This window comes from Janthinobacterium sp. EB271-G4-7A, from assembly GCF_020858075.1.
Classification (GTDB): domain Bacteria; phylum Pseudomonadota; class Gammaproteobacteria; order Burkholderiales; family Burkholderiaceae_D; genus Janthinobacterium; species Janthinobacterium lividum.
The window spans coordinates 3166299-3281641 of the sequence record NZ_JACYMI010000001.1 but is presented as its reverse complement, the minus strand read 5'-3'; the positions used below and the strand labels follow the sequence as shown (position 1 = coordinate 3281641).

The following is a 115343-nucleotide window of genomic DNA, read 5'->3' as shown; positions in this document are numbered from 1 at the left end:
CTTTCCCCGCCCCGCAACACTGCTTTTAAGACGCCCGGGTCTATGCTTCCGCTGCCTGCGCCGCCTTGACGCTGTCGCGCTGGCCCACTCTCGCCAGGAAAGCTTGCACCTGCGCCAGCGCGGACAAATCCACGCCCACGCCTGGCGCCCAGCCCGTGATGACGAACAGGTAGGCGTCGGCGACCGTGAACGTGTCGCCGGTCAGGTAAGCCTGGCCTTCCAGGCGGCTGTCCACCCACTTGTATTTCTTGCCCAGTTGCTTGATGAACAGTGCCTTGGTGGCGGCGTCGATGCGGGGATCGAACAGGGGGCTGAACGATTTGTGCAGCTCGGACGTGATGTAGTTCTGCCATTCCAGCACCTTGTAGCGCGCAAAACTGCCCACGGGCGGCAGCAGGTCCTGTCTGCCGGCCTGTTCGGCGATGTACTGGGCGATGACGGGGCCTTCGCTCAAGGTCGTGCCATCGTCGAGCGCCAGCAGCGGCACCTGGCCTTTCGGGTTGAGGTCGTAGTAATTGCCGCCTTCCTGCGTGCGGTGCTGGCCCAGGTCGACCTTCACGAGGGTGAAGGCCGCCCCCGTTTCGCGCAGGATGATGTGCGGTGCCTGCGAGCAGGCGCCCGGCGAGTAAAAGAGTTTCATGGCGATCCTTGAACAGGTGGGAAAGATGCCACTATAGTCCTGCGCAGCCGCACGGTAAACGCGTGTTCGTTTGGTGACTGCGCATGCCCGGTGCGGGATTGCGCTGGCTCAAACCCGGGGATAGCGCAAGGTGTCGAGCAGCAAGGTAAACGCGGGAGAAGGGTGGCGCCGGCTCGGGTAATACAGCTTGTAGCCCGCGTACGTGGGGCACCAGTCGTCCAGCACGCGGACCAGGCGGCCATCGGCCACATAGGGCAGCACCACGTCTTCGGCCATGCAAGCCACGCCCAGTCCATCGAGCGCCGAATGCAATCGCATGGCCATGTTGTTGTAGATCATCTGCCCTTCCACCCGCACTTTCAGTTCCTGCCCATGCTTGGCAAACTCCCAGGCAAACAGGCCGCCCAGGGTGGGCAGGCGCATGTTGATGCAGTTGTGCGCCATCAAGTCCTGCGGCGTGGCGGGCGGCGCATGGCGGCTGAAATACGCGGGCGAAGCGACGATGGCCATGCGGAAATCGGGACCGATGGGCATGGCGATCATGTCCTTGGCCACTTGCTCGCCCAGGCGCACGCCCGCGTCGCAGCGCGCGGCCACGATGTCGGTCATGCCGTTGTCGACGACGACTTCGATGTTGATGTCGGGATAGTCCGGCAGCAAACGGGCGATGGCCGGCTGCAGCACCGTCAGCGCCGAGTGTTCTCCCGCGCTGATGCGGATGTTGCCGGCCGGCTTGTCGCGCCGCTCGCTGAGCAGGGCCAGTTCCGCCTCGATCTCGTCGAAGCGGGGCGCCACCGTGCGCAGCAGCTGTTCGCCCGCTTCCGTGGGCGAGACACTGCGCGTGGTGCGCACCAGCAGGCGCAAGTCGAGCCGTTCTTCCAGCGCGCGCACGGTCTGGCTCAGGGCCGACTGGGACACGCCCAGCTTGGCCGCCGCCCGGGTAAAACTGCCTTCGCGGGCCACGGCCACGAAGGCGAGGATGTCGTTGAAGTTGGTTTGTGCCATGGCGGATGTCTTTCCAATTCATTAGTTGCGCTAATAAGTTCATGCGGACTTTAGCATCTATTCATGGTAATGCGCCAGCCTTACAGTGTAGGCATGAAAACTGCTCCCGATTCCGCTATCCCCGCCGCGCCGCACAAGGCGGCCATCCTTGCCATCATCCTCGTCACCTATGTGATGATCGTGCTCGACACGTCCATCGTACTGACGGGCTTGCCGAAAATCCACCAGGAACTGGGCTTTACGGATACGGGCCTGGCCTGGGTGCAAAGCGCCTACACCTTGACGTTTGGCGGCTTGCTGCTGCTGGCCGCGCGCGCCGGCGATGCGTATGGCCGGCGCCGCCTGTTGCAGCTGGGCCTGGCGCTGTTCACGCTGGCGTCGCTGGCCATCGGTCTGGCGCGGTCGCCGGCCATGATGATTGCCGCGCGCGCCATCCAGGGCGTGGGCGCGGCCATCCTGGCGCCGTCGACCCTGGCCTTGCTGCAAACCACGTTTGCGGAGGGGCGCGAACGCACGCGGGCCATCGCCCTGTACAGCGCCGTGGCGGGGATCGCCGCCAGCGTGGGGCTGGTGCTGGGCGGCGTGCTGGCCGAATGGCTGTCGTGGCGCGTGGGTTTCTTCATCAATCTGCCGATTGGCGCCGTCATGCTGGTGGCCGCGCGCCGTTTCATCGCGGAAAGCGCGCGCAGCGGGGGCCGCTTTGACGTGGCCGGCGCGGCCAGCTCGACCATGGGCATGTCGGCCCTCGTGTATGGCTTGATCCGCTCGGCCGGCACCGGCTGGGGCGATGCCTTGACGCAAGGCGCGCTGGCGGCGGGTGTACTGCTGCTGGCCGCCTTCATCTTCATCGAGCGGCGCGCCGCGCAACCGATCCTGCCGCTGCGCCTGTTTGCCGATGCGCAGCGCAATGCGGCGTACGGAGCCAGGGTGCTGTTCCTGGGCGCCATGATCGGGTTTTTCTTTTTCACCACGCAATTCCTGCAAGTGGTGCTCGGCTATCCGCCATCATTGACTGGCCTGGCTTTCCTGCCCATGACCCTGGTCAACTTCGGCGTGGCACTGTGCGTGCCGCGTTTGACGCGTCGCCTGGGCAATGCGCGCCTGCTGGCCATGGGACTGGGCTTAACCCTGCTGGGCATGGCATGGCTGAGCCGCGTGGATACGGGCACGGCTTACTGGCTGGGCGTGGCCTTGCCCATGGTGCTGATCGGCGCGGGGCAGGGCATGGCCTTGAGCCCCCTGACGGCGGCCGGCGTGGCTGGCGTGCCGGCGCAGGATGCGGGCGCCGCCTCAGGCATTGTCAACGTGGCGCACCAGCTGGGCAGTTCGCTGGGGCTGGCGGCATTGGTGGCCGTGGCCGGCCTGGGCGCGGGCCAACTGGCAGGCGTGCCCCTGCTGGCGCACCGCGTGACGCTGGCCCTGGGCAGCGCGGCCGCCATGCTGGCGCTGGCCTTGCTGCTGGTGCTGACTTGTCAGGCGCGGCCACCCAAGCTGCCGCCCCCATCCACCGCCAGCACCTGACCGGTCACGTAACTGGCTTGTTCCGATAGCAGGAAGCCGGCAGCGGCGGCAATTTCATCGGGCTGTCCCAGCCGCCGCATCGGGATTGTTCCAAGAATCTGGCGTTCCATCTCGCTGCCGACGGGACGGGTCTTGCGGAACAGTTCCGTTTCCACGGGGCCTGGCGCGACCGCATTGACCGTCACGCCGTGTTCGGCCAATTCCAGGGCCCAGGTTCTCGTGCAGCCGACCAGGGCGCTTTTGGCGGCGGAATAGGCCGTGCGGTTCACGCTGCCGTGGATGGCACGGCTGCAGATATTGACTATCCGGCCATACCGGCGCTGCTTCATCGCCTCCACGAATTGCTGCGTCACCTGGATGGCGGCGCGCACGTTCAGATCGAAGACGTTCTGCAACGTGGCAAAGTCGATTTGGCCCAGCGGCTGGGGCGAGGCAATGCCTGCATTGTTCACGATGCCATCGATATCAAACTGTTGTTCAAGCGTCTTGAGCACTGCCTCCGTCTGCGCCAGGTCGGCAAGATCGCAGGCCACCAGCGTGCCTGGAAAGTCCATGTCTTCGATGTGCCGCGCGATGCCGACGACCCGATGGCCTTGCTGATGCAGCAAGGTGCTGATGGCATAACCGATGCCGCGTGTCGCGCCAGTGACGAGAAAAGTAGGAGGTTGCATGGGGGAGGATTTCCTTAGGCCAGAAAATGCAGCTTGAAAGGGTACACTTTTTTGCCATTGCATGCTTCGCTGCCGGGCTTGCTGTCTGCGCTGTCATGCCGCCGCAGCGCCTGACCACTCGCGCAGCAATTGCCCGAACGCTTCGGCCGCCGCCGTGCTGCCGGCGGCGCGCCACAGCAGCTGGAACTGGGCGGCGGGCAGGGCGGGCAAGCCATGCTGGCCATCGATGACCACCATGCCCGCCTCCAGGTCGCCCTGTGGCAAGGCCGTGATGGCCAGCCCGGCCAGCACGGCGGCGCGCAAGCCCTGCTGGCTGGGCGAGGTGAACGCCACGCGCCAGTCGAGTCCGGCGCCATCGAGGGCGTCGACGCCCACTTGCCGGTGCATGCAGGGCGCCGGTGAAAACGCGAGCGGCAGGGGCAGCGCGTCGTCATGCCGGAAGTCATGCGCCGCGGCCCAGACGAAGCGCGTGCGGCGCAACACGGCCGCCTCATCTTGCCCGTCCGCCAGGACCATGACGACGGCCAGGTCCAGCGCATCGGCCGCGACCAGTTTTTGCAAGTCAAGATAGGTGCCGACCGTGACATCCAGTCGAACGGACGGAAACAGGTGCGCGAACTGCGCCAGCAGGGCAGGCAGGCGCGCGCCCATGAAATTTTCCGGTACGCCAAAGCGCACGGCGCCCGCAATCGAGGAACGCTGGAAGCGCCGCGACAGCGCATCCTGGGCAGCCAGAATTTGCCGCGCGTGGCGCAGAAAATCTGCACCATCTTCCGTCAGGCGCAGGCTGCGCGTCGTGCGCACCAGCAGCGCGGCGCCCGCTTGCTCTTCCAGGCGGCGGATCTGGTGGCTGATGGCGGACTGGCTCAGGTGCAGCCGTTCGGCGGCACGCGTAAAGCTGCCCGTGTCCTGGACGGCCACAAAGGCGCGCAGCAGGGCTGTGTCGAAGTCCATGGGGTTCCCGTGATTCATGATGAAAATGAATGAATTGTACAAAATTTTATCATTTCCCTCATGAGTCCTGGCTTTCTAGAATGGCGGCTCGCAGTGCGCCGTCTCTACGCGCGCCTCCATGACTACCGACATCAAGGCTTCGATGCTACCGACTACTTCGCAACAAAATGCACTGACCCTGGCCGCCGTCTGCCTGGCCTCGCTCATGTTCGGCCTGGAAATTTCCAGCGTGCCCGTCATCCTGCCCACCCTGGAAACCGTGCTGCATGGGGACTTCAAGGACTTGCAATGGATCATGAATGCCTACACCCTGGCTTGCACCACCGTGCTGATGGCAACAGGTACCCTGGCCGACCGCTATGGCCGCAAGCGCTTGCTGCTCGCCAGCCTGGTCCTGTTCGGCCTCAGTTCGCTGGCGTGCGGCTGGGCCGGCAGCACGGGCGTGCTGATCGCCGCGCGTGCGCTGCAGGGCATGGCTGGCGGCGCCATGCTGATTTGCCAGGTGGCCGTGCTGTCGCAGCAGTTCCCGGCCGGCGCGGCGCGGGGCAGGGCGTTCGGCGCCTGGGGTATCGTGTTTGGCCTGGGCCTGGGCTTCGGCCCCATCATCGGCGCGGCTATCGTCGCGCTGTCCAGCTGGCAATGGGTATTTCTCGTGCACGGCCCGCTGGCTGTCGTTGCGCTGCTGCTGGCGGGCCTGGGCGTGAGCGAGTCGCGCGACCCGCAGCGGCGCAAGCTGGACGTGGCGGGCATCGCCACCCTGTCGCTGGCCGTGTTCAGTCTGGCGTGGTGCATCACGCAGGGGCCGGCGCTGGGTTTCAGCGATCCCCGTACGCTGGCCAGCCTGGCCGTGGCGCTGGCCGGTTTTGCCGCGTTTGCCGTCATCGAACGGCGCCAGGCCGAACCGATGATCGACTTTTCCGTGTTCCGCATCCGCCGCTTCTCGGGTGCACTACTCGGTTCGGCGGGCATGAACTGCAGTTTCTGGCCGCTCATGATTTATCTGCCCCTGTACGTGCAGCACGGTCTCGGCTATAGCAGCCTGGGCACGGGCCTGACCTTGCTGGCCTACACCTTGCCCACCTTGCTCGTGCCGCCGCTGGCCGAGCGGCTGGCGCTGCGCTACCGGGCCGATACGGTGATCCCTGCCGGCTTGCTGGCCATCGGCACGGGCTTGCTGCTGATGTGCTGGGGCAGCCATGCGGACGCCGCCAGCTGGCTGACGATCCTGCCCGGCTGCCTGCTGGCGGGCACGGGCCTGGGCTTGACCAATACGCCCGTTACCAACACGACGACGGGGGCCGTGCCCGGCGAACGGGCCGGCATGGCGTCCAGCATCGACATCAGCGCGCGCATGGTCAGCCTGTCCATCAATATCGCGCTGATGGGCTTTATCCTCGTCGAAGCCATGCAGTCCGCCTTGCGGCAGCACTTGCCCGGGGGACTGGACGCGGCCGCCTTGCGCGCCATGGCGGAGAATTTGTCGGCAGGCAAGGGCGCCGCCGCGCTGCCGGATGGCGTGGCGAAGCTTGCGCTGGCACAAGGCTTTGGCGCCGTGATGCTGTACGGAGGCGTGGCTGCCTGCCTGTTCGCCGTGGCCAGCTGGCTGGTGTTTGGCGCCGGACGGTCGCGGCAGGCTGCCGGCATGCCGGCGCGCTGAGATACAGGGGCAGGGGAGGCTATAATCTGGGCACGTTGACAAGTGTTGCTCAACGTCATTACGAGGCCGCCCATGCATAAACTGATTTCTGAACTCACCCGCCTGTATCTGTTCGATGAACAGCAGCAATACGTCGATGCGGACGGCGGCGCGCAGCCGCTGACGCCGGCCGTGCTGGCGCGCCATCTGTCGGGCGAGCAGACAGTAGCGGTGCAACTCGTGACCGGCAGTGGCCTGGCGCGCGCGCTGGTGCTTGAGTTTGGCGGCAAGGGCGGCGGTGAGGCGCACTGGAGCGCGTTGTGCACGATCGCCAATGCCGTGCAGCACGAGCTGGATTTGCCAGCGCCCGCAGTCAGCATCTCGGGCACGGCGTTCCAGTTGTGGTTGTCACTGGCCACGCCCGTGCCCGCCGCCCAGGCGCGCCAGTTCGTGCAGCTGCTGCGTTCCACTTTTTTGCCTGCCTCGACCGACATTCTCGCCGTGGCGCCGCCCGCTTACGTGGAGCAGGTGGCGCTGCCGCCAAGCCTGCAGCCGTCCAGCAAGTGGGCCGCCTTCATCCACCCCAGCATGGGTGCCGCCTTCGTCGACGAACCGGGCCTGGACATGCCACCGCCGCCAGCGGCCCAGCTGGGCTTCCTGGAAAGCTTGCGCAGCATCAACCCGGGACAATTCGCGCAGGCGCTGGCGCAGTTGCAGGGACATGCGGGCCTTTCGGAGTCTTCGCCAGCGCCTGTTCCCGTGGCCGCATCGCCTGTTGCATCTTCCGCCACCGCGCCAGGCTTGCTGTTGCAGGACGCCACGCTGGAAGACATCGTGCGCTGGCTGCATGCGCGCAACATCGAACCGACGTTCCGGCACCGGCTGCCGTAGCCACGGCATGGCTGGCTTGAGGTGAACAAGCAATATATATCGACATTCAGAACAATTGAAATTTCGCATGAAAGGCAGCATTCAATGGATTTCCATGTAGTCGCAAATTCCTATAATTGCTACGGCGGTCACACAACGCTGTCTCCGATTGGGGATTTTCTTCTGGCGGGAGGCGGCAATTTTGGCGGCGCGATTCAGGAAATTGCAGTCACGCTTCACTTCAGGGACTCTGGTCCGGCAAAGAAGACGCTGGAATCTCTGTTGGAGACGCACAACAATTTCCGCGCAACGCTGCCCAAGGTCACTTATCGAAGAGCAAAGGGCAAGGTCGAGATTGCCATCGCCAGCGAATTGATGGAAGGCCGGGACTGGACGCATTCTTCAACATTATCTTTGCCACTTTTTAAAGCAGGTGTGGATGAAGTCATCCATGCATTAGGGCTATTGAGCAAGCGATTGAAGCGCACTGATGATTTTAGCCTGGAGAAATTTCTGGACCACTGTGACGCTGCCAGGAATCGCGTCCCGGATTCCGAGGAAGCTCTTCAACTCCTGGCATCCGGGCTGAAGGCAGCGGCACAAGCCAAGCGTGATGGAATGTCAGCCTGGGAGCAGTTGGGAATCGACTGGGAAGACTTTCATCCCAAGGCACGCGAGATGCTGGATGATCCATTTTTTTGGAATTGCGCGGATGATTTCTCGCCGAACGGCAATGATACTGGAGCTGATCTTCTGGAGAGCTATCGCGAGTGGCACAAGACGCACAAGGATGTCACGCCAATTCGATTCCTCGAGAAACTGGCAAAGCAGTGGGGATATGCCGACATACGCGCCATGGACGATGATGTGCGCTGCGAAGCGTCGATTGCTCTCGCATTTGCGGATATAAAGTTAAGAGCGGCATGCAACCAACAGGCGCGACAACTGGCATTGGACGCTATCGGGCAGCAAAGAGCCCAGGCGCTGGCCGCCGGGGACTGGTCTCATCGCGAAGAAAAGCTACATGCCTTGAATCAGATCGAAGCAAAGTTGCAGCAAATGGATCACACCATGGTGCATTTGACGGACTGAGGCGCAGCGATTACTTTGACGTTGAATGTGATTTCAAGCGGCAGTAATGGGGAGGAAGCTGCCAACGACAGCAGGCGGCCAAGAGCAGCCCGTCGCGCGAATTGTTAGCTGTAATATTCTAAGGAGACGAATGTGGAACTTCGGACGCGAACTTTAAAACATGTGACTTAAAGAAATGAACACGATCTCAACAATAATCTCAAAGCCAAAGTTTGCGTCGACAGAACAACCTGTGTTAGCGATTGACGGTGTCCCGATATATCAATGGGTAAAGTCGCAGATTTTTGACATAGACGGCAACGATGACACTCACACTCTAGTTCCAGCGCAAACGTGGCTCTACGACCAAGATGAAAGTAGGATCGCTTGGGAATTGCTTGAGCCTACTCATGAGGGGGCCACGGTCGCACCCTTGCTCGTTTGTCCCGACGACATGGATTTAAACTGCACAGTCGTTGTTGTCGAACAAATTGTTGATAAAAAAACTGTCGAGTGGCGGCGATTTGGGCTCTCCATTAATCACATCAATGGAGTGGTCACTTCAGTCCGCTGGTCCGAGTTAGAGCAGCGTGCAATTTTTGACCGCACTCAATTCGAAGAAGCCTTCCTGGATTTCAAACGTCTCAGCCCTAGTTACTGAAGATTGTAATCAGACGAGAAGCCACCTCACGCACTAGCATGCTCGGTCATGCCTCTCACCGGGTAAAGGCGCTGTTTTACCAGACCGAATGGCTGCTTTGGGACGAAAGCCGACGGTCGCCCAGGCTCCGAGTCTGCCTGCAGGCTGTGTCAACATTGTAATGAAACAGGGAAATGCCTGCGATGAAAAATCTTGTACTTGCCGTTGCGCTGTGCCTGGCTAACGGCGTTCCGCCAGCGGCGCTTGCCGCCGATGCCGCGCCCGTGGTCACCATCGAGAACGCGTTTTCTCCCGATGGCGGGGCGGAGGCGCTGGTGCTCAAGGTCATCGATAGCGCGGCGTCGAGCATACGGCTGGCCGCCTATTCGTTCAGCTCGCCCCATGTGGTCGAGGCCTTGCTGCGGGCGCGGCAGCGGGGCGTGGATGTCAGGGTGCTGGCCGATACGCGGCGCAACGCGCGCAAGAATAGCCGGGCCGCGCTGGACCGGCTCGTCGGCGCGGGCATTCCCACGCGCCTGATTTCCCGCTATGCCTTGCATCACGACAAGTACATTGTTGCCGATGGCGTGACCGTGCAGAACGGCAGCTTCAATTACACGGCCGATGCGGCCACTGCCAACAGCGAAAATGTGCTCGTCGTGTGGAATAGCGAGCGCCTGGCGCAATCGTACCTGGCGCACTGGGAAAACCGCTGGGCCAGCGGCATCGACTATGCGCGCGTGCCGCAGCCCTGATCATTGCCCCTGCGCCGCACCCTGCGCGCGCAGCCAGTCGAACACTTGCCCGACGATGGGCGAACGCGGGTGCTCCGCCACGCCCGACAGCCACCAGGTGGCGCCGGGCACGCGCGGATAATCGGGCAGGATGTGCAACTGGCCACGCGCCAGGCTGGCATCGGCCAGCAAGCGGGGCAGGCAGGCGATGCCGCGTCCATCCAGGGTGGCGTCGAGCAAGAGGCGCGCATCGTCATAGATGGCCCGCTTGCGAAAGCGCGCCAGCGGCCCCAGGAATAGGGGCGCCGTGGCGTCGCCCGTCAGGCTTTCTTCCAGGCACACCAGATCCGCGTGCAGGTGATGCGCATCCTGCGGCACGCCGGCCAGCCGCGCCGCCAGCTTGCTGTTGGCCACCAGCAGCCATCCATCGTGCAGCAAGGGGATTTCCTGCAAGTCCGCTTGCAGGAGGGGGCGGTCGCTGATGGCGATATCGACGTCGATCTCATCGACGAAGCGGGCGCTTTCATCCACCGACAGCAGCAAACACAATTCGGGCAGCTGCGCTTCCAGCGCCCGCAGCCGGGGCTGCAGCCAGCCGTGCAGCACGGGCGCCGGGCACACCAGCACGACCAATCCCGGATCGAGATAGGTGGCGATGCGCCCCAGGCCGCTGCGCAGCACGGTCATCGAGCGCTGCACGCTGCGCAGCAGCACTTCGCCCGCCACCGTCAGCTCCACGCCCCGTCCCGCGCGGCGGAACAGCGGCTGCTTGACCTGTTCTTCCAGCAATTGCACCTGGTGGCTGATGGCCGACTGCGTCACGTGCAGTTCGTCGGCCGCGCGCGAGAAATTGCCGTGGCGGGCCGCTGCTTCAAAGCCCATCAACAACTTCAGCGAAGGAATGCGATGTTCTGACATATGAGAAAACCTAATGAATTAAGGCAAATCATATCATTTGTTTTCATGCCTTGATCCCGCCACAATGCCGTGCATGCCAAGTGGCTTATTTATAAGGATGAATCATGAACACACGCCGTTATTTCTTGCGCCATTGCATGACTGGTGGCAGCGCGCTGGCCCTGGGCGGCTTGCTGGCCGGCTGCGGCGGTGGCGCCGATGGCGGGCTGGAAACCGGCCCCGTTGCGCCACCGCCACCGTTCAATAGTGGCGCTGGCGCCCAGCAGGCCGATGGCTGGCGCATGCCCGACGAGGCCGAAGCCCACAAGGCCACGTGGATGGCGTATGGCGCATCCAGCGCCGTGTGGACGCGCGCCCAAGTGCCGCAGGTGCAACTGGCGCTGGTGCGCATCGCCAATGCCATCGCCGCGCATGAACCCGTCAACATGCTGGTGCGTCCGGACGAGCTGGCCGGCGCGCGGCCATTCTTCGACGCCCGCGTGAACCTGATTCCCGCCGAGATGGATGATGTCTGGATGCGCGACACGGGGCCCGTCTTCGTGCGCAAGCCGAACGGCGAGCGGGCCGGCGTGAAGTTCAACTTCAATGGCTGGGGCAACAAGCAGCAGTCCGGCAAGGATGGGCAGGTGGCCGACGTGGTCGCCGCCCAGGCCCGGGTGCCGCTGCTGGCCACGCGCCTGGTGCTGGAAGGGGGCGCGCTGGAAGTCGATGGCAAGGGCACGGCCATCATCACGGAAAGTTGCGTGCTGAATAATAACCGCAACCCGGGCTGGAGCAAGGCCGATTGCGAAGCGGAACTGCTGCGCCTGCTGGGCATCCGCAAGGTGATCTGGCTGCCAGGCATCAAGAACAAGGACATTACGGATGCCCACACGGACTTTTACGCCCGTTTCGTGCGCCCCGGCGTGGTGGCGGCGCACCGCGAGATGGACCCGGAATCGTACGATTACGCGCTGACCCGGCGCCACCTGGAGATCTTGCGCGGCGCCACCGATGCGGATGGCCAGCCGCTGCAGATCGTCGTCATCGACGGCCCCGAGAAAATTCGGCCAGGAAACAACCCGAATACCTTCGCCGCCGGCTACATCAATTATTATGCCACCAGGAACGCCATTTTCCTGCCGGAATTCGGCGACGCGCAGGCGGACGCCAGCGCCAGGGCGCAGTACGCGCAGCTGTATCCGGGGCGCGCCGTGATCCAGATCAATATCGATCCCATCGCGGCCGGTGGCGGCGGCATCCATTGCACCACGCAGCAGGAAATTGCATAAAGGAGATCAGCATGCAACGACGACAGTTCCTCACTGGCACCATGGGCCTGGCGGCGGCCGCCGCGGGCTTGCCGGCTTTGCCCGCGCTGGCGGCGGGCGCGGGCTGGAGCATGCCCGACGAAGGCGAGCGCCACGCCGCCACCTGGATGGCCTTCGGCGCGAATGACGAGGTCTGGGGCAAGCGCCTGAAGGCGGGCGCGCAGGCAGACCTGGCGCGCATCGCGCGAGCGATTGCCAGCGTCGAACCCGTGCACATGCTGGTCAACGAGGAAGACTACGATGTGGCGGCTCGCCTGTGCGGCAACAAGGTCAAGCTGCTGGTGCAGCCCATCGACGACCTGTGGATGCGCGACACGGGCCCCGTCTTCGTCAGGAAGGCGGGCGGGGCGCTGGCCGGCGTGAACTTCAATTTCAATGGCTGGGGCGAAAAGCAGGACTATGACGACGATGCGCTGGTGGCCCCTTTCGTGGCCGGACGCGCCGGCGTGGCCGTGCTGGAAAGCAGCCTGGTGCTGGAAGGGGGCGGCATCGAAGTCGATGGCCAAGGCACGGCCATCATCACGGAAAGCTGCGTGCTGAACGCCAACCGCAACCCCGGCGTCGGCAAGGCACAGTGCGAGCAGGAACTGCGCCGGCTGCTGGGCATCGACAAGGTCATCTGGCTGCCCGGCATCGCCGGCCAGGACATCACCGATGGCCACACGGACTTTTATGCGCGCTTCTGCGCTCCCGGCGTCGTCGCGGCTGGCTTCGACAGCGACCCATCGTCGCCCGAGCACGCCGTCACCCAGCGCCACCTCGACATCCTGCGCAAGGCCACGGATGCGCGCGGCCGTGCGCTGCAGGTGGTAGTCTTGCCCGGACCTGGTTCAGTTCGTCCGCGCTATGAAAACAAGGACTTCGCCGCCGGCTACATCAATTTCTATGTCTGCAACGGCGCCGTGCTATGCCCGGAATTCGGCGATGCGACAGCTGACCGCAACACGAAAGCCAAGCTGCGCGAACACTTCCCCGGGCGCGACATCGTGCAGCTGAACATCGACGCCATCGCGGCCGGCGGCGGCGGCATCCACTGCACCACGCAGCAGCAGCCGGCATAGGCGCGGACAGCTGAGGGAAATTTGCTGCTTTCCTGACGCGCGCCTCGTGTAAGATTGGCCAGCCGCGCGCATGCGCTCACAAGAATGGGAAGAAAATGAATAGCTGGTCTCCTCGCACCGTCCGCGGACTGCTTTTTTTGGGTATCGGCATGTGTGCCTTTAAATTGCAGCCGGTGATGACCGCAGCCCTGGCCAGCTCATTGTTCTGGTCCGGCTTGTCGCAAGCGGGATTGAGCTTGGTCGGCATGGTCTGCCTGGCTGCTGGCGTTTATTTGCTGGCGACGCGGTATAAAAAATAGGACACGGGGCAGTCATCCGTCCACTGCCAGCCGTGCGAGGCAAGCCCACAGGCTGTCCTTGTAGTACGTCACCTCAACGCCATCCTGGAATCAGCGGGCCATTTCCCGCGCCAGTGTGGTCACCAGCTGCGCCGCCCCCATTTCCCGCGCCAGCGGCGCGCCTTGGCCGGCCCATTGGGCGGCGAATTCGCTGTTGCCGTGCTGGCTGGCTGCCGCGTTCAATTGCTTGGCGGCATCGTAGGCGACGGGATAGTCGGCCGGCGGCGGGCTGCCCGGCGCTTCGCCATGTTCGATCAAACGGTTCACCATGCCGCGCGCCAGGCGTCCCGAAAGGGCCGCCGTCAAACGCGTGGCCGCCGCCCGTTCGCTTTTCAGGTTGGTCCGGTAGCTGGCGTTGGCCGAGGATTCCGGGCACAGCACGAACGCCGTGCCCAGCTGGGCGGCCACGGCGCCCAGGTCCAGCGCGGCGCGGATGCCTTGTCCATCCATGATGCCGCCGGCGGCGATCAGGGGCAGGGCGGTGCGGCCCGCCAGCAGGCGCAGCAGCACCGACGTGCTGTGGCGCTCATCCTGCGCTTGCGGATCGAAGACGCCGCGATGGCCGCCCGCTTCCACGCCTTGCGCCACGATGGCGTCGATGCCCGCCTGTTCGATGAGCAGCGCTTCGCCCAGATTGGTGGCCGTGGCCAGCGTGTAGATGCCGGCTTGGCGCAGGGTGGCAATCTGCTGCTGCGTCGGCAAGCCGAAATGGAAGCTGACGACGGCGGGACGCTGTTCCAGCAACAGGGCAAACGCCGCCTCATTGCCGATAAACGTTTTATAGATCTCGTCGAGCGCCTCTGGTACGGTTGCGCCCAGCTCCGCAAACAGGGGCGCCAGATGGGCCAGCCAAGCCGCTTCGCGCCGCGCATCCCTCACCGCCGGCGCATGGCAGAACACATTGATATTGAAGGGCTTGTCCGTCAGCGCGCGCGTGTCGGCGATCATCTGGCGCGCCTGCGCCACCGTGCCGGCGCCGATGGCCAGGGATCCCAGGCCGCCCGCGTTCGAGACGGCGGCGGCCATGCGAGGCGTGGAGACGCCCGCCATCGGCGCCTGGATGATGGGGCATTGCAGGCCGAGGCGGTCGAGGAAGGGCTGGATTGACGTCATGGGATTTCCTTCACGAAGTTGAAGACGCTTGAGGATGCTGTGCAATATTCGTATTTGAAGAATATAATATCATAATCATTTTTAAAAAGAGAATACGATGGAGTCGGAATCATTGCGGATTTTTTGCTCGGTCGCCAGTGAACTGAGCGTTACCCAGGCCGCCGCCCGACTGGGCCGCGCGCCGTCCAGCGTCACCACGCGCATCCAGCAACTGGAAGCCGATATCGGCGCGGAATTGTTCGTGCGCACGAACAAGCGCATGGCCCTGACTGCGGCGGGCGGGCGCTTTCTCGAGTATGCGCAGCGTTTGCTGGCGCTGGAGGAAGAAGCCCGGCACGTCGTCACGGGCGGGCGCGAGGGCGGCACCTTGCGCATCGGCAGCATGGAAAGCACGGCGGCCAGCCGCTTGCCTGCGCTGCTGGCCGCGTATCACGCCCGCTATCCGGGGACGCGCCTGGAGTTGAGTACGGGGCCGTCGCGCCCCCTGATCGAGCAGGTGCGCACGGGCTTGCTCGACTGCGCTTTCGTGGCCTTGCCGCCGTCGTTCGGCGGCGCGGCTGCCCTGGCGGAGCTGGGCCTGGCGTCGAGGCCCGTGTGGCGCGAGGAACTGTGTCTGCTCCTGCCTGCCAGCGAAGCGCAGGCGCGCCGCGCCGTCGATGTGCGCACGCGCTCGCTGGCGGCGTTTCCGCAGGGCTGCACCTACCGCGGCATCGCGGAAGAGGTGCTCGGCGTGGCCGGCAGCACGCAGTGGCGGGTGCAGGAGCTGAGTTCGTATCACTGCATGATCGCCTGCGTGGCGGCCGGCGCCTGCGTGACCCTGCTGCCGGCCAGCGTGCTGGCGCTGTCCGATGCGCCGGCCACCCTGAAAATACTGTCAGTTGGGCAAGCAGACACCTTGCTGGTGTGGCGCGCGGGCTTCGACCTGCCCGCGTTCCAGCACTTGCTGGCGCAGTTGGGCGAGGCGGCGTGAGCGCGCCGGCCAGGCTGCGCGCGGCCATCGCCGCAGCGGCCATCCTCGCCATCGGCATGGGCTTCGGCCGCTTCGCCTTCACGGCCATCTACCCGCACATGCTCGCGGAAGGCGTGTTGAGCTTGCGCGACGGCAGCCTGGCCGCCTCGGCCAACTATGCCGGTTACTTGCTGGGCGCCATCCTGGCCATGCGCGCGCGGGCGCACGGCGCGCACCGGCTGTGTTTGTGGTCGGTGGCCGGCACGGCATTGTGCCTGGGCGTGCTGGCCTTGCCGATGCCCGTCTGGCTCTTCGTGACGGTGCGCGGCGTGGCGGGCGTGTTCAGCGCCCTGGCCATGGTGGCCGCCTCGCTGTGGCTGCTGGAACAACGACGGCAGGCGCGCGGCGCGCCGCTGCTGTACGCTGGCGTGGGTGCCGGCATCGCCGTCTCGGCCGAGTTGCTGGTGCTGGCTTCGCACCTGGGCTGGCACAGCGCGGGCATGTGGCTGCTGCTGGCCGGCGTCACCGTGCTGGCGGGGCTGGCGGCCGCGCCCGTCATTGCCGCCGGCGGCCAGGCAACGCCGGATGCGCCGGCGCAACCGGCCGCATCGGTCTTGGCGTCCGTGGCGCCGTGGCCGCTGGTGCTGATCTATGGATTGGCAGGGCTCGGCTACATCGTCACGGCCACGTATTTGCCCGTGCTGGTGGGCGTGGCCTTGCCCAATCTCAATTCCGCCCACGTGTGGGCCGTGTTCGGCCTCGGTGCGGCGCCCTCGTGCTTCCTGTGGCACCGGCTGCACGAGCGCCTGGGCACGCGCCAGGCGCTGCGGCTCAATTTGCTGCTGCAGGCGCTGGGCGTGGCCTTGCCCGTGCTGGCGCCCTCGGCTGCCGGCTACCTGCTCAGCGCCGTCCTCGTCGGCGGCACGTTCGTCGGCACGGTGACCATCGCCATGCCGGCCGCGCAGCGGGCCGCAGTCAAGGCCGGTAGCAACATGATGGCCATCATGACGGTGGTGTATGGCATCGGACAGATCATCGGCCCGGTGCTGGCCGGCAGCCTGTATGCGCAGTCGCACAGTTTCAACAGTTCGCTGCTGGCGGCCGCCGGCGCGCTGCTGCTGGCCATTGCCGTGAGCTTGCGCCTGTAAATCCTTTTCAATCCGCTCGCTGACGCATCTCAGCAGCGCCTCCCCGGCCTGACATTCTCGAATCATTTTAGGACTGTTCTGATTTCGCTCAAGAAACTCCGTTGCTAGACTTCAATAAGTCACCGGACCCCGCCAGCCAATATGCGCGTGGCAAGCCCGGTCCCTGATCTCCCTTATTTGAAAGTAGCGGTAATGACAAAGCAAATACAACAGCATCCGCAGCAGCATGCGGCACGCGTGACGGGCTTGCGCAATCGTCTCCCCCGGAATGGCGCGAGCGGCTTTCGCAGCGCCGACCTGCTCGACGTGCTCATCGATTTCCTGGGATTGAAGAATGATGCGGCCCTGGGGCGCGAGCTGCATGTGTCGGCTCCCATCCTTTCCAAAATCAGACATGGGTCTTTGCCTGTCAGCGCCGCCATACTCATACGCATGCACGAAGTGAGCGGGCTGAGTATTCATGAACTGCGGGCATGCATGGGCGATCATCGCGCCAATTTCGGCATGCTCGACGAAGGCGAACGTAAATAGCAAGCTTGCCGCCCGTTACCCTCCGGGCGCGCGCGATGGCTCCTCTGGAAGCAGACCCAACCCTTGTCTCTCCACGTGGTTTAACCCTAGGAAAAAATGCCGTGAAAACTATCAGCCCCCATATGCGTAGTGAATTTCATTCCCTGCGTGTGCTGACCTTGATACCTGACTCGGATAAAGATGGCGCGCGATGGCTGAACACGATGCTGAGTGCCATTGATATTGCCAATGTGAAAAATGTCCGGGCCATGAGCATGGTGCCCGCGCTCCTGCGCGAAGGGGATATCGACCTGATCGTCGCGGACGTCGCGCACGGTGGACTGATGCTCCCCAGTTTGCTGAAGACGCTCGATGCGGCGACTCCGATGCCGCGTTTCCCGCGTATTTTATGGGTGGGGCAGCCACCGCCCGTCAATCTGCTGCCTGCGCCATGGCCGGCCCTGGCGGAGCAGCCGGCAGTCCGCCGCGTCGGCGGCCTGCCGGTGACGGCCTTGCTGGCGCATGCACGCCTGGCGCACCGGGCCGGCATCAATGTCGGGATGGTGTATGGTGGCGGCAAGGCCGTATTCACCGAGGCCTTGCGCGATTTGCTGCTGGCGCCGTCGAACAACCGGCATGCATCGTGCTCCGCCCCCGCCGATGCTCCCACCGAGGTCGATGTGATCGAGGCGTTGACGACAGGAAAGAACCTGCGCGTGATGCTGCAGCCGCAATTTGATTTGCGTACACGGCGTATCATCGGTGCCGAGGCGCTGCTGCGCTGGCGCCTTCCCGGCGTAGGCGAAGTGCCGCCGTCGGTGCTGATTCCGATGGTGAACCGCCTTGGCCTGCATCTGCTGCTGTTCAGCTTTATTGAAACGCGCGTCATCGATGTGCTGCTTGTGCTGAAGAGCCGCCAGGTAGCGCTGCCTATTGCCTTGAATGCATCGGCCGAAACCGTGTGCACGCCAGGTCTCGCGCAGCGGCTGGCCGAGAAAATGCAGCGGGCGGGCTTGCCACCGCAGCTGCTGAAAATTGAATTGACCGGCGATCTGCCGGTCGCCGATGAACTGCTCCTGTCTGCGTCGCTCAATACGCTGCGCAAGAGAGGTTTTCCCGTTTCGCTCGACGACTTTGGACAAGGGACATCGACCCTGAATCTGCTGGCCAAAATGTCATTCGATGAGGTCAAGATCGATGGGGCGTTTGTGCGCGACATGAAAACCAGCGCTTCCGCCCAGGCCGTGATTGCCGCGACGGTGAGCCTGGCGCGGCTGATGAATCTGAAGGTGGTGGCGGAAGGGATCGAAGAGGCGTCATGTATCGAGGCACTGGCCTGCCTTGGCTGCCCTACGGGGCAAGGCTATGCATTGGCGCGTCCCATGGAGTTGCGCGACTTTTTCGACAGTGTTAGCAATAAATAATGGAAATACCCGAAAGCGATGTAAAAAGTAATTTCAATCGGTCACGTATCTGCTGCACAGGAGAATTTATGTTAAAAAATAGCATCTCGGATGGCGTAAATGGCACAAATTGGAGTAATCTCATCAAAGGAAATCTTCCCCATGCTGTGCCTGTGCCTAGCCTCTGCCGATGAAACGTTTACGTGTTGCCTTGCTCGATGATCACGCGGTGGTACGGCATGGCCTCGTCGCCCGGCTCACGGCCGAACCGGATGTTGACGTCGTGGGCGCCTACAGTACCAGCCGCGAGCTGATGGCGGGCCTGCTCCTGGAGTCGGCCGACGTACTTTTACTCGACTATGCGCTGGGTCCGGACGAACTCGATGGCGTGTCGCTGATCCGCGCACTGCGCGCCAAATTCCCCGATTGCCCGATACTCGTATTGTCCACGCACCATGAGCCGGCCACGGTGGCGCTGGCCTTGCGCGTCGGCGCCCGCGGTTTCGTCGGCAAGGGCGAGGACATGGCGGAGCTGGTCAAGGCATTGCGCAAGGTGGTGTCCGGCGCCGTGTACCTGAGCGCCGAGATGTCCTACCGGGTGGCGGAAGCCAGCACCACCTTCGATGCGCGGGAAGGCGATGACGGCGCGGACGCGCTGCTGCTGGGCGCGGCGCTGTCGGCGCGCGAGCGCGAGGTGATCCGCTGCTATCTGGCGGGCATGACGGTGACGGAAATTGCGGAAAAATTCAAGCGCAGCATCAAGACCATCAGCTCGCAAAAGACCACCGCCTTCCGCAAGCTGGGCGTGACGTCGAACAATGAACTGTTCAAGATCCGGCATACCATAGGGGACGCATGAGGCGCTGGCGAGCTGGCGTCGCCGCGTTCCTGCTGGCCGCCTGCTGCATGGCGGCGCAGGGACAGGAGGGGACCTATCCGCTCAGCGCCGCGGAACAAGCCTGGGTGCGCGCGCATCCTGTGCTGAAGCTGGGCATGATGCAGAACCGTCCACCATTCGAAACCATCCAGCGCGGGGCGATCGGGGTTGGCATCGGCCCGGATTACATGAAAGTCATTGAGCGGCATAGCGGCCTGACGTTTGACATAGTGACCTTGGCCGACACGGACAGCGGCTTTGTCCTGTTGCGTGAAAGTGGGATCGATTGTCTTCCCACGGTGCGCAGTATCGGCACACCGCCCAAGGTGCCCGGTGTCAGCTACAGCTTGCCTTACCTCTCGACCAAGGCTATCGCCGTCACGCGTGGACAGGTTGGCACCGTTGCCGATGGCATCGCATTCGATGGCAAGACAGTGGTGCTGCCGGCCGCGGAAGCGGAGTTGTTCGGTCCCTTCCTGCGCCAGCGCTACGACGGCATGCGCATCGTCGTCAGCCCCACCATGCGGCAGGCGCTGGCGCTGCTGTCGAAGGGCGGCGCCGATGTCGCCATCGGCAGCAAGGCGCAGCTGTTACCGGATTTGATGCGCGAGGAAGGCGCTGACCTGCATTTTACGGAACTTCCCGTGGCCATGACATCCGAAGTGCGCATGGCGCTGCGCGATAGCGATCCTTTGCTGGAATCGATCGTGAACAAGTCGCTGGCCACGATGACCCCGGCCCAAATCAGGCTGGTACGCCAGGATTGGCTGGGGGGGGAGGCCGGTAATCACTCGAACATGCTGTTCGCGGTGGACCACTTTGGCGAGCATGTGGGCCTGGCTGCCGCTTTGCTGCTGATCCTGGCGGGCCTGGCGTATCAGGCCTACAGCGCGCACCGCCGTGCCTTGCGCAACGAGCGCCGGGCGGCCATGTTCCTGGCCGTGATGAGCCATGAAATCCGCTCGCCCATGAATGCCGTGCTGGCCGCGGTGGAGTTGCTGCGCTCCACGCCCATGAATGCGGAGCAGCGTCACTTTGTCGACCTGGCCAGCAACGGCGGGAACATCCTGTTGCGTTTGCTTGACGACGTGCTCGACGTCTCCAAGCTGGAGGCGGGACAGCTCACGCTCAGCCTTGATCCGGTAGATGTCGCAGCTTTGGCCAGCGATGTGGCAGCCCTGCAGCAGCTGCGGGCGCGCGAGAAGGGCATTACGCTCGATGTGACGGCGCACCAGACCGTGCCGCGGCTGATGCTGGACGAGGCCAGGCTGCTGCAGGTGCTGCACAATCTGGTGTCGAACGCCATCAAATTTACGGCGACAGGCGGTGTCGAGATACAGATCGCCATGCTGGAAGAGGGAACGGAGCAGGCGCGGCTGGAAATTGCCGTTGCCGATACGGGCATCGGCATCGGCACCGCCATGCAGGCGACACTGTTCCGGCCGTATGTGCAGGTGGAGGGCACCTACAAGCGCTCGGGCGGTACCGGCTTGGGCCTGGTCATTTGCCGTGAACTGGTGACTCTGATGCAGGGCACGATCACCATCGACAGCGAGATGGGCAGGGGCACGCGCATGGTGATTTCCTTGCCTGTGGAGTTGGCGACCGGGTCGCCTCCGGCGGTGGATGTAGCTGTTGCCCGGCCCGGCCCGGTGGGCGGCATGGCGGCGCAGCGCCTCTTCATTCTGGTGGTCGAGGATGTGCCGGCCAACCAGGCCGTGTTGCGGGCCCAGCTTGCCAGCCTCGGCTGCGATGTGGACATTGCCGAGAATGGCGCCAGCGCATTGGCTTGCTTCAGCCTGCGCGAATATGACCTGGTACTGATGGATTGCGACTTGCCTGACATCGACGGCTACAGCCTGACGGTTGAGTGGCGCAGGCGTGAAGCGGACCTGGAACAGGCGCGCTGCCCGGTGATCGCGATTTCCGCCTCGACGGGAACGGATCATGCCGAACGCTGCTTCGAGGCTGGCATGGATGGCATATTGAGCAAGCCGATCCGATTGGCGAAACTGCAGGATATCGTCGAACTGTGGTGCGACGTGACGCTGGTGCTGCAAGCGCCGCCGATGGAGTCCCTGGCGGTATTTGATATGCCGCAAGTGCGCGCCGCGTTCGCCGACGATATGGATGAGTTGCTGCAGGCCATGGCCATGCATGAACATGATACCGCCTTGCGCGCCGCGCACCGCCTGCATGGCGCGGCCCTGGCCATGCAATGGGCAGAGATGGCGCAGCCGGCGGGGAAGCTGGAAAGCCTGTTGCGCAGCGTGGCGGAGCCGACCGATGTGTGTTGCAGTCAGCCCCTGCAGGAAGTCGTGGCAGCCTGGCGTACCCGTGACCAGCATTGATTTCAATCGAAAGGAGCATCATGTCGCGAGGTATCAGCAAGAATAAGAAAGAGGCAATGGGGATGCTGGCGTTGATGTTGCCGACCACCTTGCTGTTCCTGGTGCTGTCCGGCATGGATCCGACGACATTGCCGTCGGCATCCCGGCCCTTGCCATTCGGCTTGCCTGCGACGCTCGGTAATTTGCCGATAGCCGCCGCGATCCTTTACCTCAGCATGGGGTTGACGGGGCTGGTGCTGGCACTTCTGCCGGCAACCCTGTCGCGCAAGAAAACCTTGCTGTCCGGATTCCTGCTGCTGGCGCTGGCGGCGTTCATGGGCCTGTTTTCCCGTTCGCCATTTGAGCTGTGCTGCTGGAGCTTGCTGGGCGGCATCGGATGCACGATGAATATCTGTGCCTGGATCAGTATCGGGGTCACATATTTTCCGCGCCATTGCGCGCTGGTGGTGGGGCTCATGAATTGCCTTGCCGTGGCCAGTAGCATCGTCGCCGCCAAACTCAGTGCCATTCAGCATGCCTTCAATGAACAGGGGAAATTGCCCCTGTTACCGGCCATGGCCGGCATGCTCATTCTGATTCTTCTGTATATCCTGATCTGGCATTTTTTTCAGCAAATCAGCGCCGCCGGCGAGCGGCGGTTCATCCGTCCTGAAGCCAGAAGTCCGGTGGGGTCGGTCTGGTCACGCGGCCCGCTGCTGCTGTTTTTGACCGCCTTCTGCATGCCATTAAGTACTGCCAACTTTGACTACCTTTACAGCACCTACCTGCGCGAGATACTGGAATTGCCCATCAAGACGGCGCAGATGGCGATGGGCATTGCCGGGATTTCAACCTTGCTGTCGCCGCTGGCCGGGTGGCTGGGGGACCGTTATGGCGCCATGAAAACGCTGTTGCTGACGCTGCCCGTCACGGCGGCTGTCGGCGGCCTGATATTTTTGGGATGGCGTATGCCCTTGAGTGTCCTCATTTTCCAGGTGTTTCTGATGGGCCTGGGCCTGACTGCGGTGTTCTATGTCAATATGCTGGCGGCCCTGATTCAATCGGTGGCGCCCATGCAGAACATGCGGGCTGCGGGTTTATTCTACTGCGCGTTCAACCTGGGCATTCCTGTCACGGGTGTCCTTTTTGCCTACCTGAGAGAGATGCTTGGGTGGACGATGCTGGTTTTGGTGCAACTTGTCTTCCCCCTGGTGCTGGCGACCGTTCTCGTCTGGCTGGCGCAGAGAATACTGACGCCGGCCGACAAGGCTGTGCTTCCGGGCTGATTGGCCAGCAGCCACCCGCATCGAAGCACCGCCTTGCAGGCGCTCTTGCACCCACCTGTACGCCCGGTAATGCCGGGCGTTCGCCTGTCTTGCCGCGCCATCCTCCTGGCTTTTATCCTCGCATTACCTCCCCATTCGGTCTAACCCTGCCGCAACTACAGCTTGCTTGCGTCTTGCGTGTGTGCTGTCGCAGATTCGTATAAAAGCACGTCATATCCGACGACGCGGATTTTTAAGACCATTCTCATATCGACAACTGTCGCGGCTCTGTAAAGTACGAATCTGCATCAACAGCCGCGTTCCTACATTAACTGGTGCGCATTTACCTTTATCTTTCAGGAGTAGTCTTAATGAAATCCCAAGCCCGTATCTTCGCCGTTTTGCTGGCCGCCGCTGCAACCCAATCCGCTTTCGCTTCCGATGGCACGATCAATTTCGAAGGTGAACTGCTCGATTCGACTTGTACCGTTACTGTCAATGGTGTGGTTGGCCCTGCACCTGCGACCGTGACATTGCCAAAAGTATCGGCTGCCCAGCTGAAAAAGGCTACAGACGTTGCAGGCCAGACAGGTTTTAATATTACGCTGAGTGCGTGTACCGGTACCACCACCAAGGCTGCCGCATTTTTCGAATCGGGTAGCGGTGTTAATCCACTGACCGCCAATGTGAAAAATAGCGACCTCAGCCCTAAGGGCGCCAAGTTTGTGGAACTGCAACTGGTCGATGCCACTAACGGTAATGTGATCAAGGCTGGTGATTTCTCGCAAACTGCGAATACCTCCAAGGTCACGAAGAACGCTGCCGGCAATACGATTTTGCCGTATGCCGTGCAATACATCTCCACCGGCGTTGCCAGCGCCGGTCTGGTTAAGGGTGCCGTTACCTATTCCATCACTTACGAGTAATTTGCTCGCCAGGGAAGCACGTTCTCGCCGCTTTGGCGAGGGCGCGCTTCCAGCAACCATCCTGAGGTCTTCCATGTCCCCCTATCATTCATTGCAAAGTTCGTTATTGCTCAGCCTGGCCTTGCTGTTTTGTTCTTCATCAATGGCCAGCGTCGTGATCACGGGCACGCGGCAGATTTATCCGGCGAAGCAAAAAGAAATCACCATCAAGGTCAATAACGATGGCGCAGTGCCGGCGCTGGTCCAGACATGGATCGATGCTGGCGATGTCGCATCGACGCCCGCCACGTCCAAAGTACCTTTCGTGCTGACCCCGCCGCTGGCCCGCATCGATCCGGGAAAGGGGCAGAGTCTGCGCCTGATGTTTGTCGGTCCGGCTTTGCCTGCAACGAAAGAATCGGTGTTCTGGCTGAATATGCTGGAGATCCCACCCAAGTCGCAAGAGGCAGATGTGAACAGCCTGCAGATGGCGTTCCGCTCGCGCGTCAAGATTTTTTATCGCCCCGAAGGGCTCGCTGGCAATCCTGTCGACGCGATCGAACAAGTGCAATGGCGTGCCGTTCATGCCAGCAGTGGCAAGGGCTTTGCCCTGGAAGCATATAACCCGTCCGCCTTTCACGTGTCGATGGCGTCGCTGTCGCTGGTGGCCGGCGCCCAGCGCAGTGAGAGTGATGGCGGCATGGTGGCGCCAGGCGAGACCAAACAATTTGCACTGCCCTCCCTGCATGCCTTTCCGGCCGCCGGCGCGCAGGTGGAATTTAACGCCATCAATGATTACGGTGTACCAGTGCCGACACGGCGTAGCCTTTCTGCGCCGGCCGCCCGGCCCGCTCCTTAAGGTTTGAATCATGAGTACTCATCGCCATGTCCGCTATTATCCTCAAGCAAAGCCTAGTCTGGGCGTCAATGCGCTCGTTGGCAGCATGCTCAAGGCGGTGGCGTTCAGTTCATGTGCCATGGTCATGCCAGCTGCGCATGCGGACGAGGTCGATTTCAATAGCGCGTTCCTGCCGGAAGGCTCGCGCAGCCTGGATCTCGCCATTTATCAGAAAGGCAATCCTGTCTTGCCGGGCACTTATCGCGCCGATATCGCCCTCAACGGCCAGCTGAATACGCGTCAGGATATCCGCATCAATGCCAACGATGACGGCAGCAATCCCGTCGTGTGCGTATCGCGCAAGATGCTTGAATTGCTGGGCGTGAATATGTCAATGCTGTCGCCGGAATCCATGACCTTGCTGGAGGAGGGGCAGTGTGTAGAATTGGGTAAACTGATAGCGAATGCCACGGCCGTGTTTTTGCCGGAGATGCAGCAGGTCAATATCAGCATTCCTCAGGCGTCGCTGCGGCGCAATGCGCGCGGTTATGTCAGCCCGGAGCTATGGGATAGCGGTGTCACTTCGGGCATGTTGGGTTACAACTTTAACAGCTATCACAATAAGAGTGGCGGTTCTTCATTCGACTCCGCCTATCTGGGCCTCAATGGCGGCTTCAATATGGGAAGCTGGCGTTTTCGCCATAATGGCGCACTCAGCTGGCAGCAGCAGCAGGGAGGCAGTCGTTATCAGGTGCTCGATACCTATGCGCGGCGCGACATTACGGCGCTGAAAAGCCAGCTGACCCTGGGTGATGCGAATACCAGCGGGGAGATTTTCGATACCTTATCCTTCCGGGGTGTGCAATTGGCCAGCGATGACCGCATGTTACCCAATTCCTTGCGCGGCTATGCGCCCGTGGTGCGCGGCATTGCCCGCACCAACGCTCGCGTGAGCATACGTCAGGCGGGCAATCTCCTGCTTGAAACGACGGTGGCGCCAGGCGCCTTTGTCATCGATGACATGTATGCCACGGGTTACGGTGGCGACTTGAACGTGACGGTGTCCGAAGCGGACGGTAGCGAACAGCGCTTTGTCGTGCCGTATGCGGCCGTCAGCCAGTTGCTGCGTCCGGGTTCGCTGCGTTTCAGCACGGCGGCTGGCGTAACGCGCAATAATTTCTTGAGTAAGCAGGCGCGCGTCCTGCAGGGGACTTTGCAGTATGGTTTGAACAATAGCCTGACGGGTTACGGTGGCTTGCAGGCCAGTGAGGACTATTTGTCCTTGCTCGGCGGCGTGGCCTTTGCATTACCGATAGGTGCCGTATCCATCGATCTGAGTCACGCGCAGACGAAACTTGCCGCAGACACGGCCAAGGGCCAAAGTCTGCGTTTGTCATACAGCAAGAATGTCTTGAGCACTGGCAGTAATTTTTCGATGGCTGCTTACCGCTTTTCCACCAGCGGCTATCTGGATTTTGCCAATGCTACGCAAATAATCGACGCCGAACGCAGGGGTTACGATTCCAATATGCAGTATAGGCCCCGCAACCGCGTGTCCTTGACCGCCGACCAGCGCCTGGGTGCGTGGGGGCAGGTCAGCATCAGTGGTTATGCACAGAATTACTGGAACCGGCCTGGCCAGGACTTGCAATACCAGCTCAGTTACAACAAGCAGGTGGGGCGCGTGAGCTACGGCATCAATGCCAATCGCAGCAAATTATCTTATGGCGGCATGGAAAGCAGGATACAACTGACCTTGAGCATGCCGCTGGGTGGCAATGACAGCCTGTCTGCTCCGCAAATGTCGGCGCAGGTATCGCGCGACACGGATGGTCGCTACAGCCAGCTGGCAACGCTGAGCGGCAGCGCGGGAGAAGAACGGCAATTTGGCTATGGCGCATCAGTGAGCCGCAATGGCAGCAGCACCAGCAGCTCCCTCAACGGCCAGTATACCGGGGCGCAGGCGATGGTTGGCGCCGCCGTGGGGCGCGGCACCGGCTATAGCAGTGCCTCGGTCAGCATGAGCGGCAGCGTGGTGGCCCATCCTGGTGGTGTGACCCTGACGCCACTGCGTGGCGAAACCATGGCCGTCGTGCATGCGCCTGGTGCCGCCGGCGCCAAGGTGGCCGGCTATCCTGGCCTCAGGCTCGACGCCAGTGGCAATGCGGTCCTGCCCTATTTGCGTCCGTATGAATTGAATGAAGTGGCGATTGATCCGCAGGGCACGTCGATGGATGTCGAGCTGAGCGAAACAAGCCAGCAGGTGGCACCGCGCGATGGCGCTGTCGTGTTTTTGAAGTATGGCAGCAGCACGGGCCGCGCGATCCTGTTTCAGGTGCGTCTGGCCGGCGGCGACGCTCTGCCGTTTGGCGCCACCGTCAAGGATGAGCAAGGGCAGGTCGTGGGCATGGTGGGGCAGGATGGCCAGTTGTATGCGCGCCTGCAGGAAAACAATCGGCAACTGTCGATTTCCTGGGGCGGCAAGGCGCATGAGCGTTGCAGCATGCCCATCGCTGCTTCGCTGCTGCATGGCGAGGGCGGCAAGCTGCAGCAGGCCGATGCCGTGTGCGTGCCTGAACTCATCAATGCCAAGGCGGCGCCCGCCGGTGAACGCAGCGCCGAAGTGCTAGGCGGCACGCATACGGTCGATATTTTCGTCAATGGCCAGCGCATGGAACGGCGCGATGTGGCCTTCATGCCGGTGGCTGGAGAAAGCCGTCCCTCGCCGTGCATGAGTACGGTGGATTTGCAGGCGTATGGCGTGCAGCTGTCCAAAGAGCAGTTGCTGCTGCCGTGCCAACAGGTGCTGGCGTCGATTCCCGGCGCCAGCTGGACTCATGAGGCTGCCGTCCAGCGCCTCGATCTTCAGGTGCCGGCGGCATCGCTGGTGGCGCGCGCGCCACGCCAGGGCTTGCAACTGGCCGCTGTCGGCCTCCAGAAGGAAGACACTGGCGTGAAAATCACGCAAAGGAAAAAACCATGAAAATTCGTACGATGGCTGGCCTGATGGCCGGGCTGCTGCTGTGTGCAGCGCCGCAACTGGTCCAGGCTGCGCCCAACTGTTTCGCCATCAATGGAAACCTGGGTTTTACGGGCACGATGGCGCTGCAGCTGGGCAGCCTTGCCGTGCCGCGTGACGTGCCGAATGGCACCATGCTGTACTTCCAGTATTTTAGCCAGGCAGCCAATGGCCTGCAACTGCAATGCGATGCGCCAAACGCTGCGGTTCGGCAATCATTCCGTATGCAGGGCGTTGGCGCGAATGCCAACTTTAGCGGAAACCAGGCGTACGCCGGCAAAGTCTATGCAACGAGGGTGCCTGGCATTGGCGTCGCCTGGTTCGCCAACGGGAAGTGGATGACTGACGGAAATGTAGATACTATCAATAGCAACCCATCGCCCTACATCTGTGGCGGCGATGGAGCCCCTCCGGGAACGTGCAACACTAAACTGCTCGACAGGGCACCCCCCTCTACCTCCTTCGCGCTCATCAAGACGGGGCCGGTGGGGGCGGGAATCATACGGGCACGTGACTTGGGCAGTGTGTCCTATTTTGCGACCGTGAATGGCGGCAGCACGGAGTTCATTATCACTTCAATTGGCTTGACAGGCAGTATCAGCGTGGTCAGCAGCACTTGCCGTACGCCCGACGTCAAGGTGGCGCTGGGCAGCAGGAAAGTATCTGCCCTGACGGGGGCGGCAGGTACGCCCACGCCGACGGTCAGCTTTGTGCTCGGCCTGACCGACTGCCCGGGGTTTCCCGGCAATTTCCATCTCACCCAGGCGACGTCGCCAATGTCGTCTGAAAACGGGGTTGTCAGAGACCCCAGTTTTCTGCCTAACAGCGTCAGCGTGCGGATAGATCCTGCCGCACCGGCAATCGATGCGGCCAGGGGCGTGCTGAGCCTGACGACGGAAAGAGGGGTGGCCACTGGCGTGGGCGTGCAATTGCTCGACAGTGCAGGCGCGCCCTGGCCCCTGTCGAAGGATGTCAAGCTGAGTAACGTGCTCGCTGCCGGCACCCGGTCGCTCGATATTTCCCTGGGAGCGCGCTACCTGAAAACCACGCCGGGTAAAGTGACGGCTGGTCCGGCCAATGCGGTGGCGACTTATACATTGACTTATCAATAATTTTTGCAAGATCAAATGCAAAAAAACGGCGCGCCAGTGATGGCGCGCCGTTTTTGCGTGGGGAGCGGCCATGCCGCTCGTCAGCGATCAGTGCCGGGAGTTCGTGAGTGCCTTGAGTTCGCCGATGGGCAGGCCCGATGCCTCGTGCATGCGTATCAGCATGTCGGTATCGACGGCGGAGTTCCCTTTTCTCAGCTTGCTGATCGCGAAGGGCGGCACACCCAGCTCGCGGGCCAGGCAGGCGTCATTACGCAGCCCCATGTAGGCGAGCAGGCGTTCGACCAGCGCTGTGGCACCATGCCCCTGGGCCGGTGTTTCGGCTTCCATGGGGTTGGCGGCCTGGGAATGCGGTATCAGTTGCTGCATGATGGTCATGTCATTGCGCCTTTACCGCCATGCTTCCAGGCTTGGGCAGTTGACCCTGGAGGAATTGCTCGCGCTCCATCGGGCGTGCCAGCGCATAGCCCTGGCCGATGCGGCAGCCGATGCCCAGCAATGCCGCCAGCACGGATTCGTTTTCGATGCCTTCGGCCACCAGTTTCAGATTGAGCCTGTGTGCCAGGGCAACGAGGGTGGCGACGATGGCATGCGAATGGCTATTGGTTTCCATGTCGCGAATAAAGGCACCGTCGATCTTGACTTCATCGAAAGGCATCTTGAACAGGACGTTGAAGGTGGCGGAGCCGGCGCCGAAGTCGTCGAGCGACAGGGGAAATCCCTTCGCCCGCAGGGTGTTGAGGCAGCCCGACAGGCACAGTTCATCGAGGACAGGCAAGTCTTCGGTGACTTCGACTTTCAGCAGTCGCGGCGGCAGGCAGGCATCCCGCATTCTTGTGGCAAGCATATCTGCCATGCCGGGCGCGCACACGGTATCGATCGAGGCGTTGACGGCAACCGGCACGTCCGCACCTTGACGGCGCAGGTGCCGCAGCACATCGATGACCTCCTTGACGACCCGGTCGAATAGCTGCATATGCAGGCCGAGCCGGTTGACCATGGGAATCAGCACCGCCGGCGACACGTCGCCGTACCGTGGGTGCCGCCAGCGCAGCAGTGCTTCCGCGCTGACGATGCGCCTGCTGTGCAGGTCATACTGTGGCTGGTAGAGCACGCGCAGGCCCTCGCCCGTGCATATCGCATGGACAACGTCGGCATCGCTGGGCCGTGCCGGGGCATATCGCTTGAGCGCTTGCGGATGCTGTTTGCGTTCCTGCGGCACGGCGCCGGGCACGGTGAGGCGCAAGGGCAGGCGCTGGCACACCGTGATGGAAGGAATGGCATACACGGTGGCGCTCATGGCATTTTTCCCGGCGGATTAAGATGGAATAAGTATAGGGACGGCGATTTCAGCGGAGAATCGGACTGTTCTGAAAAGCGCCGCCCCGCCCAGGCTGGACGTCATGACGGACCGGCCAGTTTGCCCGGCTAGCGTGCCGTTCCCGGGCCGATATAACGGTCGATGAAGCGGAATACGGTCTCGCCCCACAGAATCCGGTTGCTTTCCTTGGCCCAGCCATGGCCCTCGCCCGTCATCACCATCCATTCGACGGCATTACCTTGCTTGCGCAACTGGTCGCGCATTTTCTCGCCGTGAATCAGGGGCACGCGCATGTCCTCGCTGCCGTAGGCCATCAGCACGGGCGCTTTGATCCTGGCGGCATTGCCGATGGCCGAAACTTTTTGGAAATACGCGTCGTCGGTCTTCGGATCGCCGTGCATCTTGGCACCCATGTCATCCATGACCGGGCCGGACATATCGGACCAATTGACGGTAAACAGCATCTTGACGTCGGTGACGCCGACCCAGTTGATGCCACATTGGTACAGGTCGGGGTTTTTCACCAGGCCGTACATGGTGGCGTAGCCGCCGTAACTGGCGCCGATGATGCACACGCGCTTGCGGTCGACGATGCCTTGCCTGACCAGCTCCTCGATGCCGTCCGTGATGTCGTCCTGCATGCTCAGGCCCCATTGCTTCCAGCCCGCCGTGTGGTGTTTCCAGCCAAAACCGGTCGACATGCGAAATTGCGGCTGCAGCACGGCATAGCCGCGCGAGGCCAGCATTTGGGTCAAGGGATCGTACTGAAAATGGTCGCGCGAGTGCGGTCCGCCATGGATGTAGGCGACCAGCGGCAGGGCCCTGGGCGCGCGGCCTTGCGGCAAGGTGAGATAGGCCGGTATATGCAGTCCGTCGCGTGCCTGGTAAGAGATTACTTTCTGTTCAGAAAGTTTCTTGCCATCCAGAATGGGCATCACACTGTACAAAGGCTCCAAGGTTTTTTTGCGCGTGTTGAACAAATACAGCTTGCCCACATTATTCACACCTGTGGCACTGACAACCGCGTGGTCGCCACGCCATTGGAAATTGACCTCTTCGTTGGGCAAGCTGGCGTTCAGCGACGCCTGCAGGCGTGCATATTCCGGATCGAAGTAGTGCTTTGTCGACTTCATGCCATCCACCTGCACGCCGATGATTTTCTTGCGCGCATAGTCGAACAGCAAGCCGTTATTGACATCGACTAGTGTATCCTCGGCAATTAAATCCCCGGCCTTATTGCCGGAGAAATCCCAGATGTGGACGCCCGCCTTGTCGCGGCCGTTGAAGCGGCCGGCGACAAACAAGGTCTTGTTGTCGAAATCGAAGCCCAGCGGATTCATGGTTTTGCCTTCAGTGGCATAGGCTTGGTAGATGGGTTTCCACGGCGCCTTGTCTTCTTCGCGGTAATACACGGTCTGCTTGATGCGCTTGCTGCCATCTTCCACGCTCATGGCCGAGGCCACCCGGATCACATTGTCATGATCGAGCAGCCAGTCGCTGACGGCGCCGGGATTATCAAATGTCAACAAGGTCTTGCGGCCAGTGGTCGTGTCCATGCGAAAAACGTCGCTGGCGCCCAGGTCGGCCCCGCTGCCGCGCTCGTTATTGGAGACAATCAAATCGTTGCTGCCGTCGCCAACCCGCTTCAATACCTGTACCGGTTTGTAGGGCTTGCCGGTGCTCATGGCGTCCTTGACGCTGGCCACGAGGATGCGGAAAGCGCTGCCGTCGCGGTTGACGGCAAACAAGCCGCCGCCCGTCTGTTTTTCCATCACTTCGCTGCTGCCCTTGCTGATGCTGAACACCAGGCGCTGGTTGTTCACCCACAGCGGACTGGTGACATCCCAGTCCGGATCGGAGGCCACGACGGTGGAAGCGCGCGTTTCCAGGTTGATGATGGCCAGCACGAAACGTCCGTTGCGGGGCGTGAGCACGGCAAGATTCAGCCCGTCGGGCGATAGCAGGGGGCTGCCGCTAAATTCGCCTTTCTTGAAAAAATCCGCAATGGGAATCGTCTCGTCGGCGTGGGCCAGACCGGTATGCATGCCAGCGCCGGCAAGCAGCAAGGCGAGTAGGGTAAGAGTGGGGGTGTATTTCACTTATATCTCCATCATGAATGGGACAGCGCTCTGGCTAATCAGAGTACATATGGCAAGCAGGGCCGCGCCAGAGAAGCTGGCACGGCTTGATCCTTGGCTTACTTGAAGGCGTAATCGGCAGTCAATTGGAAGTAGCGTCCCATTGATCCATGCAGGCCAGAAATGAAGTTATTGCCATAATGCGGATAGAATGGCGGTTTCCGGTCAAAGGCATTGCGCACCGCAAAACTCAGCTTGGTGTTCTTGAAGCCGGAGTAGCTGCCCCCCAGATTGAAGACGGTGAACGAGGCAATGCCCTTGCACAAGGCGGGATAGCCTTCTGTTGCCAGTTTGCATGGTTCGGTGCGGTCTTCAAACGAAGACATCTTGCCGATAAATTCCACGTCGGCCGACAGGTTGTAGGCGGCTTTTTTCCAACCCAGGCCCAGATTTCCCTGCACGGTAGGCGTTCCCGCGACACCGGCATACTGGATCAGTTTTTCATTTGCCGATGGCGCTGTCCTGAACGAGTAGGTATGGCTCAGGTTCAGTTGCGGATGCAGGGTGCCGTATTCGCCGAGGTTGAGCCTGCCCACCATCTTCAAGTCCAGGCCGCGTACTTGCGTCATTGCCACGTTGGTCAGAAGCATGGTGATGGATTTGACCTGGCCCGCGGTGGCCCCGGCCAGTTGGTCGTCAGCCGTAAGCGGTTCACGCACGATGGCCACGGCAGGATTGTTGGCGTAGCGTGCCGGGTCAGCGAGCACCTTCGACAGGGCCAGGGTGGAAATTTCATTATTGCGCTCAATCTGCCACACATCGAGCGTCGTCAGGAACGAGCTGCTGGGTTCCCAGGCGATGCCCAAGGTGAGGTTTTTCGCCGTCTCCGGCTTGAGATCCTTGTTGGCGCCGCTGCGATATGGAGAGTTGCTATCGCAGCCCAGGGTAAATCTGGCATTGCAGCGGGCCGTATCCTTGTACGACAAATAGGCATTGCGTACATCGGTCGAGTTTTCTACCAGCGTGGGCGCGCGGAAGCCTTTCGCATACGTGCCGCGTACCAGGAAGGCTGGCGTGACGGACCATTTCAAGCCCACCTTTGGCGTCGTCGAGCTGCCATAGTCCGAGTAACGGTCATGCCTTGCCGCCAGGCTTGCTTCCAGATTTTTCAGCAGCGGAATGGTGGCCTCGCCATATACGGAAGAGACATGGCGACTGTTCGAGATGCCAGGAGGCGATTGCGCCTGATGATAGAGCTCGCCCGCAATGGCGCGGGAGTCGGGCGAGTTCGACAGCGACTCGCGCCGGAATTCCGTCCCCAGTGCCACACCCACGGCGCCCGCGGGCAGCGTGAACAATTCGCCGGAGATCTTGGCATCGATTTGCGCCAGGGACGATTTGAATGTGCTGTCGGCGCTGGTCGTTATCGTACGGAACAGCGCTTCGTTGGCGCTGCCGCCGCCAAAGATAAAGCGTCCATCGTGGTAGGCACTGATGAAGGGCGTGGTCAGGATCGCGCTACTGTTGTGCGATTGGACTTTGCTGCCAGTGAAAAGGATGGCTGTTTCCCAATCCCAGTTCTTGTAGTCGCCTTTGGCGCCTGCCAGGTAACGGCTGAAATCGGTTGTATTCTTCATGCCCTGGGAAGGGAAGTCACGCAATGAAGCACGCACGCGTACCGTGCCATTGCCACCGGCCAGAGTCTTGCCGTCAGGGCCGATCAGTTCTTTCGGGTATTGCGGATGGGTAATGGGCAGGTCGAGAGTGGGCTGGTTATTTTGCCCGGCAAGCCAGTGCGGTATGCCGGTCACGGTTGCCGTATTCCGGTTCAACATCAACTCGCCGAATACGGTGGTGCTGGCGTTTGCCTGCCAGGTAATCCTGCTGATCAGGCCGATGCGGTCCGTCTTGCCGCCAGCGTTGATGGTGCTATCCTTCAAATTGTCGAAGACGCAGGCCTGCCCCATTGCATTTTTTTCCAGAATCCCCGACGCCGGCACCAGACGGTCCGCCGGACATTGACTGTCCAAGGTGCGCATCACATACCGGCCAGTCGCCTTGTCGGTCCAGAAAAGGTTGCCAGGGTAGGTGTAGAGCGTGCGGTTATCCTTGTAGCCCCAGGCGCGCAAATCTTCCGTGCCCAGGTACGCGTCGCGCTTGTGCAGATACGCTTCCTTACGCGTGCGCACATCGAGTGTGGCATAGGCATTGAAGTGGTCCTTGACCAGGCTGCCTTTGCCGAAGGTGATGTTGGCGCGCTGCGTTTCGCCATCGCTGCGGCTGGACTGGCCCAGCGAAGCGCTCAGTTCCAGTCCTTCGTAACTGCTGCGCAGGATGATGTTGATCACACCGGCTATCGCTTCGGAACCGTAGATCGCCGAGGCGCCATCCTTCAGGATTTCAATGCGCTCGACGGCACCGACAGGGATGGAGTTGATGTCGACAAAGGTGGTCTGGAAGTCCGGTTGCGCGTACGCCGCCAGCCGGCGGCCGTTGATCAGCATCAAGGTCGCCTGGCTGCCGAGGCCGCGCAGGTTCAGGCCGGCGGCACCGGCCGTGAAGCCGTCGGTCTTGTTTTCATTGACGCCCCCAATATTGGCGGAAATGGTGCGCAGTACCTCGTTGAGGGAAGTGGCGCCGCCGCGCGTCAGTTCTTCGCGCGTGATGATCTGTACCGGCGAGGCTGATTCCAGTTCGATGCGCCGCACGTTCGAACCTGTGACATAGACTTTTTGCGTAGGGGCATGTTCAGCCGCTTGCGCCTGCTTGTCTGCAGTGATGGATGGAGTGCCTGGATCTGTTTGCTGCGCCTGTACCTGCCCCGCGATGCTGAGACCGGCGGCTGTCGCCATTGCCAATCGGACCAGTACGACGAGTTTTTTTTCGTTGAGTAACATTGCACCCTCTTTGGTTATAGGTAGTCGTTGTTGTGGTAGCCAATAACGCGACTTGCCGCCTGGCCATTCCGCTGCCTGGTATGGCACCGGGCTGGCCTGATGCATCAGCGGCTAGTACCCATGGAAATATTGTATTTTTTCCAATGAGCGACTTCAAATATACCGAGCGGGAAAGGGTGGAAAAATAGGACTGGTCTTAAAGCACATCGCTAAATTCTTAATACAACAATGATCCGCTGGAGCGCCGGATAGAGTAATAAATCGCTGGATGGGGATGTCAGGGAAGGGCGGGGGGCGTGCTGTCGGCCTGGCTCAGGCGCATCTGTGGATTGCGGGCGACGATCCGGCCGGGCACTTGCGCGTGCGCAAGCCGCGGGTTCAGAGACCGAAGGCGCCGCGCATGAAGTCGCCACGCAGCGCGTTGATCCTGGCGAAGTCGCGCGTGTAATACAGCTTGTTCGTCAGCAGCACGGCATAGCGGCCGCGCCGGGGGCTGAGCCACATGGCCGTGCCGGTGAAACCCTGGTGGCACCAGACGTCGTCTTGCGGCCCGCTGCCGGCCGCCGGGTGCCAGAACAGGCCGCGCGACGGGTTCAAGGAACCCGTCTGCAGCGTCAGCGAATCACGCACCCAGCCGGCATCGAGTACAGCGCCATGCAGGCCCGGCGCCAGCATGGCCCGCAGGAAGCGCTGCAAGTCGGGCACGTTGGAAAACAGCCCGGAGATGCCGCACACGCCGCCCAGCAGCCGGGTCGAAAAATCATGTACCACGCCGGCAAGGTGGGCGCCCGCCTGCTCGCAATACTCGGTGGGCGCGACCAGCTGGCCGTGCCGTGGCGTCACAGGGCCGAATCCCGTGGCGGCCATGCCCAGCGGCTGCAGCACATGCTCGGCCAGGGCCTGGTCCAGGGGCATGCCCAGCAGCCGTTCGATGACAAAGCCGAGGATCAGGGCCGCGCGGTCCGTGTATTCGACAGCTTGACCTGGCGTGCCTTCCAGCGGTTCGCGCAGCACGCCGCGCACGATATCGTCGTACACCTCGCCATAGCTGGCGCGCAGGCGGGCGCGCAGCGGCAAGCCGGCCGTATGGGTCAGCAGCTGGAAAATCGTGATGGGCGCCAGTGCATGCCCCTGCGTGCCGGGCAGCACGTCGGCCAGCCGGTCGTCCAGGCGCAGGCGTTTCTGGCTAATCAGCCTGCCAGTCAGCGACCAGACGCTGACGATCTTGGTCAGCGAAGCGATATCGAACAGGGTGCCGACCTGCATCGCGGCGCTGGCGGGCTCGGGCGTGAGCCGCCCGGCCGCGCCCGCCACGCCGTGGTGGACGGTGCCCATGGCCCAGGCCGCGCCTGGAAAAATCTGTTCGTGCACGCCGGCTTGCACCAGTTCTGCCAGCTGTTCCGTTATCTGCATGATGATTGCGCTGTGTGTGTGCTGTCATGGCTTGTCGTTTCCACGCCCAGCCAGCGCGCCACCGACTGCGCCACCCATTCGCCCTCGTCGAGCGGCAAATCGTGGCCCGCGTCGCGGTGGATCAGGCAATCGGCCTGCCAGGCGCGCGCCAGGCGCTGCGAGCAGCGGTGGTCGACCAATAGGTCTTGCGCGCCGGCCATCACCAGCACGGGCATGGGCGGGTGGACGCTGGGCGCGCGGTAGCGGGCGGCCGACAGCAGCTGGCGCAAGGCGTTGCGGCGGCTGACGGGGTATTCCTGTTGGTAGCTGAGCCAGCCGGCCAGCAGCGCGGGGTTGCCGCCAGCATGCCGGCGGCTCGTCAGGCGCAAGATCAGCGCTTCCTGGCTGGCTGCGTCGCCGGCCAGCAGCTGGCGCAGCAGGGCGCCGTAGTTTTGCCAGCGCAGGCGCCGGTAAAACGGGCTGTATGGCCGCATGCTGGTGTTGATGAGCACGCAGCGGGCGATTTCCTGCGGGTAGCGGTGCGCCCATTCGACGGCCACCATGCCGCCCAGCGACAGGGCCAGCAGGCGGTAGGGCGGGGCGATGCCGCGCGCCTGCAAGTCCTGGCGGCAGCTTTCCACCATGGCGGCCACGAGGGTGGCGCTGTCTTCGTCGTGGCGCGTGCCGTTGCCGGGCAGGTCGGGCGTGACGATGCGGGCGCCGGGCAGAGCGCGCGCCAGCGTGGCGGGAAAGGTGCCCCAGTGGCGCTGTTCGCGCATCAAACCGCGCAATAAAATCCAGGTGGGCGGGTTCATGATTCGTACCATTGCGCCAGGGCGCGCCGGCGCTGCGCCTTGCGCAGCAAGCCTTCCGGCATCCAGCGGCCGTGGCTGCTGGCGGCGCGCATGAGGAAATCGAACCAGACCAGGTGCCGCCGCAGCACGCGCTGCAAGCGGTGTGCGGCCGTGGGGTTGAAGATGCTGACCCGGTTGAACAGCTGGCGCGGGTTTTTCTTGACCCACAGCCACGAACCCATTTCCAGGGTCAGCGGCAGGAACACGCGCCCGCTGTAGCTGGTGCCGTTCAGGTACAGATAGTCCCACAGGTCGCCATGCGTGCGGTATTGCCGGCTTTGCGGCTCGAACACATAGTTGTGGTTGGGGTAGCTCTGGCTGAACAGCTCTTCCAGCGCGCTGATCTCGGCCAGGTGGGCTATCGGCACCTTGGTATGCGCATGGGGAAACCAGATGCGGTCGCGCAAGCCGAAGCCGGAATGGCAATCGAGGGCGATGCTGAACTGGCGCGACAGCAGTTCGCGCTCGACCAGGTCGCACACGGCCTGGCTTTCCAGCTCCATGGGGCCGTGCGCCGCGCCCCGGTACCAGGGCAGGCGGGCGCTGTAGCGCTGTCCACCGAGCATGAACGGCACTTTTTCGCGCGCGCTCAAGGGCGCGTTGCGCATCAGGTCCACGCCGCGCGGATTGCAGCGCGTGGCTTGCCACATGCCGCCCGGATTGACCAGCGGCATGAAGACGAGGCGCATGCTTTCCAGCTGCTGGTGCAGGGTGGCATCCCAGCGCAGGCGGGCGACCAGGCTTTCCAGGAAAGACAGGATGACTTGCGTGCCGATGCGTTCGAGGCCGTGGATGCCGCCAAACAAGCCCAGCACGGGCACGTCGGGGCTCGGATTACCCAGGGCGATGCTGTACACGGGGAATTCGCGCCCATCCATGGCGATGCTGCAGGGCGCGGCCACTTCCAGGTGGCTGCCGCCCTCGTCGATGAGGCGCTTCAGCATGACCAGCTCGGGCAGATTTTTTTCGATCATCAGGCGTCTGAAAGGGAAAGTGACAGCCAGTGTAGCCGAAATCACTGCCGCGCCAGACGTTCCGCATGGCGAAATTTGCGCACGCTGGCCATGTCACGAAGCCGTCATTTTTTGTGTGTAGGCTATTGCAGTTGATACAAGAATTATCACTTGGCAATACCTCGTTTCCGCATATTTTCACCCTCACACGATAGCGACACGATAGCGATATGACAGGCAGCCCGGCATCCGTTCATGTGCTAGCGCTGGCCGGATACCTGGTACTGCTGGGTTTCCTGGCCGCGGTGGGACCCGTACGGGCGCAGCCGGCCGATGGCCCCGTGCTGCAGTTCGATATCGCCGCGCAAAACCTGGGCGACGCGCTCGACCTGTACAGCCGCCGCACGGGCATCGCCGTGCTGATGGACCAGCGCTACGCGCAGCGCCAGTCGGCCGCCGTGCGCGGCGCGCATGCGGCCGGCGCGGCCCTGCAATCCTTGCTGGAGGGTACTGGGCTGCAATCGCGCCTGTCCGATGCGCAAGCCGTCATCGTGTATGCCCCGGCAGGCGCAGCCGAGCTGCCGCAGGCCGCCGTCGTGGCCGCCGCCGACATACCGGGTGCCACGCAGGGCGGCGGAGACCATGCTGTCTATGTGAGCCGCTTGCAGCACGTACTGCTGGGGCTGCTGTGCCGCGCGGCGCAGACGCGTCCCGGCGGCTACCGCCTGGCGCTGCAGCTGTATCTGAACCGTGCCGGCGTGGTGGACCGCGTGCACCTGCTCGACAGCACCGGCTTGCGCGCGCGCGACACGGCGATCGCTCGCGTGGTGCTGGGCATGCGCGTGGGCGCGGCGCCGCTGCCGTCGATGCCGCAGCCCGTTTCCATCCTGCTGCTGCCGCAAGGGCCGGGCAGCGAAGTCGATTGCGCCTCCAGCATGCCGGGCAGCAACGCGCCATGAGCATGCCCGACCTGCGCACCAAGCTGAAACGCCATCTCAGTTCGCGCTACGCCGTGCTGCGCTGGCGCCTCGAACGGGTGGTCGGCTGCAAGCATCATGCGGCCGATGCGCTGCAGGAAACCTGGCTACGCCTCGAAGCGATGGTGGCGCCTGGCCCCGCTGCCGCGCCCGTCCACAATCCCGACGCCTATCTGCTGCGTATGGCGGCCAATATCGCCACCGACGCGTATCGCCGAGACCGCATCATCGTCACCGAGCGCGAACGCGAAGAGCTGATGCACATGGCCGACGAGGCCGGCGACGACATCAGCGACCCGGCGCGCATCGTCTCGGCGCGGCTCGACGTGCAGGCGCTCGACGCGGCCCTGGCGGGCCTGTCGCCGCGCCGCCGCGCCATCCTGACGGCGGCGCGCATCGACGGCATGCTCAACGCGGAAATCGCCGAGCGCTTCGGCATTTCCGTGGCGATGGTGAAGAAAGAATTGCAGGCCGCCATGCAACACTGTAAAACGTGCATGGCCGATGCCGATGCCGCCCAGCGCAGCGATGTGTCGGGCCGCCGTAAATATTGATGAATCCCATGACCGCTCCTGACCGCGATCCACGCGACGTTTTTGAACCTGCCGACACGGCCATCGGCCAGCAAGCCGCTGCCTGGTGGGCGCGGCTGCGTGCCGACGATTTTACGCAGGCCGACGCCGACGCCTTGCGCGCCTGGTGCGCGCGCAGCCCTGCGCATGCGCGCGCCTGGCGCGAACTGCAACAGCTGTGGCAGGCGCTCGACCCCGCCTTGAGCCGCGCCGTCGCCGCGCCACAGCGGGAGAACGTGCTGGCGTTCCCGGCGCGCCCCGGGCGGCGGGCTTTTCTGGGCGGCGCGCTGGCGGCCGGCGTGGCCGTGCTGGCCTTGCGCCCGCCGCTGGGCGCCTGGCCTTCGCTGCAGGAATGGAGCGCCGACTACCGCACGGGCACGGGCGAGCAGCGGCAAGTGGCCCTGTCGCAGCAGATGACGGTGCAGATGAATACGCAGACGCGCATCAATGTGCAGGCGCCGGAAGCGATCGAGCTGCTGGGCGGCGAGGCGGAAATCCTTGCCAGCGGCGCGCGTCAGCCCGTGACGGTGGTGGCGGGCGCGGGGCGCTTGCTGGCGCAGTCGGCCCGCTTCAACGTGCGCCATACGGACGATGCCGTTTGCGTCACCTGCCTGGCGGGCGCCGTGGACGTCGTCTGGCAACAGCGCCGCCAGACCCTCGATGCGGGGCAGCAACTGGTGTATGACGACCGGGGCGTGCAGGCGGCCACGGCCGCACCAAAGGGCGAAGCGAACGCGTGGCGCACGGGCGCGCTGTCGTTTGTCGGCAAGCCGCTGGCCGAAGTCGTCGATGAAATCAACCGCTACCGTCCGGGCCGTGTCGTGCTGCGTAATGCCGAGCTGGGCCGCCGCCTCGTGCGCATGCGTTTTTCCATCGGGCAAATCGATGGCGCGCTGGCGATGATACGCGACCTGTACGGCGCGCAAATGACCAGTCTGCCAGGCGGCATCGTGCTGCTCAGCTGATCCCGGTTTTCCCAGCGGCAGGGGATTGAAAATATTTTTCAAAAAACATTATCCCTTCCGCCGCCCAGCTACGTCATGGAGGCATGGACGCTTGCGCTACCGCCAGGCTCCGTTCCCTTCTCTCTAGCCAGGAAACCATTGCCATGACCAAGCTTCACACTGCCCAGCGCCCAGTCCCCACCGTTGACACGGGCGCGCAGCGGTCCTCCACGCTGGGCAGCCGCTTGCGGCTCACGCCGCTCGCTTACGCATTGACCACCATGCTGATGGCGGGCGCCTTTACCACGCCGGCGCGCGCGCAGCAGGCATTCAGCGGCGGCTGGTTCGCGGCCAAGGGCGCGGCGCAAAATACGGCGGCCACCTCGGGCCGCCTGCCGAATGGCCAGCCGCTGCCGCTGGGCAGCCGTCCCGAGGGGCAACAACAGCAGGCGAACCAGCAATTGCAGCGCTCGCTCAACAACCTGAACCTGGCTGCGCGCGCCATCGCCGCGCAGCAATCGGCCCAGGCGCAGGCGCGCCAGGCGGCAGCCGGGCTGCCCGGCGTACCCGATGGTCTCGTGAAAGGCGGCTTGCAGGTCGACACCAACAGCCTGACGGCAGGATGGCTCAATGCCCAGGGCCCCGTGCAGACAGTGGCGAACGGCAAGACGGCCGTGGTGGTGCAGCAGACGGCGGACAAGGCCATCCTGAACTGGGAAACGTTTAATGTGGGCAAGGACACGACCCTGACCTTCCAGCAGCAGAAGGACTGGGCCGTATTGAACCGGGTCAACGATCCGCAAGCGCGACCCAGCCAGATCCAGGGCCAGATCAAGGCCGATGGCACGGTGCTGCTCGTCAACCGCAACGGCATCGTGTTTACGGGCACGAGCCAGGTCGACACGCGCAGCCTGGTGGCGGCCGCGGCCCGCATCAGCGACGCGCAATTCCAGAAGGACGGCATCTACAGCCCCGGCACGGCCGGCGCCTCGACGTTCACCGATGCGGCCGGCAAGGTGCAGGTGCAGGCTGGTGCGCGCATCGCCAGCAATGCCCCGAAGGGCAGTACGGAAGGCGGCGGTTACGTAATGCTGCTGGGCAAAGAAGTGCACAACGGGGGCGAGATCAGCACGCCCAAGGGGCAGGCCCTGCTGGCCGCCGGCGACAGTTTCAGCATTAAAAAAGGCGTGGGCACGGATGGCAATCCGCTGTCGACCACGCGCGGCAGCGAAGTCACGCCGCAGTTCGCGGCTGCCAGCACGGCGGGCAAGGTCGTCAACACGGGCCTGATCCAGGCGCGCGAAGGCGACATCACCCTGGCTGGGCGCACGGTGCAGCAGGACGGCGTGCTGCTGGCTTCCACCACGACGGCCACGCGCGGCACCATCCACCTCAATGCCCTGGGCAGCGACGCGGCAGTGACGCTGGGCCGCGGTGCCACCACGGCCATCCTCGTCGAGGACGACGGCAAGACGACGGCGCTCGACAGCCAGCGCGACGCCATGCGCGGGCCGGCCGTGGCGATAGACCAGAATATCTCGGTCGTCAACGACCGCCGCGACCAGTCGCGCATCGAGATCGGCAGCGCCGGCACGGTGGAATTCCTCGGCGACTCCCTGACCCTGGCCACGGGCGGCCAGATCGCCGTCAATGCCAGCAGCCGCAGCCTCGTGCGCGACGGGGCGCAGCTCGACGTCTCCGGCGCCGTCGGCGTGAAGGTGGCGATGGAGGCGAACAATGTCGAGATCAATGTGCAGGGTAACGAGCAGCGCGATGCGCCCGTCAACCGCGACGGCAAGGCTTTGATCAATAACAATATCTGGGTCGACCGCCGCAAGCTGGTGTTCGTACCGAAGGGCACGAACGGCTACGACAGCGACCGCTGGTACACGGCCGGCGGCTTGCTGGAAGTGGCCGGCTACCTGGGCACGCAGGGGCACTCCGTCAGCGAATGGATGGCGCAGGGCGGCACGGTCACCTTCGGCGGCAAGGATGTCGTCACGCAGCTTGGCTCCAGCATCAACCTGTCGGGCGGCACCCTGGACGTGCAGACGGGCGCGCTGCGCCAGACCTGGCTGAAGGGCGCGGACGGCAAGCTGTACGAGGCGGGCAGCGCGCCGGCCGACTTGCCGTATGCGGGCGTGTACAAGGGGTATGAGGAAGAACATGCGCGCTGGGGCAAGGATGCCAGCGCCTTCTACGCCAATCCCCTGATCGCCGCGCAAAAACGCCTGGAAAACGGCTACACGGTGGGTCGCGATGCGGGCAAGCTGGTGGTGGCGACCGGTTCGGCCGTGCTGGAGGGGGGGATTGAGGGCGACGTCTTCCAGGGCGAGCGCCAGGCACAGGCGCCGCAGGCGCTGCTGGACGGCTACCAGCAGTCGCAGCTGGCGGCCGCGCAGCGGGGGCAATTGATCGTCGGCCAGTATCAGCCGATGTTCGACAAGCGCACGGGCGTACTGCAGCATGCGTTGTCGGCCGTCATGGACGAGGTGCGCCTGACGCGCGTGCAGGACGGCATCGCCGCCGGCCTCGACGTGGCCGACGTATTGGCTGCAGAGCATCAGGGCAAGCTGCTGCTCGACACCAACTTGCTCAACAGCCAGCAACTGGGCGCCGTCCGCATTGCCGCGAAAGGCGCGATCACCGTCGACAGCGCGCTGCAGGTGGCCGATGGCGGCAATATCACCCTGTTCGGCAAGGACGTGGCCATCAACGCCAGCCTGCGCAGCCGTGGCGGCAGCATCGCGGCCGGCAACGTGCTGAACCAGATCGGTGCGCTGGGCATGCTCGATACCTTCGTCAATCCGGGCGTCCCCCCGAGCAAACTGGTGCTGGCCGATGGCGTCAGCCTCGATACCAGCGGTCTGCTCAGTAACGTGCTGCGCGATCCGCTGGCCGCCGCCGGCCTGCCATACCTGAACGGCGGCAGCGTGTCCCTGCGCGCGTATGGCGACGTGCGCATCGGCAATGGCAGCCTGATCGACGTGAGCTCGGGCGCGGCCATCCTGGCGCAGGCGAAACAGCAGGGCGGCAAGGGCGGCAACGTCACCCTGGCCAGCTATGGCGCGACGGCCGACCTGGCGCTGGGCGAAGGCGCGCAAGTGCGCGGCCATGGCGTGGCGGGCGGCGGCAAGCTGGAATTGCAGGCCAACAAGATCATGATCGGCCACATTGAAAAACCCGAGGCAGGCAGCCTGCACTTGGGCGGCGATTTCTTCGACAAGGGTTTTTCCAGCTATAGCCTGGTCGGCAAGCAGGGCGTGACGGTGGCGGACGGCACGCAGGTGGATGTGCGCATGCCCGTGCTGCGCGTGGTAGAGAATGAAAAACTGGCCCTGTGGATGCCGGAACAGGTCACGGAAAACCCGCTCAAGGGCACCTTGACGCAGCGCAAGGGCGCCAGCCTGGCCGTGCAGGTGGGCGATATCCAGTCCGGCGCGGCCGACATGGCCATCGCCGAATTGCTGGTGGGCAAGAATGCCGTGGTGAGCGTCGACGCGGGCCAGTCCATCAAGCTGTCCAGCGTGGGCCAGCTGACGGTGGAAGGGCGCTTGAACGCCTGGGGCGGCAAGGTCAGCCTCGGTAGCGTGGCCGTCGACCGGCCTGTGTCCGAAGCGGTGGAGGCGGCCGGCCATGGCCGCTCTATCTGGATCGGCGAGCATGCCGTGCTCGACGTGGCATCGCGCGCCGTCAGCGCCACGGATGCGCAGGGCCGGCGCTACGGCAAGGTGGTCGATGGCGGCAGCATCGTCGTCGGCGGCGAGATCGACCATGCGCAGGGCAGCACCTCGGCGGCCAGCCTGTTTGTCGTCGTGCGCGACGGCGCCGTGCTCGATGCGTCCGGCGCGCACGCCGTGCTCGACGTCAATGGCGCGGCCGTCGACGTGGCCAGCGCGGGCGGCAGCATCGCGCTGGCGTCGAACAATGGCTTGTACCTCGATGGCCAGCTGCTGGCCAGGGCGGGCGGCGCGGGCGCGGCGGGCGGCAGCCTGTCCGTGGCCACGGGTTCGCCCGAATACCGCAAGGAGCTGGCGCAGGCCAGGGTATTGCAGGGACGCCAGCTGATCCTCACGCAGCGCCAGCTTGCCAGCGACCTGGCCGAAGGTATCAGTGCGCAGGACGGCGAGCAGGCACTCCAGTACGGCCATGGCCGCTTGTCGGTGGAGCAGGTGGACGCTGGCGGCTTCGGCAACCTGGCCCTGCTTGGCGCCGTCACCTTTGGCGGCGACGTGACGCTGAAAATGCAGCAGAGCTTCCAGCTGTATGGCGCGCCGGCGCTGGCCCCCGGCAGTTCGCCCGACGCGCGCGTCAAGGTGGCGGCGCCGTATGTGCGCCTGGCCAGCATCAAGCCGGTCGGACGCGATTTCTATGTCAGACCAGGCACGGCGGGGCAAACGCCGGTCGCCAGGCAGATCGGCTTTGAAGGCGACCTGATCGATGTGCGCGGCCTGGTTAATATCGTCGCCGACGACGTGCGCCTGACCAGCCGCGGCGACCTGCGTTTCCTGCTGTCCCCGCTGGGCTGGGATGGCAACCAGCCGACGACGGTGCTGTCCACGCAGGGCGACATGACCCTCAGCGCGGCCCAGTTGTATCCGGAAACGGGCGCCGGCGCCGCCGTGCGCGCGGGCGTGGGCACAACGCTGGGCAATATCAGCTACGATCCGAAGCGCACGCTGACCATCGCGCGCAGCACGGACACCATCCCCGCCGTGCCGTATTCGGCCTTTGGCATGCTGCAGTTCGGCGCCGCGCACATCGAGCAGGGCGGCATCGTGCGCGCGCCGCTGGGTCTCATCAATCTGGGCGTCGGTACTTTTGCGAGCGAGAATAGCCTGAGCATCAATTTGTTGCCTGGCAGTATTACTTCCGTCAGCGCAGCCGGCATGGTCATGCCGTATGGCGGCACCGCCGATGGGCAGAGCTGGAATGTCGATGGCAAGAAGACGGAGTTTATCGGCGTCGGCGGCGCCGCCGTCAACGGCGCCATGCGCGTCGGCATCGATATCGCCAGCGTGGAGGTGGCCGTCAAGCCGGGCGCGCTGCTCGACCTGTCCGGCGGCGGCGAACTGACGGGCGCCGGCTTCATTTCCGGGCGCGGCGGCTCCACCGATGCGCGTTATCATCCGCTGCTGCAGGTGGGCGCGAATGGCGGCTTCGTCTTGCCGGGCCTGGCGACCAACCCCGTGTACGCCATCGTGCCCGGCGCGCAAGCGCCGCAGGCGCCCGCCGGCGGCGAAAAGGGCGCTACCGATCCGGCCATCGGCCGGCAGGTAACGATAGGCAAGGGCGTGCCGGGCTTGCCTGCCGGCACCTATACCCTGATGCCCTCGACCTATGCCTTGCTGCCGGGCGCCTTCCGCGTGGAGTTGAACGGCTTGGCGGGCCAGGGGGCAAGCGCCACCCTGGCGCAGCCGCTGCGCAACGGTTCCTGGGCCGCGCCCGGCACTCTGTCGATCGCCGGCACGGATATCCGCGCGCCGCTGGCCAGCCAGCTGATACTCACGCCGGCCAAGGTCTTGCGCACGTATTCCCAGTACAACGAGACCGGCTATGCCGCGTTTGCCCTGGCCGATGCGCAAACGCGCGGCATACCCCGTCCGCTGCTGCCGGCCGATGCGAAGACGCTCAAGCTGCAGCTGGCGCCAGGCGCCGGCATCGACGCCTTCCAGTTCGACGGCACGGGCAAGTTCGCTGCCGCCACGGGCGGCTTTGGCGGCACCGTGTCGGTGATCCCGGGCGGCCCCGAAGACATTGAAATCGTCGCCGACGGCGCATCGGCCACGCCGGACTTCGGCGGCGTGACGCTGCACGCCGCCAGCCTGAACGCGATCGGTGCGGCGCGCATCGTCGTCGGTTCCACCCCCATCGTCATCTATGGTCAGGGCGGCAACTACATCAGTTTTGGCACGGCGCAGGCGCATAACATCTATCTGCGCAGCGGCGCCGTCCTGTCGGCGCCGGAAGTGCTGCTGCTGGCGCGCGACCCGTGGAATATCGAATGGACGGCCGGCCTGATCGATATCGCGCCCGGCGCGGGCATCAACACCTTGGGACGCGGCAAGGTGGCCTATGACGCCAACGACGGCTTTGTTTACCAGAGCAATGCGGGCATCCACATGCTGGCCGCCTCGAACGGCTTGATGAATGTGGCGCCGGTCGGCGGTTCGGCGCGCGGCGGCATCAGCGTCGGCGTGTGCGGCGACGCCTGCACGGACAAAGGAACAGCCAGCCTGTATTCGGAAGGCACCTTGCTGATGTCGACGAACGGCAGTTTTGAACTCGATAACTCGGCCCGCTACGGCACGCGCAACCTGAGCCTGGCCGTGGGCGCCATCAACATGGGCAGCAGCGAGGCGCTGGCGGCGGCCCAGGCCAACGGCACGCGTTCGAGCGGCCTGGCCATGAACCAGGGCGTGCTGGACCGCCTGCTGCGCGGCGACACCAGCACGGGCGCGCCGGCCCTGCAGGCGCTGATGCTGAGCGCGGCCGACAGCGTCAATTTCTATGGCGACGTGGTGCTCGACACCTACGACAAGACGAGCGGCAAATCGACGCTGGAACGCCTGGTGCTGACCACGCCCGCCATGTATGGCCAGGGCGGCGCCGATGCCGTGGCGACCATCCGTACGGCTAACCTGATCTGGGGCGGCGCCTTGTCGCCGGCCGGCAATGTGATTACGCGCGGCGCCGGCACGGGCAGCGGCACCTTGAACCTGGAAGCGGAGCGCATCGATTTCGGCTTCGGCCCGTTCACGCAGCCGGCCGGCGTCGCGTCGTTCGACCGCCTGGCGCTGGGTTTTGGCTACGTCAACCTGAAAGCGTCGGGCCAGGTCACGGCCAACCACAAGGGCAGCCTGTCCGTCTACCAGGCGCAGGGCGCCTATGAAACGGGCAAGGGCTACCAGTACAGCGGCGGCAACCTCAATATCAGCACGCCGCTGCTGACGGGCGACGCCGGTTCTGCACACAGCTACACGGCGGGTGGCGCGCTGAAGGTTGCGGCGCCGGCCGGCGCGGCGCCGACGGCTCCCGTCAAGAACAACGACGCGCTGGGAGCCCAGCTGGCGTTGCACGGCGACAGCGTGAGCGTGGCGACGGCCGTGGTGTTACCAAGCGGCAAGCTCACGGTCAGCGCGCAGCACGACATCAGCGTGGCCGACGGCGCGCGCATCGACATGGCGGGCCGCAAGAGCACCTTCTTTGACGTGGACAAATACAGCTGGGGCGGCGACGTGACGCTGGACAGCCGCGCCGGCGACATCCGCCAGGGCGCGGGCAGCGTGATCGACCTGTCTGCCGAGAACAACCGCGCCGGCAGCCTGAAGGCCGTGGCGCTCGATGGCGCGGCCGGCATGGTGGATTTGCAGGGCAAGATCCTGGGCGGCGCCAGCGGCAGCTACGACGCGGGCGGCACCGTGGTGCCGTACAAGAAAGGCAGCGTGGACGTGCGCGCGCAAACCCTGGGCGCGGGCGGCACGCTGGACAGCCAGTTCGCGTCGCTCAACACGCGCCTGACGGAAGGCGGCGTGACGGGCGGGCGCAGCTTCCAGCTGAAACAGGGCGACTTGACCATTGGCAATGAACTGAAGGCGGGCGAAGTGCAGGTGTCGCTTGACAATGGCCGCCTGACGGTGGCCGGCGTGATCGACGCCAGCGGCGAGCGCGTGGGCAGCATCCGCCTGGCCGGCAAGCATGGCGTTACCTTGGCCGATAACGCCGTGCTCGACGCGCATGGCACGCTCTTGCGCGTCGACAGCTATGGCAAGATCATCGACAGCCCGAACCGCGCCATGGTGGAATTGAACGGGGGCGAGGGCACATTGGACTTGGCGGGCGGCGCGCAGATCGACGTGCGCCACGGCACGGCCGCCGTGGCCGGCAAGGGCAAGGGCGAACACGACGGCGCCGCGCGCGGCACGCTGGAACTGAGCGCGCCGCGCCTGGGCAGCGGCGGCGCCCGCACGGACGCAGACGCGGCCACCTTTGGCGATATCGCCATCGCCACCGGCGGCGGTTTTACCGTGCGCGGCGCGAAATCGATCGCCGTCAACGCCATGCAGCGCTACGACGACGCGGCCTACGCCACGGACCTGTCGGCCAGCGGTCGGCCGTACCAGGTGATCAACCAGGCATATCTCGACAGCAAGCATGCGGACAGCACGGCCTTCATCGACGCGGCGCTGGCGAACACGAACTTGCGCAATATCAAGCTGGCGGGCTTGACCACGGCCGCGTATGCCGATGCGCTGCATTTGCGCCCCGGCGTCGATATCGTCAGCAAGACGCCCGATGGCGACCTGGTGGTACGGGGCGACCTGGATCTGTCGGGCATGCGCTACGCCAGCCTGAACCCACGCTTCCCGTACACGGCTGTGCGCGGTTCGGGCGAGGTCGGCAGCCTGCTGCTGCGCGCCGGCGGCGACCTGAGTATCTACGGCAGCATCAACGACGGCTTCGCGCCGCCGCCCGCCACCCAGGATGACAAGGGCTGGATCTTGCTGCCGGGACGCGATATCAATGGCAGCGACGTCATCGTGCCGGGCCAGGGCGTGACCGTGGCCGACGGCACCTTGTTCCCGGGCGGTATCGCGCTCAATTACGACTTGCCCGTCAAGGGCTTCAATCTGCTCGCCAATACGCGCCTGCCCGTGGCCGTCACCCTCGACCAGCCTATGACGGTGCGGGCCGGCACCGTGCTGGCCGCCGCCGTGCGCGACAGCGCCGGCAATATCGTCCACGCGGCCGGCAGCCTGCTGGCGACGGAACAAGTGTTTACGCCTGGCATGCGCCTCGACGCGGGCAGCGTGCTGGCGCATGCGGTCAAGGTGCGCGCCATGACCTGGCCCAAGGGCGTGCCGCTGCCTGGCGTGGCCGGTGAACGCGGCGTCTTCGTACTTGATGGCAACCTGGCGCTGGCCGTGGGCGCATTGATTCCGTCCGGCACGGACGTCAAGCTGATGCCCAATGTGGAGTCTATCCAGCTGCGCCCGGAAGTGGCGGGCAGCCAGGGCAAGCTGTGGGCCATCGCGCCCATGCTGGCCGAAGGTTCGCAAGCGTGGGGCCTGCGCCTGGTGGCGGGCGCCGACCTGGAGGCGGCCGATACGCGCAGCGTGCAGGCGCATCCCGCGCATGCCACCTTGCGCCTGGCCGACAGCCATTACGGCGTGTATGGCGTGCTGGTGCCGCCGAAAGGGGTGCAGTACTGGACCAGGGAGGCGCAGGAGCTGGGCGAGCGCGAGGGCATTGAAGGCATCGTGGCGGGCGAACCGATTACCGAGGAATTCATCAGCCAGTTCGGCCAGACTGTGGCGGAATTCTGCGCCGGCGATCCGTCCCTGTGCGTGCTGAAGGTGGCCTATGTGTGGACCAAGGCAGGCGCGGAAGAGTTCGCGGACCCCAGCGTGAAGGCGGGCGACGTGGTCGATCTGGACGGCCTGGGCTGGCCAACCATGTGCGAGGAAAACCCCACCTGGTGCGGCACCTCCAGCCCCAGCTACAATTACAAGCCGTCCAGCCTGCGCCACAGCGTGCTGCGCACGGGCACGGGCGACCTGGACCTGGTCAGCGGCGGCGACCTGCGCGTGGACAGCCTGTACGGCGTGTACACGGCCGGCATGTCGTCTGCGCCGACCTCCGCAAGTGACCCGTTCAACCTGCCACGCTCGCGCAATGCGGACGGCACGGTGCTGGCCAACCCCGATGGCGCGCATGAGCGCCTCGTCGACGGCGGCGCCGACAGCATTTACCGGGCATGGTATCCGGACCAGGGCGGCAATCTGCTGCTGAAGGTGGCCGGTAACCTGAGCGGTTCGCTGGTCGACGCGCCTGCCGCCAGCAACGAGCGTCCCGTCAGCAAGGATGCCATGGCCGATTCGGCGGCAGTGGGCAACTGGCTGTGGCGCCAGGGCAGCGGCAGCGTGGCCACGGGCGGCCCGGCCCAGCCGACGGCGTGGTGGATCAATTTCGGCAGCTATGCGCGCCGCGATACCCTGGCCGACACCGTGCTGGGCTTTACGGGCTTCGGTACCCTGGGCGGCGGCAATCTGCGCGCCGAGGTGGCGGGCGACGCGGGCGTACAGACCTTGCTCACTGGCAGCTCCTATAACGGCAGCATCAATCCCCGTTCGCAGGGCTTGCTGCTGGCTGTCGGCGGCACGGGCCGCGTGCAGGCCGACGGCAGCTTGCTGCTGACGGGCGGCGGCGATCTCGACCTGCGCGTGGGTGGCGCCCTCAATCCGGCCGGCACGGCAGGGCTCAGCCACTTAAATGGCGCGCTGATCGATTTGCGCGGCCACGCGGAAACGTCGGCCACGCAACTGGGCAGCCTGGCGCTGCAATACGGTTCGCAGCCGACCCAGCACGTGCCGCTGGAAACGCGGGCCTACGATGCCTTCACGGCCACGCGCGCCACGCCGCAGGGCGGCATGACCCTGGTGCCGGGCGACGCCACCTTCACCGTGGCGACGCTGGGCGACCAGGTGCTGCAGGATGTGGCCGACCCCGGTCGCGTGCCCCTGTTCAGCGCATCGGCGTTCACCAGCGCCAAGGGCGAGGCGGGCGTCGGCTACAGCTGGTTCAGCCTGTGGACGCCGCGCACGGCGCTCGACCTGTTCTCCGCCGGCGGCAACATGACGCCGCTGACCGCGCCGGTCGGCACGGCCACCGACCTGGCCGTCGTCTACCCGTCCATCGTGCGGGTCGCGGCGCCGAATGGCAGCTTGTACTACGGCAAGGCAACCGCCAGCTGGAATGGCGCCACCAGCTATGCCGATCCGCTGGTGCTGGCGCCATCGCCGAATGCCCAGCTGGAATGGCTGGCCGGCGATTCCATCTATGCGGGCGGCTATGCCATCAGCCAGTCCGGCGCCGGCGCGGACAGCATGGCGACGCCGTTCAAGCCGGCCTTCGTGGGCTGGAACGCCAATCAGGCCGATTTCACGCCAAAGGCCGGCAATGTCTCGAGCACGGGGGCGCCGGCGACGCGGACGAGCTATCCGCTCTTCGCCTTCGGCCCCGATTCCGCCAGCGGTCCGGCCAACAGCGGCACGCAAGTGGCGCGCATCTATGCCGTCCACGGCGATTTGATCGGCGTCAATAGCGGTCGTATCGTCGAGTTCACCGATGCCGCGCACGCGGGCATCACCTGGTACGAGGGGGCGCAACCGGTCTGGATGAAGGCGGGCCGCGATATCGTCAGCAGCGGCACGGCGCTGCTGGAATCCATCGACGGCACCGCCGGCGGCAACGATATGCGCTTCAGGAATCTCAGCAATTTATTCGTGCATAACAATGCGTATGACGTGTCGCTGGTGTCGGCCGGGCGCGACATCCTGGGCAGCTCCTTCAACGTGGCCGGTCCTGGCACCCTCGATATCAGCGCCGGACGCAACATATTGATGCAGGACAAGGGCAGCGTCGTCAGCCTCGGCCCCATCGTTCCTGGCGACAAGCGTCCGGGCGCCGGCATCGCCATGCAGGCCGGCGTGGGCGCGGCCGGTCTCGACTACCTGCGCTTCGTCAAGCCGTATCTTGACCCGGCGAACGTGGCGCAGACGGGCGTGCCGCTGGCCGACCAGGCCGGCAAGGTGGTGAAATCGTACGCGGCCGAGCTGGCCGGCTGGCTGAATGAACGCTACGGCTTCAAGGGCACGGCCGCCGAGGCGCAGGCCTTTTATCTCGCCTTGGCCGAGCCGCAGCAGCGCGTGTTCGCCCGCCAGGTGTATTTCGCGGAACTGAAGGCGGGCGGGCGCGAGTTCAACGATGCCGACAGCACCCGCTACGGCAGTTTCCTGCGCAGCCGCAATGCCATCGCGGGCCTGGCGCCGGCCACGGACGCCAGCGGCAAGGCAATTTCGTATGCGGGCGACATCACCATGTACCGCGGCACGGTTGGTCTCTTCAACTCGGACTCGGGAAAAAACGACCGCATGGTTGCCCGCAGCGGCTACGTGCACACGAACTTCGGCGGCGACATCCAGCTGCTGACGCCGGGCGGCAGGCAGGTGTTCGGCATCGAGGGCGAGGCGCCGCCGGCCACCTCGGGCGTCATCACCAAGGGCGGCGGCAATATCGACCTGTTTTCGCACGGCAGCATCCTGCTGGGCCAGAGCCGCATCATGACGACGTTTGGCGGCGACATCCTCGGCTGGTCGTCGCAGGGTGACATCAACGCGGGGCGCGGTTCGAAGTCGACCATCGTCTACACGCCGCCCAAGCGCGTGTATGACAACTGGGGCAACGTGACCCTGTCGTCCGACGTGCCGAGCACGGGCGCCGGCATCGCCACCCTGGCGCCGATCGCGGAAGTGCCGGCCGGCGACGTGGACTTGCTGGCCCCACTGGGCACCATCGACGCGGGCGAGGCGGGCATCCGCGTCTCGGGCAACGTCAACCTGGCTGCGCTGAAGGTGATGAACGCGGCGAATATCCAGGTCAAGGGCGAAGCGAAGGGCATGCCGACGGTGGCGTCCGTCAACGTGGCGGCCATGACGAACGCCAGCGCGGCGGCGACACAGGCCACGGCTGCGGCGCAGGAAGTGGTGCAGCGCGAGCGCGCCGCCACCCGTTCGGCGCAGCCCTCCGTGTTCACGGTGCGCGTGCTGGGCTTTGGCAGCGAAGCGCCGCCCGACAGCGCGCAAGCCACGCCGCAGGATGGCGCGCGCAGCGAGGCGGCCGATTACAACCCGCGCAGCGCCGTGCGCGTGCTGGGCCTGGGGCCGCTGCCGGAATCGGCCACGCGCCAGCTGACGGCGCAAGAGCGCAGCAGGTTGTCGCCATGATGGCCGGCGTGGCGAATGCGGCTGCTGTCCTGCCCTTGCGCGCGGCGGGGCATAGCGGCATGGCCTGGTGCCGGCCCGCCATCCGGCCCCGTCTGCAGGCGGCCAACGACGTGGCGCCCCTGCCAGTTCCGCCGCCAGGGCAGGGCGCCCGCCTGCAGGCTGTGCTGGAAAGCAATTACGCGGCCCTGCACCGGCGCCTGGCGCGCCACCTGGGCTGCGCCGAGCTGGCCAGCGACAGCCTGCACGACGCCTGGCTGCGCCTGGGCAGCTTGGCGGCAGGGGATGGCGCCGCGCTGGCGCACAGCCCCGTCGCCTATGTGTTCCGCGTGGCGTGCAATGCGGCCATGGACAGCCTGCGCCGCAACCGCGCCTGGCTGTATGCGGACGAGGGCGATGGGGACGGCGCTGCCGGCCTGGTCGACTTCCTCGCCGATACGGCGGCCGGGCCGGAACGCCTGGCCGAGCTGCAGGCGGACGTGCGGCGGCTGGCGCAGGCCGTCGACTTGCTGCCGCGGCGCCACCGGCAGGTGCTGGAAGCGTTGCGCGTGGATGAGCTGACCCGCCAGGAAGTGGCCGAGCGGCACGACATGTCTTTGCGGAATGTCGATACGGCCCTGCGCCAGGCGCTTGACCATTGCGCCCGCCACACGGGTTACGCGGCGCAGGGGGGCGTCGGCACGACCCGGCGCAGCCTGCGCCTGCGCCAGGGATAGGCGCTCACCGATGTTTTACGTTCGTTCGCGTACAGACGCGTAGGAATCCGGCCGTCAGACTGGTGCTTCGGGCCTGCATGCGCCCACCCAGCCAGTCCACAGCCAGGAGGAAGCGCGAGATGACAGAGTGTAATCACATCAATGCCGGCAGGCGCGGTTTGCTGATCGCCGGCGCGCTGTCGGCCACGGCAGCGGCCGTGCCCGGCGTGGCGGGAGCGGCGGAAGCGGTGAATACGGCCACCCAGGCCGGTATTTCTCCGCCACCCGTCCTGATGCAAGTCAGCCTGGACGTCAATGGCCGGCGCCACAGCCTGGAACTCGACACGCGCACCACCTTGCTCGACGCCTTGCGCGAACAGCTGCACCTGACGGGCACCAAAAAGGGTTGCGACCACGGCCAGTGCGGCGCCTGCACCGTCATGCTCGATGGCCAGCGCATCAATGCCTGCTTGACTCTTGCTGTGATGCATGACGGGGCCAAGGTCACCACCATCGAGGGACTGGGCACGCCCGACAAGCTGCACCCGATGCAAGCCGCCTTCGTCGCGCATGACGGTTATCAATGCGGCTACTGTACCCCGGGGCAGATCTGCTCGGCCGTTGCCGCGCTGTCAGAGATCCGCCAGGGCATCCCCAGCCACGTCAGCACCGACTTGAATGCGGCCCCCTCGGTGACGCCGGAAGAATTGCGCGAGCGTATGAGCGGCAATATCTGCCGCTGCGGCGCCTACTCCAACATCATCGAGGCCATCACCGAAGTGGCGGGGAGGCCGGCATGAGAGTGTTCAGCTACCAGAAGGCCGCCACGCCGGCCGAAGCGGCGGCCGCCGCCCTGCACACGCCGGGCGCCCGCTTCATCGCGGGCGGCACGAATCTGCTCGATCTGATGAAACTGGAGATCGAAACGCCCACGCATTTGATCGACGTCAATGGCCTCGCGCTGGATAAAGTGGAAGCAACAAGGGACGGCGGCTTGCGCATCGGCGCCCTCGTGCGCAATACGGCTCTGGCAGCCCACGCCACCGTGCGCCGCGATTATGCCGTGCTGTCGCGCGCCTTGCTGGCCGGCGCCTCGGCGCAATTGCGCAACAAGGCGACGACGGCCGGCAACCTGCTGCAGCGCACGCGCTGTCCGTATTTTTATGACACGAACCAGGCCTGCAACAAGCGCCTGCCGGGCAGCGGCTGCTCGGCCATCGCCGGCTTCAGCCGGCCGCTGGCGATTCTGGGCGGCAGCGAGGCTTGCATCGCCACGCATCCCAGCGACATGGCCGTGGCCATGCGCGTGCTTGACGCTGCCATCGACACGGTGCGGGCCGACGGCGTCGTGCGCACCATCCCCATCGCCGACTTTTACCGCTTGCCGGGCAACACGCCACAGCTGGAAACAGTACTGCAGCCGGGCGAACTGATCACCAGCGTGACCTTGCCCCGGCCCGCCGGCGGCACGCATGTCTACCGCAAGGTGCGCGACCGCGCCTCGTACGCGTTCGCGCTGGTGTCCGTGGCGGCCATCATCTTGCCCAATGGCACGGGCAGGCTGGCCTTGGGCGGCGTCGCGCCGCAGCCGTGGAGAATTTCTGGCGCCGAGCAGGCGATACCGAATGGCGCCGCCGCCGTGGCCCGGCAGTTGCTGGCTGGCGCCAAACCGACTGACGACAATGCCTTCAAGGTGAGCCTGGCGCAGCGCACGATTGCCGCGGTGCTGGCTGAAGCGCAAGCGAAGAAAGGCTAGGGCCATGAAATTCACGATACCTGCGACCACCAATCCCATCGACCAGCTGAAAGTCGTGGGCCGTCCCACGGACCGCATCGACGGCCCCCTGAAAACCACGGGCATGGCGCCGTACGCGTATGAACAGAACAAGGCCGCGCCGCATGCGGCCTATGGCCATGTGGTCGGCGCGGCGATAGCCAGGGGCAGCATCGCCTCCATCGACACCAGCGCCGCGCGGCGCGCGCCCGGCGTGCTGGCCGTGGTGACGGCGGAATCGGCGGGAAAATTAGGCAAAGGCAAGATGAACACGGCAAACCTGCTCGGTGGTCCGGGGATTGAACATTACCACCAGGCCATCGCGCTGGTGGTGGCGGAAACTTTCGAACAGGCCCGCTCGGCTGCGCAGTTGCTCGACGTCAAATATGTCGAGCAGAAGGGCGCCTTCGATTTGGCGAAAGCCAAGGGCACGGCGGCCAAGCCGAAGGACGGCAAGCCCGACAGCAAGACGGGCAACTTCGCCGGCGCCTTTGCCAATGCGCCAGTGCGCCTGGACGCCACCTATACGACGCCGGACCAGTCGCACGCCATGATGGAGCCGCACGCCTCGATTGCCGCCTGGGAGGGCGACAAGGTGACGCTGTGGACGGCGAACCAGATGGTGGACTGGGGCCGCGGCGACCTGGCCCGTACCTTGGGCATACCGAAAGACAAGGTGCGTATCGTTTCGCCCTACATCGGCGGTGGCTTCGGCGGCAAGCTGTTCGTGCGCGCGGAAGCCTTGCTGGCGGCCCTGGGGGCGCGCGCGGCGCAGCGTCCCGTGAAGGTGGCCCTGACGCGGCCCCTGATGTTCAACAATACGACGCACCGGCCAGCCACCATCCAGCGCCTGCGCATCGGCGCCACGCGCGACGGCAAGATCACGGCCATCGGCCATGAATCGTGGTCCGGCGACTTGAAAGGTGGCCAGCCGGAAACGGCCGTGATGCAGACGCGGCTGCTGTATGCGGGGCCGAACCGCATGACGGCCATGCGCCTGGCCGTGCTTGACTTGCCGGAAGGCAATGCCATGCGCGCGCCGGGCGAGGCGCCGGGGCTGATGGCGCTGGAAATTGCCATGGACGAGATGGCCGACAAGCTGAAAATGGATCCCATCGTTTTCCGCATCCTGAACGACACGAAAGTGGACCCGGAAAAGCCGGGCAGGCCGTTTTCCCAGCGCCGCCTGATCGACTGCCTGCGCACGGGCGCCGTGGAATTCGGCTGGAAGGAAAGATCAACGCAGCCGGGTGCGCGGCGTGACGGCCGCTGGCTCGTCGGCATGGGCGTTGCCGCCGCCTTCCGCAACAACCTCGTCATGAAGTCCGCCGCGCGCGTGCGCCTCGATGGCAATGGCGTGATCACGGTGGAAACGGACATGACGGACATCGGCACGGGCAGCTATACCATCATCGCGCAGACGGCGGCGGAAATGCTGGGCGTGACGTTGAACAAGGTGGTCGTGCGCCTGGGCGATTCGGATTTCCCCGTCTCGGCCGGTTCGGGCGGGCAATGGGGCGGCAACAGTTCCACGGCCGGCGTCTACGCGGCCTGCGTGCGCCTGCGCCAGGCCATCGCCGGCAAGCTGGGCTTCGATGAAAAAGAAGCGCGCTTTTCCGATGGGCAAGTGAGCCAGGGCGAGCGCAGCGTGCCCCTCGCTGCCGCCGCCTACCATGGCGACGTCGTCGCGGAAGACCATATGGAATACGGCGACCTCGATAAAAAATTCCAGCAATCGACGTTCGGCGCCCATTTCGTCGAAGTGGGCGTGGACAGCGACACGGGCGAAGTGCGCGTGCGCCGCATGCTGGCCGTGTGCGCGGCCGGCCGCATCCTGAACCCGAAAGCGGCCCGCAGCCAGGTGATCGGCGCCATGACCATGGGCGTGGGCGCGGCCCTGATGGAAGAACTGGTGGTCGACCAGCGCCGCGGCTTCTTCGTCAACCACGACCTGGCCGGCTACGAAGTGCCGGTGCACGCCGACATCCCGCACCAGGACGTCATCTTCCTCGATGAAACCGACCCCATGTCCTCGCCCATGAAAGCCAAGGGCGTGGGCGAGCTGGGTATCTGCGGCGTGGCGGCGGCCATCGCCAATGCCGTCTACAACGCCACCGGCGTGCGCGTGCGCGACTATCCGGTGACCCTGGACAAGCTGCTGGCGAAGTTGCCGGAATCGGCCCGTATTGCCTGAACGGGGTGGGCTATTGGTTTTTCGTATCTGCACTGCTATATTGTCGAAACATTATTCGATCGTATGGGAGAGGCATGAAGCGCGCACTGTTGCTGGTGGTGGGTCTGTTTAACTTGAATATGGTCGCCCAGGCCTCGTCCTTGCCCGATTACCCCTTCATTTTCCAGACAGGGACGGCCCAGGTGGAAGTGCCGCCGGACATGGCCGTCATGGAGATCACCGTTGCCAGCCGGGGCGCCGATGCGGCAAAGACGCTGGGCGTGGTCAATGCTGGTGCTGCGGAGGTCTTCCAGTTGCTGGGCAAGGTGAAAATTGCGCAAGCGGATATCCAGGCCTCCGAAATCATGCGCACGCTCGATTATTCAGGCAGGGAAAAACGCGATTCGCCGCCCATGTATGTCATCAACCGCAACCTGCGCGTCTGGGTCCGGGATCTGGCGGCATGGACGCCACTGGTGTCGGAGCTGGCCGCCATGAAAAATATCACCCGGATGGACACGGAATTCAAGACCAGCGCGCACGACGCGCTGGTCGCCGAACTGGATTTGAAGGCTGCCAGGGATGCGGAGACGAAGGCGGCGCGCATTGCCAAATCGTTCAACCGGAAGATCGCGTCCGTCATGGCCATATCGGAAGTGTCGTTTCAATCGATCGAGCGCGCGCTGATGCGTTCGGGCCATGAGGGTTTCGCGCCGCCGCCCTTTATTCCTCCCACGGAGCCTTCGTCGGCCGTCCGCGCGCCGGGCAGCATCGCATTGGAAAAAAGCGTGAATGTCCTGTTCAAGCTGGAATAGGCGCAGCTGGCGGCGCGGCAGGTCAATATGCATAGCGAAATTGCGCGACATCTTTCGGTCTCTGCAATATAATGAGAATCATTATCATTAAAGTCGCCGGATCCGCTCTTGTCTGCCTTGCCTTTCCCTTCGAATGACACGACCCTGGCCGCCAGCCTGTTCACGGGCCACCAGGGCTGGCTGCTGCAGCGCTTGCTGTTGCGCTTGCGTAACCGGGCCGAGGCGGAAGATGTCACTTCTGAAACGTTTCTGCGCGTACTGCATGCGGGGCGCCTGGCCGCCATCCGCGAGCCGCGCGCCTACCTGACGACGGTGGCGAAAAGCATCTTGCTGCAGCAGTGGCGGCGGCGCGATATCGAGCAGGCGTACATCGACACCCTGGCGCAGCTGCCGGACGCGGTGCAGCCGTCGCCGGAAGAGCGTGCCGTGCTGCTCGAAGCGCTGGAGCGCCTGTCGCGCGCCCTCGATACCTTGTCCAGCAAGGCGCGCAGCGCTTTCCTGATGAGCCAGCTCGATGGCCTCACGTATGCGCAGATCGCGGTTGAACTGGGCGTGTCGGCCAGCATGGTGCGCCAGTATATGGCGCAAGGCTTGCGCTGCTGCCTGGCCGCGGCGGATGCGGCATGAGCATGTCCCCTGCGGTACAGGATGCGGCCATCGGCTGGCTGGTCGAGCTCAGCTCGGGCGAGGCGGACGAGGGCCAGCGCCAGGCCTTCATCCGCTGGCTGGCCGCCGATGCGCGCCATGCGGCCGCGTGGCATACCCTGGGACGCGCCGTCGAGCATAGCGTCGGCCCGCTGCAGGCGGCGGGCGGGGCGGGGACCGTCGGGCAAACCCTGGCGCGCGCCGCGCAACACGACAACAAGCGGCGCCAGCTGCTGCAGGGCGCCCTGTGCCTGGCGGGCGCGGCATTCGGCGGCGCCTGGCTGCTGCGCGGCAGCCCGTTTTTGCCGGACTGGAGTGCGGACCTGCATACGGCCACGGCCAAACGGGGCCGCTTTGCGCTGGCCGACGGCAGCGTGCTGACCTTGGATGCCCGGTCCTCTGCCGACACGGACGTTACCCATGAACACCGGCAAGTCACCTTGCGCCAGGGACAGCTGCTGGCCCGCGTGGCGCAGCCGGCAAGCGCCCATCCCTTCCTGCTGCGCAGCACGCACGGCACGGTGACGGCGCTGGGCAGCGAACTGATGTTGCGGCGCGAAGCGCTGGGCACCGTCGCGCTGGCCGTGCAGGGAGAGCTCGAAGTGCGCCCGGCCGGCAAAGGCCTGGCGCGCGTGCTGCGTCAGGGCCAGGCGGCGCGGTTTGACGAGGACCGCCTGACCATGTTGCCCGGCATGGCGGCAGGGCCGGCGACGGCGTGGGAGCAGGGCATGCTGCTGGCCGTCGACCAGCCGCTGGGCGAAGTGGTGGCCGCCTTGCGTCCCTACCGCCACGGCTATATCGACATCACGCCGGCGGCCGCGGCGCTGCGCGTGTCAGGTAATTACTCGCTCGACGACAGCGGTGCCACCTTGCTGGCGCTGGCCGAAACCCTGCCCGTGACCTTGCGCCAGGGCCCCGGCGGCTGGTGGACGGGGCTGGATCTGAAGGCAAGCTGAAATATTTTTGCGCCAGCACTGTCACTTTTGGCGCGTCGCGGCTCATACCTGGTGTAGCCCCACTTTTCCTTCACCACCAAGATAGAGTCCCAGCATGCCACCATTGTTGATGCGCCAGATTCCCCTGGCTGTAATGTTACTTTCCTGCGCCGTGCCTGCCGTCCTGGCGCAGACGCCATCGGTCCAGATCGCGCCAGCCACCGTGCGCTATGACGTGCCGGCCCAGCCCCTGAACGCCAGCCTGATCGCCATTGCCAGCCGTGGCGGCGTGCGCATCTCCATCGATGCGGACCTGGCGCGCGGCGTCAGCGGGGCGGCCGTGCAGGGCGATTTCACGGCAGAGCAAGCCTTGCGCCGCGCCTTGCAGGGCACGCAGCTGGCCTTGCTCAAGACCGGTAGCGGCGTCTATACGGTACAAGCAGCCGCACCACAAGCTTCCGCCGCCCAGCCTGAGGCGACCATGCCGGAAGTGCTCATCACCACCAATTACCTGGGCCAGGTGACGGAAGACACGGGCTCGTACACGACGGGCGCCGTCAGCACGGCCAACCGCCTGGTGCTGTCGCCGCGCGAGACGCCGCACGCGGTCAGCGTCGTCACGCGCCAGCAGATGGACGATTTCGGCTTGGTGCAGCTCAGCGAGGTGCTCAGCCACACGCCCGGCGTGTACGTGCAGCACATCGACAGCGAGCGCACGATCTATTATGCGCGCGGTTTTTCGCTCGACAATTTCAGCTACGACGGCTTGCCGTGGACGCGCGACGCCTCGCTGAACCTGGGCGAGTCCCTGGCCAACATGGATCTGTACGACCGGGTCGAGGTGCTGAAGGGCGCGAATGCGCTGATGAGCGGTGCCGGCACGCCGGGCGCCACCGTCAACCTGATCCGCAAGAAGCCCACGCGCGAATTGCGCGCGCTGGCCGACCTGTCGGCTGGATCGTGGAGCAATTACCGCGGCATGGTCGATGTGGGCGGCCCCCTGAACGACAGCGGCAGCGTGCGCGCGCGCGCCGTGGCCTCGTACCAGGACAAGCATTCCTTTGTCGACCGCTACCAGCGCCGCTCCGAACTGGCGTATGGCACGCTGGAAGCGGATCTGTCGCCGCGCACTTTGCTGACCGTGGGCGCCGACTACCAGCACACGGTGCCGCGCAATAGCGACTGGGGTGGCGCGCCCCTGTTCGACGCGGACGGCAAGCGCTTCACCATGCCCCGTTCGTTCAACGGCGCGCCCACCTGGAGCACGCAGCAGACGGAAGCCAAATCCGTCTTCGCCTCGCTCGAGCACACGTTTGACAATGGCTGGCTGGCCAATTTGCGCCTGATCCACCAGGCCAATGCGCTGTATGCGCCCGTCGCCTATCTTGACGGCTTCCCGAAGGCGGACGGCAGCGGCACGTCCGTCACGGCGCGCCAGTACAACAGCGACGCCACCAGCAATGGCCTGGACATGTACGCCAAGGGCCCGTTCACCCTGCTGGGCCGCACGCATGAGCTGGTGGTGGGCGCGAACGCCTACCGCAAGCAGTCGGACGACGTCTTCAGCCCGTATTCCTTCATCAAGGTCGACAATATTTATACCTACCGGGGCATCGTGGCTGAGCCAAAATGGGAGCTGGACACGGCCCGCGAAGTCATCCGTCAGAAGGCCGTGTATGCGACGGGCCGCTTTTCGCTGCCGCAGGGCGTGCACGTGATCGTGGGCGGGCGCCTGTCGTCCTACGTCAATCTCACGGCCGACATCGACGAGTCGTCGATCTTCACGCCGTATGCGGGCCTGACCTGGGATTTTGCGCCGGATCTGACGGCGTTTGCCAGCTACAGCGATATCTTCAGTCCGCAAAACAGCCGCGACGTCGACAACAAGACTCTGGACCCGATGCTGGGCAAGAATATCGAGGCGGGCGTGAAGGGCGTGTTCCTGAATGGCCGCCTGAACGCCAGCGCGGCCGCCTTCGAGGTGCGCCAGGATAACTACGCGGAATACGTTGACGAGGTCAACAAGGTGACGGGCATGGATGCCTACCGCGCCATCGACGGCGTGCGTTCGCGCGGCGTGGAACTGGAAGTGTCGGGCCAGCTCATGCCGGGCTGGCAGTTGCAGGCCGGCTACACGCACAAGATCGCGCGCGACGCCAGCGGCAAGGTCAACACGCTGGCGCCGGAAGACCAGCTCAGCCTGTACAGCACCTGGCAGCCGATGCCGCGCCTGACGGTGGGCGGCGGCGCCCGCTGGCAATCGCACACCTGGCAGAAAACCCGGGCCGTGCGCGGCGGCACCACCACCGTGCACCAGGGCTCGTATGCCGTCTTTGACGCCATGGCGCGCTACCAGATCTCCGACCGCCTGGCCGTGTCGCTCAACCTCAATAATCTGGGCGACCGCACTTACTATGGCATCAGCACGGGCCGCCGGGTCAGCTATGGCGATCCACGCAATGCGATGCTGAGCTTGAACTACCGCTATTGATGCGTAGTCAGCGCAGACCGGGCGCATGCCGCCCGGCCTGCATGCGCATCAGAAGCGGTAGGTCAACGTCCCCCTGACACTGCGCGGCACGCCATACGTGCCTTGCGCATAGGTGTTGATGTTGATGTATTTCTTGTCCAGCGCGTTTTCCACGTTCAGCTGGGCCGTCAGCTGGCGCGACAGCTGGTACGTGGCCATCAGGCTCACCGTGCTGTAGGCTTCCTGCGTCACTCTTTCCTTGCCGTCCGGGCCCTCGTCGTCAAAGTAGAACTTGCTTTGCCAGTTGACGCCGCCGCCCACTGTGAGGTCAGGGCGTACTTTCCACGTGGTAAACAATCGCGCCGTCGAGCGTGGAGACAGGGTGTTGATGTCCTGCTGCTCGCGGTCCTGGGCGCGGAAGTGGCTGGCGCTGGCAGTCACGTTCCAGCCCGGCGCCAGGCGGCCCGACAATTCCCCCTCGATGCCGCGGCTGGTGGCGCCCCGTGCCGCATAATACGCCTGCGTGGTGGTGCCGGGAACCCGGTGCGCGCCGTCCGGCTGGGCCAGCTTGTCCTGCTTGATTTCAAAGATGCCGATGGAACCGTTGGCCCGGCCCCCGGCCAGTTCGCCCTTCAAGCCCACTTCCATGCTTTGCCCCGTCAGCGGGTCCAGCCAGGCGCCCGCGCGGTCCTGGTTTTCCTGCGGGCGGAAGATGTCCGTATAGCTGGCATAGGCCGAATACGTTTCATTGAGATCGATCACCACGCCCGCGTAGGGCACGAACTTGCTCTTGGCGAAGGCAAAGCGGGCGCCGCCGTCAAAGCCGATGCGGTCCTTGTCCCAGCGCGTCAAACGCCCGCCGAGGATCAGCTTGGTGTGCTCGGCAAGATTCAGCCGTGCCGCGCCGTAGGCGCCATATTGCTTGGTCGTGTATTTTTCCGACAGCACGAGTTCGCCCCAGGCCGGCTGCGGGTAGCTGCCATCCCAGGCGAGGAAATTGCCGATCGGTTCAGGGTCGAGCGCTTCCTTGACGCTGAACTCGGCGTGCTGCACCGTGTAATTGGCGCCGACGATGACTTCATGCTGGCGTCCGCCAAGGGTAAATGGCCCGGACAGCTTCACGTCGGCGCTGCTCTGGTCGCGCGCGCCGATGTAGCGGTTCGGATAGCCGAGCATGCCCAGGCCCGTGATTCTATCGGGCCGTTCCGCCAGGAACACCAGCGGCGTGTCTTCCGTATGCTTGCTGTACATGGCTTGCGCCTGCGCTTTCCAACCCTGGCCCAGCGCGTGTTCCAGCGTGGCGTGCACATTCGTCTGTTCCGTGGCCCAGGCGGCCCAGCGGGGCGCCGTCGTGACAGAACGGTCGAAATCGGTGCGCGAGCCGTCGCTGTACCACAGGGGGAAGCCGCCCCAGTTGCTGCCTTTCGGATCGTTCTTCTGGTAGCTGGCGCCCAGCATGGCCACGGTACCGGGCGCCAGGTCCGCCTCGACGGTGGCGTAGACGAGCTGGCGCTGGTTCGAATAGCCATTGGTAAACGACTTGCGGTCTTGCCAGGCGCCCGCCACCCGGCCACGCACGGAGCCGTCCCCGTTCAGCGGCGTGGCCAGGTCGAGCGTGCCCCGGTAATCGCTCCACGAGCCGGCCGCCAGCGACCATTGCCCTTCGAATTGCCTGGCGCTGGCCCGCTTGCGCACCAGGTTGATCGAGGCCGACGGGTAGCCGGCGCCCGTCAGCAAGCCCGTGGCGCCACGCGTCACCTCCACGCGGTCGTAGATCAGCGAATCCATTTCCGATTCGCCGCCTGAATACTGCACCTTATAGGTGGTGGGCACGCCGTCGTACTGGAAATTGTCGACGTCGAAGCCGCGCGCGGAAAACGTGCTGCGTTCCGTGTCGAACTGGTTGACGGCGATGCCGGGCGTATTGCGCAGCACGTCGCGCACCGTCAGCAAGTCCTGGTCGTCCATGCGCTGGCGCGTGATGACGCTGACCGATTGCGGCGTCTCGCGCAGCGACAGCACCAGGCCCGTGGCGCTGGCCGTGGCTGGCGTCGTGTACGAGCCCGTGCCTTCCGTGCTCGTGCTGCGTTCGGCCGTGGCGCGCACGGCGATGCCGGGCAGGGTGGCCGCGTCGGCCGCCGAGGGCAACTTGCGCACGGCGTAGTGGCCGCCGCCCTGGTCGACAGCGTATAAGCCGCTGCCATCGAGCAGGCGGGCGAAACCGTCGGCCACCTGGTAGTTGCCGTTCAAGCCGCGGCTGTGCAAGCCCGCATACAGGCTGGCGGCGCCGGAAATGCTGACCCCGGCGTCGGACGCAAACGCGGACAGGACGGTGCCGAGGGGGCCGGCGGCCACCTGGTAGTGGCGCGCGGGCGCCTGCTGCGGGTGTTGCTGGGCGGATGCGGGCGCGCTCAAGGCCAGGCTGCCCAGCAGGGCCAGGGTAATGCTGGTGTGGCGGTAGTGCTTCATTGCTTGTTTCCCTTCGTTCATGTGTTGGTCCTGTGTGGATTGACGGGGCACATGACGGAAAGGGACATTGTTCTCAAAAATTTTTATGCGGGCTCGACGGAAATCCACCAACGGCTGTGGCGTTGTACGCGGATGGGCAGCGACGCTTGCAGCAGGGCCAGCAGGGCGTCCGTGTCGCGCAGCTGGTACACGCCCGACACCCTCAGCCGCGCCACGGCCGGATCGCAGCGCACCACGCCGTGGCGGTAGCGGGCCAGCTGCGCCAGCACCTGGTCCAGCGGCGTGTCGTCCGCGTACAGCAAGCCCTTGAGCCAGGCGGACGCATGCGGCGCCAGCGGCTGCGGCGCGCCGGCGGCCGTTTCATCGAAACTGGCTTGCCAGCCCGCCTGCACGATGACGGGCGGGCCTTCGGCGGGCCGCACTTCCACGGCGCCCTGCGAGACGGCCACGTGGGTGCGCGCGCCCAGCAGGCTGTCGTCCTGGCGCACCGTGAAGCGCGTGCCGAGGGCGCGGATGCTGCCGTTGCTGGTGCGTACGATGAAGGGACGCCCGAGGGGATCGGGGCTGGTCGCCACGTGTATCTCTCCGCCGCGCAGCTGCACCAGGCGCAGGGATGCGCCGAGGGCGACGTCGGCGGCGCTGGCCGTATTCAGGCTCAGGCCGCTGCCGTCGGCCAGGGTGAGGTGGCGGATTTCGCCTGTCGCCGTGCGCAGCTCGGCCGTCCGGGCTTGCCATGGCGCCACGCGCAGCATGGCCCAGCCGGCTGGGCCGGCGACGATCAGCACGGCCAGGGTCTTCAGGATGGCGCGGCGCTGCGCGCGGGCCGGGCGGTCCAGCACTTGCCTGGACAAGGGCATGGCCAGCGGCGGAGGCAGCATGCCAAAGGTGCGGCACACTTGCTCGGCCCGCTGCCACGCCGTTTCATGGTCGGGGTGGGCGGCGCGCCAGCGGGCCAGCCCCTGTTGCGCGGCAGCGTCCAGTTCGCCGCCTTGCAGGCGCATCATCCAGTGCGCCGCTTCGCGCGCGGCGCGCGCATCGAGGGCCGCGCTCATGTCAGGCCAGCAGCAGGATGCATTGTTCGAACGCCTGCACCATGTAGCGCTTGACGGTGCGCTCGCTGACCGTCAGGCGCGCGGCGATGTCCGCATACGCCATGCCTTCCAGCTGCGACAGCAGGAAGGCCGTGCGCACCTTTGCCCCCAGGCCGTCGAGCATGGCGTCGATCTGGTGCAGGGTTTCCAGGATCAGCAAGCGGTCTTCCGCCGACGGCGTGACGGGGGCGGGCAGCTGCGCCAGGGTGGCCAGCCATGCTTGCTCCAGCGACTGGCGGCGGTAATGGTCGATCAGCAAGCGGCGCGCTACGGTGGTCAGGTAGGCGCGCGGCTCGCGCAGGGTGACGGCGCGCTCGCCGGGCGTGGCCAGCAGCTTGACGAAGGTATCCTGCGCCAGGTCGGCCGCGTGATCCGTACAGGACAATTTGCCGCGCAGCCAGCGCAGCAGCCAGGGATGGTGCTGGCCATACAGCATTGCGACAGGATCGGCGGCGGGGGATACGGCAGACGTCACGATACACTCCAGGTTGGCGCTGAAGTTCCCCCAGGCCGCCGGCAAGTGCAGGTTCTTCTTGAATGCGAATGGTTCTCATTTTACATTGGCGTGCCTGAATGTCAATGCGGCAGCCGGATTGGCATGGCAATCATGCTCTTTCCGCTATACTGGCCCCCCGGCACTGCCGCCATTCTTTGAAAATCACCATGGACTTGAGTACCCACGCCGCCGTCGTCAATGGCGAAGCCTATCGCGATGGCAGGAAGATCGCCCATTTCGATATCGACAAGGTGGGCGACTTCCTCGGCGATCCTGATTGTTTCGTGTGGATCGGCCTGGCCGGCCCCGACGTCACGGCCATGCAGGCGCTGCAAACGGCTTTCGGCTTGCACGAACTGGCCGTCGAGGATGCGCAGGGCGCGCACGAGCGGCCCAAGCTGGAAGAATACGGCGACACCCTGTTCATGGTGATGCACACGGCGACCCTGGACGGCGAGGCCATCGTCTATGGCGAAACCCACGTCTTTCTCGGCCCCCGCTTCATCATCACGGTGCGCCACGGCGCCTCTGCCGGTTATGCGAAGTTGCGTGAGCGCAAGGAAAGCATGCCCGAGAAGCTGGCCAGCGGCCCTGGCTACGTGCTGTATTCCATCATCGATTTCATCGTCGACCAGTACCAGCCCTGCATCGACCATTTGCAGGCCCGCTTCCAGCACCATGAGCTGCAGCTGTTCAAGCCCAGCTTGAGCGAAGACAAGCTGCAGGATTTCTACCAGCTCAAGACGGAACTGCTGAAGCTCGACGCGGCCGTCAATCCCCTGCATGACATCTGCACCCAGCTGATCCGTTTCCATGGCGACATCGTGCCCAAGGAAAACCGCATCTATTACCGCGACATTCTCGACCACGTCAAACGGGTCACGCACACGGCGGGGCAGATGCGCGAACTGGTCAATTCAGCCATGCAGGTGGCGCTGGGGCAAATTTCGATCCGCCAGAACGAGGTCGTCAAGCGCCTGGCCGCCTGGGCCGCCATCCTGGCCGTGCCCACCATGGTCTTCAGCCTGTACGGCATGAACTTCGAATTCATGCCGGAACTGAAGTGGCGCGGCAGCTATCCGGCCGTGATCGTCGTCATCATCGCCGGCTGCTGGTGGCTGCACCGGCGCCTGAAGCGCGAAGGCTGGCTGTAGCCGGCAGGCTTACGCTGCGGCCAGCGCGCTTGCCGCCTCCAGTATCAGCGCCGCCACTTCCACGGGACGCGAGGCCAGCGAGGCGTGGCTGGCGTTCAGCGTGATGACTTTGCGCGCTTGCAGGCGTGCGGCCATGCGCTCCTGGTTGACGGGGGCAATCATGCGGTCGGCAGTGGAAATCTGGTACCAGCTGGGTTTATGCTTCCAGGCCGGGTCGCTGACGGTGTCGCCGAAGGTGCTGGCCAGCGGCGCTTTCTGCACCACGCCCAGCACGGCGCCTTCTTCCGCGTCGAGGTCCTGGCAAAAGCTGTCATGGTATTGCCCGGGCTTGACCCACAAGTAGCCGTCGCTGTCGCCTTCCAGATTGGCCGCGCCGATGGGCGGGTGTTCCTGCGTGATGCTGCCCGGGCTTTCGCCCGCGTCAGGCGCGAAGGCGGCGATGTACACGAGGCCGACCACATTCGGCGCATTGCCGGCCACGCTGATGACGGCGCCGCCGTAGGAGTGTCCTACCAGTAATACCGGGCCATCGACCTGCGCCACCATCTTGCGCGTGCGCTCGGCGTCGTCGGCCAGCGACGTCAGGGGCAGTTCGACGGCGCGGATGGCCGTGTGGCCCCGGCGCCGCAATTCGAGGATGACGCGGCTCCAGTGGGCGGCGCCGCCCCAGAAACCGTGGACGAGGACGATGGTGGCTTGCTGGTTCATGCGGAACTCCTTGTGGTGTAGGAAAACAGCGTAGGCCGCGTGCGTGCCTCAAGGCAAGCGGGCGGCGGGCAGGTGCACGCTCATTGTAGACCTTCCCAGCGCATGGCCTCGATGGCGCCGACCACCGTGCTCTCGTATTCGATGAAGAAATCGCTGTGGAAGCCGTTGCGTATCACCAGATGGCTGCTGCCGGGCAGGGCGGCGGCCAGGCGGTCGCCGTCGGCCAGGCGCAGCGGGCGGATAAAGTCCAGCAGCGCTTGCGCGTCGGCCTGGGTGGCGGGATCGGCTTGCAGCAGCCATGGAAACAGGTTGCGCAAGGTGCCGGGATCGACGGTGACGACCAGCGCCGGCGCGCGCACGCGGCGGTAGTCGGGCGAAAAATTGTGCGCGGCCATGTCCATGGCCCTGGCGATGGCGGGCGGGGTATTCGGCCGCACGGCGCCGCCGGGCAGCACTTCCAGGGCGTCGCGCCAGTTCGCTTCCAACGCCGGCCACCATTGCTTGTTGATGCGCCTGGCATAGGCGATCGAGGCGTCCAGCGATGCCAGGTCGGCCGGGCCAGGTGGCGGTTCGTCGAAGGGCGTGGGCTGGGGTTCCTCATAGCCGCCGCTGGCCAGGTAATCGAAGGTCGTGTCCATATAGACGAGTCCCCGCACGCGCTGCGGGTGGCTGCCGGCGAACAGGGTCAGTTCGTTGCCGGCGATGGAATGGCCGGCCAGGATGATGCGTTGAACCTTCAGTGCGTCCAGCACGGCCAGCAGGTCGGCCACCAGGGTGGCGGGGGCATACGTCATATCGTTGGCGTCGTTGACGGGCAGCGGCTTGCTGGAGGCGCCATAGCCGCGCCGCGTGACGGCCAGCACGCGGTGGCGGCGCGCCAGCGCGGGCGCCAGGCTGTCAAAGGCGTGCGCATTGGCGCCCAGGCCGGCCAGCAGGACGATGACATCGGTCTCGCTGTCGGTCGCGCTGCGCCAGTCGCGCACGTGCAGGCTGACGCCGGGGGCGACGCCGATCTGCCGGTCGATCACCGCCGCAGCGCGCGGCCCGCTGCCGCCGCCACAGGCAGCCAGGCCCGCCAGGGCGCCCATGCCGAACAGCAAGCGCCTGCGGGCGTGGAAACGGGGGATGGCATCGGTGGCTCTGGTCATGCGGTACTCCTTGCTGGACGGGGACATGGCCAGTATCGGCGCCGCGCATGAAGTACAGATGAGGGGCGGGTGAAGGAAGGCTGAAGGACCCGCCTGCGCGCTAGTGCGACACCAGCACCGGCAACGTCATCTCCTGCAGCACGGTGCGCGTGACGCCGCCCAGCAGCGCTTCGCGCAGGCGCATGTGGCCGTAACAGCCCATCACGACCAGATCGCAGCGCCGCTGCGCGGCCATGGCCAGCAGGGCCGTTCCCACGTCCTGGCCCGGCGGCGTGTCGTGCTGCAGCACCTCGACGTTGACGCCGTGGCGCGCCAGATACAGGGCCAGGTCGGCGCCCGGCTGCTCGCCGTGCGCGGCCGCCTGGGCGTGCGAATTGACGACGGCCAGGGTGACTTGTTGTGCCCGTTGCAGCAGCGGCAGCGCATCGGTGATGGCGCGCAGCGCTTCGGCGCTGCCGTTCCAGGCCAGCAGCGGATGCTGCGCGATGCCCGCTGGCGCGGCGCAAGGCGCGTGCGGCACCATCAGCACGGGCCGGCCGCAATGCAGCATCAGGTATTCGGCCGTGCCGGCGATGACGCGCGACGGCGTATCCTGCGCATCCGTCTGGCCCAGGATCAGCAAGTCGCAATAGCGCGCCTGCAGCAGCAGCGCGCCTTGCGCATCGTCGTCGACGAAGCGCGTTTCGTAGGCGCCCAGGCCTTCTTCGCGGGCGATGCGCTCGAAGTCGTGCAAGGCTTCGCTGGCCTGGGTGCGCAGCGCCTGCATCTGCGCCGGCGCAAACTGCAGCGCGTTCACGCCGCCGCCATACGCGTAGCGCGAGATGCCGCTCATGGCCGAACCGATCAGGTGGGCCCCTTCGGCGACGGCCAGGCGCACGGCCAGGCGGATGCGCTGGGCGCAGTGGCGGGAATTGTCGACGTGGACCAGCAGGGTGGTATAGGGCATAGCGTTTCCTCGGTTGTCGGTTGTCAGGTCTGCAGCACGTAGCTGCCCGGTGCGTCGCCCAGGGCAATCCCCATGGCCGGTGGCGCCACTTGCGCGCCCGCGCGTTCTTCCAGCCACGCTTGCCAGGCGGGCCACCACGAACCGTCATGGTGCGGCACGTCGCGTTGCCAGCTGTCCGCGTCGACATAGGGCGTGTCGTGGCGGTGCGTGGCCAGCTGGTAGCTGCGGCGCGGCTGGCCCGGCGGCGAGACGACGCCCGCATTGTGGCCGCCCGAAGTGAGCAAAAAGGTGACGTCTGTGTCGGTCAGCAGCTGCAGTTTATACACGGAGCGCCACGGCGCCACGTGGTCCGTCAGGGTGCCGACGGCAAAGATGGGCGCGTCGATGTCGCGCAGGACGATGTGGCGGCCCGCCGTGCGGTAGCGGCCTTCGGCCAGGTCGTTGTGCAGGAACAGGCGGCGCAGGTATTCCGAATGCATGCGGCAGGGCATGCGCGTGGCGTCCCCGTTCCAGGCCATCAGGTCGCTGTCCTGCTCGTCTTGTCCCATCAGGTAATGGCGCAGCTGGCGCGACCAGATCAGGTCGTTCGAGCGCAGTAGCTGGAAGGCGCCCGCCATCTGCTTCGTATCGAGGTAGCCCTGCTTCCACATGGCCGCTTCCAGGAAGCTGACCTGGCTGTCGTCGATGAACAGCGACAGTTCGCCCGGCTCCTTGAAGTCGACCTGCGAGGCCAGCATGGTGAGGCTGGCCAGGCGCGCATCGCCGTCGCGCGCCATCGTCGCGGCGGCGATCGCCAGCAGGGTGCCGCCCAGGCAGTAGCCGGCCGCATGCACCTGCGGCGCGCCCGTGATGCGGGCAACGGCGTCGAGCGCATCCATCACGCCCAGCTGGCGGTAGTCTTCCAGCGACAACTCGCGGTCTTCTTCCAGCGGGTTTTTCCAGGAAATCATGAATACCGTGTGGCCCTGTTCCACCAGGTAGCGCACCAGCGAATTGTGCGGCGACAGGTCGAGAATATAGAACTTCATGATCCAGGCGGGCACGAACAGCAGCGGCGTCGCATGCACCTTGGCGGTGGCGGGAGCGTACTGGATCAATTCGATCAAGTCATTGCGGTAGACCACCTTGCCCGGCGTGACGGCCAGGTTCTGGCCCACCTTGTAGCGGCGCGCATCGGGTGCATGCGCTCCCATGGCGGCGCGCTGCCAGTCGTCGGCCGCGTGGGCCATGCCGCGCGCCAGGCTGGCGCCGCCGCTGTCGAGGGCCGCTTGCTGCACCACGGGATTGGTCAGCAGGAAGTTCGACGGCGCCAGCATGTCGAGCCACTGGCGCACGGTGAACGTGACGACATCTTCGTGGTGCGGCGAGACGCCGCGCACGCCCGTGGTGGCACGGTGCCACCATTGCTGCTGCAGCAAGAAGCCCTGGTAGACGAGGTTGTACGGCCAGCGCCGCCAGGCAGGGTCGTCGAAGCGCCGGTCCTGCGGCAGCGGCGCGATGCACGGCGGCTCAGTGGCGCTGCCGGCCAGCGCCGATTGCAGCGCGTACTGCTGCCAGTGGCCGATCTTCTTCCACGCTTCCTGTAACAGGGTTTGCTGCTTCGATGGCGCCAGCGCCAGGTGGCTGAGCCAGTCGGCATAGGCGTTGCCCAGCGCGGCAGGCGAAATGCCGCCCGTGAACTTGCCCAGCCAGGCGTTCAGCAGCAGGTCCAGGGTGGCGCCTTCCGGCGCGCTTTCCGGATAATCGGGCACTGGCACGCCTTGCCAGGCGCTACCCAGGCGCTCATGTTCAATGTTGTGTTCCGCGTCGCTCGGCTGCGTCTTGCTCATCAGGGCTCCAGTCATTTTTTTACAGGGTAGCAAGAGCTTGTTCAAAAAATTATGATCTACATCAAGTTTGGCCGGATGCGTGCGGCAGGCGGCTTGCCATACCTGGATGGCACTTAGAATAAAAGTCATTGAAACGAATATTGCGATTCAAATGATTATATTGAATTTTAATCCATGCGGGTTCGGGCCTGGATGGCGTGAAAAGCTTGCTGCAAGCCATTTATTACTATGAAAGGACATATTTCATTCATCATTCTGCCTGTCGCAGAATAACAAAAACGTTTTTTTCGTGAATTTTTTTGTTGTATTTGATAAATTTATGTGGCAAGATGTAGTTAAGCAAGAAGTGAAGCAAGACCGCTCACGGTGGATAGAGGAGATGGACATGCATACGAAAATGTCGGCAAGCAGCAGCGAAGAGGCGGGCAAGGGCTATCCACACGGGGCTGGCGCGGGTGCCGGCAATGCGTCCGTGCGGCGCCTGAAAGCGATTGGCTACCTGGCCCTGTTGCTGGCCATACTGCCGGCTGCAACGTGCATCGCCATGGGGCGCGCCGGCGTACCGGCGCCGTTCAGCACCGCCTGCGGCGTGGTGTCGTGCGTGGCCGCAGGCCATGCGCTCTAGCGCACTGCCTGCGCTTCCTCGCAGATCCATGCCATGAATGCCTGCACGGCGGGGCGCGTGGCCGCGTCGGGCCGCGCCACCAGGTAGTAGGCAAAGCGCGCGGGCCAGGGCAAGTCCAGCACTTGCACCAGGCGCCCGGCGGCGATTTCCTCCTGCGCGTACAACTGCGGCACCAGGGCCAGGCCCTGGCCCGCCTCGGCCGCGCGTATCAACAGAAAATCATCTTCGAAGGCCGAGCCGCGCCGCGCCCGCGCCGCATCCGTGCTGTCGTCCGGGGCGCCATGCGCGGCCAGCCACAATGGCCAGTCGGCGCGGTCCGTATCGTGCAGCAGCGGGTAGCGCAGGCAATCGGCCGGCGTGGCGATGGGCGGCTGGCCCGCCATCAGGGCGGGGCTGGCGACGGGCACCAGCACGGGCGCCATCAAGCGCGTCACCTGCAGGCCCGGATAGTCGCCCAGGCCGTGGCGCAAGGCCACGTCGACCCGGTCGCGGCGCAGGTCGACCAGCGCGGATGTCGCTTCCACGCGCACTTCGATATGCGGATGGCGCTGGTTGAAGCGGCCCAGGCGCGGCACCAGCCACGCGGCGGCAAACGTGGCGACCGTGCTGACGGTGAGCGTCTGGCGCGCGCCCAAGTCTTCCAGCGCCTGGCTGGCGCCGGCGATCTGCGCGAAGGCGCCCAGCAGGGCGGGGTGGACCATGGCGCCCGCCTCTGTCAGGCGCAGGCCCTGGCGTTCGCGCGTAAACAGGGGCATGCCGACGCGCTCTTCCAGCAGGCGGATCTGCTGGCTGACGGCGCCCGACGTCACGTGCAGCGCCTCGGCAGCCGCCTTGATGCTGCCGCGCTGGCCCACTTCGACAAAGGCGCGCAGCGCCTGGAGCGGTAAAGGATGCTTCATCGATATAGTTTTTCTATAGTTATGCGCGAAAAATCATCGTTTCAGTTTCGCTGTGGAAAAACGCATTATAGGGGCATGCGGCGTTTTTTTGACGTCGAGTAAAACTATATCGATAGGATCTCCATGTTACTTTCACATCGGCAACTTTGCCTGGTTTTGCTGTGCACCACGCAATTCGTCGCCTTGCTCGATTTTTCCATTACCATGATTCCCTTGCCGCAAATTCAGCAGAGTCTGGGCTTTACGTCCGGCGGGCTGCAATGGGTGATCAATGCGTATGGCGTGGCCATCGCCGGCTTCCTGCTGCTGGGCGGGCGCGCGGCCGACATGTTTGGCCGCCGCCGCGTCTTCATCACGGGGCTGCTGCTGTTCACTGCCGCCTCGCTGCTCGGTGGTTTTTCGCACAGCCCGGCCATGCTGGTGGCCACGCGCGCGCTGCAGGGCTTTGGCGCCGCCATGTTTTCGCCGGCCGCGTTTTCCCTGCTGCTGGCCGTGTTTCCCGAGCCGGCCCGGCGCAACCGGGCGCTCGGTGCCTGGACGGCCGTGGCGGCCAGCGGCTTTGTCGCCGGCCTGATCCTGGGCGGCTTCATCACGGATATGCTGGGCTGGCGTTGGGTGCTGTGGATCAATGTGCCCGTCGGCCTGCTGGTGCTGGCCCTGTCGCCGGCCTTGCCCCTGGGCCGGCCCGATGCGGATAGCGCTGCGGCTGGCGGCCCGCTCGATGTGTGGGGTGCGCTGCTGGTGGCGTCGGGCGCGGCGACGCTGGTGTTTGCCTTTGCCAATAGCGAGCATGTGGGACTGGCGCATCCGCTCACGTTTGCCCTGGTCGCGCTGGCGCTGGCCCTGCTGGCGCTGTTCGTCTGGGTGGAGGGACGGGTGGCCGCGCCGCTGATGCCGCTGGCCGTCTTCCGGCGCCGCTCCACGGGCGGGGCGAATATCGTCTCCCTGCTGGCCAACACGGCCCTGGGGCCCACCTTTGTCGTCGTGGCGCTGGCCATGCAGGAAGTGCTGGGCTTCAGCGCCACGCGCACGGGGCTGGGACTGTTGCCGATGGCCGCCGCCTTTACCGTGGCCAGCGCGTGGGCCGGGCCGGCATTGATCGCCCGCTGCGGCACCAAGCCCGTCATCGTCGGCGGCATGCTGCTGTTCATCGGCGGGCTGGCCATGCTGGGCAGTTCGCTGGCCACGCTGGCTGCCTGGGGCGCCTCCATCCTGCCCGGTACCGTACTGGCCGGCATCGGCTATGGCCTGGCGTTTCCCGCCTGGACCGTGGCCGGCATCGATGGCGTGCCGGAAGCGGACCATGGCCTGGCGGGCGGCATGCTGACCACCACGCAGGAGGTCGGGTCCGCCGTGGGCCTGGCCGTGGGCGTGGCTGTCAGCATCGCCGTGCTGGCCGGCGGCGGCACGGCCGCGCAAGGCTACAGCAGCGCCATCCTCGTTTCCGCCTGCCTGGTCGTGGCGGGCCTGGCGTGCGCCGTCGCCATCCTCCCCGGCAAGGCCGCGCGCCAGGAGGCGGCGCCATGATGGAGCTCTACACCGACAGCTCGCCGAACGGTTTCAAAGCCACGATTGCGCTGGCCGAACTGGGCTTGCCATACCGGCTGCGCCATGTGCGCATCGAGCAGGGCGAACACCGGCTGCCCGCTTTCCTGGCCCTCAATCCGCACGGACGCATTCCCGTCCTGGTCGACCACGAGACGGGCATCACCGTGTTTGAATCGGCCGCCATATTGCTGTACCTGGCCGAAAAAACGGGGCGGCTGCTGCCGAAGGCTCCCGCGCAGCGCTGGGCCGCCATCACCTGGCTGCAATTCCACGCGGCCAGCATGGGGCCGATGCTGGGCCAGCGCGTGCATTTCGAGATCGCAGACGGAGGCGCGAATGCGGCCGCCACGGCGCACTTTCGCCAGCTGTGCACCGCCGCGCTGGCCACCATGGATGGCCGCCTGGCGGACAACGCCTACCTGGCCGGCGACGGCTATTCCATCGCCGACATCGCCAGCTTCGGCTGGCTGCATATCGCCCGCATCGTCGGCTTCGAACTCGATGACTGGCCGCACGTGGCCGCCTGGTACGCCCGCGTGGCGGCCCGTCCGGCCGTGCAGCTGGGCATCTCCATTCCCGCGCCCGCCACGGGCGCCTGATTTTGATCAAGGAACAACATGAGCATAGACATCATAGAAGGCGCTTCGTCGCAGGCTTTCACGCAGCACCGCGGCTACCGCCGCATGTTCGCACCCGGCGCGCTCACCCTCGGCATTTATCTGCCGCTGCGTTTTTACCAGGGCGACATGCGGGCGCTGGCCGGCCAGGCCGACCTGGTCGCCGCCATGGACCGGCAAGGCTTTGCCGCCGCCTGGGTGCGCGACATTCCCCTGTTCGACCCGCGCTTCGGCGATGCGGGTCAGCTGTTCGACCCGTGGACCTATCTGGCGTATCTGGCGGCGCGCACGGATGCGCTGGCCCTGGCCACGGGCAGCGCCATTTTTACCCTGCGCCATCCGATCGACCTGGCCAAGGCGGCCGCCAGCATCGACCAGCTGTCGGGCGGGCGCCTGGTGCTGGGCACGGCGTCGGGCGACCGCGCCAGCGAATTTCCCGCGTATGGCGTGCCGCATGCCACGCGCGGCGCGCGCTATGCGCAGGCCGTGCACATGTTCCGCCAGTTGCTGCAGGCAGGCCCCGCCAGCATCGACGGCCCGCTGGGCAGCCTGGCTGGCCTCGAACTGCTGCCCAAGCCCGTGGCGGGCGCCATTCCCCTGGTCGTCACCAGTTCCTCCGGCCAGCCGCTGGAGTGGATCGGGCGCCACGCGGATGGCTGGCTGACGTATCCGGAAGCGACGCATACAGCCGACGGGCCGCGCCGGCTGGCGGAAAAGATCCGCGCCTGGCGCGCCTGCATACCCGATGGCGGCTTTCGTCCGCACATGTGCAATGAGTGGCTGGACCTGGCGGACGACCCCGATTATCCGCACACGCCCGTGCGCAGCGGCTATGTGCTGCGCACGGGGCGCAAGGGCTTGATCGACTTGCTGGGTGAATGGCGCGAAGCGGGCGTCAACCATGCGGCGCTGGGCATCCAGCATGGCCAGCGCCCGGCTGCGGAGGTGCTGCAGGAACTGGCCGAGGAGGTGCTGCCGCACTTTCCGTCGCATGCGGCGTCGTGCGGGGATATTCTTCGCTGGTAGTGGCGCTAAAACGCCTGGCTGACTGAATAAATCAGCAAGCCGGCCAGGCCGCCCACGATGGTGCCGTTGATGCGGATGAATTGCAGGTCGCGCCCGATGGCCAGTTCGATGCGTTCGCTCATTTCATCCTTGCTCCACAGGTCCAGGCGGGCGGCGATGAAGGCGCCCACTTCGCCCCGGTAGCGGCGCACCAGCGAGCCGCTGCCGGCGACGATGGCGTCGTTCAGCCATTCCCGCGCAGCTTTGTCCGTCTCCAGCACCTTGCCCGTGTTGCGTGCCAGGCTGGCGATGGCTTGCGCCAGCACGGGCTGGTCGGCGTGCAGGTCGGCCAGCAGGCGCGTGCTGATGTGCTTCCAGACGTCGCCCAGCATGGCTTGCACCGTGTCGCTGGCGACCAGCTGCAACTGGTAGCGGCGCACCGTTGCCTGCCACTGCGGGTCGGCCTTCAGGTGCAAGGCGCTGTCGGCGATCCAGCCGGCGATGCGCTGGCGCAGCGGGTGCTGCGGGTCGACGCGCACGGCGAGGGCGAATTTCTGCAGCGAGGCGATCATGCGCGGCTCGTACGCTTTCACGGCTTTTTTCACCAGCGTGTTCTCGATCTGGAAAGCGCCCAGCACGAAGTCGCCGATGGCGGCGTGGTGACCTTCGTCGTCCAGGTAGGCGGCGCTGCGGTCGAGCATGAAGTCCAGCAGTTCCTGCGGCTTGCCGTCGGCGATCAGCGCATCGATGCAGTCGGCCGCCACGTCCGACAGATTCAGTTGGCCCAGGTAGCTGCTGGCCTGTACACGCAGCAGTCGGCCCAGCTTATCGTGATCGGCCATCGCCAGCAGCTGCCTGGCGACACTGGCGCTGGCCATGCCCAGCCGCTGCGCGTGGACCTCGTCACCGAGCCATGCGCCCAGCCGCGCGGCGGGGTCGGCCTGCACGATGCGCTCGGCGATGCCTTGTTCGGTAATGAAATGGTTTTCCACGAAGGCGCCCAGGCTGCGGCCGATGTCCGCCTTGCTGTTCGGGATGATGGCCGTATGCCACAGGGGGATGCCCAGCGGGTGGCGGAACAGGGCCACGACGGCGAACCAGTCGGCAATCGCCCCCACCATGGCCGCTTCGGCGAACGCTTCCACATAGCCCCAGGCGGGGTGGCCGCCCCGCTGCGAACGGGCCACGGCGAAGGCCAGCGCGGCCAGCAGCAGCAAGCCAACGGCCAGCCACTGCATGTTGCGCAGGCGCGCGCGCTTGAGCTGGTCCGTGCTCTGGTCCAGCTGTGCGATGAGGTCGGGGGAAGGTTGCATGGATGGCGGCCTGCAGGGTTGCGAGACCGCCATCTTACTGCGATGGCGCAGTGACGGGATTACTGTTGCGGATGCAGCAGCGAACGGCGGCGCGCGTAGCCGAAGTAGATGACCAGGCCGATCACCAGCCAGATGGAAAAGGCCACCCAGGTGACCCAGCTGAGGAAGCTCATCAGGCCCACGCACAGGATCACGGCCAGCGCCGGCACATACGGCACGCCGGGGCAGCGGAAGGCGCGCGGCAGGTCGGGACGCTTCTTGCGCAGCACCACGACAGCTATCGACACCATGGTGAAGGCGGCCAGCGTGCCGATGTTGATCAGCTCGGCGAGGATGTTGAGCGGGATCACGGCGGCGATCAGGCCGAAGACGATGCCGACCAGCCAGGTGGCGAAGAACGGCGTGTGGAAGCGCGGGTGCACGGTCGACAGGCGCTTTGGCAGCAAGCCGTCGCGCGACATGGCGAAGATGATGCGCGTCTGGCCGAAGGCCATCACGAGGATCACGGTGGTCATGCCGAGGATGGCGCCCAGGTCGACGAAGCCGGCGATCCAGTTTTCGCCCGCATACTGCAGGGCCAGCGAGACGGGATGGTCGACGCCGAGGAATTTCTGGTACGGCACGATGCCCGTCATGATGGCCGACACCACCACGTACAGCACGGCGCACACGGCCAGCGAACCGATGATCCCGATAGGCAGGTCGCGCGACGGCTTCTTGACTTCCTCGGCGGCCGAGGTGACGGCGTCAAAGCCGATGAAGGCAAAGAAGACGAGGGCGGCGGCGCTCAGCATGCCGTGGTAGCCAAACGGCATGTAGGGCTGCCAGTTGGCCGGCTGCACGTGGCGCGCGCCGAAGATAATAAACAGCAGCACCACGCCGACCTTGATGGCCACCATGACGTTGTTCAGGCGCGCCGATTCGCGCACGCCCCAGCCCAGCATGGCCGTCAGCAGCAGCATGATGACGAGGGCCGGCAGGTTGATGATGGTCGTCACGCCGGGCAGCGCGCCCGGTGCGGCGGTGAGCGCGACGGGCAGGGCGATGCCAAAGCCCGACAGCAGCGACTGGAAGTAGCCGGACCAGCCGACGGAGACGGCGGCAGCGGCCAGGCCGTACTCGAGCAGCAAGTCCCAGCCTATCATCCAGGCGGCCAGCTCGCCCAGGGTGGCATAGCTGTAGGTGTAGATGGAGCCGGCCACGGGCACGGTGGAGGCGAATTCCGCGTAGCACAGGGCGGCGAAGCAGCAGGCGACGGCCGCCACGACGAACGACAGCGACAGGGCGGGGCCGGCCGTCAGCGCGCCCGTGCCGGTGAGCACGAAAATGCCGGTGCCGACGATGGCGCCAATGCCCATGAGGACAAGGTCGAAGGGCCCCAGCACCTTGGCCAATCCTCCTGGCTTCTTGCTGTGGGCGATCATGTCATCCAAATTCTTGGTTCTAAATAAGCTCACTGTGTCTCCTGGTGGTTTTTGTCATGGCGCCATTGCCGCCTCGTGAGTAGCACGACGCAGCCAGATTCTAGCCCACGCGCCCGTGATTCCTGAAGGAAAACCGTACGGTGCCGTGCGCGCCAGCCCTGTAAACTTGCCTGGCAGGCAAAAAAACAGCCCCGGATATGGGCCGGGGCTGGAAAGGAGACTGCTACAAATGGTTACGTGGGTTTACCTTGAAAAATGCGCCTCGATCTCTTCCAGGGTCTTGCCCTTCGTTTCAGGGAGCAAAAACGCGGCCGCCAGGAAGTACAGCACGGTGCAGCCGGCGCCAAAGAAGAACAGCGTCGAGTAACCATGCAAGCCCACGGTGGGCAGGAAGATGGCGGCGATCACCGTCGAGACGAACTGGTTGACGAGCAGGGCGATGCTCATGCCGTTCGAGCGGATGCGGGTCGGCATCAGCTCGGACAGGGCCAGCCACACGCATACGCCAGGGCCCACGGCAAAGCTGGAAACGAACACGCAGATGGCAATGGCCACCAGCCAGCCGTGCGTGGACGAAGGCACGGGGCCCAGGCTGGCCTTCTCGATGCGCAGCGGCGCTTCGCGTCCGGCGGCCGGGTCGGCGAACGGGTTCAGGTGCAGCTTGCGGAAGAACACGCCGATCACGCTGTCGGCCTGCACGGCGTCTTCGCGGGCGATGGACACCTGGCGCAGCACGGGATCGTCGCTGCGCAGGCTTTTCACATTCGTGAACGGGCCGTAGGCGTAGGCGATGGTCAGCTGTTGCGGCGTGCCGTCGGCCGCCGCGCCCAGGGCTGTCAAGGTAGCCGCATCGAGGTGCAAGGACAGGCTGTCCGCTTGCACTTGCGCCGCGATGGCGGGGCGCACGTCGGCCAGGTGCGCTTCGGCGCCGCGGAACAGCAGGCCAGCCGCCAGCAGCGAGACGACGATGCCGCCCGTGCCCAGCATCAGCAGGAATTTGCGGCCCTTGCGGTCCACCAGCAGCACGGCCACCACCGTCATCACGGCGTTCAGTACTTTCAATAACACGTCCGCCATATTGGCCGAGGCGCCCGACAGGCCCGCCTGGTTGAGGATATTGACGACATAGGCGAGGATGGAATTGATGCCCGTCGCCTGCGTGCAGGCGAGGATCAGGCAGGCCAGCAGGAAGGGCAGCACGTAGCGGCGGCTCAGCAGCGGGTCCCTGGCCTTGCCGCTTGCCTTGGCCGTATTCTCCGGCGTGTCCTGCATCTCGCGCAGTTCGATGTCGGCGGCGGCTGGCAAGCGCGTGCGCAGCAGCGACTGGCGCGCCTGCTCGATGTGGCCCCGTTGCGCCAGCCAGCGCGGCGATTCGGCCAGCAGCAGGGCGCCGATGGTAAATACGAGGCCCGGCGTCAGGCAGACCCAGAAGATGCTGCGCCAGGCGTGGTCCTTGGCCGTGAAGATGGCGGCGATACGGCCCGCTTCCGGCAAGGCTTGCGCCGCCTGCGTGGCCGTTTCCACCGTCTGCGCTTGCAGCAGGCCGATCAGGGCGGCGGCCACCAGGCCGATGGTCAGCAGCAGCTGGAACAGGGCGGCACCGCGCCCGCGCTGTTGCGCGGGCAGGCATTCGGCCAGGTACAGGGGCACGACGACGCCGATCAAGCCGCCGCTGATGCCTTGCAGCAGGCGGCCCAGCAGCAGCGGCGTGTAGCCGTCGGCCAGGGCGATCAGCGGGATGCTGGCGCTGAACAGGGCGCCGGCCAGGAACATCACCCAGCGCCGGCCCAGGATATCGGCCAGGGCGCCGGCGAACAGCGATGACAGGACGGAGCCCAGCAGCACGGCGGCAACGATAAAGCTCAGCTGCTGAGCCGTCAGTTTCCACGCCACGGAGGCCGTCGATTCCAGGTAGGGCAGGGCACCGGCGATGATGCCGATGTCTATGCCGTACAGCAATCCCCCCATGCCGGCAATAAATAGCAGGTAGCGCATGGCCCACACGGGGGCCTTGTGTGACGTGTCGTGCATGAAAACTCCGGGACGGGGTTGAGGTTTGGGGGCTGGGTCTAGAGACTGAATCTAGCGGGTGGAAAGATCGATTGCCGTGCCTTCGACGAAGACGGACACTGGCTGCAAGTTGGCATCGAGGACGACGATATCGGCCCAGGCGCCGGGCGCCAGGCGGCCCCGTTCGGATTCGCCCAGGTAATCGGCGGGGTACAGCGACAGGCGGTTCGAGGCGTCGGCCAGGTCCAGGCCCAGGTCGACGAAATTGCGCAGGGCCTGGTCCATGGTCAGCACGCTGCCGGCCAGCGAGCCCGTTGCCAGGCGCACGCAGCCCAGGCATTTGTAGACGCGCTGCGTGCCCAGGCCGTATTCGCCATCGGGCATGCCGGTGGCCGAGGTGGCGTCCGTCACGCCGTACAGGCGCGGGATGGCGCGCAGGGCCGCGCGCAGGGCGCCCTTGGCCACGTGCTGCAGGTCGGGGATGATTTCCGCGTATTCCGCATGCGCCAGCGCCGCGCCCACCATGCCGGGGTCGTAATGCGTCATGCCCGTCATGCCGTTGTACAGGTGCGTAAAACCGGAGACGCCAGCATTGAGCGCCGCGACGCCTTCGTCATACGTGCCGGCGCTGTGGCCGATCTGCACGCGGATGCCCATCGCCGCCAGTTGCGGGATCAGTTCCAGGTGGCCGGGGATTTCCGGCGCCATGGTCAAGACCTTGATGGGGGCGATGGCGTGAAAGCGCTGCACCAGCGCCAGGCTGGCCTGCACCACGTCGGGCGGCTGCGCGCCCAGGCGGTGCAGGTTCAGGAACGGGCCCTCCAGGTGCACGCCCAGCATGCGCGCGCCGTTGGCGGGGCGCTCGGCGATGACGCCGGCCAGGCCTTGCAGGGCGCGCAGGATCGATGGCTCCTTGGCTGTCAGGGTGGTGCCCAGGAGGGCCGTGGTGCCGTGGCGCGCATGCACCTGCGCCACGGTGGCGCCGGCGTCGCCGCCCTCCATGATGTCGACGCCGGCCGCGCCATGCACGTGCAGGTCGATGAAGCCGGGCAGGATGGTCAGCGCGCTGTCGGCGGCAGGGTCTTCTTGTATCTGGACGATGCGCTGGTCAAAAGTGATGGTGCCCGTGATCCAGCCAGATGGGGTAAGGATTCTGCCGCTCAGCATGTGTTATTCCGCTATAAAAAGTTCGATGCCCAGCTTTTGCAGCCCTTCGCGGTACTCCTGGCTGATGCTGGCATCTGTGATGACGGTATCGACCCGGTCCAGCTGCACGATGCGGTGCAGGCTGACGCGGCCGAACTTGGAGGCGTCCGTGAGGACGATGATTTTCTTGGCCCGTTCCACCATCTTGTGGTTCAGGCTTGCTTCCGCTTCGTGGTGGGTGGTCACGCCAAATTGCAGGTCGAAGCCGTCCACGCCCAGGAACAGCTTGTCGAAGCTGTACGCCTGCAGGCAGGTTTCCGCCTGGCTGCCCTGGATCGACAGCGACTGCTTGCGCAGCAGGCCGCCGGTCAGGATCAGGTCCACGCCCGGCGCGTCGGCCAGTTCCCACGCGATGTTCAGGCCATTCGTGGCCACCGTCACGCCCGTCGCATCGCGCAGATGGCGCGCCAGCGAGATGGTGGTGGTGCCCGAGTCGATGATGATGTTGTCGCCCGGTTCCACCAGCCGCGCCGCATAGGCGCCGATGCGCTCCTTCTGCTCGTGGTTGATGGCATCCTTCTGGCGTATCGTGTGCTCGGGCGGCGGCGTGCGCGTCAGGGTCGCGCCGCCGTGGCTGCGCGTGGCCATGCCTTGCGCTTCCAGCGCATTCAAGTCGCTGCGGATGGTGACCGCGGACACGCCGAGCTTTTCCACCAGATCGGTCACCTGCACCGAGCCCTGCTGGGCAAGCATTTGGAGGATGGATTCACGGCGTTGGCTGGTATTTCGCATGGTGGCGGGCTCAGTAAAAAATGAAAAATACCGAGCTTAACAGATTGCCGCTTCGGCAATGACGGCCACTGCCGCATTGCGGTTGCAGGCGCGCGCATATTGCGCCAGCAAGCTGCCGATCTTGTGCTCGATCAGGGCTGGCGCCTGCGCTGGCAAGCTGCCCTGCACCACGGCCAGGTACTGTTCCGGCAAATGCTGGCTCAGCAGCGGCAGCGGAATGGCCACGGTGTCCAGGTTGGCCAGCAGCTTGCCGACGGCGGCCGCCACTTCCGGCTCGCCCCAGTAATAGCGGCAACGGTCGCTCAAGCCGTAGCGGCGCATCAATCGCTGTTCTTCCGGCGTGCCCAGGTAATGCTTGATCCAGTTCTTCGGCTTGGCCACCATCACGTCGTCGAGCACCTGCATCAGTTGCGAGGTGGCGTGTGCCGGCAGCAGTTCTTCCTCGATCTGGCACAGGGCGAACAGCGCCTCGCGCAGGGCGAAGGTGGCGGCAGGCCCCACTTTCAGGATGGCGAAGTGGTCGCGCACCATGGCATGCAGGGCCGACTCGCGCTGGTAGTCGGTGGAATGGGCTTCGAACACGAGGCCAGGCTGCTCGGCGACAAAGGCCGACAGCTCGGTGGCGGCGTCCGCGTCGTAATGCTGGATGCTGCTCTGGTCGAAATCGACGCCCGGCTGCACCACCATGGCGATGACCCGGCGCCAGGCGCCATGCAGGTCGTTCTCGAGAAACGCGCGGCGGTGCACGTCGAGGGTGCGGCGCGCCGCTTGCGGGCTGGTGACGGCGCCGGCCTGCGCCAGCGACGCTTCTCCGCCGGGAATCGGCACTTCCGTGCCGATCACGTAGACGGGTGGCGCGAAGCCGGCGGCGGCGGCCGCTTCCTCGGCGACGATGCACAGGCGCGCCGAACGGGCGGCCACGGTTTCATCGTCGAGCTGCAAGGGGTCATCAATGCAGCGCATGCTGCAATCGAGGTGGATCTTGTGGAAACCGGCCGACGCATACGCGGCGATCAGGGTTTCGGCGTGATTCATCGCGGTGGCCGCATCGAGGTGCTGCCAGGCGTTCGGGCCCAGATGGTCGCCGCCCAGCACGAGGCGGCTGGCGGGAAAACCCTGTTCGCGGGCCAGTGCCAGCATGGTGTCGCGGAAAACTGCCGGCGTCATGCCAGTGTAGCCGCCGAACTGGTCGACCTGGTTCGACGTCGCTTCGACCAGCAGCACGGTGTCGTATTCGCTGGCCACGCGCATGGCGGCGCGCAGCACGCTCGGGTGGCTGCAGCAGACGGCGTACAGTCCCACGCGCTCGCCGCGGCGGTGCGCCTTGATCACTTGCTGGATCGGGGACAAGGTAAAAGTCGGGTTTTCCGCTTGCTTCATCATGTTGACGCCTTTGTATGTTGTCGTATCAAAAGGGCCGCGCCGCGCGCGCCGCCGGCATCGCCAAAGCGGGGCGGCAGAATCGGCGGCACGTGCACGCCGGGGAACAGGTGGCGCTTGACGGCGGCCGGCAGCTTGTCGTACAGGTGCGGCAGCTTGGACAGGCCGCCGCCGAGCACGATGACGTGCGGGTCATAGGCCAGCACCAGGCCGGCCAGCGCGTGGCCCAGCACATCGAGGTGCACGGCCACCGTGCGCTGGGCCACGGCATCGCCCATGTTGGCGCGCGCCACGATGGCCAAAGGCTCTGCGCCGTCGCCGCCAAAGTGCGCGTGGATTTTGCGCATGGCGGGGCCGGAGACATAGCGCTCCAGGCAGCCCGCCTTGCCGCACGGGCAGGGGTAATCGGCCAAGCCATGCTGCGCCAGCAGGGTGGCGGGCAGGCTCCAGTGGCCCCATTCGCCGGCCACGCCGTTAAAGCCGCGCAGCAGCTGGCCACCCACGCAATAGCCGCCGCCAGCGCCCGTGCCGAGGATGGCGCCGAACATGCTGGCGGCATTGTCGGCCGCGCCGCCTTGCGCTTCCGACAGGGCGAAGCACTGGCAATCGTTGCCGATGGCGACAGGACGTTTCAAGGCCTGCTGCAAGGTTTGCGCCACCAGGCGGCCGTTCAGGGCCGGCACGTTGGAGCTCAGTTGCCGGCCGCTGGCGCTGTCGATCACGCCGGGCAGGCCGATGCCGACAGGCGCTGTCGTGCCCAGGGCGGCGTCGCCGCGCGCCACCAGGTCGACGATGGCTTGCACGAAGGCGGCAAAATCGTCGCCCGGCGTGGCCACCCGTTCGCGGAACACTTCCGACAGCGCGCCGTCGCGGTCGGCAAAGGCGACCAGCTCCATCTTGCTGCCGCCGATGTCGATGCCGTGATAGCCGGCTGTGTGATTAGAATTGGTCATGGCCATAGATGGTGACGCCCTGCACGACACGGTTGACGATGCCGCCGGCGAATGGATTGTCGGGGCGCAGTTGCAGCAGCGCGGACTGGTGCAGCGCATATTGCTGCGCCATCAGCAGCCACAGCGGAGCCAGCCAGGCGTCGGGCCAGGCCGACGCATCGGCTGACAGGTCGCCGCCGATGCCCACGGTCAGGCAGCGCTGCGCCACGCTGTCGCGCTGCAGTTCTTTCAATAGGTCGTCTTCGTACTGGCGCGCCAGCGGCTTGCTGCTGCGCAGCAGGATCACCAGCGACTCCGTGGTGACGGCCGATTTCGGGCCGTGGCGGAAACCGAGCGGCGTATTCGCCATCGCCATCACGCGGCCACCCGTCAATTCCAGGATCTTCAATGCCGCTTCCTTGGCCAGCGCTTCCAGCGGGCCGCTGCCCAGGTAGACCACGCGCTGCACGGGAGTCGAGCCCAGGTCCGCCACGGGGGCCGACCAGTCGCGCAAGGCTTGCTCGCCCAGCTGCGCCAGGGTCTCCAGGCGGTTCAGATCCGTGTCCTTGCCCAGTACCGACAGGGCTGCCAGCAGCATGCTGCTAAAGCTGCTGGTCATGGCGAAGCCGCGATCGCAGCTGCCTTCCGGCATCAGCAGGTTATACGTATTACTGTCGTTCGCGCCCTGGCGAGCCAGCTTGCCGTCGGCGTTGCAGGTGATGTTCAGGAAGCGCGCGCCGGGCACGACCTGGCGCAGCAGTTCCACGGCCGCCAGGCTTTCCGGGCTGTCGCCGCTGCGGGCAAACGAGACGAGCAGGGTGGGGGCATCCGCTTCCAGATACAGCTCATGGTGCGTCAGCAAAGTCGTGGTGGCGATGGCGCGGATCTGCGCAGGCCAGGCCGCGTTCAGGGTATCGACGACGATTTCGCCCACATAGGCCGAGCTGCCGGCGCCCGTCAGGATGACACGTTGCTGCGGATTGGACAGTGCGTCGCCGAGGAAGGCGGCCAGGGCCGCTTGCTCGTTGCGCAAAATAGTGGCCAGCGCGCGCCAGATGGCTGGCTGGTGCGCGATTTCCTCGGCCGTGTGCAGGCCGCCGATGTCGCGCCAAGTTTGAATGTCACGCTGAAGAAGGGTAGTCATGGAGTGTCAGTAAAGTGTTTGTTGGAGAAAGCATAAATACTAAATTTCGAAAAGTCAAATACGAAAGTAAAACGAAAGTAAATAGTTGTATGCCTTGCGAAATAATGTCGTTTTAAAGGCCGTGAAACATGCTGCGGTGCAGCGCAAAAGCCTGTGGCGGCGCGGCCTGTCGCTGAAATGCGACGATAACGAAAGATTACGCTATGGAATTTGAGTGAAACGTAAGATAAATTGGCTTATTTTAGGCATTTTATTAATAAATTAGCGCCATAACTTTCTTTTGGTTGACGATATTTATTTTTCTTCTTAAAGTAATTTCATTGAATCACTTCTGAAAGCCAGCAGATGAACCCTCTCCCGCTTCCCCGTCGCGTCCTTGCCGCCTGTGTCCTCGCCGCCCTTGCCACCCTGTCTGCGCCCGGCCTGCATGCCGCGACCATCGGCAATCTGCAGTCGCTCTCCGCCGTGCGCGCGGCCGACGTGGCCAAGGGCGAGGCAGTGGGCTGGGAGGTGCGCAGCGATACGGGCATGCAGCTGCGTATCAGCCTGCCGCAGGCGGACGTGCTGCGCATCCAGGCGGGCGGCAAGGGCGGCTTGACGGGGCCAGGCGACAAGGCCGCGCCCATCGTCGTGGGCCAGCCTGCCGCGCAGGTGGCGTACCGGATCAATGAACAGCCCGACCATATCCTGATCAGCACTGATGCTTTGAGCCTGCGCATCGACCGCAAACCGTTGCGCTTTACCCTGCTGCGCAAGGGCGACGCGGTGCCCCTGTGGCGCGAGGTGCAGCCGCTGTCGCTCGACGACAAGCAGGGCGTGCAAGTGTTATCGAGCCTGCCGGGCGAGCGGTACTTTGGCGGCGGCCAGCAGAATGGCCGCTTCGAATTCAAGGGCAAGCAGGTGCCCGTGTCGTATTCGGGCGGCTGGGAAGAGGGCGACCGGCCGAATCCCGCGCCATTCTTGATGAGTTCACGGGGCTGGGGCATGCTGCGCAATACCTGGGCCGACGGCAATTACGACTTGCGCGACCAGGAACAGATCTCGCTGCAGCACGCGGAAGGCCGCTTCGATGCGTATTTCTTCGTCGGCAAGGATCTGCGCGACGTCGTCGCCCGCTACACGGACTTGACGGGCCGCGCGCGCATGCTGCCCCGCTGGGCGCTGGAATACGGCGACGCCGATTGCTACAACGATGGCGACAACGTGAAAAAGCCCGGCTCCGTGCCGAAGGGCTGGACGGATGGCCCCACGGGCAAGACGCCGGACGTGGTGGAAAGCGTGGCGCGCCAGTACCGCGAACACGACATGCCGGGCGGCTGGATCCTGCCCAACGACGGTTATGGCTGCGGCTACACGAACTTGCCGGAAACGGTGAAGGGCCTGGCAGGCTATGGCTTCCGCACGGGCCTGTGGACGGAAAACGGCGTCGACAAGATCGCCTGGGAAGTGGGCCAGGCGGGCAGCCGCGTGCAAAAGCTGGACGTGGCGTGGACGGGCAAGGGTTACCAGTTCGCCATGGATGCGAACAAGTCGGCGTATGACGGCATCCTGAACAACTCCGACAGCCGCCCGTTCCTGTGGACGGTGATGGGCTGGGCCGGCATCCAGCGCTACGCCGTGGCATGGACGGGCGACCAGAGCGCCAGCTGGGATTACATCCGCTGGCACATCCCGACCCTGATCGGTTCGGGCCTGTCCGGCCAGGCGTATGCGTCCGGCGACGTGGACGCCATCTTTGGCGGCAGCCCGGAAACCTATCTGCGCGACTTGCAGTGGAAAAGTTTTACGCCCGTCCTGATGGGCATGTCCGGCTGGGCCGCGGCCGAGCGCAAGCATCCGTGGTGGTTCGTGCAGCCGTACCGCGACATCAACCGCCGCTATCTGAAGCTCAAGATGCGTTTGACGCCGTATATGTATACCCTCGTGCGCGAAGCCGAACAATCGGGCGCGCCGCTGGTGCGCGGCCTGATGTGGGATTATCCGCAAGACCCGGCCGCCTACACGGAAGCCTATAAATATCAATTCCTGCTGGGCCGCGACGTGCTGGTGGCACCTGTCTACCGCAGCCAGGCCGTCAGCGGCGGCTGGCGCAAGGGCATCCACCTGCCGCAGGGTACCTGGTACGACTACTGGGATGGCCGCCAGGCCACGGCGGACGCGCAAGGGCGCGACCTGGATATGCAGGTCACGCTGGACAAGCTGCCCGTGTTCGTGCGCGCCGGCGCCATCCTGCCCATGTATCCGGAAATGCTGTACGACGGCCAGAAACCGAAGGACCAGCTCACGCTCGATGTGTATCCGCAAGGCGATTCCGACTACATCCTGTATGAAGACGACGGCAACACGCGCCAGTACCAGGGCGGCGCCTTCAGCCAGCAAGTCATCCGCATGCGCCAGGCGGGCGCCGACGTGCAGGTCGACATCGGCGCCGTCGATGGCAAGTACCAGGGCCAGGAAGGGCGCCGCGGCTATGCGCTGCGCATGCTGGCCGGCCAGGCCCCGGCCGCCGTGCGCGCCGGCGAACGGCTGATCGCGGCATTCGCCGACCGTGCCGTCTACGACAAGGCGGCAGAAGGCTGGTTCTTCGATGCGGCCGATAGAAAAGGCACCCTGCACGTGAAAGTGGCGGCGCAGGACATCCGCCAGCCTTTGATGCTGCAAGTCGCCGGCGCGCTGGCCGTGGCGCGAGCCGACGCCGACTTCCCGGCCGCCCCCGTGCCGGGCCGCGCCTTGCCGGCCGACGCTATGCAGGTGGTGGCGCGTCCTGCGGAAGAAAGCGGCTACCCGCTGGAAAACGCCTTCGATGGCAAGCCGGAGACGTGGTTCCGCACCGTGCGCAGCCCGTCCGTGAAAAGCGGTCCGCACGAATGGGTGGTCGGCTTTACGGAACGGCGCCTTATCGACGGCATCGAACTGGCGCCGCGCAACGACCAGCACTGGAAGCATGGCCAGGTGCGCGACTATGAAATCTACATCGGCGACAACAACGGCGAGTGGGGCGCTCCGCTGGCACGCGGCACACTGAAACTGCAAGAGGGAACGCAGACCATCAGCTTCCCCGCCACAGCCGGGCGCTTGCTGCGCTTCCGCGTCATGAGCACGCAAAATCCGGAAGGCGATGGCGCGGCTTCCCTGGACCCGATGGTGACGGCGGCGCAAGGCGCGCCGGTGGCGCGCGCGTTCGATGCGGCGCTGGCGACCGACGTGGCGCCCGTTACCTTGTCCGAATTCCGCGTGCTCGAGCACCGCGTGGCCGAAGGCGCGGAGGTGCAGCGCTATCTGTCGGACCTGGCGCTGCCGAAGAATATCGCGAAAGACCGGCCAGCCGGCAAGGCGGCCGAGATGCGCATGAACGGGCTGTGGTTCCGCAAGGGCCTCGGCGTGGGACCTGCCAGCCGCATTGACTTGCAGCTGGCTGGCAACTGGAATCTGCTGCGCGCCGACCTGGGCGTGGACGATAGCTGCCGCAGCGCGGGCGGCTTGCAATTCCAGGTCTGGAGCGGTGAGCGGCTGCTGTACGACAGCGGCCTGGTCACGGCTCCCGGGGTGGTCAAACCCGAAATCGACGTGCGCGGCCTGAGCCAGCTCAGTTTGCGCACCCTGGGCGCGCGCGGCGCCCGAGCGGCCCAGGTCTGCGGCAACTGGGCCAATGCCGTGCTGACCGGCACGGAGGGCGCGACGGTCAAGCCGCGCTAGGCACTCAATCATTTCACTAAAAACGAGCCCCTCTTCGGACCGGGGAGGGGCTCTTGCAGCCTGACGAAAACAAATCACTTATAAAAAGGGAGATGGGAATGCACTTGAAAAAACTGATGGCCGCCATGGCGGCGGTAGGATTGGGCTCAACTGTGCTGGCATCAATGGCGCTGGCAGCGGAGGAGGAGAAACTGGCGCGCGTCGAAGTGACGGGTTCCAGCCTGAAGCGCATCAACGCGGAAACGGCGTCGCCGGTACAGGTGATCAACGCCAAGCAGATCGAAAACATGGGCGCGCTCACCTTGCTGCAAGTGCTGGACAACCTGCCCGCGGCCCGTCCGGCGCAGCAGGACTTCCGCTCGATGTTCACGGGTTCCGATGGCGGCTCGCAAGCGAACTTGCGCGGCCTCGGTGCGCAGGGCACCCTGGTGCTGCTGAATGGCCGCCGCCTGTCGTTCTATGGCGCGCCGGCCGGTTTCCAGACCATGTTCGTCAATATTGACGCCATTCCCGCCGCCGCCATCGAGCGCATGGAGATTTTGACGGACGGTGCGTCGGCCGTATATGGCTCCGATGCCGTGGCCGGCGTCATCAACGTGATCACCAAGAAGTCGTATCAAGGCCTGGAAGCGCGCGCCAATGGCGAATTTTCGCCCAGCGTGAAAGCCTATGGCGAGCGCCAGGCCAGCGTGCTGTATGGCCTGGGCGACCTGGCCAGCGACGGCTACAACGTCTACGGTTCCGTGAACGTCTACCAGCGCGACCGCATCGCGCTGGCCGATACCTGGCGCAAGCGTCCCGCGTATTTTTATGCGAACAATCCCAATTTCATCCCGAACATGCGCGTGGGCGTGGGCAGCGAACCGGGCACGATGAATCCCGGGACCTTTTTTGTCTTCGACAAGGCGAAGAACAATGCGCGCACCCAGCGCGCCGTCAATGGCTGCAACAACAGCATCACCGAGGCGTCGGGCACGCGCTGCGTGTGGAATGCGCTGCCCAACCAGCTTGACACGGGGCCTACCTCGGAGCGCGCCACGGCTTACCTGAGTGGCCGGCTGAAACTCGGCGGCGACATGGAAGCGTTCGCGGAAGGCGCCTTCACCCACATCAAGATGCGCGGCGAGAATGGTCCGTCCAGCTTCAATAGCGGCAGCACGAATAACTGGTTCGCGCGCAATACGGGCAATACCCTGAATACCTTCGCCACGCCTTTCCTGAGCCCGAACAACGTCTACCTGAAAGGCAAGCTCGATGCCGATATGGTGGCGAAGATGGGCGGCGCGGCCGGCTTGAATTACCTGCTGCAGGATGCGACGGGCCACTTCGGGCAGAAGAATGTCGATGAAAACTACCGCGCGCTCGTCGGCCTGCGCGGCAGCATCGGCGGCGGCTGGGATTTTGAAACGGCGCTCAGCGTGGCGGGCAGCCATTCGACCCTGTTCCAGACGGCGAACATCAACATCAAGGGATTCGAGCAGGCGTTCGGACCGTTCACGAAGGATCCCGTCAGCGGCCGCACGTATATCTCAGACAATCCCGCCTACAAGTTCGGCGAAATCAGCGAGGCCAATGCGGCGCTGGTGCGCGCGGCCTACCCGACCTTCGCCATCGAATCGTGGACCAAGCTGATGACGTGGGATGCGAAGCTGGAAGGCACCCTGTTCAAGCTGGGCGAGCGCGAAGTGCGCGCCGCCGTGGGCACCAACGTCATGCGCGAGAGCTTCCTCACGCCCGGCAACGCGGATGCGGCGAATGGCTTGATTACGCAGCAGGGCGGTTCCTGGTTCGATGGCCGGCGCACCATCGCCGCCGTGTTTGGCGAAGTGGTGGTGCCGCTTAGCGACACCCTGGAAGTCAACGCGGCCGCGCGCCTGGACAAATACCCGCACTTCGCCGCCAACCTGGCGCCCAAGCTGGGCGTGATCTGGCGCGCGCGGCCCGACCTGATGCTGCGCGGGACGTATTCGGAAGGCTTCCGCGCACCCAACCTGGCCGAATCGGGCACGGGCGGCGTCTTTGCGCAGGTGGGCGGCATCCGCGACACCGTGCGCTGCGACGAAACGAATGCCATGGCGCGCGCCCTGATGAAGTCCGCGGTGGCGACGGATGCGGACTTGGGCAAGAGTTTGCTCAATTCGAACTGCTCCACGACGGTGGGCGGCCTGACGCCGCCGAACCAGAATCTGCGTCCGGAAAAGGCGAAGATATCGACCGTGGGCCTGGTGCTGCAGCCGGCCAAGGACGTGAGCATCTCCATCGATTACTGGTTCATCAACCGCCGCGACGAAATCGTGCGCCAGGACTTCAACGAGCTGTTTACGGAACTGGTGGCCAAGTACGGCCCGACCCTGGCCGGCACGCCCAGCGCCATCCGCAACGACCTGACGGATACGGACCGGGGCAACGTCGCGGCCGTGGCGGCCATGTGCGCCAATCCCGCCAATGCGGGCGTGTGCGCGGGCGGCGTGCCCGGCTACTCGGTGGGCAACCTGGGCGGCTTGATCAACTCGTATTCGAACCGTGGCCGCACCCTGATGGATGGCGTGGACATCGATGCGCGCACGCGCTTTGCGCTCGGCGACTGGGGCAAGCTGAGCACTGGCATCGCGGCCACCATCCGCAAGCGCGACACCCATGACAGCGAAGACGGCAGCGACATCAAGGGCAACACCGTCGGCTATTACGATTCGCCGCGCTACCGCGCTACCGTCAATGCCGACTGGAGCTACCGCAACTTCGTCAGCAGCGTCTTTATCAACTATTCGGGCAAGACGCGCTGGGCGTATGGTCCCTGGGACAAGGACAACACGCCGGAAAACTGCACTGCCGCCTCGGTGACCTTGCCGGCCGGCCAGTGCAAGGGCGCGCCGTCATACACCACGGTGAACCTGGCCTTCAGCTGGAAGCCGCTGAAGAACCTGGACGTGGGCCTGAACGTGAAGAACGCGTTCAACAAGCAGCCGTACTACGACCCGAACGGCTGGGAAGGCTACAACCATAGCCAGGACCTGTTCGGCCGCCAGTTTGCCCTGTCGGCCAGCTACAAGTTCTTTTAAAGCGTGACGATGCCCCGGTCCGTCAGCTGGCATGGTGCGGGCCGGGGTATTGCCATGAAAAAGAAAATACAATACTCCAATATGCACAATACGAAAGATAAACGTAAGTGAAAGAGGATAGGCATGTCTTCTTTCGCGTTGCTCTTCCCGGATTGCCACGCGGATTATCCTCTGCCGGACGACTCCTTGCCTGCGCGTGTATCTGCCATACCACGATAACGAAAGTTATCTGCCGCGAATCTGATTAAATCGAAAGATAAATACTCTTTATTTGCTCAATTTGGCGATAAATTTACGTTATAACTTTCTTTTTGTTGACGATACTTATTTTTCTTTTTAAAGTAATCCCAAGAAAAGAAAATCAGCCGATGCGGACTGATTTCCCGGAAGGTGCAACTGCCTGGCTGCACCGGCCGACGACCACCATAAAAATTGCATCCCCCCGACTTCGCCCTGGAGCGGGGAGGGCGCGCATAACCCTCGATATAGACGGAGAGACAGCATGCATACCACCCGACTCAAATTGCGCGACATCAGCCGCGCCGCAGCGATCGTGATCGCACTGGCGGCCGGCGTGCCAGGCCAGGCCTGGGCACAGTCGAACGCCACCAGCACCATTTTCGGTGAAGTGAGCGCGCCGGCCGGCGCCACCGTGGTGCTGGAAAACCTGGCGACGGGCGTGCAGCGCAGCCTGACGCCCGATACGTCGGGCCGCTACGTGGCCAACTCCATGCCGCCAGGTCGCTATGCGGTGCGCGTGCTGCGTGCCGGTTCGGTGGAAGCGTCGCAGGAAGTCGAAGCCCTGATCGGCGCGGGCGCGGAAGCGAACTTCGGCCCGGCCAGCGCCGCCGGCACGGTGGGCCAGGAGCAGACCGTCGTGGTGAAGGCGTCGCGCAATCCGATCGACGTGTCGAACACCAACAATGGCGTGATCTTCACGGCCAAGGAATTGAAAGCGCTGCCGGTCGGGAACGACGTCGCCTCCATCGTGCAGCTGACGCCGGGCGTGTCGCGCGGCACCAACAGCGTGTATGGCAATGCGCCATCGATCGGCGGCTCGGGCCAGTCCGAAAACGCCTTTTACGTCAACGGCTTCCCGATCACGAATATCCTGACCCAGGTGGGCGCATCGGAGCTGCCGTTCGGCGCGATCTCGAACCTGCAGGTGCTGTCGGGCGGCTATGGCTCGGAGTTTGGCCGCTCCACGGGCGGGGTGATCAACATCACCACCAAGAGTGGCGGCAACAAGGTCGAATTCGGCGGCAAGGTGTCCATCATCCCCCGTTCGCTGAAAGGCGAGCCGGAAAACACCTATTACCCGAACACGGGCGCCAATCCGAAGACGGATGGCAATCTGCTGTACTGGAACCGCGACAATGGCAGCACCAGCAAGGTGGTGGGCCTGTATGGCAGCGGCCCGCTGATCAAGAACAAGCTGTTCGCCTTCGTGGCGCTGGAACAGACGCGCACGGACAGCCAGGCCGTTGCCGCCACCGCCGACTCGGGCACGGCCCTGGCGCGCGGCTGGAGCACCAGCCAGAGCAAGGTGAACCGCATGATGGCCAAGCTGGATTACAACCTGACGGACGACCATCACTTCGAATACACCAAGCTGTATGACCGCACGAAAACGGATAGCCAGGCGTATGGCTACAGCTACGCCACGCATGCGAGCAATGGCGTACAGGCGGGCAAGGGCGAGACGACGGTCAACTGCTGCGGATCATCGGCCGCGCCGGGCGCCAACATCGACATCTTCAAGTACACGGGCTACCTGACGGACAACCTGACCGTGACGGCCATGATGGGCGAATCGCGCACCTCGCACACGCGCACGCCGAATGGCTACAATCCGCTGCTGGCGCAAACGTCGTCGAATACCTCGACCCAGGTGCCTGGCCTGACGTACGCCAATCCGCAAACGGTGACGGGCACTCTGGTCGACCCATCGTCGGAAGACCGCCAGAAGGCCAAGCGTCTGGACCTCGAATACAAGCTGGGCAAGCACTCGCTGCGTGGCGGCATCGACCGCATCGACGTGGAATCGAAGGTGGGCCTGAGCCTGGCGGGCGGCTACCGCTGGAGCTATCTGAAAGCGGACGATCCGAACCGGGCCATCAACGGCGCGTTCGAGACGCCGGCACAGGGTGGCGGCTACGGCGCGCAGGGCTATTACGTCAGCAAGGACTTGAATGCCAACCTGGCGCGTCCGACCAGTGTGCAGTCGGCGCAATACATCCAGGATCACTACCAGGTCACGGAGCGGGTGCTGCTGGACCTCGGTCTGCGCCGCGAGCAGTTCACCAACTACAGCACCGATGGCGTGGCCTTCATTTCGCAGCGCAACATGATCGCCCCGCGCGTGGGCGCCACCTGGGATTACCTGGGCGACGGCACCCTGAAATTCTTCGCCAACGGCGGCCGCTACCACTTGCCGGTACCGTCGAATTTGTCGAGCAACATGGCCAGCCCCTTCCTGGCCACCAGCGAGATGTACACCTACACGGGCGTCGATCCCGTCACGGGCGCGCCAACGGGCCTGCACGCCATCAGCAAGCCGTATTCGGCCAACAACGCGTACGGCCAGAGCCGCGATGCGCGCGAAGTGACGGCCGTTGGCCTGAAACCGCTGTCGCAGGATGAATTCTCGCTGGGCTTCGAACGCGCCCTGAGCAAGAAACTGGTGGTGGGCGCCAGCGTCCTGTACCGCAAGCTGAACGACACCAACGACGACACCTGCGACGCGCGTCCGCTGCAAGCATGGGCCACGCGCAACAGCGTCGACACGGGCAACTGGAGCGGCTTCCAGTGCGCCATCATCAATCCGGGCCGCGACAACAGCCTGATGGTGGACTTCGACGATGGCAAGGGCCTGCGCCGCGTGGATATTTCGGCGGCAGAGTGGGGCAACCCGCTGCCATCGCGCACCTACCGCGCCTTGAACATGTTCGTCGAGCATCCGTACACGAACGGCTGGTACGGCAAGCTGACCTACACCTTGTCCGGCCTGAAGGGCAATATGGAAGGCCAGACGGACAGCATCGGCGGCGGCGACGTGGGCCTGACGGTCAGCGACGACCACAAGGAACTGATGTACAACGCCTATGGCTACCTGCCGGGCGACCATCGCCACGCCTTCAAGGCCTACGGCTTCATGCAGCTCATCCCGGACGTGATGGTCGGCGCCAACCTGTCGCTGACCTCCGGCGCGCCGCGCAACTGCATCGGCGCGCTGCCCGATAACCTGCGGTTCGAGAACGATTACGGCGATTCCTACTTCTATTGCAATGGCAAGCCGGCGCCGCGCGGCAGCCAGGGTCGCCTGCCTTGGCAAGCCCAGCTGGACATGAATCTGGCCTATACTCCCAGCGCCGTCAAGGGCCTGAGCCTGAAAGTGGACGTCTTCAATGTGTTCAACAGCCAGACCGTGACCCGCTATAACGAAACGCGCGAAGACCATGGCGCCATCGCCCGCAACTACCTTCAGGTGGCTGGCCGCACGGCGCCGCGTTCGGTGCGCTTCACGGCGGAATACACCTATTAAACTGCAGCCGGCCCGCTGCAAGGCGGGCCGGTGACGAACATTACCAATGGAAGCGAGAAGAGACCAATGACAACACAAATCAATCGACGCAATTTCCTGTCCGCCAGCGCCGCGCTGGCCGGTGGCGCCATGGCCGGCAGCGCCTTGCTGCCTGGCGACGCCAGCGCCGCCCCTGCGGCCGGCCGCGACAAAGTCCGCCTGGGCCTGATCGGCACGGGCATGCGTGGCCAGGTGCTGCTGGCTGAACTGGTGCGCCGCGATGACGTGGAAGTGGTTGCGCTGTGCGATATCGAGCCGATCATGCTGAAACACGCGCTGGGCCAGGTGGCCAAAGCCGGCAAGCCCCGTCCGCGTACGTATGGCGAAGACCGCGACCAGAAAGCCTACAAGCGCATGCTGGACGCGGGCGGCCTCGATGGCGTGATCATCGCCACGCCGTGGGAATTCCACGCGCCGATGGCGATCGCCGCCATGCAGGCGAAGATACCCGTCGGTTGCGAAGTGGTGGCCGGCATTACCCTGCAAGACCACTGGGACGTCCTGAATACCCAGCTGAAAACGGGCACGCCATACATGTTGCTGGAAAACGTGTGCTACCGCCGCGACGTGATGGCTGTGCTGCAGATGGTGCGCGCGGGCCTGTTCGGCGAACTGCTGCACCTGCAGGGCGGCTACCAGCACGATCTGCGCGCCGTGAAATTCAACAGCGGCAATCCTGCCAAGCCGTATGGCGGCGGCGTGGAATTCGGCGAAAAGGGCTGGTCGGAAGCCCATTGGCGCACGCAGCACTCGGTCGAACGCAATGGCGAACTGTATCCTAGCCACGGCATCGGCCCATGCGCCATGTACACCAACATCAACCGCGGCAACCGTTTTACGCGCATCAACGCCTTCGCCACCAAGGCGCGCGGCTTGCACGACTACATCGTCAAGCAGCCGGGCGGCGCACAGCATGCGAACGCCAAGGTCAAGTTCAAGCTGGGCGACGTGGTCACCACCACCCTGGCGTGCGAGAACGGCGAAACCATCATCCTGCAGCACGATACGAGCCTGCCGCGCCCGTACTCGCTGGGCTTCCGCGTGCAAGGCACGGACGGCCTGTGGATGGACCTGAACAATTCCATCCATATCGAGGGCGTCAGCAAGCCGCACCAGTGGGACGATTTCAAGACCTACCAGGACAAGTATGAGCATCCGGTCTGGCGCAAATATGCGGCGCAAGCGGAAGGCGCGGGCCACGGCGGCATGGACTTCTTCGTCATCCACGCCTTTGTCGAAGCGCTGAAGGCCAACGCGCCGATGCCGATCGATATCTACGATGCCGTGACGTGGAGCGCCATCACGCCGCTGTCCGAGCAGTCGATCGCCGCCAACTTCCAGACCCTGGACTTCCCGGACTTCACGGGCGGGCAGTGGAAATCGCGCAAGCCTATCTTCGCTCTCGACGGCAAGTACTAAGCCTTCACGACCCGCTACCGCGCCTGCCGCCGTAGCGGGTTTTTTCCAGCCATCCCAGCTTTTCAAACCGCGGCGCACGCCGCAGGACTTCTTGCGCCTGTTGCACGCCGTACCACCAGGAGACGTTGATGAAACACAGAAGTTCATTACTCTACGCAGTCCTTCCCGCCATGCCATTGCTGCTGGCCGCATGCGGCGGCGCCACTGCCACCGCTACCCCCGACATGGGCGGCACCGCCTTGCTGGCTGCCAGCGTGGCCGCGCCGGCCACCACCGCCACCGTGGAACTGGCTGGCAACGCCTTCATCACGGGCGGGAACGAGGGCGCCGTCATCGGCGAACATGGCCTGGCCGGCTGGAGCAATCCGGCTGCCGTCGCCAGTACGTATTTCCGCGTCTCCGGGGCGGGCCCTGTCCAGGTGGCGCTTGACGCCAGTCTGGCCGATGGCGGCAACAGCAACATCCGCGTGAAGATCAACGGCAAGCCCTTCGACGTGAAGCTGGCCGGCAAGGCGCGCAAGACCTATGCCGTGGGCACGGTGAACGTGGCGGCGGCCGGCTATGTGAAGGTGGACTTGCAGGGGCTGTCGCGCGTGAAGGCCACGTTCGGCGACGTCACCGCGCTGAAGGTGACGTCGAACGCCGCGCTCACGTACGCCAATGACCCCGCCAATTACTACTGGTCGCGGCGCGGCCCGTCCGTGCACATGGGTTACACGGTGCCGGCCAATACCGAGTATTTTTATAACGAGATGACGATACCCAAGGGGCAGGACGCCATCGGCTCCTATTTCATGGCCAACGGCTTTGGCCAGGGCTACATGGGCATCCAGGTGAAATCACCGAGCGAGCGCTGGATACTGTTTTCCGTGTGGGACGCCGACAATGGCGCCAAGACCACCCTGGTCAGCAAGGGCGCCGGCGTGGTCGATAACGCCTTTGGCGGCGAGGGCACGGGAGGCCAGACCTATCTGTCGTATAACTGGGCAGCCGGCACGACGTACCGCTTCATCACGCGCGCGCGGCCCGACGGCAATGGCGGCAGCGATTACTCGGCCTGGTTCTTCGCGCCCGAGACGGGCAAATGGCGCTACATCGCCACCTGGAAGCGGCCAGCCATCAGTACGTATCTGACGGGCGTGCATTCCTTCCTCGAGAACTTCATCGATACCCTGGGCTACACGGAACGCCGCGTCCAGTTCGGCAACCAGTGGGCAAGGAATGCATCGGGTACCTGGTCGGAAGTGACGGCCGGGAGGTTCACCGGCGACGCAACGGCCACGAATGCGCAGCGCATGGATTACGCGGGGGGCCTGGAAAACGGCAAGTTCTACCTGCATAACGGCGGCTTCTTTGCCGATTACGTGCAAACCAGCCAGAACTTCACGCGTCCGGCCACTGGCCAGGCGCCCACCGTCGATGTGAGCGCCTTGCCGATGCAATAAGCGCTGGTTTTCAGCCCGGTCGCTTGCCTACCATCGCTTCGATGCCGCGATAGTAGGTGAGCGGCCGGCCTATCGTCACTCCCATCAATGCCGCCGCCTGGATGATGTCGTTGGTATCGCGCCGGTACACGACCAGCGCATCCATTTCGTCGCTGCCGTTGCCATCGATCTGGATCAGGTCATAGCCGCCTTCGTCCACGGCGCGCTGTGCCAGTTCCTTGTCCAGCCACTCGAAATAGGGCAGCGCGCTACCGTCGCTGTCCTTGAGCAGCTCGTACGGGAAGTCGGGGAATGCGTCGAACATGTCCTGTATCTGTTCGTGCAGCTCATCGAGCTTGTCGCTCGACGCCGTATAACCGCCCAGGTGCCAGAGGATCGCCACCGCGTAGGCTTGCGCATCGCTGTCGATCCACTCGTCGCGTGGCGCGGAGGGCGCATCGGTGATGGCGGCGACGGCTTCGTCGAGTTCCTCTCCTTCCAGGTCACCGCAGGTCAGTTTGGTCAGCAGTTCAGACAAGAGCATGTTTGGCTTTCAGGGTAGGGCACGGCCAGGGGAGAGGCATGTGCAAGATGTTGTAAATACTATCATTTCTACGCGCTACGCGGCGGTTGCGCCAGCCGTGTCATGCCAGTTAGAATGCGAATCATTATTGTTTGCGTGTGAGGATTTTCCGTGCCGCCTGCCCAATCCGGCGTCCACCAGGAGGTGGGCAGCCTGTATCACGAACATCACCGCTGGCTGCAAGGCTGGCTCAGGCACAAGCTGGGCAATGCGTTTGACGCGGCCGACGTGGCGCACGACACCTTCATGCGCCTGCTCAATCGCGACGAGACCATCGCCGCGCGCGAGCCGCGTGCCTTCCTGACGACGGTGGCCAAGGGCGTGCTGGGCAATCTGTACCGCCGGCGCGACCTGGAGGCGGCCTACCTGGAAACCCTGGCCAGCCTGCCGGCGCAAAGCGCGCCCGATCCGGAGGCGCAGGCGATCCTGCTCGAAGCGCTGTTCGACATCGACCGCCGCCTCGATGGCCTGGCGCCTGCCGTGCGCCGCGCCTTTCTGCTGTCGCAGCTCGATGGCATGCCGCAGGCGGCCATCGCGCTGGAGCTGAATGTCTCGCTGGCCACCGTGCAGCGCTACCTGGTCAAAGCCATGCACCAGTGCTTCTTTTCCCGGCTGGCGCCGTGATGGGCGCCCTCACGCCGGAAGCGGCCAGCCTGCAGGCTGTCGAATGGCTGGTGCGGCTGCAGGCCGGTGACGCCACGCCGGAAGTGGAGCAGGCATGGCGCGCCTGGCGCGGCAGCGACCCGGAAAACGAGCAAGCCTGGCAGCACGTGGAAGGCTGCATGGCGCGCATGCGTGCCTTGCCCGCGCCGCTGGCGCACGGCACGCTGGCCCGCAAGCCGCGGCACGCGCAAGCGAATGCGGCGCGGCGTCAGTCGCTCAAGCTGCTGGCGCTGCTGGCCGTGGGCGGCGGCGCCTGGCTGGCGGGCGGCGATGAGCAGGCGCGCTTCTGGCTGGCCGATTACCGCACTGGCACGGGCGAATTGCGCCACATCGTGCTGGCAGACGGCACGCGCATCGCCCTCAACACGGCCACCTCCATTGACGTGCGTTTCGATGCGGGCCAGCGCCTGGTGACCCTGTTAAAAGGCGAGATCATGGTCTCCACGGCACGCGACGTGGCGGGCCGGCCTTTTTTCGTGCGCACGGGCCAGGGCCGCTTGCAACCCGTGGGCACGCGCTTTGCCGTGCGAGCCGGCAGCGAAGCCACGCGCCTGGGCGTATTTGCGGGCGCCGTCGACATGCTGCCGGAACAAGCGCCCGATGCGGCGCGCAGGCTGCAGGCGGGTGAACAAGCGACTTTCACGGCGGGCAGCGTTGGCTCCATCGAGCTTCTGCCTGCCGGCGCCGATGCGTGGACGGCCGGCATGCTGGTGGCACACGACATGCCGCTGGCCGATTTTGTCGGCGAGCTGGCACGCTACCGGCATGGCCGCCTGGCCTGCGATCCGGCCGTCGCCCACCTGCGCGTATCGGGCATCTATCCGCTGGCCGACACGACGCAAGTGCTGGACATGCTGACGCGTACCTTGCCCGTCGACGTGCGCCAGAGCACGCGCTTCTGGGTGAGCGTGGTGCCGCATCGGAAGCATCCATGATTATTTTCTGAAAATGTGAGGGTTTTTCGATTTTCGCGTGACATAGCGGGTGAACCCCTCATTCACTTTCAGGAAAACAGTCCGCATGCCCAGCACAACACCTACTTACCCATCTTTCGCTTCCCGCACATGCCGCCGCAGCGTGGCGGCGCTGGCCGTCAGCCACGCCCTGTGGCTGCTCGCCGCCGGCGGCGCATTGGCCGCCGCACCTATTGCCCAGGCAGCCAATGGGGCGCGCATCGAGCTGGCGATACCCGGCGGCACCCTGGAACAGGTGCTGGTGCGCTTCGGCCAGGAGACGGGCACCATGATCTCCTACCAGGCCGCCACCGTGGCCGGCAAGCGCAGCGCCGGACTGACGGGCAGCTACAGCGTGCCCGAGGCGCTGGGCGCCATCGTCGCCGGCTCGGGCTTGCGCGCCGTGCCGCAGGCGAATGGCGGCTATGTGCTCGACGTGGCAGCGGCCGAGGGCGCCCAGACCATGCCGGAGATGAAGGTCAGCGCCAGCTTTGATGCGAATGGCGCGACGGAAGGCAGCGGCTTGTATACGACGCAGACCATGCGTTCGGCCACGCGCCTGGGCCTGTCCGTGCGCGAGACGCCGCAAGCCGTCAGCGTGGTCACGCGCCAGCAGATGGATGACCAGAACCTGCAAACGGTGGAAGAGGTGCTGCAAAACGCGGCCGGCGTGGCCATCAACCGCTACGACAGCGACCGTACCTCGTTCTTCGCGCGCGGCTTTTCCATCGCCAGCTACCAGTACGACGGCATTCCCACCACGGTCGACAATGCCTACAACGTGGGTGACAGCACCCTGGACATGACGGCCTACGACAGGGTCGAGATCGTGCGCGGCGCCACGGGCTTGCTCACTGGCGCCGGGGAGCCGTCGGCCACCATCAACCTGGTGCGCAAGCGCGCGTCATCGAAGCAGATGGCCGGGAATGCCGCCCTGAGCCTCGGTTCCTGGAACAATGTGCGCGCCAGCGCGGACCTGTCCACGCCCTTGAGCAGCGATGGCAAGGTGCGCGGCAGAGTGGTGGCCAGCTACCAGGACAGCGAATCGTATGTGCACCTGTATCACGGCAGGAAAGCCATGGCCTACGCCACCGTGGAAGCGGACCTGGCGCCCGGCAGCGTGCTGATCGCCGGCTATGAATACCAGGACAACCGCCCGCGCGGCGGCATGTACGGCGGCTTGCCGCTGTGGTATGCGGATGGCGAACGCGCCACCTTGTCCCGTTCCGCCACGACGGCGACCACCTGGAGCCGCTGGTTCAGCACCAGCCAGACGGCGTTCTTGCGCCTGGAGCAGGACCTGGGCAAGGGCTGGAACCTGACGGCCATGCTGAATCACGGCTGGGGCAATTATTCGGCGGCCGAGCTTTTCGCCAATACCTGGCCGGACAAGGCCACGGGCCAGGGCGTGACGGGCTACACCGGATTTTACTCGGGCACGCGGCGCCAGGACAGCGTCGACGCCTATGTGCAGGGGCCGGTGCAGCTGCTGGGGCGCACGCACGATCTGGCGTTCGGCGTCTCCGGCAGCAACCAGTTCTCCAGCAACCCGGGCATCTCGGGTGGCAGCGTCGATTACGGCAATTTCCATCGATGGCAGGGCGTGACGCCGGAGCCGGACTGGAATGACCCGAATTTCTCGCGCTGGCAGCTGCTCGATACGGTGCAGCAGCGCGGCATCTACGGCACGGCGCGCTTTTCGCTGGCCGATCCCTTGAAACTGATCGTCGGCGCGCGCTACAGCCGCTACAAGGCGGACCATGTCGATGACTGGGGCGGCAGCTACGCCTATGCCAAGCATGCCGTCACGCCGTATGCGGGCCTGGTGTGGGATATCGATGCGCAGCATGCGCTGTACACCAGCTATAGCAAGATCTTCAAGCCGCAGGGCTACCAGGACCGGTTCGGCCGCTATCTGGATCCCGTACAGGGAAAGAATCTGGAAGCGGGCGTGAAGGGCGAGTATTTCGGCGGCCGATTGAACGCGGCGCTGGCCGTGTTCCGCATCGCGCAAGATGGCCTGGCGCAGGAAGATACGGGCCATTTTGTCGGCAATTCGCTGACGCAGGCGTATTTCGCGGCATCGGGCACCACCAGCAAGGGCGTGGAGCTGGATGTGTCCGGCGAGCTGGCGCAGGGCTGGAACGTCTCGGCCAGCGTGTCGCACGCGGCGGCCGAGGACAACAAGGGCGCGCGCCTGAACAGCTATGTGCCGCAGACGCTGGCGCGCGTGTTTTCCACATACCAGCTGCCTGGCGGCTTGCGGGCGTTATCGGTGGGCGGCGGCGTGAACTGGCAGAGCGGCGCCTACCGCGACGCCACCGGGCCGACAGGCACGCAGCGCGTGGAGCAGGGCGGCTATGCCGTGGCCAGCCTGATGGCGAAGTACGCGCTGTCGCGCCAGTTGTCGCTGCAGGCGAACGTCAACAACCTGTTCGACAAGCGTTACTACAGCCAGCTTGGCATGTATAACCAGGCTTACTGGGGCGCGCCGCGCAACGCCAGCGTCACCCTGCGCTACATGTTCTGATGCATCAGAGCGGCCAGGCCTGCTTGGTGACGGCCACCGCGACGATGTAGGCGAATACCAGCACGGCGAGCGCGAAGGCGGCGCCGCGCACGGCCGGCGTCTTGCCGCGTTTTAGCGCGATGGTGCCCAGCACGATGTAAGCCACCAGCGCACACAGCTTGGCAGCCAGCCAGGGGTGGCTGCCCGGCGACTGGCCGCTCCACACGGCCAGCGTGATGGCGCTGACTAGCAAGGCCGTGTCGACCAGGTGCGGTAGGATTTTTACCCAGCGTTGCTGCAAGGCGGGCGAGGCGCGCAGCATCCAGGCGCCGCGCAAGAGGAAAAGAAAGCCGCTGGCGGCGGCGCATCCCATGTGGAAATGCTTGAGGCTCAGATAATCCATGCGTGATGTGGTGGGCGTTGATTGATGGTGGCGCCAGCATAGCCGCCTTTGGCGCGCCGCGCCATACGCCGTCGGGATGAGGCGCGATCAGCGGCACCATTTCACGTACACCAGCTCCGGGTCTCCCTCGTCGAGATGGTCGATCTGGCCGCTGCGCACGAAGCCCGCTCTGGCGAACAGCCGATGCGCGGCCAGGTTGGACTGGTTCGTCGAGGTGAACAGCTTGCCTGTCTGGCACGCGGCTTCGGCGGCGGCCAGCAGGCGCAAGCCCACGCCGCGCCGCTGCTGTCCGGGAGCGACTATCACCAGCGAGACGAAGCCGTAGCCGAAGAAGTCGTCGTGCGTGAGGACATAGCCGGCGACCTGGCCCGCCCGCATGGCCACCTGGCAGTGCCCCTTGCCTACGGCGGCACGCACGGCATCGCCCCGGCTGGCGTGGGCCTGCGCATATGCATCGCAGGCCAGCATGGCTGCCACATCGCCGGCCAGGGCCGCGCGGGTGATGACCGGCTCTGTTTCGTGCCTGTCGTGTTTGTTCTGCATGCCGCTCCTTTTTCTCCAGGCGCCGAGTGTGCCAAAAATAGCTGCGTTTGTAAAACACCCGCCATCCAGGCTAGGTCCATCCTCCGCCATCTAGTCACTTTTGCCGATACGGCTATCCAGATTGCCTTTCCAGAATCACCCTGTGGCCGATAGTGCCTTTCCCCTCTGCCACGTAAGCTGGTCGGGACGGCTGGCCAGACGGCCAGTGCATTCATGGAGAAACATCGTGGCTACCCTAGATGGCACTAAGAACAACAGTAGTAACAAGGCAGTCGAACCCGGCATGCGGCGCAAGCAGGCGTCCGTGCTGATCAGCAGCACCTTCGCGTTTACCATCTGCTTTGCAGTCTGGATGATGTTTGCCGTACTGGGCATCCCCATCAAGACCAGCCTGGGTTTGACTGAAACACAATTCGGCCTGCTGGCCGCCATGCCCGTGCTGACGGGCTCCCTCGTGCGCGTGCCGCTGGGCATCTGGACGGACAAATACGGCGGACGCCGCGTCTTCTTCTGGCTGATGCTGGCCAGCGTGGTGCCGATCTACCTGATCTCCTACGCCACCGCCTACTGGCATTTCCTCGTGCTGGGCATGTTCGTCGGCCTGGCGGGCGGCTCGTTTTCCGTCGGCACGCCGTACGTGGCGCGCTGGTATGAAAAGGAGCGCCGCGGCCTGGCGATGGGCATCTTCGGCGCCGGCAACTCCGGTTCCGCGCTGACCAAGTTCGTCGCGCCCGGCATCGTCGCCGCCTTCGGCTGGCAAATGCTGCCCAAGGTGTATGCGGTGGCCATGCTGGCCACGGCCATCATCTTCTGGCTGTTTTCGTACACGGACAAATCGCATCTGGCGCCATCGGGCGAGAGCTTTTCGGCGCAGATGAAGGTGCTGAAGGATCCCCGCGTGTGGCGCTACTGCCAGTACTACTCGGTGGTGTTTGGTGGCTATGTGGCGCTGGCCCTGTGGATGACCAAGTACTACGTGGCCGAATACGGCTTCGACCTGAAGCACGCGGCGCTGCTGGCCGCGTGCTTCTCGCTGCCGGGCGGCGTGCTGCGCGCCGTGGGCGGCTGGATCTCCGACAAATACGGTGCGGCGAAAGTCACCTGGGCCGTGATGTGGGTGTGCTGGGTGTGTTTTTTCCTGCTGTCGTATCCGCAAACGCAGATGGTCGTGGAAACCGTCACGGGGCCGCTGGCTTTCCATATCGGCCTGTCGCCGCTGTGGTTCACCGTGCTGCTGTTCATCGTCGGCATCGCCATGGCCGTGGGCAAGGCGTCCGTCTTCAAGTTCATCGGCGATGATTTTTCCGACAACATCGGCGCCGTCTCGGGCGTGGTCGGCCTGGCCGGCGGCCTGGGTGGCTTCATCCTGCCCGTGATGTTCGGCGCCCTGGTGGACTTTACCGGCGTGCGTTCGAGCTCCTTCATGCTCCTGTACGGCACCGTCTGCGTTTCCCTCATCTGGATGCATTTCTCGTTCAAGCCGCTGCGCGCGGCGACTATCAATCAACCTGCAGGAGCTAAAGCATGAGCCGCTACATGATCAATACGTGGGAGCCGGAAACCCCGAGCTTCTGGCAAAACACGGGCAAGGCCACGGCCGCGCGCAATCTGTGGATCTCGATTCCCGCGCTGCTGCTGGCATTCGCCGTGTGGATGGTGTGGAGCGTGGTGGTGGTCAACCTGCCCAACATCGGCTTCACCTACAGTAACAACCAGCTGTTCTGGCTGACGGCCTTGCCGGGCCTGTCCGGCGCCACCTTGCGCATCTTTTATTCGTTCATGGTGCCGATCTTCGGCGGCCGCCGCTGGACGGCCATTTCCACTGGCTCGCTCCTGATTCCCGCCATCGGTATCGGCCTGGCCGTGCAGGATGTGAACACGGGCTATCCGACCATGCTGATCCTGGCGCTGCTGTGCGGCTTCGGCGGCGGCAATTTCGCCTCGTCGATGGCCAACATCAGCTTTTTCTATCCCAAGGCCAGCAAGGGCTTCGCGCTGGGCATGAATGCGGGCCTGGGCAACCTGGGCGTGTCGGTGGTGCAGTTCGTCGTGCCGCTGGTGATCACCTTCGCCGTCTTCGGCGCCTGGGGCGGCGATTCGCTCACCTGGGTCAAGAATGGCGTGAGCAAGGACATGTGGCTGCAGAACGCGGGCTTCATCTGGGTGCCGTTCATCGCCTTGAGCACCTTGCTGGCCTGGTTCGGCATGAATGACCTGGCGTCGGCGAAGGCTTCGTTTTCCGAACAGGCCGTGATCTTCAAGCGCAAGCACAACTGGCTCATGTGCTGGCTGTACACGGGCACCTTCGGCTCCTTCATCGGTTATTCGGCCGCCTTTCCGCTGCTGATCAAGATCCAGTTCCCCGACGTGAATCCGCTCGATTATGCCTTCCTCGGCCCCCTGGTCGGTGCGCTGGCGCGCGTGGCCGGCGGCGTGATTTCCGATAAATTGGGCGGCGCCCGCGTCACTCTGTGGTCGTTCCTGCTGATGATCGGCGCCGTGCTGGGCGTGCTGTACTTCATGCCGCAAGCGGGCGTGGGTGGCAGCTTCAATGGTTTCTTCTGGATGTTCATGCTGCTGTTCGCCGGCACGGGCGTTGGCAATGCGTCGACCTTCCGCATGATCCCCGTGATCTTCCTGACGGAGCACCAGCGCGCGGCCGCCGGCAAGGGCAAGGCGGAGCAGGAGCAAGCCATCGTCGACGCCAACAAGGAAGGCGCGGCCGTCCTGGGCTTTACGTCGGCCGTGGCCGCGTATGGCGCCTTCTTCATCCCGAAAAGCTATGGCACCTCGATTGCGCTGACGGGCAGCCCCGACGCGGCCTTGTGGTGCTTCATCGGCTTTTATGTGAGTTGCATCGCGATCACCTGGTGGTGCTATGCGCGCAAGAATGCGCCGATGCCTTGCTAGTTGGCGTCAGAACGCCTGGCAAGTCCTGCTTGCCGGGCGCTGTATAAAGTATTCGAGGTAGTCATGGAAGAACTGGAAAAATTTGTCAACGGCTTCAGCCTGTTTCAGCAGCAGTATTTCAGCGAGCCGCAAACCTTGTACGACAGCCTGCGCGACGGGCAGCGGCCCTCGACCTTGCTGATCGGCTGCTGCGATTCGCGCGTCGATCCCATGCTGCTGACGGGCAGCGACCCGGGCGACATGTTCGTCGTGCGTAATATCGCCAACCTGGTGCCACCGTGTACGCCCGACGCGCCGCCCGGCGTCAGCTCGGCCATCGAGTTCGCCGTCTGCAAGCTGGAAGTGGCCAGGGTCATCGTGCTCGGACATGCGCGCTGCGGCGGCATCCGCGCGCTGCTGGAACCGCAGCCGCGCGCGGAAGGTCAGGAAACGGACTTCGTGGGACAGTGGATGCGCATCGCCGAACCGGTGGCGCAAAGGGTGCGGCGCGAGCTGGCGCACCGCTCGTCGTCGGAACAGCACCATGCGTGCGAGCTGGCCAGCATCCTGCAGTCGCTGGACAACCTGCTCACCTACCCGTGGCTGAAGCGGCGGGTGGAGCAGGGGGTGTTGAAACTGCATGGATGGTATTTCGACATCGACAGCGGGGCCCTGATGGCATATTCGGCGCGCCAGCAGCAGTTTTTGCCGCTGGTCTGCCCGATCGAACGGGCGCGTCATTTGCACGAGCGCCCTTGGCCGGATTCAGCTAAAACGTAACAAATCCCCGCTGCGGTCAAACGCCAGCAGGCTGTCGATGCGGCCTTGCTCGATGGCCGTCACCATGGCGCGCAGGGGCGCCTCGCATTCCTGCGCCGCGGGCGGCTGGCCGTCCTGGCCCGCCAGTCCCGCCACGAAGACCACGTCCCAGTGCGTCTGCATCTGTTTCGACTCCTCTTTCAATGTCTCGAAGCTGTCCAGTTCCTCGGGCAGCTTGTCGGCGCACATCACGGGCGTGAGGGACTTGCCCTGGCCGCCAGGCTGGGCCTGCGCCTGGGTAAAGGTGAACAGCAGGCGTTGCGGCTGCTCCTGGTTGCGGGCGCTGCGCAGCAGGCTGGCGTAATCGGTAATCGGCATGGTGCTCTTTCTCTGGGTTGAACGATGACGACAGGTATACCGCAGCGCCGCCTTGCCGCCCATAGGCAATAGTGACTATCCGGGTGACTACGCGCCTATGCATTCCTGGTGCCGGAAACCGACTTCTTGCCAATACCGCCGGGCACGGCACATCGATAGACTGTTTGTATCGACGCTTGAGCCATCCTGCTTGCAGCGTTTTTTAAGACCTGGCGCCGCTGTCCGCGGCGCAATGTGGAGGTAGCATGAGTCACTTTCTGGACCGCCTGAAATTTTTTAGCAAGCCCGCCGAGCCGTTTTCAAACGGCCACGGCACCGTGGTCGATGAAGACCGTACTTGGGAAAACGCCTACCGCCAGCGCTGGCAGCACGACAAGATCGTGCGCTCCACGCATGGCGTGAACTGCACCGGTTCATGCAGCTGGAAGGTATACGTCAAGAATGGCCTGATCACCTGGGAAACCCAGCAAACCGATTATCCGCGCACGCGGCCTGACTTGCCGAACCACGAACCGCGCGGCTGCCCGCGCGGCGCCAGCTATTCCTGGTACGTGTATTCGGCGCAGCGCGTGAAATACCCGATGGTGCGCGGCCGCCTGATGGAAATGTGGCGCGAAGCGCGCAAGACCATGGACCCCGTCACGGCCTGGGACTGGATCAGCCAGGATCCCGTGCGCTCGCAGCAGTACAAGTCCATCCGCGGCCTGGGCGGCTTCGTGCGCGCCACCTGGGACGAATCGAATGAAATCATCGCCGCCGCGAATGCGCTGACGATCAAGAAATACGGCCCGGACCGCGTCGTCGGCTTTTCGCCGATTCCCGCCATGTCCATGGTCAGCTATGCTTCCGGCACGCGCTACCTGTCGCTGATCGGCGGCGTGGCCCTGAGTTTCTATGACTGGTACTGCGACTTGCCGCCGGCCAGTCCGCAAGTGTGGGGCGAGCAGACGGACGTGCCGGAATCGGCCGACTGGTACAACTCGACCTATCTGATGGTGTGGGGCTCGAACGTGCCGATGACGCGCACGCCCGACGCCCACTTCTACACGGAAGTGCGCTACAAGGGCACGAAAACCGTGGCCATCTCGCCCGATTACGGCGAAATGGTGAAGTTCGGCGACATCTGGCTGGCGCCGAAGCAGGGCACGGATGCCGCGCTGGCGCTGGCCATGGGCCACGTCATCCTCAAGGAATTCCACTCGGAAGGGCAGAGCGCCTACTTCCGCGACTATGCGCGCCAGTACACGGACTTCCCCATGCTGGTGCTGCTCAAGGAGCATAACGGCACCCTGGTGCCCGACTACTTCCTGCGCGCTTCGCACCTGGACAACAACCTCGACGAAACCAACAATCCGGAATGGAAAACCCTCGTCATCGATGAAACCACGGGCGCCATCACGGCGCCGGCAGGCTCCATCGGCTTCCGCTGGGGCGAATCGGGCAAGTGGAACCTGGAGCAAAAAGCGGGCGGCAGCGGCGAACCTATCGTGCCGATGCTCTCCATGATCAACGACAGCGACGCCGTCACGGAAGTGGGCTTTGCCTACTTCGGCGGCAAGGATGCGTCGGACATGTTGCTGCGCAAGGTACCGGTGAAAACCATCCGCCTGGCCGACGGCACGACGGGCCTGGTCACCACCGTGTTCGACCTGACGCTGGCCAACTACGGCATCGATCGTGGCCTCGGCGGCGAAAACGTGGCGGAAAGCTATGACGACGACGTGCCGTACACCCCGGCATGGCAGGAGAAGCACACGGGCGTGAAACGTGCCGACGTCATCACCGTGGCGCGCCAGTTCGCGGAAAACGCGGACCAGACGCGCGGCAAGAGCATGGTCATCGTGGGCGCCGGCCTGAATCACTGGTACCACATGGACATGACGTACCGCGGCATCATCAACATGCTGATGATGTGCGGCTGTATCGGCCAGTCGGGCGGCGGCTGGGCCCATTACGTGGGCCAGGAAAAACTGCGTCCGCAAACGGGCTGGACGCCTTTGGCTTTCGCCCAGGACTGGGTGCGTCCGATGCGCCAGATGAACGGCACCTCGTTCTTCTATGCCCACACGAGCCAGTGGCGCCATGAAAAGCTGGAAACGGGCGACATCGCCTCGCCATCGGCGGCCGGCGGCACGGGCGACCTGACCCTGCTCGACTACAACGCCAAGGCCGAGCGCATGGGCTGGCTGCCATCGGCTCCGCAGTTGCAGACCAATCCGCTGGAAGTGGCCAAGGCCGCCAAGGCGGCGGGGCAGGCGCCGGCCGCATATGCGCTCGACCAGATCAAGGCGGGCCAGCTGCAGTTCTCGTGCGACGACCCGGACAACCCGGCCAACTTCCCGCGCAATATGTTTGTCTGGCGTTCGAATATTCTGGGCAGCTCCGGCAAGGGCCACGAGTACTTCCTGAAATACCTGCTCGGCACGCAGAACGGCTTGCTCAGCGACGAAGACGACTGCATCACGCCGAAGCAGGTGAAAGTGCGCCCGGCCGCCGAAGGCAAGCTCGATCTGCTGGTGGTGCTGGACTTCCGCATGTCGACCACGTGCCTGTATGGCGACGTGGTGCTGCCGACGGCCACCTGGTACGAAAAGGATGATCTGAATACCTCGGACATGCATCCGTTCATCCACCCGCTGTCGGAAGCCGTGCAGCCCTTGTGGCAATCGAAGTCGGACTGGGAAATCTACAAGGGCATCGCCGAGAAATTCTCGGAAATCGGCGGCGAGCTGCTGGGCACCCAGCAAGACATCATCCTCACGCCGCTGATGCACGACACCCCGGGCGAACTGGGCCAGCCTTTCGATCCCAAGGATTGGCGCGCCGGCGAATGCGACGCCATTCCCGGCAAGACCATGCCGAACATGACGGTGGTCGAGCGCAATTACCGCGACGTGTACAAGAAGTTCACCTCGATCGGCCCGCTGCTGGAAACCATCGGCAACGGCGGCAAGGGCATTTCCTGGAAAACGGGGCATGAAGTCGAGGTCCTGCGCGGCGTCAACCGCACGGTGCTCGAAGAAGGCGTCTCCAAGGGCCAGCCGCGCCTCGATACGGCCATCGACGCGGCCGAGATGATTTTGTCGCTGGCGCCGGAAACGAATGGCCACGTGGCCGTCAAGGCCTGGGCCGCGCTGTCCGCCATCACGGGACGCGAGCATACGCACCTGGCGCTGCCGCGCGAGCATGACAGCATCCGCTTCCGCGACGTGCAGGCGCAGCCGCGCAAGATCATTTCCTCGCCCACCTGGTCGGGCCTGGAAAGCGAGGAAGTCAGCTACACGGCCGGCTATACCAACGTGCATGAACTGATCCCTTGGCGCACCCTGACGGGCCGCCAGCAGTTTTACCAGGATCATTTGTGGATGCGCGATTTCGGCGAGGGACTGTGCGTGTACAAGCCGGCCATCAACACGAAGACGACGGAAGCGCTGCTGGGCACCAAGCCGAACGGCAACAAGGAACTGGCGCTGAACTTTTTGACGCCGCACCAGAAGTGGGGCATCCACTCCACGTATTCGGACAACCTGCGCATGCTGACCCTGTCGCGCGGCGGACCGCACGTGTGGCTGTCGGAGACCGACGCGAAGACGGCCGGCATCGTCGACAACGACTGGATCGAAGTGTTCAACGTGAACGGCAGCCTGACGGCGCGCGCCATCGTCAGCCAGCGCATCCCGGCCGGCATGACGATGATGTACCACGCCCAGGAAAAGATCATCAACGTGCCTGGCGCGGAGATGACGGGCAAGCGGGGCGGCATCCATAACTCGGTGACGCGGGCGGTGCCCAAGCCGACGCACATGATCGGCGGCTACGCCCAGTTGGCGTACGGCTTCAATTACTACGGCACGGTGGGCTCCAACCGCGATGAATTCGTATTGGTGCGCAAGATGAACAAGGTCGACTGGCTCGAAGGCCCGTTGCAGGAAGAAGGAGCATAGTATGAAAATCAGAGCGCAAATCGGCATGGTGCTGAACCTGGACAAGTGCATCGGCTGCCACACCTGTTCCGTCACCTGCAAGAACGTATGGACCAGCCGCGACGGCGTCGAGTACGCATGGTTCAACAACGTGGAAACCAAGCCGGGCATCGGCTATCCGAAGCAGTGGGAAAACCAGGACAAGTGGAATGGCGGCTGGCGCCGCACGGACGCGGGCAAGATCGAGCCGCGTCAGGGCAGCCGTCTGAAAATCCTGGCCAACATCTTCGCCAACCCGAACCTGCCGGCCATCGACGAGTATTACGAGCCGTTCACCTACGACTACGAGCACCTGCAAAGCGCGCCGCTGTCGCAGACGCCGCCGACGGCCCGTCCGATCTCCGTGCTGACGGGGAAAAAGATGGAAAAAATCGAGTGGGGTCCGAATTGGGAAGATGACCTGGGCGGCGAGTTTGCCCAGCGCAGCAAAGATAAACTGTTCGACAACATGCAGAAGGAGATGTACGGCACGTTCGAAAACACCTTCATGATGTACTTGCCGCGCCTGTGCGAGCATTGCCTGAACCCGACGTGCGTGGCGTCTTGCCCCTCCGGCTCCGTGTACAAGCGCGAAGACGACGGCATCGTGCTGATCGACCAGGACAAGTGCCGCGGCTGGCGCATGTGCATCTCCGGTTGCCCGTACAAGAAGATTTACTACAATTGGTCGTCCGGCAAGGCGGAGAAGTGCACCTTCTGCTTCCCGCGCAT

At 64.8% G+C, this 115343-nt stretch carries 84 protein-coding genes (2 of these 84 cut by a window edge); 51 read left to right on the top strand and 33 right to left on the bottom strand.

The features are described 5' to 3' along the window. Positions 1-29, top strand: partial view of a 3-methyl-2-oxobutanoate hydroxymethyltransferase gene (panB, locus tag IGS58_RS14720; protein ID WP_230521873.1) — the 3' end only. 799 nt of this gene lie to the left of the window's left edge; the window shows 29 of its 828 coding nt (coding positions 800-828); the start codon falls outside the window, past its left edge; it ends in the stop codon at positions 27-29. An 11-nt stretch (positions 30-40) separates the two neighbouring features. On the opposite strand, the gene gstA is transcribed toward panB, so the two are convergent. Together gstA and IGS58_RS14710 are read right to left on the bottom strand one after the other, a co-directional pair. After that, a complete protein-coding gene (gstA, locus tag IGS58_RS14715; protein WP_230521872.1) occupies positions 41-640 on the bottom strand; it encodes a glutathione transferase GstA in 600 nt (199 codons plus the stop codon). A 108-nt stretch (positions 641-748) separates the two neighbouring features. After that, entirely contained in the window at positions 749-1645 is an 897-nt protein-coding gene (locus IGS58_RS14710) for a LysR family transcriptional regulator (protein ID WP_070256453.1), read from the bottom strand. A gap of 93 nt (positions 1646-1738) precedes the next feature. Between IGS58_RS14710 and IGS58_RS14705 the strand changes: the two genes are divergently transcribed. Then, the gene (locus IGS58_RS14705; protein ID WP_230521871.1) at positions 1739-3166 is read left to right on the top strand and encodes an MFS transporter; all 1428 of its coding nucleotides are present in this window, start codon (positions 1739-1741) and stop codon (positions 3164-3166) included. Here IGS58_RS14705 and IGS58_RS14700 read toward each other — a convergent pair. Beyond that, positions 3118-3837, bottom strand: coding sequence for an SDR family oxidoreductase (locus tag IGS58_RS14700; RefSeq protein ID WP_230521870.1), 720 nt, complete (start codon positions 3835-3837; stop codon positions 3118-3120). The two genes, IGS58_RS14705 and IGS58_RS14700, sit on opposite strands and share 49 nt — an antisense overlap. 93 nt (positions 3838-3930) lie before the next feature. Further along, positions 3931-4791 carry a LysR substrate-binding domain-containing protein gene (locus tag IGS58_RS14695; protein ID WP_230521869.1) on the bottom strand — a complete coding sequence of 287 codons (861 nt, stop codon included), beginning with the start codon at positions 4789-4791 and terminating at the stop codon, positions 3931-3933. 118 nt (positions 4792-4909) lie between these two features. Here IGS58_RS14695 and IGS58_RS14690 point away from each other — a divergent pair, with 118 nt between their 5' ends. The 5 genes from IGS58_RS14690 to IGS58_RS14670 all read left to right on the top strand — a co-directional run bounded on the left by IGS58_RS14690 (position 4910) and on the right by IGS58_RS14670 (position 9763). Beyond that, complete coding sequence (locus IGS58_RS14690) at positions 4910-6448, top strand: MFS transporter (protein WP_230521868.1); 1539 nt, start codon at positions 4910-4912, stop codon at positions 6446-6448. A gap of 72 nt (positions 6449-6520) precedes the next feature. Then, positions 6521-7318, top strand: a complete 798-nt coding sequence (locus IGS58_RS14685; protein WP_070256445.1) for a TOTE conflict system archaeo-eukaryotic primase domain-containing protein — start codon at positions 6521-6523, stop codon at positions 7316-7318. An 84-nt stretch (positions 7319-7402) separates the two neighbouring features. Next, positions 7403-8389 (top strand): hypothetical protein, encoded by a 987-nt coding sequence (locus IGS58_RS14680; RefSeq protein ID WP_230521867.1) that lies wholly within the window; start codon positions 7403-7405, stop codon positions 8387-8389. 175 nt (positions 8390-8564) lie between these two features. Beyond that, entirely contained in the window at positions 8565-9029 is a 465-nt protein-coding gene (locus tag IGS58_RS14675) for a hypothetical protein (RefSeq protein WP_230521866.1), read from the top strand. Positions 9030-9211: 182 nt separating this feature from the next. Beyond that, the gene (locus tag IGS58_RS14670; protein ID WP_230521865.1) at positions 9212-9763 is read left to right on the top strand and encodes a phospholipase D family nuclease; all 552 of its coding nucleotides are present in this window, start codon (positions 9212-9214) and stop codon (positions 9761-9763) included. Here IGS58_RS14670 and IGS58_RS14665 read toward each other — a convergent pair whose 3' ends face one another. Beyond that, on the bottom strand, positions 9764-10660 hold the full coding sequence (locus tag IGS58_RS14665) for a LysR family transcriptional regulator (protein WP_230521864.1): 897 nt from the start codon (positions 10658-10660) through the stop codon (positions 9764-9766). Positions 10661-10764: 104 nt separating this feature from the next. Here IGS58_RS14665 and IGS58_RS14660 point away from each other — a divergent pair, with 104 nt between their 5' ends. The 3 genes from IGS58_RS14660 to IGS58_RS14650 all read left to right on the top strand — a co-directional run bounded on the left by IGS58_RS14660 (position 10765) and on the right by IGS58_RS14650 (position 13330). Further along, positions 10765-11931, top strand: coding sequence for an agmatine deiminase family protein (locus IGS58_RS14660; RefSeq protein ID WP_230521863.1), 1167 nt, complete (start codon positions 10765-10767; stop codon positions 11929-11931). Between the two features lie 11 nt (positions 11932-11942). Beyond that, positions 11943-13031: an agmatine deiminase family protein gene (locus tag IGS58_RS14655; protein WP_230521862.1), complete on the top strand. Its 1089-nt coding sequence runs from the start codon at positions 11943-11945 to the stop codon at positions 13029-13031. 95 nt (positions 13032-13126) lie between these two features. Then, a complete protein-coding gene (locus IGS58_RS14650) occupies positions 13127-13330 on the top strand; it encodes a hypothetical protein (RefSeq protein ID WP_139144478.1) in 204 nt (67 codons plus the stop codon). Positions 13331-13420: 90 nt separating this feature from the next. On the opposite strand, the gene IGS58_RS14645 is transcribed toward IGS58_RS14650, so the two are convergent. Next, entirely contained in the window at positions 13421-14482 is a 1062-nt protein-coding gene (locus IGS58_RS14645) for an NAD(P)H-dependent flavin oxidoreductase (RefSeq protein ID WP_230521861.1), read from the bottom strand. Positions 14483-14579: 97 nt separating this feature from the next. Between IGS58_RS14645 and IGS58_RS14640 the strand changes: the two genes are divergently transcribed. The 11 genes from IGS58_RS14640 (at position 14580) to IGS58_RS14590 (ending at position 28838) form a co-directional block, all read left to right on the top strand. After that, positions 14580-15452, top strand: a complete 873-nt coding sequence (locus tag IGS58_RS14640) for a LysR family transcriptional regulator (RefSeq protein ID WP_230521860.1) — start codon at positions 14580-14582, stop codon at positions 15450-15452. Then, a complete protein-coding gene (locus tag IGS58_RS14635; RefSeq protein WP_230521859.1) occupies positions 15449-16579 on the top strand; it encodes a YbfB/YjiJ family MFS transporter in 1131 nt (376 codons plus the stop codon). Before IGS58_RS14640 ends, IGS58_RS14635 begins: the two co-directional genes overlap by 4 nt. Positions 16580-16720: 141 nt before the next feature. Then, a complete protein-coding gene (locus IGS58_RS14630) occupies positions 16721-17110 on the top strand; it encodes a hypothetical protein (protein WP_329957994.1) in 390 nt (129 codons plus the stop codon). A gap of 101 nt (positions 17111-17211) precedes the next feature. Continuing rightward, positions 17212-18513, top strand: coding sequence for an EAL domain-containing protein (locus IGS58_RS14625; protein WP_230521858.1), 1302 nt, complete (start codon positions 17212-17214; stop codon positions 18511-18513). 169 nt (positions 18514-18682) lie between these two features. Then, positions 18683-19351, top strand: coding sequence for a response regulator transcription factor (locus IGS58_RS14620; protein WP_230521857.1), 669 nt, complete (start codon positions 18683-18685; stop codon positions 19349-19351). After that, positions 19348-21720: an ATP-binding protein gene (locus IGS58_RS14615; RefSeq protein WP_230521856.1), complete on the top strand. Its 2373-nt coding sequence runs from the start codon at positions 19348-19350 to the stop codon at positions 21718-21720. The genes IGS58_RS14620 and IGS58_RS14615 overlap by 4 nt, the downstream gene beginning before the upstream one ends. A gap of 20 nt (positions 21721-21740) precedes the next feature. Next, positions 21741-22985, top strand: a complete 1245-nt coding sequence (locus IGS58_RS14610; protein WP_230521855.1) for an MFS transporter — start codon at positions 21741-21743, stop codon at positions 22983-22985. Positions 22986-23335: 350 nt separating this feature from the next. Then, on the top strand, positions 23336-23890 hold the full coding sequence (locus IGS58_RS14605) for a fimbrial protein (RefSeq protein ID WP_230521854.1): 555 nt from the start codon (positions 23336-23338) through the stop codon (positions 23888-23890). Between the two features lie 73 nt (positions 23891-23963). Further along, a complete protein-coding gene (locus IGS58_RS14600; protein WP_230521853.1) occupies positions 23964-24728 on the top strand; it encodes a fimbrial biogenesis chaperone in 765 nt (254 codons plus the stop codon). A gap of 124 nt (positions 24729-24852) precedes the next feature. Then, positions 24853-27690, top strand: coding sequence for a fimbria/pilus outer membrane usher protein (locus tag IGS58_RS14595; RefSeq protein WP_230521852.1), 2838 nt, complete (start codon positions 24853-24855; stop codon positions 27688-27690). Then, positions 27687-28838 carry a fimbrial protein gene (locus IGS58_RS14590; RefSeq protein ID WP_230521851.1) on the top strand — a complete coding sequence of 384 codons (1152 nt, stop codon included), beginning with the start codon at positions 27687-27689 and terminating at the stop codon, positions 28836-28838. The genes IGS58_RS14595 and IGS58_RS14590 overlap by 4 nt, the downstream gene beginning before the upstream one ends. Positions 28839-28925: 87 nt before the next feature. Here the strand turns inward: IGS58_RS14590 and IGS58_RS14585 are convergent, their stop codons facing one another. From IGS58_RS14585 to IGS58_RS14555, 7 genes are all read right to left on the bottom strand, one after another. Next, positions 28926-29213 (bottom strand): transcriptional regulator, encoded by a 288-nt coding sequence (locus tag IGS58_RS14585; RefSeq protein ID WP_230521850.1) that lies wholly within the window; start codon positions 29211-29213, stop codon positions 28926-28928. Between the two features lies 1 nt (position 29214). After that, positions 29215-30135: an EAL domain-containing protein gene (locus IGS58_RS14580; RefSeq protein WP_230521849.1), complete on the bottom strand. Its 921-nt coding sequence runs from the start codon at positions 30133-30135 to the stop codon at positions 29215-29217. Positions 30136-30263: 128 nt separating this feature from the next. After that, positions 30264-32201, bottom strand: a complete 1938-nt coding sequence (locus IGS58_RS14575) for a S9 family peptidase (RefSeq protein WP_230521848.1) — start codon at positions 32199-32201, stop codon at positions 30264-30266. Between the two features lie 152 nt (positions 32202-32353). Then, the gene (locus tag IGS58_RS14570) at positions 32354-35131 is read right to left on the bottom strand and encodes a TonB-dependent receptor (protein WP_230521847.1); all 2778 of its coding nucleotides are present in this window, start codon (positions 35129-35131) and stop codon (positions 32354-32356) included. Between the two features lie 378 nt (positions 35132-35509). Beyond that, positions 35510-36544: a serine hydrolase domain-containing protein gene (locus tag IGS58_RS14565; RefSeq protein WP_230521846.1), complete on the bottom strand. Its 1035-nt coding sequence runs from the start codon at positions 36542-36544 to the stop codon at positions 35510-35512. After that, positions 36535-37338: an alpha/beta fold hydrolase gene (locus IGS58_RS14560; protein ID WP_230521845.1), complete on the bottom strand. Its 804-nt coding sequence runs from the start codon at positions 37336-37338 to the stop codon at positions 36535-36537. The genes IGS58_RS14565 and IGS58_RS14560 overlap by 10 nt, the downstream gene beginning before the upstream one ends. Next, the gene (locus IGS58_RS14555; RefSeq protein ID WP_230521844.1) at positions 37335-38351 is read right to left on the bottom strand and encodes a M14 family zinc carboxypeptidase; all 1017 of its coding nucleotides are present in this window, start codon (positions 38349-38351) and stop codon (positions 37335-37337) included. The genes IGS58_RS14560 and IGS58_RS14555 overlap by 4 nt, the downstream gene beginning before the upstream one ends. Positions 38352-38560: 209 nt before the next feature. On the opposite strand from IGS58_RS14555, the gene IGS58_RS14550 reads away from it, so the two are divergent. From IGS58_RS14550 to IGS58_RS14495, 12 genes are all read left to right on the top strand, one after another. Then, the gene (locus IGS58_RS14550; protein ID WP_230521843.1) at positions 38561-39289 is read left to right on the top strand and encodes a hypothetical protein; all 729 of its coding nucleotides are present in this window, start codon (positions 38561-38563) and stop codon (positions 39287-39289) included. Next, complete coding sequence (locus IGS58_RS14545; RefSeq protein ID WP_230521842.1) at positions 39286-39861, top strand: RNA polymerase sigma factor; 576 nt, start codon at positions 39286-39288, stop codon at positions 39859-39861. The genes IGS58_RS14550 and IGS58_RS14545 overlap by 4 nt, the downstream gene beginning before the upstream one ends. Before the next feature lie 8 nt (positions 39862-39869). Further along, a complete protein-coding gene (locus tag IGS58_RS14540) occupies positions 39870-40844 on the top strand; it encodes a FecR family protein (protein WP_230521841.1) in 975 nt (324 codons plus the stop codon). Positions 40845-40987: 143 nt separating this feature from the next. Continuing rightward, on the top strand, positions 40988-53608 hold the full coding sequence (locus tag IGS58_RS14535; RefSeq protein WP_230521840.1) for a filamentous haemagglutinin family protein: 12621 nt from the start codon (positions 40988-40990) through the stop codon (positions 53606-53608). Next, a complete protein-coding gene (locus IGS58_RS14530) occupies positions 53605-54321 on the top strand; it encodes an RNA polymerase sigma factor (RefSeq protein WP_230521839.1) in 717 nt (238 codons plus the stop codon). Before IGS58_RS14535 ends, IGS58_RS14530 begins: the two co-directional genes overlap by 4 nt. Positions 54322-54440: 119 nt before the next feature. After that, a complete protein-coding gene (gene paoA, locus IGS58_RS14525; protein WP_230521838.1) occupies positions 54441-55100 on the top strand; it encodes an aldehyde dehydrogenase iron-sulfur subunit PaoA in 660 nt (219 codons plus the stop codon). Continuing rightward, a complete protein-coding gene (locus IGS58_RS14520) occupies positions 55097-56056 on the top strand; it encodes an FAD binding domain-containing protein (RefSeq protein WP_230521837.1) in 960 nt (319 codons plus the stop codon). The genes paoA and IGS58_RS14520 overlap by 4 nt, the downstream gene beginning before the upstream one ends. A 4-nt stretch (positions 56057-56060) precedes the next feature. Continuing rightward, the gene (paoC, locus tag IGS58_RS14515) at positions 56061-58268 is read left to right on the top strand and encodes an aldehyde oxidoreductase molybdenum-binding subunit PaoC (protein ID WP_230521836.1); all 2208 of its coding nucleotides are present in this window, start codon (positions 56061-56063) and stop codon (positions 58266-58268) included. A 74-nt stretch (positions 58269-58342) separates the two neighbouring features. Continuing rightward, the gene (locus IGS58_RS14510; protein WP_230521835.1) at positions 58343-59062 is read left to right on the top strand and encodes an SIMPL domain-containing protein; all 720 of its coding nucleotides are present in this window, start codon (positions 58343-58345) and stop codon (positions 59060-59062) included. 108 nt (positions 59063-59170) lie between these two features. Beyond that, positions 59171-59689 (top strand): sigma-70 family RNA polymerase sigma factor, encoded by a 519-nt coding sequence (locus tag IGS58_RS14505; RefSeq protein ID WP_052140645.1) that lies wholly within the window; start codon positions 59171-59173, stop codon positions 59687-59689. Next, on the top strand, positions 59686-60663 hold the full coding sequence (locus IGS58_RS14500) for a FecR family protein (RefSeq protein ID WP_230521834.1): 978 nt from the start codon (positions 59686-59688) through the stop codon (positions 60661-60663). Before IGS58_RS14505 ends, IGS58_RS14500 begins: the two co-directional genes overlap by 4 nt. 94 nt (positions 60664-60757) lie before the next feature. Next, positions 60758-63133 carry a TonB-dependent siderophore receptor gene (locus IGS58_RS14495; RefSeq protein ID WP_230521833.1) on the top strand — a complete coding sequence of 792 codons (2376 nt, stop codon included), beginning with the start codon at positions 60758-60760 and terminating at the stop codon, positions 63131-63133. Positions 63134-63181: 48 nt separating this feature from the next. Here the strand turns inward: IGS58_RS14495 and IGS58_RS14490 are convergent, their stop codons facing one another. From IGS58_RS14490 to IGS58_RS14480, 3 genes are all read right to left on the bottom strand, one after another. Beyond that, positions 63182-65602, bottom strand: a complete 2421-nt coding sequence (locus IGS58_RS14490; RefSeq protein WP_230521832.1) for a TonB-dependent siderophore receptor — start codon at positions 65600-65602, stop codon at positions 63182-63184. A gap of 62 nt (positions 65603-65664) precedes the next feature. Continuing rightward, on the bottom strand, positions 65665-66633 hold the full coding sequence (locus IGS58_RS14485; protein WP_230521831.1) for a FecR domain-containing protein: 969 nt from the start codon (positions 66631-66633) through the stop codon (positions 65665-65667). Position 66634: 1 nt separating this feature from the next. Further along, entirely contained in the window at positions 66635-67147 is a 513-nt protein-coding gene (locus IGS58_RS14480; RefSeq protein WP_329957992.1) for a sigma-70 family RNA polymerase sigma factor, read from the bottom strand. A 188-nt stretch (positions 67148-67335) separates the two neighbouring features. On the opposite strand from IGS58_RS14480, the gene IGS58_RS14475 reads away from it, so the two are divergent. Then, on the top strand, positions 67336-68322 hold the full coding sequence (locus IGS58_RS14475; RefSeq protein ID WP_230521830.1) for a magnesium and cobalt transport protein CorA: 987 nt from the start codon (positions 67336-67338) through the stop codon (positions 68320-68322). A 9-nt stretch (positions 68323-68331) separates the two neighbouring features. Here IGS58_RS14475 and IGS58_RS14470 read toward each other — a convergent pair whose 3' ends face one another. The 4 genes from IGS58_RS14470 to IGS58_RS14455 form a co-directional block, all read right to left on the bottom strand. Further along, positions 68332-69030: an alpha/beta hydrolase gene (locus IGS58_RS14470; RefSeq protein WP_230521829.1), complete on the bottom strand. Its 699-nt coding sequence runs from the start codon at positions 69028-69030 to the stop codon at positions 68332-68334. Positions 69031-69110: 80 nt separating this feature from the next. Further along, positions 69111-70178, bottom strand: coding sequence for an alpha/beta hydrolase (locus IGS58_RS14465; RefSeq protein WP_230521828.1), 1068 nt, complete (start codon positions 70176-70178; stop codon positions 69111-69113). Positions 70179-70278: 100 nt separating this feature from the next. Next, on the bottom strand, positions 70279-71124 hold the full coding sequence (locus IGS58_RS14460) for a universal stress protein (protein ID WP_070256399.1): 846 nt from the start codon (positions 71122-71124) through the stop codon (positions 70279-70281). Between the two features lie 23 nt (positions 71125-71147). Continuing rightward, positions 71148-72953 (bottom strand): PHA/PHB synthase family protein, encoded by a 1806-nt coding sequence (locus tag IGS58_RS14455; protein WP_230521827.1) that lies wholly within the window; start codon positions 72951-72953, stop codon positions 71148-71150. Positions 72954-73338: 385 nt separating this feature from the next. Between IGS58_RS14455 and IGS58_RS14450 the strand changes: the two genes are divergently transcribed. Further along, positions 73339-73578: a hypothetical protein gene (locus IGS58_RS14450; RefSeq protein ID WP_230521826.1), complete on the top strand. Its 240-nt coding sequence runs from the start codon at positions 73339-73341 to the stop codon at positions 73576-73578. Here the strand turns inward: IGS58_RS14450 and gcvA are convergent. Beyond that, positions 73575-74477, bottom strand: a complete 903-nt coding sequence (gene gcvA, locus IGS58_RS14445; protein WP_230521825.1) for a transcriptional regulator GcvA — start codon at positions 74475-74477, stop codon at positions 73575-73577. The two genes, IGS58_RS14450 and gcvA, sit on opposite strands and share 4 nt — an antisense overlap. A 123-nt stretch (positions 74478-74600) precedes the next feature. Between gcvA and IGS58_RS14440 the strand changes: the two genes are divergently transcribed. Genes IGS58_RS14440 through IGS58_RS14430 form a run of 3 tightly spaced genes read left to right on the top strand, consistent with a single transcriptional unit; the run spans position 74601 to position 77668 of the window. Then, a complete protein-coding gene (locus IGS58_RS14440; RefSeq protein WP_230521824.1) occupies positions 74601-76004 on the top strand; it encodes an MFS transporter in 1404 nt (467 codons plus the stop codon). Further along, on the top strand, positions 76001-76624 hold the full coding sequence (locus IGS58_RS14435; RefSeq protein WP_230521823.1) for a glutathione S-transferase family protein: 624 nt from the start codon (positions 76001-76003) through the stop codon (positions 76622-76624). Before IGS58_RS14440 ends, IGS58_RS14435 begins: the two co-directional genes overlap by 4 nt. Before the next feature lie 18 nt (positions 76625-76642). Beyond that, the gene (locus tag IGS58_RS14430) at positions 76643-77668 is read left to right on the top strand and encodes an LLM class oxidoreductase (RefSeq protein ID WP_230521822.1); all 1026 of its coding nucleotides are present in this window, start codon (positions 76643-76645) and stop codon (positions 77666-77668) included. Positions 77669-77673: 5 nt separating this feature from the next. Here the strand turns inward: IGS58_RS14430 and IGS58_RS14425 are convergent, their stop codons facing one another. The 8 genes from IGS58_RS14425 to IGS58_RS14390 form a co-directional block, all read right to left on the bottom strand. Further along, entirely contained in the window at positions 77674-78960 is a 1287-nt protein-coding gene (locus IGS58_RS14425) for a DUF445 domain-containing protein (RefSeq protein ID WP_230521821.1), read from the bottom strand. A 59-nt stretch (positions 78961-79019) separates the two neighbouring features. Next, a complete protein-coding gene (locus IGS58_RS14420; protein WP_070256382.1) occupies positions 79020-80417 on the bottom strand; it encodes an amino acid permease in 1398 nt (465 codons plus the stop codon). 210 nt (positions 80418-80627) lie between these two features. Then, a complete protein-coding gene (locus tag IGS58_RS14415) occupies positions 80628-82415 on the bottom strand; it encodes an MFS transporter (RefSeq protein ID WP_230521820.1) in 1788 nt (595 codons plus the stop codon). A 51-nt stretch (positions 82416-82466) separates the two neighbouring features. Further along, the gene (locus tag IGS58_RS14410; RefSeq protein ID WP_230521819.1) at positions 82467-83561 is read right to left on the bottom strand and encodes an N-acetylglucosamine-6-phosphate deacetylase; all 1095 of its coding nucleotides are present in this window, start codon (positions 83559-83561) and stop codon (positions 82467-82469) included. A 3-nt stretch (positions 83562-83564) separates the two neighbouring features. Then, complete coding sequence (locus IGS58_RS14405) at positions 83565-84332, bottom strand: DeoR family transcriptional regulator (protein WP_034781637.1); 768 nt, start codon at positions 84330-84332, stop codon at positions 83565-83567. Positions 84333-84368: 36 nt separating this feature from the next. Next, positions 84369-85712 carry a D-tagatose-bisphosphate aldolase, class II, non-catalytic subunit gene (locus IGS58_RS14400; protein WP_211550961.1) on the bottom strand — a complete coding sequence of 448 codons (1344 nt, stop codon included), beginning with the start codon at positions 85710-85712 and terminating at the stop codon, positions 84369-84371. After that, the gene (locus IGS58_RS14395; RefSeq protein ID WP_230521817.1) at positions 85712-86665 is read right to left on the bottom strand and encodes an ROK family protein; all 954 of its coding nucleotides are present in this window, start codon (positions 86663-86665) and stop codon (positions 85712-85714) included. The genes IGS58_RS14400 and IGS58_RS14395 overlap by 1 nt, the downstream gene beginning before the upstream one ends. Next, entirely contained in the window at positions 86652-87788 is a 1137-nt protein-coding gene (locus IGS58_RS14390) for an SIS domain-containing protein (protein ID WP_230521816.1), read from the bottom strand. Before IGS58_RS14390 ends, IGS58_RS14395 begins: the two co-directional genes overlap by 14 nt. Positions 87789-88133: 345 nt before the next feature. Between IGS58_RS14390 and IGS58_RS14385 the strand changes: the two genes are divergently transcribed. The 5 genes from IGS58_RS14385 to IGS58_RS14365 all read left to right on the top strand — a co-directional run bounded on the left by IGS58_RS14385 (position 88134) and on the right by IGS58_RS14365 (position 100990). Further along, positions 88134-91484 (top strand): TIM-barrel domain-containing protein, encoded by a 3351-nt coding sequence (locus IGS58_RS14385; RefSeq protein ID WP_230521815.1) that lies wholly within the window; start codon positions 88134-88136, stop codon positions 91482-91484. Between the two features lie 98 nt (positions 91485-91582). After that, positions 91583-94543, top strand: coding sequence for a TonB-dependent receptor plug domain-containing protein (locus IGS58_RS14380; RefSeq protein ID WP_230521814.1), 2961 nt, complete (start codon positions 91583-91585; stop codon positions 94541-94543). Between the two features lie 502 nt (positions 94544-95045). After that, on the top strand, positions 95046-98087 hold the full coding sequence (locus tag IGS58_RS14375; protein WP_230521813.1) for a TonB-dependent receptor: 3042 nt from the start codon (positions 95046-95048) through the stop codon (positions 98085-98087). A 66-nt stretch (positions 98088-98153) separates the two neighbouring features. Further along, positions 98154-99545 carry a Gfo/Idh/MocA family protein gene (locus tag IGS58_RS14370; RefSeq protein WP_230521812.1) on the top strand — a complete coding sequence of 464 codons (1392 nt, stop codon included), beginning with the start codon at positions 98154-98156 and terminating at the stop codon, positions 99543-99545. Positions 99546-99673: 128 nt separating this feature from the next. Beyond that, complete coding sequence (locus IGS58_RS14365; RefSeq protein WP_034781631.1) at positions 99674-100990, top strand: DUF3472 domain-containing protein; 1317 nt, start codon at positions 99674-99676, stop codon at positions 100988-100990. Between the two features lie 10 nt (positions 100991-101000). Here IGS58_RS14365 and IGS58_RS14360 read toward each other — a convergent pair whose 3' ends face one another. Then, complete coding sequence (locus IGS58_RS14360; RefSeq protein WP_230521811.1) at positions 101001-101513, bottom strand: hypothetical protein; 513 nt, start codon at positions 101511-101513, stop codon at positions 101001-101003. 150 nt (positions 101514-101663) lie between these two features. Between IGS58_RS14360 and IGS58_RS14355 the strand changes: the two genes are divergently transcribed. The 3 genes from IGS58_RS14355 to IGS58_RS14345 all read left to right on the top strand — a co-directional run bounded on the left by IGS58_RS14355 (position 101664) and on the right by IGS58_RS14345 (position 105698). After that, positions 101664-102176, top strand: a complete 513-nt coding sequence (locus tag IGS58_RS14355) for a sigma-70 family RNA polymerase sigma factor (RefSeq protein ID WP_230521810.1) — start codon at positions 101664-101666, stop codon at positions 102174-102176. Next, positions 102176-103150, top strand: a complete 975-nt coding sequence (locus IGS58_RS14350) for a FecR domain-containing protein (protein ID WP_230521809.1) — start codon at positions 102176-102178, stop codon at positions 103148-103150. Before IGS58_RS14355 ends, IGS58_RS14350 begins: the two co-directional genes overlap by 1 nt. Positions 103151-103235: 85 nt before the next feature. Further along, positions 103236-105698 (top strand): TonB-dependent siderophore receptor, encoded by a 2463-nt coding sequence (locus tag IGS58_RS14345; RefSeq protein ID WP_230521808.1) that lies wholly within the window; start codon positions 103236-103238, stop codon positions 105696-105698. A 4-nt stretch (positions 105699-105702) separates the two neighbouring features. Here IGS58_RS14345 and IGS58_RS14340 read toward each other — a convergent pair whose 3' ends face one another. Next, on the bottom strand, positions 105703-106080 hold the full coding sequence (locus tag IGS58_RS14340) for a SirB2 family protein (protein ID WP_230521807.1): 378 nt from the start codon (positions 106078-106080) through the stop codon (positions 105703-105705). A gap of 87 nt (positions 106081-106167) precedes the next feature. Beyond that, positions 106168-106623, bottom strand: a complete 456-nt coding sequence (locus IGS58_RS14335) for a GNAT family N-acetyltransferase (protein WP_230521806.1) — start codon at positions 106621-106623, stop codon at positions 106168-106170. Between the two features lie 283 nt (positions 106624-106906). Between IGS58_RS14335 and IGS58_RS14330 the strand changes: the two genes are divergently transcribed. The 3 genes from IGS58_RS14330 (at position 106907) to IGS58_RS14320 (ending at position 110292) form a co-directional block, all read left to right on the top strand. Further along, the gene (locus tag IGS58_RS14330) at positions 106907-108151 is read left to right on the top strand and encodes an MFS transporter (RefSeq protein ID WP_070279442.1); all 1245 of its coding nucleotides are present in this window, start codon (positions 106907-106909) and stop codon (positions 108149-108151) included. After that, a complete protein-coding gene (locus IGS58_RS14325) occupies positions 108148-109533 on the top strand; it encodes a NarK family nitrate/nitrite MFS transporter (RefSeq protein WP_034781619.1) in 1386 nt (461 codons plus the stop codon). Before IGS58_RS14330 ends, IGS58_RS14325 begins: the two co-directional genes overlap by 4 nt. A 63-nt stretch (positions 109534-109596) precedes the next feature. Further along, positions 109597-110292, top strand: coding sequence for a carbonic anhydrase (locus tag IGS58_RS14320; protein WP_230521805.1), 696 nt, complete (start codon positions 109597-109599; stop codon positions 110290-110292). Here IGS58_RS14320 and IGS58_RS14315 read toward each other — a convergent pair. After that, positions 110278-110649, bottom strand: a complete 372-nt coding sequence (locus tag IGS58_RS14315) for a hypothetical protein (protein ID WP_034781616.1) — start codon at positions 110647-110649, stop codon at positions 110278-110280. The two genes, IGS58_RS14320 and IGS58_RS14315, sit on opposite strands and share 15 nt — an antisense overlap. Positions 110650-110894: 245 nt before the next feature. On the opposite strand from IGS58_RS14315, the gene IGS58_RS14310 reads away from it, so the two are divergent. Further along, positions 110895-114593: a nitrate reductase subunit alpha gene (locus IGS58_RS14310; protein ID WP_070256339.1), complete on the top strand. Its 3699-nt coding sequence runs from the start codon at positions 110895-110897 to the stop codon at positions 114591-114593. Position 114594: 1 nt separating this feature from the next. Next, positions 114595-115343, top strand: partial view of a nitrate reductase subunit beta gene (gene narH, locus IGS58_RS14305; protein ID WP_034781611.1) — the 5' end (the start) only. 802 nt of this gene lie beyond the right edge of the window; only the first 749 of its 1551 coding nucleotides appear in the window; its start codon is at positions 114595-114597; its stop codon lies off the right edge, out of view.

Coding starts and splice junctions, on each gene's coding strand:
- IGS58_RS14395 (WP_230521817.1), bottom strand. CDS start 86,665: ATGACCAATTCTAATCACACAGCCGGCTATCACGGCATCGACATCGGC.
- gcvA (WP_230521825.1), bottom strand. CDS start 74,477: ATGAAGCATCCTTTACCGCTCCAGGCGCTGCGCGCCTTTGTCGAAGTG.
- IGS58_RS14390 (WP_230521816.1), bottom strand. CDS start 87,788: ATGACTACCCTTCTTCAGCGTGACATTCAAACTTGGCGCGACATCGGC.
- IGS58_RS14650 (WP_139144478.1), top strand. CDS start 13,127: ATGAATAGCTGGTCTCCTCGCACCGTCCGCGGACTGCTTTTTTTGGGT.
- IGS58_RS14430 (WP_230521822.1), top strand. CDS start 76,643: ATGAGCATAGACATCATAGAAGGCGCTTCGTCGCAGGCTTTCACGCAG.
- IGS58_RS14665 (WP_230521864.1), bottom strand. CDS start 10,660: ATGTCAGAACATCGCATTCCTTCGCTGAAGTTGTTGATGGGCTTTGAA.
- IGS58_RS14605 (WP_230521854.1), top strand. CDS start 23,336: ATGAAATCCCAAGCCCGTATCTTCGCCGTTTTGCTGGCCGCCGCTGCA.
- IGS58_RS14545 (WP_230521842.1), top strand. CDS start 39,286: ATGAGCATGCCCGACCTGCGCACCAAGCTGAAACGCCATCTCAGTTCG.
- IGS58_RS14510 (WP_230521835.1), top strand. CDS start 58,343: ATGAAGCGCGCACTGTTGCTGGTGGTGGGTCTGTTTAACTTGAATATG.
- IGS58_RS14675 (WP_230521866.1), top strand. CDS start 8,565: ATGAACACGATCTCAACAATAATCTCAAAGCCAAAGTTTGCGTCGACA.
- IGS58_RS14470 (WP_230521829.1), bottom strand. CDS start 69,030: ATGAACCAGCAAGCCACCATCGTCCTCGTCCACGGTTTCTGGGGCGGC.
- IGS58_RS14500 (WP_230521834.1), top strand. CDS start 59,686: ATGAGCATGTCCCCTGCGGTACAGGATGCGGCCATCGGCTGGCTGGTC.
- IGS58_RS14600 (WP_230521853.1), top strand. CDS start 23,964: ATGTCCCCCTATCATTCATTGCAAAGTTCGTTATTGCTCAGCCTGGCC.
- IGS58_RS14590 (WP_230521851.1), top strand. CDS start 27,687: ATGAAAATTCGTACGATGGCTGGCCTGATGGCCGGGCTGCTGCTGTGT.
- IGS58_RS14495 (WP_230521833.1), top strand. CDS start 60,758: ATGCCACCATTGTTGATGCGCCAGATTCCCCTGGCTGTAATGTTACTT.
- IGS58_RS14615 (WP_230521856.1), top strand. CDS start 19,348: ATGAGGCGCTGGCGAGCTGGCGTCGCCGCGTTCCTGCTGGCCGCCTGC.
- paoA (WP_230521838.1), top strand. CDS start 54,441: ATGACAGAGTGTAATCACATCAATGCCGGCAGGCGCGGTTTGCTGATC.
- IGS58_RS14365 (WP_034781631.1), top strand. CDS start 99,674: ATGAAACACAGAAGTTCATTACTCTACGCAGTCCTTCCCGCCATGCCA.
- IGS58_RS14330 (WP_070279442.1), top strand. CDS start 106,907: ATGCGGCGCAAGCAGGCGTCCGTGCTGATCAGCAGCACCTTCGCGTTT.
- IGS58_RS14660 (WP_230521863.1), top strand. CDS start 10,765: ATGAACACACGCCGTTATTTCTTGCGCCATTGCATGACTGGTGGCAGC.
- IGS58_RS14550 (WP_230521843.1), top strand. CDS start 38,561: ATGACAGGCAGCCCGGCATCCGTTCATGTGCTAGCGCTGGCCGGATAC.
- IGS58_RS14310 (WP_070256339.1), top strand. CDS start 110,895: ATGAGTCACTTTCTGGACCGCCTGAAATTTTTTAGCAAGCCCGCCGAG.
- IGS58_RS14585 (WP_230521850.1), bottom strand. CDS start 29,213: ATGACCATCATGCAGCAACTGATACCGCATTCCCAGGCCGCCAACCCC.
- IGS58_RS14710 (WP_070256453.1), bottom strand. CDS start 1,645: ATGGCACAAACCAACTTCAACGACATCCTCGCCTTCGTGGCCGTGGCC.
- IGS58_RS14400 (WP_211550961.1), bottom strand. CDS start 85,712: ATGAAGCAAGCGGAAAACCCGACTTTTACCTTGTCCCCGATCCAGCAA.
- IGS58_RS14440 (WP_230521824.1), top strand. CDS start 74,601: ATGTTACTTTCACATCGGCAACTTTGCCTGGTTTTGCTGTGCACCACG.
- IGS58_RS14575 (WP_230521848.1), bottom strand. CDS start 32,201: ATGCATACCGGTCTGGCCCACGCCGACGAGACGATTCCCATTGCGGAT.
- IGS58_RS14680 (WP_230521867.1), top strand. CDS start 7,403: ATGGATTTCCATGTAGTCGCAAATTCCTATAATTGCTACGGCGGTCAC.
- IGS58_RS14345 (WP_230521808.1), top strand. CDS start 103,236: ATGCCCAGCACAACACCTACTTACCCATCTTTCGCTTCCCGCACATGC.
- IGS58_RS14645 (WP_230521861.1), bottom strand. CDS start 14,482: ATGACGTCAATCCAGCCCTTCCTCGACCGCCTCGGCCTGCAATGCCCC.
- IGS58_RS14630 (WP_329957994.1), top strand. CDS start 16,721: ATGCGCGTGGCAAGCCCGGTCCCTGATCTCCCTTATTTGAAAGTAGCG.
- IGS58_RS14360 (WP_230521811.1), bottom strand. CDS start 101,513: ATGCTCTTGTCTGAACTGCTGACCAAACTGACCTGCGGTGACCTGGAA.
- IGS58_RS14555 (WP_230521844.1), bottom strand. CDS start 38,351: ATGATCGAAAAAAATCTGCCCGAGCTGGTCATGCTGAAGCGCCTCATC.
- IGS58_RS14415 (WP_230521820.1), bottom strand. CDS start 82,415: ATGCACGACACGTCACACAAGGCCCCCGTGTGGGCCATGCGCTACCTG.
- IGS58_RS14335 (WP_230521806.1), bottom strand. CDS start 106,623: ATGCAGAACAAACACGACAGGCACGAAACAGAGCCGGTCATCACCCGC.
- IGS58_RS14380 (WP_230521814.1), top strand. CDS start 91,583: ATGCACTTGAAAAAACTGATGGCCGCCATGGCGGCGGTAGGATTGGGC.
- IGS58_RS14370 (WP_230521812.1), top strand. CDS start 98,154: ATGACAACACAAATCAATCGACGCAATTTCCTGTCCGCCAGCGCCGCG.
- IGS58_RS14610 (WP_230521855.1), top strand. CDS start 21,741: ATGTCGCGAGGTATCAGCAAGAATAAGAAAGAGGCAATGGGGATGCTG.
- IGS58_RS14520 (WP_230521837.1), top strand. CDS start 55,097: ATGAGAGTGTTCAGCTACCAGAAGGCCGCCACGCCGGCCGAAGCGGCG.
- IGS58_RS14350 (WP_230521809.1), top strand. CDS start 102,176: ATGGGCGCCCTCACGCCGGAAGCGGCCAGCCTGCAGGCTGTCGAATGG.
- IGS58_RS14685 (WP_070256445.1), top strand. CDS start 6,521: ATGCATAAACTGATTTCTGAACTCACCCGCCTGTATCTGTTCGATGAA.
- IGS58_RS14535 (WP_230521840.1), top strand. CDS start 40,988: ATGACCAAGCTTCACACTGCCCAGCGCCCAGTCCCCACCGTTGACACG.
- IGS58_RS14475 (WP_230521830.1), top strand. CDS start 67,336: ATGGACTTGAGTACCCACGCCGCCGTCGTCAATGGCGAAGCCTATCGC.
- IGS58_RS14540 (WP_230521841.1), top strand. CDS start 39,870: ATGACCGCTCCTGACCGCGATCCACGCGACGTTTTTGAACCTGCCGAC.
- IGS58_RS14385 (WP_230521815.1), top strand. CDS start 88,134: ATGAACCCTCTCCCGCTTCCCCGTCGCGTCCTTGCCGCCTGTGTCCTC.
- IGS58_RS14410 (WP_230521819.1), bottom strand. CDS start 83,561: ATGCTGAGCGGCAGAATCCTTACCCCATCTGGCTGGATCACGGGCACC.
- IGS58_RS14695 (WP_230521869.1), bottom strand. CDS start 4,791: ATGGACTTCGACACAGCCCTGCTGCGCGCCTTTGTGGCCGTCCAGGAC.
- IGS58_RS14320 (WP_230521805.1), top strand. CDS start 109,597: ATGGAAGAACTGGAAAAATTTGTCAACGGCTTCAGCCTGTTTCAGCAG.
- paoC (WP_230521836.1), top strand. CDS start 56,061: ATGAAATTCACGATACCTGCGACCACCAATCCCATCGACCAGCTGAAA.
- IGS58_RS14700 (WP_230521870.1), bottom strand. CDS start 3,837: ATGCAACCTCCTACTTTTCTCGTCACTGGCGCGACACGCGGCATCGGT.
- IGS58_RS14620 (WP_230521857.1), top strand. CDS start 18,683: ATGAAACGTTTACGTGTTGCCTTGCTCGATGATCACGCGGTGGTACGG.
- IGS58_RS14580 (WP_230521849.1), bottom strand. CDS start 30,135: ATGAGCGCCACCGTGTATGCCATTCCTTCCATCACGGTGTGCCAGCGC.
- gstA (WP_230521872.1), bottom strand. CDS start 640: ATGAAACTCTTTTACTCGCCGGGCGCCTGCTCGCAGGCACCGCACATC.
- IGS58_RS14490 (WP_230521832.1), bottom strand. CDS start 65,602: ATGAACGAAGGGAAACAAGCAATGAAGCACTACCGCCACACCAGCATT.
- IGS58_RS14435 (WP_230521823.1), top strand. CDS start 76,001: ATGATGGAGCTCTACACCGACAGCTCGCCGAACGGTTTCAAAGCCACG.
- IGS58_RS14485 (WP_230521831.1), bottom strand. CDS start 66,633: ATGAGCGCGGCCCTCGATGCGCGCGCCGCGCGCGAAGCGGCGCACTGG.
- IGS58_RS14325 (WP_034781619.1), top strand. CDS start 108,148: ATGAGCCGCTACATGATCAATACGTGGGAGCCGGAAACCCCGAGCTTC.
- IGS58_RS14375 (WP_230521813.1), top strand. CDS start 95,046: ATGCATACCACCCGACTCAAATTGCGCGACATCAGCCGCGCCGCAGCG.
- IGS58_RS14655 (WP_230521862.1), top strand. CDS start 11,943: ATGCAACGACGACAGTTCCTCACTGGCACCATGGGCCTGGCGGCGGCC.
- IGS58_RS14670 (WP_230521865.1), top strand. CDS start 9,212: ATGAAAAATCTTGTACTTGCCGTTGCGCTGTGCCTGGCTAACGGCGTT.
- IGS58_RS14405 (WP_034781637.1), bottom strand. CDS start 84,332: ATGCGAAATACCAGCCAACGCCGTGAATCCATCCTCCAAATGCTTGCC.
- IGS58_RS14315 (WP_034781616.1), bottom strand. CDS start 110,649: ATGCCGATTACCGATTACGCCAGCCTGCTGCGCAGCGCCCGCAACCAG.
- IGS58_RS14570 (WP_230521847.1), bottom strand. CDS start 35,131: ATGTTACTCAACGAAAAAAAACTCGTCGTACTGGTCCGATTGGCAATG.
- IGS58_RS14565 (WP_230521846.1), bottom strand. CDS start 36,544: ATGCAGATAACGGAACAGCTGGCAGAACTGGTGCAAGCCGGCGTGCAC.
- IGS58_RS14450 (WP_230521826.1), top strand. CDS start 73,339: ATGCATACGAAAATGTCGGCAAGCAGCAGCGAAGAGGCGGGCAAGGGC.
- IGS58_RS14595 (WP_230521852.1), top strand. CDS start 24,853: ATGCCAGCTGCGCATGCGGACGAGGTCGATTTCAATAGCGCGTTCCTG.
- IGS58_RS14640 (WP_230521860.1), top strand. CDS start 14,580: ATGGAGTCGGAATCATTGCGGATTTTTTGCTCGGTCGCCAGTGAACTG.
- IGS58_RS14560 (WP_230521845.1), bottom strand. CDS start 37,338: ATGAACCCGCCCACCTGGATTTTATTGCGCGGTTTGATGCGCGAACAG.
- IGS58_RS14530 (WP_230521839.1), top strand. CDS start 53,605: ATGATGGCCGGCGTGGCGAATGCGGCTGCTGTCCTGCCCTTGCGCGCG.
- IGS58_RS14425 (WP_230521821.1), bottom strand. CDS start 78,960: ATGCAACCTTCCCCCGACCTCATCGCACAGCTGGACCAGAGCACGGAC.
- IGS58_RS14465 (WP_230521828.1), bottom strand. CDS start 70,178: ATGACCAGAGCCACCGATGCCATCCCCCGTTTCCACGCCCGCAGGCGC.
- IGS58_RS14460 (WP_070256399.1), bottom strand. CDS start 71,124: ATGCCCTATACCACCCTGCTGGTCCACGTCGACAATTCCCGCCACTGC.
- IGS58_RS14690 (WP_230521868.1), top strand. CDS start 4,910: ATGACTACCGACATCAAGGCTTCGATGCTACCGACTACTTCGCAACAA.
- IGS58_RS14340 (WP_230521807.1), bottom strand. CDS start 106,080: ATGGATTATCTGAGCCTCAAGCATTTCCACATGGGATGCGCCGCCGCC.
- IGS58_RS14455 (WP_230521827.1), bottom strand. CDS start 72,953: ATGAGCAAGACGCAGCCGAGCGACGCGGAACACAACATTGAACATGAG.
- IGS58_RS14705 (WP_230521871.1), top strand. CDS start 1,739: ATGAAAACTGCTCCCGATTCCGCTATCCCCGCCGCGCCGCACAAGGCG.